The 112,563-nt window shown below is 58.1% G+C and carries 112 protein-coding genes and 1 tRNA gene (2 of these 113 cut by a window edge); 66 read left to right on the top strand and 47 right to left on the bottom strand.

Annotated elements, in window-relative coordinates:
- The 6 genes from ACHZCJ_RS14685 to ACHZCJ_RS14710 form a co-directional block, all read left to right on the top strand.
- Positions 1-29: the 3' end of a relaxase/mobilization nuclease domain-containing protein gene (locus tag ACHZCJ_RS14685; protein WP_100093807.1), read on the top strand. It extends 2,590 nt beyond the left edge of the window; the window shows 29 of its 2,619 coding nt (coding positions 2,591-2,619); the start codon falls outside the window, past its left edge; the stop codon is at positions 27-29.
- Positions 30-164: 135 nt separating this feature from the next.
- Positions 165-1,055 carry a 3'-5' exonuclease gene (locus tag ACHZCJ_RS14690; protein WP_100093808.1) on the top strand — a complete coding sequence of 297 codons (891 nt, stop codon included), beginning with the start codon at positions 165-167 and terminating at the stop codon, positions 1,053-1,055.
- A gap of 70 nt (positions 1,056-1,125) precedes the next feature.
- Positions 1,126-1,968 carry a hypothetical protein gene (locus ACHZCJ_RS14695; protein ID WP_100093809.1) on the top strand — a complete coding sequence of 281 codons (843 nt, stop codon included), beginning with the start codon at positions 1,126-1,128 and terminating at the stop codon, positions 1,966-1,968.
- Positions 1,969-2,133: 165 nt separating this feature from the next.
- A complete protein-coding gene (locus ACHZCJ_RS14700; RefSeq protein ID WP_100093810.1) occupies positions 2,134-2,712 on the top strand; it encodes a hypothetical protein in 579 nt (192 codons plus the stop codon).
- Positions 2,713-2,912: 200 nt separating this feature from the next.
- A complete protein-coding gene (locus ACHZCJ_RS14705) occupies positions 2,913-3,593 on the top strand; it encodes a hypothetical protein (RefSeq protein WP_100093811.1) in 681 nt (226 codons plus the stop codon).
- Position 3,594: 1 nt separating this feature from the next.
- The gene (locus tag ACHZCJ_RS14710) at positions 3,595-4,413 is read left to right on the top strand and encodes a hypothetical protein (RefSeq protein WP_100093812.1); all 819 of its coding nucleotides are present in this window, start codon (positions 3,595-3,597) and stop codon (positions 4,411-4,413) included.
- An 839-nt stretch (positions 4,414-5,252) separates the two neighbouring features.
- On the opposite strand, the gene ACHZCJ_RS14715 is transcribed toward ACHZCJ_RS14710, so the two are convergent.
- From ACHZCJ_RS14715 to ACHZCJ_RS14725, 3 genes are all read right to left on the bottom strand, one after another.
- The gene (locus tag ACHZCJ_RS14715; RefSeq protein WP_236553969.1) at positions 5,253-7,067 is read right to left on the bottom strand and encodes a site-specific integrase; all 1,815 of its coding nucleotides are present in this window, start codon (positions 7,065-7,067) and stop codon (positions 5,253-5,255) included.
- Positions 7,068-7,800: 733 nt separating this feature from the next.
- Positions 7,801-9,840, bottom strand: a complete 2,040-nt coding sequence (locus tag ACHZCJ_RS14720) for an NADPH-dependent 2,4-dienoyl-CoA reductase (protein WP_321327252.1) — start codon at positions 9,838-9,840, stop codon at positions 7,801-7,803.
- A 31-nt stretch (positions 9,841-9,871) separates the two neighbouring features.
- On the bottom strand, positions 9,872-10,150 hold the full coding sequence (locus ACHZCJ_RS14725; RefSeq protein ID WP_321327253.1) for a hypothetical protein: 279 nt from the start codon (positions 10,148-10,150) through the stop codon (positions 9,872-9,874).
- 569 nt (positions 10,151-10,719) lie between these two features.
- On the opposite strand from ACHZCJ_RS14725, the gene ACHZCJ_RS14730 reads away from it, so the two are divergent.
- The 3 genes from ACHZCJ_RS14730 to ACHZCJ_RS14740 are packed head-to-tail and all read left to right on the top strand — an operon-like array spanning position 10,720 to position 15,108.
- Positions 10,720-11,415, top strand: coding sequence for a response regulator transcription factor (locus ACHZCJ_RS14730; RefSeq protein ID WP_159645574.1), 696 nt, complete (start codon positions 10,720-10,722; stop codon positions 11,413-11,415).
- A 2-nt stretch (positions 11,416-11,417) separates the two neighbouring features.
- Complete coding sequence (locus ACHZCJ_RS14735; protein ID WP_321327254.1) at positions 11,418-12,785, top strand: FecR domain-containing protein; 1,368 nt, start codon at positions 11,418-11,420, stop codon at positions 12,783-12,785.
- 49 nt (positions 12,786-12,834) lie between these two features.
- Complete coding sequence (locus ACHZCJ_RS14740) at positions 12,835-15,108, top strand: CHASE2 domain-containing protein (protein ID WP_321327255.1); 2,274 nt, start codon at positions 12,835-12,837, stop codon at positions 15,106-15,108.
- Position 15,109: 1 nt separating this feature from the next.
- On the opposite strand, the gene ACHZCJ_RS14745 is transcribed toward ACHZCJ_RS14740, so the two are convergent.
- The 5 genes from ACHZCJ_RS14745 to ACHZCJ_RS14765 all read right to left on the bottom strand — a co-directional run bounded on the left by ACHZCJ_RS14745 (position 15,110) and on the right by ACHZCJ_RS14765 (position 20,358).
- Positions 15,110-15,661, bottom strand: a complete 552-nt coding sequence (locus ACHZCJ_RS14745) for a hypothetical protein (protein ID WP_321327257.1) — start codon at positions 15,659-15,661, stop codon at positions 15,110-15,112.
- A gap of 84 nt (positions 15,662-15,745) precedes the next feature.
- Positions 15,746-15,979 (bottom strand): hypothetical protein, encoded by a 234-nt coding sequence (locus ACHZCJ_RS14750; RefSeq protein WP_236554210.1) that lies wholly within the window; start codon positions 15,977-15,979, stop codon positions 15,746-15,748.
- Positions 15,980-15,981: 2 nt separating this feature from the next.
- Positions 15,982-17,355: a class II 3-deoxy-7-phosphoheptulonate synthase gene (locus ACHZCJ_RS14755; protein WP_159645562.1), complete on the bottom strand. Its 1,374-nt coding sequence runs from the start codon at positions 17,353-17,355 to the stop codon at positions 15,982-15,984.
- Between the two features lie 116 nt (positions 17,356-17,471).
- A complete protein-coding gene (locus tag ACHZCJ_RS14760) occupies positions 17,472-18,890 on the bottom strand; it encodes a cell wall hydrolase (RefSeq protein ID WP_321327261.1) in 1,419 nt (472 codons plus the stop codon).
- A 34-nt stretch (positions 18,891-18,924) separates the two neighbouring features.
- Positions 18,925-20,358, bottom strand: a complete 1,434-nt coding sequence (locus tag ACHZCJ_RS14765; protein ID WP_321327262.1) for an MATE family efflux transporter — start codon at positions 20,356-20,358, stop codon at positions 18,925-18,927.
- Positions 20,359-20,396: 38 nt separating this feature from the next.
- Here ACHZCJ_RS14765 and ACHZCJ_RS14770 point away from each other — a divergent pair, with 38 nt between their 5' ends.
- From ACHZCJ_RS14770 to ACHZCJ_RS14780, 3 genes are read left to right on the top strand one after another with little or no spacing between them, the layout of a single operon-like run.
- Entirely contained in the window at positions 20,397-21,602 is a 1,206-nt protein-coding gene (locus ACHZCJ_RS14770; RefSeq protein ID WP_321327264.1) for a DUF2891 domain-containing protein, read from the top strand.
- 14 nt (positions 21,603-21,616) lie between these two features.
- Positions 21,617-22,774: a histidine kinase gene (locus ACHZCJ_RS14775; protein ID WP_321327265.1), complete on the top strand. Its 1,158-nt coding sequence runs from the start codon at positions 21,617-21,619 to the stop codon at positions 22,772-22,774.
- Positions 22,775-22,776: 2 nt separating this feature from the next.
- Entirely contained in the window at positions 22,777-23,538 is a 762-nt protein-coding gene (locus ACHZCJ_RS14780; protein ID WP_321327266.1) for a LytTR family DNA-binding domain-containing protein, read from the top strand.
- On the opposite strand, the gene ACHZCJ_RS14785 is transcribed toward ACHZCJ_RS14780, so the two are convergent.
- From ACHZCJ_RS14785 to ACHZCJ_RS14805, 5 genes are all read right to left on the bottom strand, one after another.
- Positions 23,496-24,536 carry a CaiB/BaiF CoA-transferase family protein gene (locus ACHZCJ_RS14785; RefSeq protein ID WP_321327267.1) on the bottom strand — a complete coding sequence of 347 codons (1,041 nt, stop codon included), beginning with the start codon at positions 24,534-24,536 and terminating at the stop codon, positions 23,496-23,498. The genes ACHZCJ_RS14780 and ACHZCJ_RS14785 overlap by 43 nt on opposite strands.
- Positions 24,537-24,624: 88 nt before the next feature.
- Complete coding sequence (locus ACHZCJ_RS14790) at positions 24,625-25,035, bottom strand: PilZ domain-containing protein (RefSeq protein ID WP_236553965.1); 411 nt, start codon at positions 25,033-25,035, stop codon at positions 24,625-24,627.
- Positions 25,036-25,227: 192 nt separating this feature from the next.
- The gene (dksA, locus tag ACHZCJ_RS14795) at positions 25,228-25,695 is read right to left on the bottom strand and encodes an RNA polymerase-binding protein DksA (protein WP_159647998.1); all 468 of its coding nucleotides are present in this window, start codon (positions 25,693-25,695) and stop codon (positions 25,228-25,230) included.
- 343 nt (positions 25,696-26,038) lie between these two features.
- Complete coding sequence (locus ACHZCJ_RS14800; RefSeq protein WP_321327269.1) at positions 26,039-26,413, bottom strand: hypothetical protein; 375 nt, start codon at positions 26,411-26,413, stop codon at positions 26,039-26,041.
- Positions 26,414-26,425: 12 nt separating this feature from the next.
- A complete protein-coding gene (locus ACHZCJ_RS14805) occupies positions 26,426-27,202 on the bottom strand; it encodes a hypothetical protein (RefSeq protein WP_321327270.1) in 777 nt (258 codons plus the stop codon).
- Between the two features lie 11 nt (positions 27,203-27,213).
- Between ACHZCJ_RS14805 and serS the strand changes: the two genes are divergently transcribed.
- The 5 genes from serS to ACHZCJ_RS14830 all read left to right on the top strand — a co-directional run bounded on the left by serS (position 27,214) and on the right by ACHZCJ_RS14830 (position 32,289).
- Entirely contained in the window at positions 27,214-28,494 is a 1,281-nt protein-coding gene (serS, locus tag ACHZCJ_RS14810) for a serine--tRNA ligase (RefSeq protein ID WP_321327271.1), read from the top strand.
- A complete protein-coding gene (gene surE, locus ACHZCJ_RS14815; protein ID WP_321327272.1) occupies positions 28,494-29,258 on the top strand; it encodes a 5'/3'-nucleotidase SurE in 765 nt (254 codons plus the stop codon). The genes serS and surE overlap by 1 nt, the downstream gene beginning before the upstream one ends.
- A 116-nt stretch (positions 29,259-29,374) precedes the next feature.
- On the top strand, positions 29,375-30,424 hold the full coding sequence (locus ACHZCJ_RS14820; RefSeq protein WP_321327273.1) for a M23 family metallopeptidase: 1,050 nt from the start codon (positions 29,375-29,377) through the stop codon (positions 30,422-30,424).
- A 7-nt stretch (positions 30,425-30,431) separates the two neighbouring features.
- Positions 30,432-31,493 carry a TrkA family potassium uptake protein gene (locus ACHZCJ_RS14825; protein WP_159645529.1) on the top strand — a complete coding sequence of 354 codons (1,062 nt, stop codon included), beginning with the start codon at positions 30,432-30,434 and terminating at the stop codon, positions 31,491-31,493.
- Between the two features lie 76 nt (positions 31,494-31,569).
- Positions 31,570-32,289 (top strand): alpha/beta hydrolase, encoded by a 720-nt coding sequence (locus tag ACHZCJ_RS14830; RefSeq protein WP_321327275.1) that lies wholly within the window; start codon positions 31,570-31,572, stop codon positions 32,287-32,289.
- Positions 32,290-32,302: 13 nt separating this feature from the next.
- On the opposite strand, the gene ACHZCJ_RS14835 is transcribed toward ACHZCJ_RS14830, so the two are convergent.
- Together ACHZCJ_RS14835 and ACHZCJ_RS14840 are read right to left on the bottom strand one after the other, a co-directional pair.
- Positions 32,303-32,563 (bottom strand): hypothetical protein, encoded by a 261-nt coding sequence (locus ACHZCJ_RS14835; RefSeq protein ID WP_321327276.1) that lies wholly within the window; start codon positions 32,561-32,563, stop codon positions 32,303-32,305.
- Between the two features lie 203 nt (positions 32,564-32,766).
- Entirely contained in the window at positions 32,767-33,180 is a 414-nt protein-coding gene (locus ACHZCJ_RS14840) for a DUF1761 domain-containing protein (protein ID WP_321327277.1), read from the bottom strand.
- 175 nt (positions 33,181-33,355) lie between these two features.
- Here ACHZCJ_RS14840 and rimO point away from each other — a divergent pair, with 175 nt between their 5' ends.
- Complete coding sequence (gene rimO / locus ACHZCJ_RS14845) at positions 33,356-34,738, top strand: 30S ribosomal protein S12 methylthiotransferase RimO (RefSeq protein ID WP_321327279.1); 1,383 nt, start codon at positions 33,356-33,358, stop codon at positions 34,736-34,738.
- 155 nt (positions 34,739-34,893) lie between these two features.
- Here the strand turns inward: rimO and ACHZCJ_RS14850 are convergent, their stop codons facing one another.
- Positions 34,894-36,075, bottom strand: coding sequence for a hypothetical protein (locus ACHZCJ_RS14850; RefSeq protein WP_321327281.1), 1,182 nt, complete (start codon positions 36,073-36,075; stop codon positions 34,894-34,896).
- 195 nt (positions 36,076-36,270) lie between these two features.
- Between ACHZCJ_RS14850 and ACHZCJ_RS14855 the strand changes: the two genes are divergently transcribed.
- The 3 genes from ACHZCJ_RS14855 (at position 36,271) to ACHZCJ_RS14865 (ending at position 38,159) form a co-directional block, all read left to right on the top strand.
- A complete protein-coding gene (locus tag ACHZCJ_RS14855) occupies positions 36,271-36,705 on the top strand; it encodes an ester cyclase (RefSeq protein WP_321327282.1) in 435 nt (144 codons plus the stop codon).
- Between the two features lie 162 nt (positions 36,706-36,867).
- Complete coding sequence (locus tag ACHZCJ_RS14860; RefSeq protein WP_321327284.1) at positions 36,868-37,575, top strand: DUF5343 domain-containing protein; 708 nt, start codon at positions 36,868-36,870, stop codon at positions 37,573-37,575.
- A complete protein-coding gene (locus ACHZCJ_RS14865; RefSeq protein ID WP_321327286.1) occupies positions 37,572-38,159 on the top strand; it encodes a Swt1 family HEPN domain-containing protein in 588 nt (195 codons plus the stop codon). The genes ACHZCJ_RS14860 and ACHZCJ_RS14865 overlap by 4 nt, the downstream gene beginning before the upstream one ends.
- A gap of 89 nt (positions 38,160-38,248) precedes the next feature.
- On the opposite strand, the gene ACHZCJ_RS14870 is transcribed toward ACHZCJ_RS14865, so the two are convergent.
- Positions 38,249-38,617, bottom strand: a complete 369-nt coding sequence (locus tag ACHZCJ_RS14870) for a hypothetical protein (RefSeq protein ID WP_321327287.1) — start codon at positions 38,615-38,617, stop codon at positions 38,249-38,251.
- A gap of 161 nt (positions 38,618-38,778) precedes the next feature.
- Here ACHZCJ_RS14870 and ACHZCJ_RS14875 point away from each other — a divergent pair, with 161 nt between their 5' ends.
- From ACHZCJ_RS14875 to ACHZCJ_RS14890, 4 genes are all read left to right on the top strand, one after another.
- Positions 38,779-40,308 carry an NAD(P)/FAD-dependent oxidoreductase gene (locus ACHZCJ_RS14875; RefSeq protein WP_321327289.1) on the top strand — a complete coding sequence of 510 codons (1,530 nt, stop codon included), beginning with the start codon at positions 38,779-38,781 and terminating at the stop codon, positions 40,306-40,308.
- A gap of 103 nt (positions 40,309-40,411) precedes the next feature.
- The gene (locus tag ACHZCJ_RS14880) at positions 40,412-40,735 is read left to right on the top strand and encodes a PilZ domain-containing protein (RefSeq protein ID WP_394700137.1); all 324 of its coding nucleotides are present in this window, start codon (positions 40,412-40,414) and stop codon (positions 40,733-40,735) included.
- 66 nt (positions 40,736-40,801) lie between these two features.
- Entirely contained in the window at positions 40,802-42,316 is a 1,515-nt protein-coding gene (locus ACHZCJ_RS14885) for an NAD(P)/FAD-dependent oxidoreductase (RefSeq protein ID WP_159645496.1), read from the top strand.
- Between the two features lie 39 nt (positions 42,317-42,355).
- The gene (locus tag ACHZCJ_RS14890) at positions 42,356-43,774 is read left to right on the top strand and encodes a leucyl aminopeptidase family protein (RefSeq protein WP_321327292.1); all 1,419 of its coding nucleotides are present in this window, start codon (positions 42,356-42,358) and stop codon (positions 43,772-43,774) included.
- Between the two features lie 43 nt (positions 43,775-43,817).
- Here the strand turns inward: ACHZCJ_RS14890 and ACHZCJ_RS14895 are convergent, their stop codons facing one another.
- From ACHZCJ_RS14895 to ACHZCJ_RS14910, 4 genes are all read right to left on the bottom strand, one after another.
- Complete coding sequence (locus ACHZCJ_RS14895) at positions 43,818-45,098, bottom strand: serine hydrolase domain-containing protein (protein ID WP_321327294.1); 1,281 nt, start codon at positions 45,096-45,098, stop codon at positions 43,818-43,820.
- A gap of 172 nt (positions 45,099-45,270) precedes the next feature.
- Positions 45,271-46,269: an AraC family transcriptional regulator gene (locus tag ACHZCJ_RS14900; RefSeq protein WP_321327295.1), complete on the bottom strand. Its 999-nt coding sequence runs from the start codon at positions 46,267-46,269 to the stop codon at positions 45,271-45,273.
- A gap of 118 nt (positions 46,270-46,387) precedes the next feature.
- On the bottom strand, positions 46,388-47,836 hold the full coding sequence (locus tag ACHZCJ_RS14905) for an amidohydrolase family protein (RefSeq protein WP_321327297.1): 1,449 nt from the start codon (positions 47,834-47,836) through the stop codon (positions 46,388-46,390).
- A 204-nt stretch (positions 47,837-48,040) separates the two neighbouring features.
- The gene (locus ACHZCJ_RS14910; protein WP_394700138.1) at positions 48,041-48,475 is read right to left on the bottom strand and encodes a hypothetical protein; all 435 of its coding nucleotides are present in this window, start codon (positions 48,473-48,475) and stop codon (positions 48,041-48,043) included.
- Positions 48,476-48,532: 57 nt separating this feature from the next.
- Here ACHZCJ_RS14910 and ACHZCJ_RS14915 point away from each other — a divergent pair, with 57 nt between their 5' ends.
- Together ACHZCJ_RS14915 and argC are read left to right on the top strand one after the other, a co-directional pair.
- Positions 48,533-49,459, top strand: coding sequence for an NlpC/P60 family protein (locus tag ACHZCJ_RS14915; protein ID WP_394700139.1), 927 nt, complete (start codon positions 48,533-48,535; stop codon positions 49,457-49,459).
- A gap of 8 nt (positions 49,460-49,467) precedes the next feature.
- Entirely contained in the window at positions 49,468-50,397 is a 930-nt protein-coding gene (argC, locus tag ACHZCJ_RS14920) for an N-acetyl-gamma-glutamyl-phosphate reductase (protein WP_321327301.1), read from the top strand.
- Positions 50,398-50,405: 8 nt separating this feature from the next.
- On the opposite strand, the gene lepB is transcribed toward argC, so the two are convergent.
- From lepB to pyrE, 4 genes are all read right to left on the bottom strand, one after another.
- Positions 50,406-51,266 carry a signal peptidase I gene (gene lepB / locus ACHZCJ_RS14925; protein ID WP_159645478.1) on the bottom strand — a complete coding sequence of 287 codons (861 nt, stop codon included), beginning with the start codon at positions 51,264-51,266 and terminating at the stop codon, positions 50,406-50,408.
- 36 nt (positions 51,267-51,302) lie between these two features.
- The gene (gene acpS, locus ACHZCJ_RS14930) at positions 51,303-51,704 is read right to left on the bottom strand and encodes a holo-ACP synthase (RefSeq protein WP_159645475.1); all 402 of its coding nucleotides are present in this window, start codon (positions 51,702-51,704) and stop codon (positions 51,303-51,305) included.
- Positions 51,705-51,831: 127 nt separating this feature from the next.
- A complete protein-coding gene (locus tag ACHZCJ_RS14935) occupies positions 51,832-52,566 on the bottom strand; it encodes a pyridoxine 5'-phosphate synthase (RefSeq protein WP_321327304.1) in 735 nt (244 codons plus the stop codon).
- A complete protein-coding gene (pyrE, locus tag ACHZCJ_RS14940; protein WP_321327810.1) occupies positions 52,563-53,156 on the bottom strand; it encodes an orotate phosphoribosyltransferase in 594 nt (197 codons plus the stop codon). The genes ACHZCJ_RS14935 and pyrE overlap by 4 nt, the downstream gene beginning before the upstream one ends.
- A 240-nt stretch (positions 53,157-53,396) precedes the next feature.
- Here pyrE and coxB point away from each other — a divergent pair, with 240 nt between their 5' ends.
- From coxB to ACHZCJ_RS15020, 16 genes are all read left to right on the top strand, one after another.
- Positions 53,397-54,422 (top strand): cytochrome c oxidase subunit II, encoded by a 1,026-nt coding sequence (gene coxB / locus ACHZCJ_RS14945; protein WP_321327306.1) that lies wholly within the window; start codon positions 53,397-53,399, stop codon positions 54,420-54,422.
- 11 nt (positions 54,423-54,433) lie between these two features.
- Positions 54,434-56,095, top strand: a complete 1,662-nt coding sequence (gene ctaD / locus ACHZCJ_RS14950) for a cytochrome c oxidase subunit I (RefSeq protein WP_321327307.1) — start codon at positions 54,434-54,436, stop codon at positions 56,093-56,095.
- Positions 56,096-56,127: 32 nt separating this feature from the next.
- Positions 56,128-57,033, top strand: a complete 906-nt coding sequence (locus ACHZCJ_RS14955; RefSeq protein WP_321327309.1) for a heme o synthase — start codon at positions 56,128-56,130, stop codon at positions 57,031-57,033.
- Entirely contained in the window at positions 57,030-57,191 is a 162-nt protein-coding gene (locus ACHZCJ_RS14960) for a hypothetical protein (protein ID WP_159645460.1), read from the top strand. Before ACHZCJ_RS14955 ends, ACHZCJ_RS14960 begins: the two co-directional genes overlap by 4 nt.
- Positions 57,191-57,778 carry a cytochrome c oxidase assembly protein gene (locus tag ACHZCJ_RS14965; RefSeq protein WP_159645457.1) on the top strand — a complete coding sequence of 196 codons (588 nt, stop codon included), beginning with the start codon at positions 57,191-57,193 and terminating at the stop codon, positions 57,776-57,778. The genes ACHZCJ_RS14960 and ACHZCJ_RS14965 overlap by 1 nt, the downstream gene beginning before the upstream one ends.
- Positions 57,779-57,810: 32 nt before the next feature.
- Positions 57,811-58,677: a cytochrome c oxidase subunit 3 gene (locus ACHZCJ_RS14970; protein ID WP_321327311.1), complete on the top strand. Its 867-nt coding sequence runs from the start codon at positions 57,811-57,813 to the stop codon at positions 58,675-58,677.
- A 9-nt stretch (positions 58,678-58,686) separates the two neighbouring features.
- Positions 58,687-59,079 (top strand): DUF983 domain-containing protein, encoded by a 393-nt coding sequence (locus tag ACHZCJ_RS14975; protein ID WP_321327313.1) that lies wholly within the window; start codon positions 58,687-58,689, stop codon positions 59,077-59,079.
- The gene (locus ACHZCJ_RS14980; RefSeq protein ID WP_321327314.1) at positions 59,076-59,681 is read left to right on the top strand and encodes an SURF1 family cytochrome oxidase biogenesis protein; all 606 of its coding nucleotides are present in this window, start codon (positions 59,076-59,078) and stop codon (positions 59,679-59,681) included. Before ACHZCJ_RS14975 ends, ACHZCJ_RS14980 begins: the two co-directional genes overlap by 4 nt.
- Before the next feature lie 13 nt (positions 59,682-59,694).
- Positions 59,695-61,098 (top strand): threonine synthase, encoded by a 1,404-nt coding sequence (gene thrC / locus ACHZCJ_RS14985; RefSeq protein WP_321327315.1) that lies wholly within the window; start codon positions 59,695-59,697, stop codon positions 61,096-61,098.
- Positions 61,091-61,975 carry a class I SAM-dependent methyltransferase gene (locus ACHZCJ_RS14990; protein ID WP_321327317.1) on the top strand — a complete coding sequence of 295 codons (885 nt, stop codon included), beginning with the start codon at positions 61,091-61,093 and terminating at the stop codon, positions 61,973-61,975. Before thrC ends, ACHZCJ_RS14990 begins: the two co-directional genes overlap by 8 nt.
- Before the next feature lie 37 nt (positions 61,976-62,012).
- Complete coding sequence (locus tag ACHZCJ_RS14995) at positions 62,013-62,384, top strand: dihydroneopterin aldolase (RefSeq protein WP_321327319.1); 372 nt, start codon at positions 62,013-62,015, stop codon at positions 62,382-62,384.
- Positions 62,381-63,148: an SDR family oxidoreductase gene (locus tag ACHZCJ_RS15000; RefSeq protein WP_321327320.1), complete on the top strand. Its 768-nt coding sequence runs from the start codon at positions 62,381-62,383 to the stop codon at positions 63,146-63,148. The genes ACHZCJ_RS14995 and ACHZCJ_RS15000 overlap by 4 nt, the downstream gene beginning before the upstream one ends.
- A 124-nt stretch (positions 63,149-63,272) precedes the next feature.
- Positions 63,273-63,854 (top strand): fasciclin domain-containing protein, encoded by a 582-nt coding sequence (locus ACHZCJ_RS15005; RefSeq protein WP_321327322.1) that lies wholly within the window; start codon positions 63,273-63,275, stop codon positions 63,852-63,854.
- Between the two features lie 178 nt (positions 63,855-64,032).
- Complete coding sequence (locus ACHZCJ_RS15010) at positions 64,033-64,602, top strand: fasciclin domain-containing protein (RefSeq protein WP_321327324.1); 570 nt, start codon at positions 64,033-64,035, stop codon at positions 64,600-64,602.
- Positions 64,603-64,702: 100 nt separating this feature from the next.
- A complete protein-coding gene (locus ACHZCJ_RS15015) occupies positions 64,703-65,113 on the top strand; it encodes an EVE domain-containing protein (RefSeq protein ID WP_321327326.1) in 411 nt (136 codons plus the stop codon).
- Positions 65,106-66,059, top strand: a complete 954-nt coding sequence (locus ACHZCJ_RS15020; RefSeq protein WP_201295650.1) for a glutaminase — start codon at positions 65,106-65,108, stop codon at positions 66,057-66,059. Before ACHZCJ_RS15015 ends, ACHZCJ_RS15020 begins: the two co-directional genes overlap by 8 nt.
- Here the strand turns inward: ACHZCJ_RS15020 and ACHZCJ_RS15025 are convergent.
- The gene (locus tag ACHZCJ_RS15025) at positions 66,056-67,708 is read right to left on the bottom strand and encodes a thiamine pyrophosphate-binding protein (protein WP_321327327.1); all 1,653 of its coding nucleotides are present in this window, start codon (positions 67,706-67,708) and stop codon (positions 66,056-66,058) included. The two genes, ACHZCJ_RS15020 and ACHZCJ_RS15025, sit on opposite strands and share 4 nt — an antisense overlap.
- Positions 67,709-67,886: 178 nt before the next feature.
- Positions 67,887-69,323, bottom strand: coding sequence for an NAD-dependent succinate-semialdehyde dehydrogenase (locus tag ACHZCJ_RS15030; RefSeq protein WP_321327328.1), 1,437 nt, complete (start codon positions 69,321-69,323; stop codon positions 67,887-67,889).
- 86 nt (positions 69,324-69,409) lie between these two features.
- Between ACHZCJ_RS15030 and ACHZCJ_RS15035 the strand changes: the two genes are divergently transcribed.
- From ACHZCJ_RS15035 to ACHZCJ_RS15075, 9 genes are all read left to right on the top strand, one after another.
- Positions 69,410-70,330, top strand: a complete 921-nt coding sequence (locus ACHZCJ_RS15035) for an SMP-30/gluconolactonase/LRE family protein (protein ID WP_321327331.1) — start codon at positions 69,410-69,412, stop codon at positions 70,328-70,330.
- A complete protein-coding gene (locus ACHZCJ_RS15040; RefSeq protein WP_159645421.1) occupies positions 70,327-70,974 on the top strand; it encodes an HAD-IA family hydrolase in 648 nt (215 codons plus the stop codon). Before ACHZCJ_RS15035 ends, ACHZCJ_RS15040 begins: the two co-directional genes overlap by 4 nt.
- Positions 70,975-71,093: 119 nt before the next feature.
- Positions 71,094-71,891: a type II secretion system protein N gene (locus ACHZCJ_RS15045; protein ID WP_321327333.1), complete on the top strand. Its 798-nt coding sequence runs from the start codon at positions 71,094-71,096 to the stop codon at positions 71,889-71,891.
- Positions 71,891-74,038, top strand: a complete 2,148-nt coding sequence (gene gspD / locus ACHZCJ_RS15050; protein WP_321327335.1) for a type II secretion system secretin GspD — start codon at positions 71,891-71,893, stop codon at positions 74,036-74,038. Before ACHZCJ_RS15045 ends, gspD begins: the two co-directional genes overlap by 1 nt.
- Entirely contained in the window at positions 74,038-75,585 is a 1,548-nt protein-coding gene (gene gspE / locus ACHZCJ_RS15055) for a type II secretion system ATPase GspE (protein ID WP_321327336.1), read from the top strand. The genes gspD and gspE overlap by 1 nt, the downstream gene beginning before the upstream one ends.
- Positions 75,578-76,801 carry a type II secretion system inner membrane protein GspF gene (gene gspF / locus ACHZCJ_RS15060; RefSeq protein WP_321327337.1) on the top strand — a complete coding sequence of 408 codons (1,224 nt, stop codon included), beginning with the start codon at positions 75,578-75,580 and terminating at the stop codon, positions 76,799-76,801. Before gspE ends, gspF begins: the two co-directional genes overlap by 8 nt.
- A 22-nt stretch (positions 76,802-76,823) precedes the next feature.
- Positions 76,824-77,297 (top strand): type II secretion system major pseudopilin GspG, encoded by a 474-nt coding sequence (gene gspG, locus ACHZCJ_RS15065; RefSeq protein WP_321327338.1) that lies wholly within the window; start codon positions 76,824-76,826, stop codon positions 77,295-77,297.
- Positions 77,269-78,441 (top strand): hypothetical protein, encoded by a 1,173-nt coding sequence (locus ACHZCJ_RS15070; protein WP_321327340.1) that lies wholly within the window; start codon positions 77,269-77,271, stop codon positions 78,439-78,441. Before gspG ends, ACHZCJ_RS15070 begins: the two co-directional genes overlap by 29 nt.
- A complete protein-coding gene (locus ACHZCJ_RS15075) occupies positions 78,438-78,911 on the top strand; it encodes a type II secretion system protein M (RefSeq protein WP_321327342.1) in 474 nt (157 codons plus the stop codon). The genes ACHZCJ_RS15070 and ACHZCJ_RS15075 overlap by 4 nt, the downstream gene beginning before the upstream one ends.
- A gap of 10 nt (positions 78,912-78,921) precedes the next feature.
- Here ACHZCJ_RS15075 and ACHZCJ_RS15080 read toward each other — a convergent pair whose 3' ends face one another.
- Together ACHZCJ_RS15080 and ACHZCJ_RS15085 are read right to left on the bottom strand one after the other, a co-directional pair.
- The gene (locus tag ACHZCJ_RS15080) at positions 78,922-80,007 is read right to left on the bottom strand and encodes an acyl-CoA desaturase (RefSeq protein WP_159645398.1); all 1,086 of its coding nucleotides are present in this window, start codon (positions 80,005-80,007) and stop codon (positions 78,922-78,924) included.
- 113 nt (positions 80,008-80,120) lie between these two features.
- A complete protein-coding gene (locus ACHZCJ_RS15085; protein WP_321327345.1) occupies positions 80,121-80,795 on the bottom strand; it encodes a hypothetical protein in 675 nt (224 codons plus the stop codon).
- A gap of 172 nt (positions 80,796-80,967) precedes the next feature.
- Here ACHZCJ_RS15085 and ACHZCJ_RS15090 point away from each other — a divergent pair, with 172 nt between their 5' ends.
- Entirely contained in the window at positions 80,968-82,365 is a 1,398-nt protein-coding gene (locus ACHZCJ_RS15090; protein WP_321327346.1) for a cytochrome P450, read from the top strand.
- A 94-nt stretch (positions 82,366-82,459) separates the two neighbouring features.
- Complete coding sequence (locus tag ACHZCJ_RS15095; RefSeq protein WP_321327347.1) at positions 82,460-82,834, top strand: DUF4345 domain-containing protein; 375 nt, start codon at positions 82,460-82,462, stop codon at positions 82,832-82,834.
- Here ACHZCJ_RS15095 and ACHZCJ_RS15100 read toward each other — a convergent pair.
- The 3 genes from ACHZCJ_RS15100 to ACHZCJ_RS15110 form a co-directional block, all read right to left on the bottom strand.
- Entirely contained in the window at positions 82,831-83,166 is a 336-nt protein-coding gene (locus tag ACHZCJ_RS15100) for a phosphotyrosine protein phosphatase (protein WP_321327348.1), read from the bottom strand. The genes ACHZCJ_RS15095 and ACHZCJ_RS15100 overlap by 4 nt on opposite strands.
- On the bottom strand, positions 83,163-86,183 hold the full coding sequence (gene uvrA / locus ACHZCJ_RS15105; protein ID WP_321327350.1) for an excinuclease ABC subunit UvrA: 3,021 nt from the start codon (positions 86,181-86,183) through the stop codon (positions 83,163-83,165). The genes ACHZCJ_RS15100 and uvrA overlap by 4 nt, the downstream gene beginning before the upstream one ends.
- A gap of 174 nt (positions 86,184-86,357) precedes the next feature.
- Positions 86,358-88,406, bottom strand: coding sequence for a hypothetical protein (locus tag ACHZCJ_RS15110; RefSeq protein ID WP_321327352.1), 2,049 nt, complete (start codon positions 88,404-88,406; stop codon positions 86,358-86,360).
- Positions 88,407-88,708: 302 nt separating this feature from the next.
- On the opposite strand from ACHZCJ_RS15110, the gene ACHZCJ_RS15115 reads away from it, so the two are divergent.
- Positions 88,709-89,320, top strand: a complete 612-nt coding sequence (locus tag ACHZCJ_RS15115) for a hypothetical protein (protein ID WP_394700141.1) — start codon at positions 88,709-88,711, stop codon at positions 89,318-89,320.
- Here the strand turns inward: ACHZCJ_RS15115 and gmk are convergent, their stop codons facing one another.
- Entirely contained in the window at positions 89,321-89,989 is a 669-nt protein-coding gene (gene gmk / locus ACHZCJ_RS15120; protein WP_159647991.1) for a guanylate kinase, read from the bottom strand. It abuts the gene before it with no gap.
- A 117-nt stretch (positions 89,990-90,106) separates the two neighbouring features.
- Here gmk and ACHZCJ_RS15125 point away from each other — a divergent pair, with 117 nt between their 5' ends.
- Positions 90,107-91,225: an AI-2E family transporter gene (locus ACHZCJ_RS15125; RefSeq protein ID WP_159645381.1), complete on the top strand. Its 1,119-nt coding sequence runs from the start codon at positions 90,107-90,109 to the stop codon at positions 91,223-91,225.
- Here ACHZCJ_RS15125 and ACHZCJ_RS15130 read toward each other — a convergent pair.
- Complete coding sequence (locus ACHZCJ_RS15130; RefSeq protein ID WP_321327354.1) at positions 91,222-92,505, bottom strand: MFS transporter; 1,284 nt, start codon at positions 92,503-92,505, stop codon at positions 91,222-91,224. The genes ACHZCJ_RS15125 and ACHZCJ_RS15130 overlap by 4 nt on opposite strands.
- Positions 92,506-92,916: 411 nt before the next feature.
- On the opposite strand from ACHZCJ_RS15130, the gene ACHZCJ_RS15135 reads away from it, so the two are divergent.
- Positions 92,917-93,282 (top strand): hypothetical protein, encoded by a 366-nt coding sequence (locus tag ACHZCJ_RS15135; protein ID WP_321327356.1) that lies wholly within the window; start codon positions 92,917-92,919, stop codon positions 93,280-93,282.
- Between the two features lie 133 nt (positions 93,283-93,415).
- On the opposite strand, the gene ACHZCJ_RS15140 is transcribed toward ACHZCJ_RS15135, so the two are convergent.
- The 3 genes from ACHZCJ_RS15140 to ACHZCJ_RS15150 are packed head-to-tail and all read right to left on the bottom strand — an operon-like array spanning position 93,416 to position 95,601.
- Positions 93,416-93,706 carry a hypothetical protein gene (locus ACHZCJ_RS15140; protein WP_173205978.1) on the bottom strand — a complete coding sequence of 97 codons (291 nt, stop codon included), beginning with the start codon at positions 93,704-93,706 and terminating at the stop codon, positions 93,416-93,418.
- Between the two features lie 18 nt (positions 93,707-93,724).
- The gene (gene fumC / locus ACHZCJ_RS15145; RefSeq protein ID WP_321327358.1) at positions 93,725-95,119 is read right to left on the bottom strand and encodes a class II fumarate hydratase; all 1,395 of its coding nucleotides are present in this window, start codon (positions 95,117-95,119) and stop codon (positions 93,725-93,727) included.
- Positions 95,116-95,601 (bottom strand): SspB family protein, encoded by a 486-nt coding sequence (locus ACHZCJ_RS15150; protein WP_159645370.1) that lies wholly within the window; start codon positions 95,599-95,601, stop codon positions 95,116-95,118. The genes fumC and ACHZCJ_RS15150 overlap by 4 nt, the downstream gene beginning before the upstream one ends.
- A 114-nt stretch (positions 95,602-95,715) precedes the next feature.
- Between ACHZCJ_RS15150 and hisB the strand changes: the two genes are divergently transcribed.
- The 9 genes from hisB (at position 95,716) to ACHZCJ_RS15195 (ending at position 101,213) form a co-directional block, all read left to right on the top strand.
- Entirely contained in the window at positions 95,716-96,309 is a 594-nt protein-coding gene (gene hisB, locus ACHZCJ_RS15155) for an imidazoleglycerol-phosphate dehydratase HisB (RefSeq protein ID WP_159645368.1), read from the top strand.
- A gap of 8 nt (positions 96,310-96,317) precedes the next feature.
- A complete protein-coding gene (hisH, locus tag ACHZCJ_RS15160; protein ID WP_321327360.1) occupies positions 96,318-96,938 on the top strand; it encodes an imidazole glycerol phosphate synthase subunit HisH in 621 nt (206 codons plus the stop codon).
- Positions 96,935-97,663, top strand: coding sequence for a 1-(5-phosphoribosyl)-5-[(5-phosphoribosylamino)methylideneamino]imidazole-4-carboxamide isomerase (gene hisA, locus ACHZCJ_RS15165; protein WP_100093891.1), 729 nt, complete (start codon positions 96,935-96,937; stop codon positions 97,661-97,663). Before hisH ends, hisA begins: the two co-directional genes overlap by 4 nt.
- Positions 97,664-97,759: 96 nt before the next feature.
- On the top strand, positions 97,760-98,521 hold the full coding sequence (hisF, locus tag ACHZCJ_RS15170; RefSeq protein WP_321327362.1) for an imidazole glycerol phosphate synthase subunit HisF: 762 nt from the start codon (positions 97,760-97,762) through the stop codon (positions 98,519-98,521).
- Positions 98,522-98,608: 87 nt separating this feature from the next.
- The gene (locus ACHZCJ_RS15175; RefSeq protein ID WP_159645360.1) at positions 98,609-98,929 is read left to right on the top strand and encodes a phosphoribosyl-ATP diphosphatase; all 321 of its coding nucleotides are present in this window, start codon (positions 98,609-98,611) and stop codon (positions 98,927-98,929) included.
- Positions 98,929-99,309, top strand: a complete 381-nt coding sequence (locus tag ACHZCJ_RS15180; protein ID WP_159645357.1) for a histidine triad nucleotide-binding protein — start codon at positions 98,929-98,931, stop codon at positions 99,307-99,309. Before ACHZCJ_RS15175 ends, ACHZCJ_RS15180 begins: the two co-directional genes overlap by 1 nt.
- 50 nt (positions 99,310-99,359) lie before the next feature.
- Complete coding sequence (locus ACHZCJ_RS15185) at positions 99,360-100,829, top strand: sodium-dependent transporter (RefSeq protein ID WP_321327363.1); 1,470 nt, start codon at positions 99,360-99,362, stop codon at positions 100,827-100,829.
- Between the two features lie 3 nt (positions 100,830-100,832).
- A complete protein-coding gene (locus tag ACHZCJ_RS15190; RefSeq protein ID WP_321327365.1) occupies positions 100,833-101,036 on the top strand; it encodes a DNA gyrase inhibitor YacG in 204 nt (67 codons plus the stop codon).
- 101 nt (positions 101,037-101,137) lie between these two features.
- Positions 101,138-101,213 (top strand) — tRNA-Phe (locus ACHZCJ_RS15195).
- A gap of 558 nt (positions 101,214-101,771) precedes the next feature.
- On the opposite strand, the gene ACHZCJ_RS15200 is transcribed toward ACHZCJ_RS15195, so the two are convergent.
- From ACHZCJ_RS15200 to ACHZCJ_RS15245, 10 genes are all read right to left on the bottom strand, one after another.
- On the bottom strand, positions 101,772-103,490 hold the full coding sequence (locus ACHZCJ_RS15200; protein WP_321327367.1) for an FAD-dependent oxidoreductase: 1,719 nt from the start codon (positions 103,488-103,490) through the stop codon (positions 101,772-101,774).
- Complete coding sequence (locus ACHZCJ_RS15205) at positions 103,487-104,719, bottom strand: MFS transporter (protein WP_321327368.1); 1,233 nt, start codon at positions 104,717-104,719, stop codon at positions 103,487-103,489. Before ACHZCJ_RS15205 ends, ACHZCJ_RS15200 begins: the two co-directional genes overlap by 4 nt.
- A gap of 34 nt (positions 104,720-104,753) precedes the next feature.
- On the bottom strand, positions 104,754-105,506 hold the full coding sequence (locus ACHZCJ_RS15210; RefSeq protein WP_321327369.1) for an SDR family oxidoreductase: 753 nt from the start codon (positions 105,504-105,506) through the stop codon (positions 104,754-104,756).
- An 8-nt stretch (positions 105,507-105,514) separates the two neighbouring features.
- Positions 105,515-106,369: an SDR family oxidoreductase gene (locus tag ACHZCJ_RS15215; protein ID WP_321327371.1), complete on the bottom strand. Its 855-nt coding sequence runs from the start codon at positions 106,367-106,369 to the stop codon at positions 105,515-105,517.
- A 57-nt stretch (positions 106,370-106,426) separates the two neighbouring features.
- Entirely contained in the window at positions 106,427-107,539 is a 1,113-nt protein-coding gene (locus tag ACHZCJ_RS15220; RefSeq protein ID WP_321327372.1) for a hypothetical protein, read from the bottom strand.
- A gap of 116 nt (positions 107,540-107,655) precedes the next feature.
- The gene (locus ACHZCJ_RS15225) at positions 107,656-108,762 is read right to left on the bottom strand and encodes a homogentisate 1,2-dioxygenase (RefSeq protein WP_321327374.1); all 1,107 of its coding nucleotides are present in this window, start codon (positions 108,760-108,762) and stop codon (positions 107,656-107,658) included.
- 294 nt (positions 108,763-109,056) lie between these two features.
- Entirely contained in the window at positions 109,057-109,725 is a 669-nt protein-coding gene (locus ACHZCJ_RS15230; RefSeq protein WP_321327375.1) for a TetR family transcriptional regulator, read from the bottom strand.
- A gap of 293 nt (positions 109,726-110,018) precedes the next feature.
- Complete coding sequence (locus tag ACHZCJ_RS15235; RefSeq protein WP_236553959.1) at positions 110,019-110,345, bottom strand: DNA methyltransferase; 327 nt, start codon at positions 110,343-110,345, stop codon at positions 110,019-110,021.
- Between the two features lie 320 nt (positions 110,346-110,665).
- Positions 110,666-111,553: a glycosyltransferase gene (locus ACHZCJ_RS15240; RefSeq protein ID WP_321327377.1), complete on the bottom strand. Its 888-nt coding sequence runs from the start codon at positions 111,551-111,553 to the stop codon at positions 110,666-110,668.
- Positions 111,550-112,563: the 3' portion of an asparagine synthase-related protein gene (locus ACHZCJ_RS15245; RefSeq protein WP_321327378.1), read on the bottom strand. 780 nt of this gene lie beyond the right edge of the window; the window shows 1,014 of its 1,794 coding nt (coding positions 781-1,794); its start codon lies off the right edge, out of view; its stop codon occupies positions 111,550-111,552. The genes ACHZCJ_RS15240 and ACHZCJ_RS15245 overlap by 4 nt, the downstream gene beginning before the upstream one ends.

The following is a 112,563-nucleotide window of genomic DNA, read 5'->3' on the forward strand; positions in this document are numbered from 1 at the left end:
TCCGTAACAATAATTCTTGGGGCCGCTGACGCTTCAGCGGACATCTGTGTTGTAGAAGAAAAAATACATTGAAAGTGCTTTGCCGGTGAAGCCGGCAGGTGAGAGGAAAAAAGAGCAGTAGCGCTCGGCAAAGCCTCGCCGGTTTCCCAACAGGAGAAACCAAAATGAACATGTTACAAAACCAATCAGAGCTGGAGGAAATTTCCAGACGGCTTGACCGTGAAGAAGGCTACCGCGTGCTGCGCGCCGTCCCGAAACGCTTTTCTCATATGCCGGAAGACGGCGTGCCGCCCGATGGCAGATGCATTGCAATTTTAGACACTGAAACTTCGGGACTAAACGTTCATGAAGACAAGCTGATCGAACTCGCGATTATGCTGGTGTGGGTGGATGATGACGGAGAGGTCAGCGGGCACATGGGGCCGGTAAGTTGGCTGCAAGATCCCGGAATAGAACTGGAACCGGAGATCACGTTGATCACCGGCCTTGCCAATCATCATTTGGCCCACAAGCAGATTGATGATGCAGCAGCATTGGGCTTCCTCGATCGAGCGGATCTGCTGGTCGCCCAGAACGCAAAATTTGATTTGGCTTGGATCGAGCAGCGCTATCCAAAACTGAAAGGCAAGGCCTGGGCTTGTTCCTGCAGCGAGATCGACTGGTTGAAGCTTGGCTACGAAGGACGCTCGCAACAACATCTGCTGGCTCAGCATGGCTGGTTTACCAATGCCCATAGGGCTGAGGCAGACGTCTGGTCATTGTTCTGGTTGCTGCAGCAGCGTCAGCGGGGGCCAGGCGACAGTCCGGTCCAGAGCCATCTGCAGCGTCTGCTGCAAGCTGCCGAGACGCCGACCGTGCTCGTTGAAGCGTTGCGCGCGCCATATTCTGCAAAGGATAAGCTCAAGGCTCGAGGTTATCGGTGGGATGCTGGGCGCCGCATCTGGTGCAAAGAAATGGCAGAGGAAAAGCTGGCTGTTGAACGCAGCTGGTTCCGAACCGAGGGACTTCCACTGTTCGGAGCTAAAACGATGACCGCAACTGAGCGTCACCGGTAAAAATTAATCACAAGCCTCAACAACCACGGCCTGCCTTTCGGCGGGCTTTTTTTATGAAAGAAATATACTCATGACCAACCCAACAGAAATTGAACGACAGCTGTCACGCGAAGCCAATCTATTTGCAGCGCGCGGCAGTGCAGCCCATCACGACAGAACCCGCACCTATATCGTTGCTGACTTTGAATATGGCTATGACCGGGACCGCCATAACGGATATGGCGTAGCTGAAGGCAAAGACGCCGAGGAAAAGATACGTTGGCCGTTTCACCGCGTGGCGGCGGCATCTTGGTGCGTGATGCGCTTCAAGCGGGGTTCGGATATTCCCGAGATCCAAGGTCCGATTGTTCTCTCTGCCAATGACCACAGCGAAAAGGAAATGGTCTCTGTTTTCTTTGATGCCTTGGACCAGGAACCAGGCGCTGTGCTGGTGACATGGGGCGGGGAGCATAAGGATCTGGCCGTTCTGCGCCGAACCGCTGGTGAGCTTGATCTGATCATGCCCGGGCAGCTGCGCGAACTCTCGCCAGTCTCTGACCGTAGGATCGATCTATGCGGCGCCGTCTCGATCCGCGCGGAATCGGTTCATCTTCCGGAATATGCAGCAGCTTGCTCGATACCGGCAAAGCCGTCGCCATCCAAAACCATCGGCGAGCTGGTCGAGAAGGGGATGTGGGGGGATGTCGAGGAGCAGGTGCTGGCTGACGTCATGACGACAGCGATCATCATGTTGCGCCATCTCAAATCCCACGGGCTGATCCGCTGCGCCATTCCAGCATGCAGTTTGGCGCTGGCAAATGCAGCGACGAGCGCGAACCCGGAGAGCGAGTTTCTGAGGCGAACGTTCAAGCCCTGGGCTCAGCTCAAAGATAGCACAGCCAATTATACCTGTCCGATCTACCGGGCAGCGTAGCTTCTATTCTACGCTCCATCACGAGCGTGGACATTTTTAAAGTCGAGCCGGCGTGATCACGGGCAGCGCTCTATTGACGACTGGCTCTACCAATATCTTCTAACCAATCCTCAAGCGGGCGGCATCTCAGGATGACCGCCCGCTTGGCATTTCAGGATAATTTTTATGAAACTTCCCATATATTCGGAGCGGATCGTCACCTTCTCCGTCGTCTATCATCCCTATCGCCGCAACACCGAACGGTTCATACGCGCCTTTGGTGCCTTCGAAGTCAATTTCCAGCCTGGTGATGACATATTGTTCACGCGCCATCATCATACATATCCGGATAAGGATCGAACCGCTCCTTTACTGGAAATGACGAAGCTGCTCGATCAACAGACCGACTGCGTTTGCGCGGTTCTGGAAGCTCCGGGCGGGTCTCACCGGCCAAAAACCAAAGCCGACTTTGCGAAAAATGTCCTTGATGCACTGCCGATCTTCAATCTGGGTCTCCACCGCAAGATCCATGTTCACCGGACAGAAGACCAATATGTCAGGGTCAGCGCCGAACTGTTTGGCATAACTTTGGCGTCCAAGATGGCCGGGCCGTCAGAAAAATCCCGGCGAGCAGCAGACCACGCTCAAGCGCTGTGGCTGTCCTGGGTGTTCAATTGCCTTGCTGAGGATCCGGATCAGGCGAACCTGGTTGCGGCCTTTCAGGCTTGGCGCTGCGTCGACGACCTGCGTCCCGTGATATTTTAAAGAACAGGCATTCGCGTAGCGGCCACTGACCTTCGGGGCAGCGTCTGCCGCGCGGCATCATCAATCAATAACAGCAGGAGCAGAAATCATGTAGTAAACTCACCAAGACCCTGCAGCGGGCAAAACGCTGCACACATCATCAACCAAGTCGCTCGACATTTCGTCGTTGCGGCTTTTTTTATATCTAAAGGAAATATATCATGGCGAAGAAGCCAACCAATAATCGCGCGCCGACAAAGGCCGAGCCCAACAAGCCTTATAAAATCGCGGGCACTTCCATCGTCCCGGCCCAGCTATTCCATGTTCCCTCGCTTCAGCCAAGAAAGGAGGGGCCGTGGCGCGATGAACCCGATAAGCTTTCATGGACTGATAAAGCCACCGGTATGCCCTGCATAATGCTCCGCGCCCGGCTTGGCACTTTATCAGGCTATGTCGCGGTAAACACCGAGCATCCTCTGTTCGGCTTCGACTACCGCGCTGTTCCAGCAGACCTTGGCATTCAGCCTCACGGCGGCCTGAACTACAGCGCGCCCTGCGATGAAGAAGCGGACGAACGCGTTTCTGTCTGCCATATTTCACAGCAGCCCCGGGAACGGGTCCGCCATCCGCGCGGCAAGCAGGAGCATCCTCCATTCAGTGAAGAACTATGGTGGTTCGGGTTCGCCTGCGACAAATCCTACGATTTGGTTCCTGGCTGCTACCAAATCCATATGTCGGCTGAAAACGGGCAGACTTATCGCGGCGAGGATTACGTATTCACCCAGTGCACAAATCTCGCGCATCAGTTGGCTGCGGCTGGTGGCGAGATGGGTTCGGGCGTTCCCATCGATACGAGCAGCTTTACCGTGCCGCCTGTCGGTCTTGATGCAGGGGAGAAGTAAGATGGACGAGAACATTCCATACGAAAAACGCCGCAATCCCAATCTGCCTTGGGGATACTGGATGGCAGCTCCAGGTGAAACCACAGGCGATCAGGTTCTGATCGATGAAGATGGCAGCCGGTGGGCGTCTGTTCGTGAATGTCTGTGGGTCAAGCGCTTTAACATGGCGATGCCCGAGCATCTTCCGTATATTGACCTCGAACTGGAGTTCCTGCTCACCTTTCTGGTCATCACGGAACGCCGGATCATTCGGGTTGAGGAGAAGGCCATTGACATATTTGGTGACCATGACAGGGCCCGGTTCTACCAAAGCTGGCTGATCGACAAGAAGCTCATGACGTATGATCGGGGCGGTTGCCTATTTCCCGAACTCACCCCGGAAGCCTTTGCTATCTTGCTGATGCTGGCCAATACACGCAGCCTGAGGAACCAACCGCTGCCGGTCGGCCTGCCGACGCTGGAGCGATGGCATGGGCTCGACCCGGAAGCCATGACGCCCGAATGGGAAGCAGCGCTGCAGAAACTGGAGCGCTATGCCGACCGGCTGCCATATCGGTTTGAGCGGGTGATGATCGGCAAGCTTAATGCCATTAGGCTGGTCGGTGATGGACTGGGGCCGAACATCCCGCTCCGCCGGACCTTGTGGTCGCTCACCTTCCGGGATCAATATGCGCGGGACCGGTTCTACTACTGGCTTTGCCACCGCGTCGATCGGTGGAGCGATTGGGGGACGCGCGCTTGGGAAAATGGCCCCCGAGCGCTCAGCGAATATTTGCTGCAGCTGAAATTTGCAGATGAACCGGCCGTGATGCCAGACTGACCAAGCAGCATGATGCCAAGAACAACGGGCGGGCTCTTCGGAGGCCGTCCGTTGTCATTTACCTAGGCGTAAATTTACCAAAAACCCGCTTCCCTCTAGTTCATCCGGAGCACCTCGCCATCTAGTCTCCCATGCTTCGTTAGCCTACAAGGTCAGGTGACCAATCGATTTACTCGGTCGCTGCGTTGAAAGTTACCTCTGAATCCGGAGCAGACATGCCCTGAGTTCGACTCCGGCATTTCCGACGTCGGTCCAGACAAAGCCGCAGGCCATGGTCCTCTTTTCAGATTAGCTTATTGAAAGCCGGCAGTCGCGAATCCACCTAGTAATTGCAGTTCTGGCGCGAGCAAATTCTGAGCGCTGGACGGCAGCTTTCAGAATCGAGAATGGGTCGAGGAGACGGCAACAATTGCGCGTAATTTCGGACCGACTGTAGTTGGGCCGGAAGCGACCATAGAACATGATCGCCGTAGATGCACTTATGGAAAGCCGGGCGAAATCTGACAATCGACTTATACTTTCCGTCAATACTGGCTGCGTTGATTGCAGGCTATCTCCGCCAGAGGTCAAATGCGGGTGTCGCGCCGATTTTTGCGTAACGAACAGAGGAACCTGCTCGCCAGCATCTCGTCACGGTTCGCCGAGGCAGCATAATATAGTTGAACGGGGCGGTCTGGAAACATTTTTCCAGACCGCCCAGTCAAAACGAATGTTCAAACCTACTGCCGGTAAAAACGAACGATCCCGCGCAACGAGGTGCGCAGCGGCGCCTAAATTGTCTTCAAGCTCTCCATAAGCCTAGTCGCCAAAGGCATATTATGCAGTTCTGGCGGCAAATATTATTTTACTCGCGCTTTTCTTGGCTCACGAAGTTTTGCAGGAAGCAAAGAAACAGGGAAGGGGTCCAGATGCTTCGTTACTTCCGGTATCGTTGCTACGGCATTACGCAACAGTGCCATATGCGCCTTCGAGTAACGTCCTTCAGTTTCCCCTTTGAGAGCATGGCCAGCAAAATCTGCTCTGATTTCAGATGGGATTCCAGCACCCTTCATTGAATCTATCGCGGTGTGACGAAATGCGTGCATTGCTTGGCCGCCTTTAAGAAATGCTAGTTCCTTGGCTATCTTGGTCCAAATACGTTTATAATAGGCATCGCCCATCTGGCCCAAGCCGCTCTCAGCTACTAGCTCCGGAAATAGGGTCTTCTCTCCCGCTTCGCGTAGCGCCGTCACATAATCAATCAAGCCCAATCGCTGCAATTCCTTCGCCACCGGCACTTTGCGTGCCGAACTAATGGTCTTCACCCGGCGCACGTCATTGGCGCGAACGTTGAAGAACCAAAAACCATCTTCCGTTTCCACATCATTGACGTCCAGGCCGCAAATTTCATCGCGGCGCATCCCTGAATACCACGCGATCAGGGGCACGAAATACCACGCATCGTGAACGAGCAAATCGCCTGGCTGCATACGCCGCGCATGTGATTTTGAACCTGTCCATGGCGGGAGATTGAAAATCTCCCTGCCTTGCTCCACGGTATAGACCGATTGTAGTTCACGTTGGTTACGAGTGTCGTTCATAATGAATGCTCCATAGTCAAGTCGTCCCAATGGGTGGTGTTTGTTAAACCAGCCAGTGAGCTGGCGCAGGAAGCCCCAATGCCGGTTGGTCGTAACAACGCCCAACCCAAGTTCTTTTCGAGAAAGGTGCTCGGCCGGCTTAATTTTTGTATCTGTAACTCGCCCTTTCCGCTTCGCTTCTTTTTTCATCGCTTCTTCACCAGCAACGACTTTGGCTTCGGTTTCGTCGATGATTTGCCAGATCGTCATATCGCGATGCTTGGGGGATTTACGAAAGGAGGGGCCGTGCAGCTTTTCGAAACACTGGTCTAGTTTGACGAGATCGTCATGCGTGACGGTCGCCAGCGCTCGCCCGTCCATGACCTGCTCGAGAAGCATTGCAGGAAGTTCGAACTGGTTGCGCGTTTTCAAGGTCCAAGGTTCGCCTTTTTTTCGCGAATTGCCGTCCTTGCCGCCTGTGCGCGGATTATGCTCAAAAAATCTGAGCACTGCTTCGCTTGGTGTCATGGTGACCCACTCGTTAGCTACAGGCTGGTGAGAAGTTACGGTAGGTGAAGAATTTTGAGGGTTTATTGGTTCATAACCCGCCACTTGGACCGGAGCATAAGCCGTGCTTGGATCGGCGAGAACGCGGCGGAATTCCCGGACTGCCTCAATGCGCGCCTGATTGACCACTTTGCGCGCCATGGCTTCACGCAATACAGTTTCTTCCACGCCGATTTCGGCCAGTCTTGTGACGGCTGCCTCCTCAGCGCCATCCTGCTGAATTGATTCGGCAAGGTCCGACCAAGCCATGATGACAATGGGTTCATCGTCGTCGTCGGGATCTATCCGGGCGATCAGGAAATCATCGATTTTGCCTTTTACGACGCCGTCACTTGCTGCTGATTCGCTAGCGCCCAGACGCAGCGAGAGCGCTTTGTCTATATCGTCGTGATCTTCTGGAGGAATAATGTGGAGGTTTGCGTGCATGACTTCGAGTCGATCGCGCTCAATCAGCATTTGGCGGCGATAGATTTCCGCCCGCTGAGCGCTGGTCAGTCCGTCGCTCCTAATATTCGTCATCATGTTCATCGCGACCCTCTCGCAAATCAAAGTCAGCGCTGGAGCGAGTAACGCTGCATGCCTTCGATTCGTAGTCTTGAGGGACATCCTTAACCGAAAAGGCTTATCAAGCCCTAAACGTATGAGGCGGCGATAATAATAGGTGCCGTGCTTGCGAGTGACGTTTTGTATTCCGCACATGGGTGGTGGTATCCTTCCGTGGCACCCTGTCGTGGCGAACCACGACGGGGTAAGAGAAAGAAACCAAATATTTCAAGAGCTTATGTCATTGTTGGCTGGGGCTCCTGCCACCCCAACCAATTTCAGAGCCTTGCGCTTTTCTGCGGTTGTTTTTCAGATTGATTGTACATCGCTATCGAGCTGACGAACGCTCGTGTTGCAATGCTGGTGCGGTGGATCCCCCAACCCGTGGCCTGCCCAAATTTACCGCTGCTGGTGAAATATCCGATTGTTGTTCGGGGCTGTCGCAATTGCTCAGTGTCTCTGGACGCTTTGTTCCTTGGACCGAGACGGTTGCCTGGGATGACGTGACGCCGGGTTGGATCTTGTTGGAGAAGTAACTTCGAGTTCAATGAGCATGCTCTAAAAAATTTTCTGTCAACCGGTCGTTAGCAGAAGGACAGGGGCCCGCCCTTCTGCTGGAAAAACCTTCTGAACTGTCTTCCTCCGGATAGCAGAAGCAAAAGGCATAAGCGCGATAGTAGGCGCACAGGCGGAATATTATTCTGTCGAAGATATTCCGTCAGATCGCGGCTGCCATATAGCTGGCTTGATTGATCGCTGCTTTTGCATCCAGTTCCATCGCTTCAAAGGCGCCGCCGACGAGTTCGGAAGACATCCCTTCTTTCTGCAGGTCGTCATGCAGTTCGCGCAGCGGATCCTGGCCAGCGCAAATGATAATCGTATCGGCCTCGAGAAGCACCGGCTGACCGCCCTGGAGGATATGCAACCCATCATCATCGATTTTTACATATTCGACGCCGTTCATCATGCCGACGCCGCGCCTTGTCAGCGTCATGCGATGGGTCCAGCCGGTTGTTTTGCCGAGGCCTGCGCCAACCCGGCTGTCCTTGCGCTGCAACAGGGTGATTTCGCGATCGGACTTGACCACCTTCGGCTCTACGCCGGTTACGCCCCCACGCGGGTGGTTTTCGAAATCGACACCCCATTCTGCGGCAAACACATCGCGGTCGAGGGCGCCCGAAACTCCGGCATGGCTGATCAGTTCGGACACATCGAAACCGATGCCGCCGGCGCCAATGATGGCGACCTTTTTGCCAACCGGCCTGACGCCTTTGATGACGTCGATATAGCTGACGACCTTTTCGTGATCGATGCCCTCGATGTCCGGCGTTCGCGGCTTGATGCCGGTCGAGACGATGACATGATCAAAGCCTTCGGCTTTCAGTCCCGCTGCATCCGCACTTGTATCCAGACGGAGGTCGATTTCATGAACCTCGATCATCCGGTTGAAATAGCGCAGCGTCTCGTAGAATTCCTCCTTGCCCGGAATGGTTTTCGCCAGATTGAACTGGCCGCCTATTTCGGACGATGCTTCGAACAATGTCACCGCATGACCGCGCTGGGCCGCCACCGTAGCATAGGCAAGGCCGGCGGGTCCGGCCCCTACTACTGCGATCCGCTTCGCATCAGTGACCGGTTCGTAATTCAAAATGGTCTCGTGGCAGGCGCGCGGATTGACCAGGCAGGTCGTCAGTTTGCCCATGAACGTATGATCGAGACAGGCCTGGTTGCAGGCGATGCAGGTGTTGATTTCATCTTCGCGGCCCTCGACCGCCTTGCGCATGAATTCGCTGTCGGCGAGCAGAGGCCGGGCCATGGAGACCAAATCGGCATCGCCGCGTGCCAGAACCGCCTCGGCAACATCGGGCATGTTGATCCGGTTGGAGGTTATCACCGGAACCCCAACCTCCTTGCGCAACCGGCCCGTCACCGAAGTAAATGCCGCGCGCGGTACCATTGTCGCGATCGTCGGCACGGCGCTTTCATGCCAGGTAAAATGGGTGGAAATGATCGTGACACCGGCTTTCTCCAGAGCTTTGCCCAGAGTGACGATTTCTTCCCAGCTCATGCCTCCGTCCAGCATATCCATCGCGGCGATCCGGAAGATCAGGATGAAATCCTCACCCACCGCAGCGCGGGTCTGCTCGACAATCTCGATGGCAAAACGCATCATATTCTCGAAAGAGCCGCCATAGTCATCGTCGCGCAAATTGGTCTTCCGCACCAGGAAGGTGGATATCAGATAGCCGGCCGATCCGATGATCTCGACTCCGTCATAACCCGCCTTCTGTGCCATCAGCGCGCAGTTTACATGGTCGTCAATCTGTTTCCGGATACCGGCTTTGTCGAGTTCGTTGGGAGCATGTCTGGCGATCCGGGAGCGCACGGCTGATGGCGCGACCATGGCCCTGTTATTGGCTAAAGGACCGGGATGCAGGATCTGCATGCATATTTTTACGTCCGGTGCGGCCTCGTGCACGGCATCGGTGACCAGCCGATGCTTGGCAGCTTCTTCTTCGCTGGACATAATCGCCCCGCCCGCTGACGCTTCGGCATTCGGGGCGATCCCGCCAGTGATTATCATGCCGATATTATTGGCTGCCCGTTCGGCAAAATAAGCGGCCATCCGCTCGAAGCCGCCATCCATTTCTTCCAGGCCGGTATGCATGGAGCCCATGATCGAGCGGTTCTTGATGGTGGTGAAGCCGAGATCGAGTGGCTCGAGCAATTTTGGATATTTCATATTGTCGTTTTGCATAGATAGTATCCCTATCACATTATCCAATCTGTTAAAGCGACATCTCAACAGGCTTTACTGCACGAGTATTGCGCGCGACTTTGCCGTCGAGCAACGGCAACGCCGGGAAATACAGAATGCCTTTGGTTAATATCTTTCCCCGGCGATGGCCAACCGGATCGCAGCCGACCCCAGTTTGCAGAATCTTGGCGGGAAGAGCAGGGATATGACCACTTTGTTTTCCGATATCCGCAGATTTACACCGATCTTCGAAGCGATGCAGGGCGACCGAAACCGGGATGGTATCGACCCTTGCAGCCTGCTCGGTCATGCCTTCCTCCTATCACCCGCCCAATCTGTCATCCGACCTTCGGACAATCGGCGGTTGCCCCCTAGGCCCGCGAGCCGCCAGAAGCGCAAATTTTGGTGGCGGCCAATTGAGAATTCTGGCTCACGGGAGATCGATGCAGCAAAGCAGCACAAGGGATTCAGCTGAAAATTGTAAACTGGGGTTTCGGCTCCGCTAGCTGCCGTGCCGGTCGCATCGTGGGGGCGGCGCGTGCGTTGGCCGCTATCAGTCAGCAACATAATGTTCATGTCACCGGTGATACCCGTCATAAAGGAAAGAGCCGACTATGGCGGATTTCAGGGCGAAAAATGCCTTGCGCAGGGCCGGTAGAAAATGAACCGGCTCGCCGGATATTACTCCCGGAGCGGCGGCTTTCCGCGCTACGGCGCTATGTGATGGGGGCTGGTCCAAGAATGGGATATGTAAATCATTGTAAATACACATTCAATCTTCTGGTAAAGCTTCTGTAAATGATAGTAAAACGCAATTCATAAACCGATGAATAAAGGCAATGTTACCGTATCAAGGCTAGCACCTCTGGGGGAATTAAAATGCGTATAGCGATAGCGGACGATGATTCGGAAATCATCGAATTTTTGGGGAAAATCGTAGAAGCACAGGGCTATGTCTATGTCGGCTACCCGGACGGAACCGCCCTGTCCAACGCCTTGCTGCGCGATACGTTCGATCTGGTAATTCTCGACTGGAACATGCCCGGCAAAAACGGGTTGGAAATTCTGCAGTGGATGGAAGAGGCGATTGAAGATCGTCCTCCGGTGATCATGATGACCAGCCGTTCGGCCAAGCAAGATATCAGCGACGCACTGAACGCGGGTGCCGATGATTATATCACCAAACCGGAAGACAAGAATGTCATTGCCGCTCGGATCAATGCCCTTCTGCGCAGAAACAGCGGCGCCTCGGCAATGGAAACCACGGCTGAATATGGCGACTATCTGCTCAATCGTATCGAGCAGACGGTCAAGCATGGCGACCAAGAGATCGCCCTGACCGCAAAAGAGTTCGAACTCACCGATCTCATGTTTCGCAACCGGGACCGTACCTTGTCGCGGCGATATATAATGGAAACGGTCTGGCGGACCAACGCGCATCTCGCAACGCGGACGCTCGACATGCACGTCTCGCGAATCCGCTCCAAGCTCGCGCTGAAACCGGAAAACGGGTTTCGGATTTTCACGGTTTTCGGCTATGGCTACAGGTTGGAGACGTTCAGTAACGGAGGGTGATAGTGTTTGAAGAATTCCGGAATTGGATGCCTTCGTCGGGCCTTCGCCTGTTGCTGGTGCTATCTATCTGCGCTCTGGCCATTGCCCCTGGTGAAGCTGCAGCCCGGAAAAACTCCGATTCGGAGCAGATCACCTATGTCTTCAAGCGTGGAGACACGCTGTACCGTCTCGCCAATAATTATCTGCGCAAGTCGTCGGACTATCGCGCCGTGCAACGGCTCAACCGCGTTGCCAACCCGCGTGTTATCCCCGTAGGCACATCGCTGCGCATTCCCGTAGCCTTGCTGAAATATCGTCCGAGTGAAGCCCGGCTGAGCGCGTTCCGCGGGAATATTTCCATTGCTTCGGATGGCCAGAACCGGACACCGGTTACGGGTATGAACATCGGCGAGGGCAGCAATATCAGAACGGCTGCGCGGAGTTTCATGACGTTGCAACTGGAAGACGGGTCGCAGGTTTCCCTGCCATCCAATAGCCACGTCCGGATTACCCGCCTGCGCCATATTCTGCTGACCGACAGCATCGACTATGAATTGGCCGTCGACAAGGGGCGGGTGCGCTCGAAGGTAGCGCCGCTGGAAAAGAAGGCGGACCGCTATCGGGTCCGCACTCCGGTTGCCGTCTCCGCTGTTCGCGGGACCGACTATCGGACCAGGGTGGATGAGATTTCCGGCACCGCCTTTTCCGAAACGGTTGAAGGCGAAGTCGTGGTCGCGGCGGGCGAGAGGCTGAACGGGGCCAACCTGGTTACCATAGCCGCAGGTACCGGTGCAGCAGCGACGGCGTCAGGTGCGATTGCGAAAGCGCAATTGCTATCGCCGCCAGAACTGCTTGATCCTGCGAATGTACAGTCCGAGGCGGAATTGCACTTTGCCGTTGAACCGCGCGAGTCGGCTATCGGTCATCGTCTCAGCATCGCGTCCGATGCCGGCTTTGTCGATATCGTCGCCGAAGCAGAGGTGCGGGGCACGGTGCTGGAATTGCCGACGATCCCGAATGGGCGCTATTTCGCCAAGCTGACGGCGCTGGCGGCGGACGGTTTCGAGGGGATGCCCGCTACGTATAGCTTTAAGCGCCAGCTGAGTACGCTGGGCGGTAGCGCCGACGCCGGCGATTTCGGCTATCGCTTCAAATGGTTCGGCAAAGGCGAGGGGGAACGATTCTACCGGCTCCAGATCCTGAAAGACAGCAAGACATCCGTACCCATTATCGACGAAGCGGGCCTCTCCGCCGACACCGTCACTCTGTCGGATCTGGCCGATGGGGAATATTTCTGGCGCGTTGGCGTGATCCAGTTCTCCAGTGATCCCGACGATCCGGCAGCGATAGAAAAATGGACCGATTTCGAAAAAATGACCGTGGCCAACTAGCGGTCCGGATCCGGCTTTTGACCGACCGTCCGATCAGGCCGAGGCGCCGATGAGACTACGCCAGCGTCTGGTTGTCGAATGGCTTGCGGTAGCATTGCTGGCGTCCTGCATGGTGGTGGCACTGGGCTATTGGGATAGCCTGTCGCGCTTCGACAATCTGGTCTACGACCAACTGTCCGGCATTGATCGGCCGGAGGCATCGCCGGACATAATGATTGTCGAGATTGACGAGGAGAGCCTGCACGCCTTCGGCAAGTGGCCATGGCCCCGCGAACGGCATGCCCAGTTTTTCGAGCAGCTCGCGATCGGCACCCCGAGAGCGACTGGTTTCGACGTCCTGCTCAGCGAACCGGGAGAACCGGAGGGTGACCAACTGCTGGCGCAGGCGATGGCCGATCTGCCAAATCTGTTCCTGCCACTGCATTTTGTTTTTCCCGGCAGCAATGGTGCAGAATTTGATGTTAGACAGCCGATCGCGCCGTTCACCGCGGCAGCAACCGGTCTCGGTCACGTGAATCTGCTTTTCGATGCTGACGGAGTCGTACGTCGCGCGAACCTTTGCTTTGGAGACAAGGATGCGGGGGCGGAATGGCCCCATTTGATGGAGATAATTTACCAGGCGGTCGAAGGAGATATGTCTCCGGCTTTCGACCGGCTGGATGATTGCGATCAGAGTCTGTTGATGCCCTATGCGGATCGTGGAGCATATCAATCGATATCCTATGCGGCATTGGCCAAGGGACAAGTGCCGCCTGCATTCGTGCAGGACAAGATAATCCTGATCGGTGCTACGGCCAACGGTATGGGTGATCAATATCCGGTGCCGCTCGGCGATGGCGGTACGATGGCCGGGGTCGAGATCATGGCCAATCTTTACAGCACGATCGCGCGCGATGATTTTATCCGGCCGATCCCTTTGATCCAGCAACTGTTGTTGTCACTGCTGCCGGTCTGGATATTGCTGCTCGGTTTCTGGCGCTGGCGTCCACGCACAACGATCGTCGTCTCTTTCTTCCTGATAGTGACGATATTGCTGGCCAGCGCCGTGCTTGTGCAATTCTCCCTCTGGTTTGCGCCTGGAACCGCCCTGCTGGGTGTGCTGATTGTATATCCCGTATGGGGCTGGCGCCGCTTACAGGCTACTAGCGATTTCATGGATGGCGAATTGGAGCATTTCGGTCGCTCGAAAGTTGATATACCGATCATGCGGACGGAACTGGGACCCGTTGACGTTATTACCGGACAGGCCGAACAACTGACCCACGCGATATCCCATGTTCGCGATTTGCGGCGCTTCATCAGCGATGCGCTCAGGAACCTGCCCGATCCGATGTTCATCACCGATCTGCGGGGCAAGGTTACATTCGTCAACAGGCTGGCGCAGACCGGAATGGAAGACGGCGCTCAGAATCTGGCGCTGGATGACATGCTCGACCGCTTTGTTTCGGCTGATGATCTTCAGGAGGTGAAGGATTATCTCGACCAGAAGAGCCGGCCGACCAAACAGGATTATGTCGAGTTTACTTCCAGCGACGGACGCATTTTCGCTATGCGCCGCGCGCCGGTTGCATCGGATGAAGGATTGCTGAGAGGGTATATCCATTATCTGGCGGACATTACGGAAGTAGCCAATGCGGCGCAGCAACGGGAAGAGGTGTTGCAGCTGCTGTCTCATGATATGCGGGCGCCTCAGGCTGCCATTCTGGCTCTTCTTGACGGTCGCGAGACTGACGAGACAACCAGCCGGATTGAGGGGCATGCCCGCCGGACTTTGGCGCTGGCGGACAATTTTGTCGGATTGGCCCGGATCGATGCGAGCGAGTTTGCCGGCGAGGATATCCTGCTTGCGGAACTGGTTGAGGAGGCCAATGACAGCCTCTGGCCCCTTGCCCAAAAGCGGGGCATTCGCTGTGAAGTCGAAGACCAGTCCGAGGGTGCCTTCGTGCATGTCGAACCTTCGAGCCTCTATCGCTCCTTCGTGAACCTGATCGACAATGCAATTAAATATAGTCCGGATGGCGGTGTGGTGACGATCGGGATCCGGGTAACTGATCTGGATGGCCAACCCTTCGTGTCGGTTGCTATATCTGATCAGGGCAAAGGTATTTCCGAGGGCATCCTCGGCCAGTTGTTCGAGCGCTTTGCCAGCGATGACACTATGGCGCATTCATCCATCAAGGGAGCTGGTCTCGGGCTGAATTTCGTCGCCAAGGTGATCGCCAGACACGGTGGTCACATCCGGGGAGAGAACCAACGGGACGGCGGCGCCTGCTTTACCATATTGCTGCCTCTGGCTCCCGATCTTGAGTGCCAGGCGGACTGAATCACTCGATGCCCTGACGGGTGCGGATTGTGCTGCGTGGAGTGCTGCTCGGCTTGGTGTCCAGCCCCGAGAGTGCGGAATCGATCAAGAAGGGCAGGGACTGTATTACAGTACCCTTGCAATGATATTCTGCCGCGCTGCCGGAATAGAGCTTCTTTCCGCGGACCTGATCGAACAGACTGACAGTCAATCGATGTTCGCGATCCTTGCAGGACTGGAATCTTTTCTGTTTTTTTGCCGTAGAGATCGATTTTTCGGCATTGTCTGCACCAGCATTTACCGCGATATCGGCTGGTCGGTTGGAAAGCGCGACATGGACCAGAATCGATGCATCGGAAGACGATTCATAGCCTCTGTCGTTGAGCGATCTGGCGACCATATCCCGGGCGGCCGTCAAGTCACTATGCGCGACGGCATCGGTTGAAGACATGGTGAATTTCTTCTGCGCAGATGCCGCAATCACCTGATGCGTCTGGACCCGGGTTTGTATTGGCCCGGCACAGCCGGAAACCGCCAGTGCGCTCGCCAACATCCATGGGAGTGATCGCATCATCACATGCTCCGCTGAGTTCATTCAATGTAAATTGATAGTCCTCCGGTCCGGAAAAGTCACGCACATTGGCCTCGGTTTTCGGATCTACCGGGTCAACGCGTAGTAGATCACATAGAACCAGGAGAAAAAGCCGTGAATGATCGCCCACAGGATAGACTTGTGCGTGGTGAAGCTGATGGCAATCGCCAGCGCGCTGCCGAACCCCACACCCTTGCTGACGATTTCCTTGCGGACATATGTGGCTCCCCTGCTCATGGGCGATTCTCCAGGTGCATAATCTTCGGGACGCATCCGCTCGGGCTTCGTCTTTCCGACCATGATCAGGCCGCTTCCCGCGCCCGGTCGGACAGTTCCTGATTGAGCATTTCGGCGAGCAGGAAGGCCAGTTCCAGCGATTGCGCGGCATTCAGGCGCGGATCGCAATGCGTATGATAGCGGTCGCCGAGTGACGCATCGGTGATGGCCACGCCGCCGCCAGTACATTCGGTCACATTCTGGCCAGTCATTTCGCAATGGATGCCGCCGGCAAATGTGCCCTCAGCCCGGTGGACGGCGAAAAAGCCGCGCACTTCGCTCAGGATGCGGTCAAACGGCCGCGTCTTGTATCCGCTCTCCGCCTTGATGACATTGCCGTGCATCGGATCGCAGGACCAGATGACCGGATGGCCCGACTTTTTGACAGCGCGCACGAGAGGCGGCAGCCCGCTTTCGATCTTGTCGTGACCAAAACGCGTGATTAGCGTGATCCGGCCGGGTTCGCGCGCCGGATTGAGCGTATCGAGCATTTTCAACAGCGCGTCCGGTGTCAGCGACGGGCCGCATTTCAGCCCGATCGGATTGCCGATGCCGCGCAGGAACTCGACATGGGCAGAGCCCTCGAAACGTGTCCGGTCGCCGATCCACAGGAAATGCGCGCTGGTGTCAAACCAGTCGCCGGTCAGGCTGTCCTGACGGGTCAGGCACTGCTCGTAGGGCAGCAGCAGCGCCTCGTGACTGGTGTAGAAAGATGTGGCTTTCAATTGCGGTACAGTGTCCGGGTTGATGCCGCAGGCTTCCATGAAGGCCAAAGCTTCGCCGATCCGGTCGGCCATTTCCTCAAATTTCTTCGCCCACGGGCTGCGCGCCATGAAATCATGGGTCCAGCCATGCACTTGCTTCAGATTGGCATAGCCGCCGGTCGAGAACGCGCGCAGCAGGTTGAGTGTCGCCGCGGCTTGGTTATAGGCCCGGATCATCCGCTCGGGATCGGGGTCCCGGCGGCTGCTGTCAAACTCGATGCCATTGATGATATCGCCGCGATAGCTTGGAAGCTCCACGCCATCCTGCACTTCGACATTGGACGAGCGCGGCTTGGCAAACTGGCCGGCCATACGGCCCACTTTTACGATCGGCAGCTTGGACGCATAGGTCAGGACCACCGCCATCTGGAGGATCACGCGGAACGTGTCGCGGATATTGTTCGGATGAAATTCCGCAAAGCTTTCGGCACAGTCCCCGCCCTGCAGCAGAAATGCCTTGCCGGCGGCGACCTCCGCTAGATCCTGTTTAAGGCTACGGGCTTCACCGGCAAAAACCAGCGGCGGATAGCTGCCGAGCAACTCTTCCGTTTCCGCGAGTTTTGTGGCGTCTTTATACTCGGGCATATGCAGCCCTTCAAAATCCCGCCAGCTATTTGCCGTCCAATTTGTCGCCATTCGAGCGCTCCGCTTCATTTCCAATAAAATCGAGAGCCTTTAGGCGGGAGTCAAGGGTGATGGCAAGGGAAACCCATTGTTGGTTGCCGGCGCAACTATCGGGGAGCATCCGCTATCTAGGAGCCGCCGGGTTTTTTCTTCCAGCTGCCGCTATCGCGGAATTCCGGTTTAATCTGACTCGCATCGGGTAATCTCTGGCCGGCATAAGCTTGATCACCGCCCTTGGCTCTTGCCTGGGCGCTATAGTCGGGGGCCCTGTACGAACGGCCGGCCTGTATATCCGGCGTCCCATAGGGCCGGTTATTGCGACGGGCGTTGTCAGCGGCGAGGGCCGCGGCTTTTTCGGATTGAGCGGCTTCCGCTTCGGCTTTGCGCCGGGCTGCCTCATAGGCCTTCTCCAGCGCAATCGGATCGAGCGTGGAGGCAGAGCCGTTGTCGCGGATGTCAGCTTGCCGGCGTGGCTTTGGCGCAGGTAACGGCTCTCCGCCCCGGTATTTCTGGCCGAAGGCGCTGGCTTTTCCGGCATTGCCTTTCCAGCTGTAAAAGCGATGGGCTCCAACCGTTCCGAGAAACCGCAGGCTTGGTGCCCAATATGGATAGACATAGGTCGCGTGGTAATGGGTGGCTGTGCCGACTGTCGTATAGCTTTTTCCGGCCAATGCTTGCGCTGCGACCTTTTTCGCACGGTTCCAGTGGTAGCTTGCTGCCTTGCGTCGCAGCGAACCGTCGCAAGTATAGGTAAACTGGCAGCCGGTCGTCCGCTCGCTGCCCTGATAGATCACGCCGCATATTGTACCGGGATAGCTGGGATGGCGGACCCGGTTCAGAATTACTTGGGCGACGGCGCGCTGGCCGGCATCGGGTTCCATCCCGGCTTCATAGTAGATCGCCTGCGTCAGGCAATATAGTGCCCGGCTGTCATCCGTCGCCGAGCCACGGAAAGCGACCGGATGGATCAGATGCGCTGTTGATGCCTGATCTGCATCATTGCCGATCAAATCCGGTGTGCCCGCAATAGATCCGGCTCCGGCCTCAGCGAGCGGATCGGCGCCGAAACCGCCATAATTTTGCGGTATCGCATAATTTGGGTCGAGAAAGTAGAAAGCGGAACCGGCAAAATTTTCTTCCGCTCGCTCGACCGGCTGGAGCCCCGAATCGCTGGGTCTGAATTGCTGGGCGTCGACGCTTGATTGGGGCATGGTGGCCGGTATCAGCAGCAGGCTAGCCAGAAAAAGTGCCGTCAATATGCGTTCGCGGACCGACAGTTTGGCAAAGGATCCGAGCGGCTTTTGCGATTGTGAAGCTCCTGTATGTGCGGTGTTCTGGCCGGAATGTGCGTCAATTGCAGACTTGCCCGTGCTGACCAGCGGCTCCGGATGACCACCATCCAGCCCGAAATCGGGGATATTGCTGCTCAGGGGTGGAACATAGGGTGGAGGTACGCGCACGTGGTTCTTCAATACCTGATTGGGCCCAAGCGGGCTGGTCGTCGCGATATAGCCGGTCATGGCGGCATCTGCGCGATGCTTGATCATGCTGTTCCAACATGGGACGCGCCCGTCTGGAATATTAACCGGTTAACGCAGTCTTCTGCGCCTGTCTGCCGACCAGATATTGCGCGAGCGAATAGCCGGCCACGCCGAATATTATTCCGCCGACAGCCGGACCGACGATGATGCCGTCCAACCCGTAATATTCACGACCGAGCCAGAGAAAGGGAACAAGACCCAGCGTATTGCGAAGCCAGTTCATCAGCGTGGACCAGCCGGGATGCCCGAGATTGTTGCAGGCCGCGTTGCTGATGAACAGCATACCGTTAAAGAAGAACAGCGGGGTCAGCAGGAGGGCAAACAGCCAGAATACATGCCGCCCTTCGCCGACCAGATGAAACGCATCGCTGATCGGCCCGCTGAGCAGCAAGAGAATTGGCCAGATTGCCAATGTATAGGCGAGGGCGAACAGGGTTGCCTGCTGGATCGTGATCCGAACCCGGTCGAGTTTCAGCGCGCCAAAATTCTGCCCGATGATCGGTCCCACGGCGCCAGACAGTGAAAACATCAGGCAGAATGCTACCGGTACAACCCGGCCAACCACCGCGAAGCCGGCGATCACGTCATCGGAATAGTCGGCGATAAAGCGATAGGAGAGGAAGCCGCCGATCGGTGTCGCGACATTGGTCAGCACCGCGGGGACCAGAATTGCCATGATCGCCCGGATATCGGCCCGGAAGCTTACTAGGGAAAACCGGTCGAAACCGCCATAATTCCGAAAGACTGTGCGGATGGCATATATCGCTGAAACGACGACGGCACAGGCACTTGCAACCGCCGCGCCGTTGATGCCCCAGTCAAGGCCAAAGATGAACAGGGGGTCAAGGATCGCATTGGTTATGCCCATGCTGAGCGTGACGTACATCGAGCGCCGGGCTGCGCCGTGGGCGCGCAGGAAGCCGGAGCAGACCATGGCCGTGACACTGACCGGCATGAAAGGCGCGACGATCCGGATATACCCGGTTGCCGCCTGATTGGCGGCCCCGTCAGCGCCGGCCAAATCCAGAATCGCCGGGGCGAACAGGGACAGGATGAGCGCGAAAGGGACCATCATCACGGTGCTGAGAATCAGAATATTTGTCAGATAGCGCCGAGCCCGGTCCGGATCACCCTGACCGATATGGCGGGCTGCCAGCGCGCTGGTGGCAATCATCAGGCCGATATGGAAAGCCGTGCCGAAAAACAGGATGGTGGCGGCAAAACCCATTGCTGCGGTCAGCGCGCTGTCTGATAGCTGGGCAATGTAGAACAGATCGGCAAAATCGACCAGAAACATGGTCAGCATGCCGATGCTGGCGGTCAGCGACATGGTGGTGATATGCCGCAAGGGACTGCCGGTCAGGAATATGGCGGGTTGGGGCGAGATAAAATCTGTTCCACTACAAACCGCCTGACCGGAACTGGCAATGGCGGAAAAGATATTTTGCCCTATAGTCTTTTGCCAGAGGGTCAATTCCTCTCTATTGGAAAAACATCTTTGGAGAGTGTCTCATGGTCTATCGAAAAACACTGGTTGGTCTGGTGATCGCGACATTGGCAGGATGTTCCGCAGCCGAGGAAGACAAGACATCCTCTCCAGAGGATCGCGGCGTGTTCGAACGTCGCAATACCGCTCCCGATCCGGCGGATAATGCGCTGAAGCCGCGCCGGGCCGAACAGGCTTATGCCCGGATCGCCCTTAACTGCATCAACAAACAATATCCCAACAAGATCAGTCATGTCCTGAATAGCGCCGCCGATGTCGCCGAGCCGGCAAAGCTGACGCCGCTATTCTACGGCTGTTTCGATTGGCATAGCGCTGTCCACGGCCACTGGTTGCTGATCCGGCTCTGGGGTCAGGATCTGGTTCCCGATATGGATGACGAGATTGCTGCCGCGCTGGCAGCGAATTTTACGGCGGCGAAGGTTGCCGGTGAACTGGCCTATTTCCAGGGGGCGGACCGCACGGCTTTCGAGCGGCCCTATGGCATCGCATGGTTTCTGCAACTGACTGCGGAACTGCGCGATATTGCCAAGGGCGAGGGTAGCAAGGCCGAACAGGCGAAGCTGTGGCTGGACCGGCTGCAGCCGCTGGAAGCTCTGATCGTCGACAATATCAAGAACTGGCTGCCGAAACTCGCCTATCCTGTCCGGCTTGGGACCCACAACCAGTCCGCTTTTGCTTTTGGCCTGTTCCTCGACTGGGCTGCACGTAGCGGTGATCGCGAAATGACTGCCCTGGTGCGCGAAAAAGCCTTGGATTTCCATCGCCAGGACCGGGATTGTCCGATGGCATATGAACCTTCGGGTGAAGATTTTCTGTCATCCTGTCTCATGGTAGCCGATCTGATGCGGCGGTTAATGAATCAGCGGGAATATGCCGAATGGCTTTCGGGTTTTCTTCCCGCGCTACCAACCGATGGAAGGGGCGACTGGCTCGAAATGGGCGTTGTGAAAGATCCGACCGACGGGAAACTGGTCCATCTCGACGGTCTCAATCTGTCGCGGGCTTGGGCGCTGGAAGGCATGGCTTCCGCACTTCCGGAAGACGATCCGCGGCGCGCAGCGCTTCTCGCATCCGCCAGACTACACGGAAATTCCGGCGAGCAAGCCGTGCGGACACCGCATTATTCCGGCAGCCACTGGCTCGCCAGTTTCGCGACTTACTGGCGGACCCGGCGGGGGATCGACAAGAATAGCAGCAATCCGGCTTCGTGAACCCGCATCCGTCCATGCAACCGGCACAAAATGCCGAGCGCCGGACGCTGTCCCTGTTCAGCCGGCTGTTTCCCGTCAATCGCGATCTTGCGATCAAATCGATTTTCGGGATTTGGAGCGCCTATTTCTTGTTCGTGAGCAGTCGCATCTTATATGTTCCCGAGATGAATGCAGACGCCCTGTTCCTGCAGCGCATCCTGATGACCATCATCTGTATCACTTTTACCTGGATGCTGTATCGGCTGCTGATTGCAGTCCGGTGCAAGGGGATGGGGGCTGCCATATTCATGTTGAGCTTGCCGACCATGATCCTCGCCAATCTTATCGCGCTAATCGATCAGATCGTCTTTGATCATGACGCCCGGCTGTTCGACTTTTCCTATCTTCTCGAGCCGGTTGATTTCGCTTCCTTTGACTGGACCTATGTTCTGGACGAGGCTTTTACCCGCTATTTCATTCTGGTCAGTTGGGGGGCATTATATCTGGCCCTTTCGCACAGCAAAAACGTGCAGAGAATGATGGAGCACAGTCGTCAACTGGAGCGGGTCAATCGGGCGAGTGAGTTGCGGGCGCTCCGTTATCAGCTCAATCCGCATTTTGTCTTCAACGCGCTGAATTCGGTCAGCAGCCTTATCATCGATCGGCAGAACGAGCAGGCGGAGAAACTGGTCGATGACCTGGCCGACTATATGCGTGCTGTTTTGACCGGTGGCGCGCAGGATATGATTACGGTGGAGCAGGAGATTGCCCAGCAGGTACGCTATCTGGAAATAGAACGTATGCGTTTCCCCCAGTGGCTTCACTATTTTGTCGATATCGAACCTGCTGCAAATGGCTGGAGCATTCCGGCACTGATCATCCAGCCGCTGATCGAAAATGCCATCAAGTTCGGCGTTTCGGGAGCGGACCAGCCGCTTAATATCATCATATCCGCACGTATCGAGGGAGATCGTCTGCGGATCAGCGTCGCCAATGACGGCAGGGTGGAAATTCCGCCTGCGCAGCCACATGACCGGGCTGCCGGGACCGGGACTGGACTGACCAATATCCAGAGTCGGTTGCGAGCGCTATACGGGCAGAATGCGTCGCTGCTCTTGGCCAATAGCAAGGACGGGATGGCGATCGCCACTATCATCTTGCCCGATCCGTCCCTGATTTTCCAGGATATATGAGAATGGCCAGGAAGCCGCCCTCGGTGTTGATTGTCGATGATGAACCGCTGGCCCGCACCCGGCTTAAGGCATTGTGCAAGCGAATCCGGTTGTTCGGGGAAATCGCATTGGCCAATGGCGGTCGCCAGGCGATCGAGAAGATCAGACTGAACCCGCCAGACATCGTGCTGCTAGACGTCGATATGCCAGAATTTTCCGGGCTCAAGGTGGCGGAATTCTGTCAGGGTCTCGGGCATATGCCGGAGATTATCTTTACAACGGCCCACAGCACTTACGCGGTGCAGGCTTTCCGGCTGGAAGCCACAGACTATCTCCTGAAACCGGTGAAGGAGTCGCTGTTGCGCGAAGCGGTAGAGCGGGCCATCGCAAATCGGACACGAGCCGGGAATGACCGGGGAACGGAGACGGTTGACCGCCTGTGGGTGCAGGACGGGAACGGCGCCCTGCAAATCATGGTGTCGGATATCGAATGGGTCGAGGCGGAGCGCGACTATATGCGCCTAAATCTTCCTGATCGCAGCTTTCTCGTCCATCAGTCGATGCGCTCGCTGGACAAAATGTTGCCGCACGATCTGTTTGTCCGGGTTCACCGGTCAACCATTGTGCGACGGGACTGTATTGCCGAGGTGCGTCGCAGAGGCCGCAAACATTATGTCATATTGAAGGATGGCAAGCAATTGCCGATTGGCCCCCGCTATGCCGACAGAATCGCCGGTTCGGCTCAAGCCGGGCGCCTGGGCGGATCGGACACCGTAACCGAATAGCGCGGCGCTGGTGCCGGTTGTTTCAGTCCACCGACATCGACAAACGCCTCTCTTTCGATATTATGGGGATGCTCCTTGGCTTCTGCCAGCGACAGTACCGGCGCGAAGCATATATCCGTTCCCTCCATCAACTCGCACCACTGGTCGCGGGTTTTGGTTTTGAACAGATCTGTCAGTTTCTCCTTCAGCATCGGCCACTGTTTCGGATTCATCTGGGCGTCGAAATCGCTATCGTCTGCAATACCGGCCACTTGCCGCAGCTCTGCGTAAAATTGGGGTTCGATTGATCCAATCGAGATATATTTGGCATCAGCCGTTTCGTAGGTGTCATAGAAATGCGCCCCGGTATCGAGCAAATTGACACCTCGCTCGTCCTGCCACTGGCCGATATTGTGAAAGTCGAAGATCATCGCCATCAAAGCGGCGGAACCATCGGTCATCGCACAATCCACAACCTGGCCCGTGCCGCCGGTCTTGGCGTGGAGCAGGGCGGATACCATGCCGAAGGCCAGCATCATGCCGCCGCCGCCAAAATCGCCAACCATGTTGATCGGGGGGGTCGGTTTTTCACCCGCTCGTCCGAACGCATGCAAGGCACCGGATACGGAAATATAGTTAATATCATGGCCGGCTGCGGCGGCGAGTGGCCCATATTGGCCCCAGCCGGTCATCCGACCGTAAACAAGTTTGGGATTGTCGGCGAGCAATATATCCGGCCCGAGGCCGAGACGTTCCATGACGCCGGGGCGAAAGCCTTCGATCAGGCCGTCGGCAGTTTTGACCAGATCACGGGCAGTCTTGATGCCGTCTTCTGATTTCAGGTCGATCTCGACCAGATTACGGGAACGGGACAGGGCAAGGCGCGGATCGGGCGCCGCTCCCGGGCGGTGCAGAACGGTAACGGTCGCCCCCTGGTCGGCGAGCATCATGCCGCAAAAGGGGCCGGGACCAATGCCAGCGAATTCGATAATATTGATACCTGTAAGTGGTCCAGCCATGTCCTGCTCCCGTTTAATCGAATGATTAAACCGTCCTATGCAGGGAAGTAGTTCTAATCAAGTCTAATATTGAGCCTTGACCGGAAGATCAGCGGGAGCGTTGTCTCTTGTGCAAATGCGGGGATTTTTTCCCATGCTGGCGCAGATAGTGCGGTAATTCCAACTTTTTCTGACCGACAGGTTGCCGTGCGAGTTTCGGATCGATGGGATGGTCAAACGCCACGCCGAATCTGCCCTGGGCTACCCATGCGACATGTCCGGTCACCTGACCAATATTGCGCAGCTCCAGCTGGACCTTGTCGCCCCGCTTGGCAAGTACCGGTGCTTCGGCCATCAGGCCGCCGGCTGACAGGTTGCGAATCCGGACTTCGCCGCAATCATCACCATCGACGAAGCTCAGAGCAGCCTTCAGAAACAGGCTGTCGCGCTCCAGCTCCCGCTTCGAATGGCCGAGGGCCTGACTGTTCATTTTCAGACTATCGTCAAATGGTTCGTTCATGAGCTTCCCGTAGCCGGTAAATGTAAATACATGTGTCGCAAAGGAAGTAGTAGGGTAAAATTGGTGCAAATTTCGTTAATAGTAAGCATTGTTTCTCGCAAAAGCGCTGGATTAACGCGGTAACCCGAGCAGGCCAGTGCCGTTGCCAAGGCGCCAGAGAGAACCTTTGTTTTGCTCTAGAGAAAAATCAAACTACTGATCGCGCGAGATTTTCTCGTTCCGCTCGTGCGCTTCCTGGGCCTCCACGGTCATCGTTGCAATTGGCCGGGCTTTCAGCCGGTCGAGCGAAATCGGTTCGCCGGTCACCTGACAATAACCATATTCGCCTTCGTCAATCCTTCGCAAAGCCGCATCGATTTTGGATGTTAGCTTGCGTTGACGGTCACGGGTCCGCAGTTCCAGGCCCCAATCGGTTTCACTCGACGCCCGGTCATTGAGATCGGCGTCCTGGATCGGACCGTCCTGCAGATGGGCAAGGGTTTCCTTGGATTCGTCGATGATTTCCTGTTTCCATTTTTTCAGGGCTCTCCTGAAATAGGCGAGCTGCCGCTCGTTCATGAATTCTTCGTCTTCGCTCGGTTCATAGCCGTCCGAGAGGACCATATCTGCGCCATTTTCGCTATTTTTTGCGGATGCTTTTTCTACCGAGGATGCCAACATACTCTCCAAACATCATGCCTTACCCGAACTTCGGAAGGCGGGACCATATATAGGGCGGGCCTATACCCAGCGTAGTTATTGGAAACAAGGCGCAAAATCGCTGTTCATGCAATAATCCGGATTTTGTAGAATACCGGACCCGGTCAACCCAATATGCGGTTTGATTTTGCACCGGAAAATAAGCTTGGGACCGCAATGGTCCCGGCGCAAAATCCGATTTCTAAAAGCGATATGACAAGAAAGCGGTCCGTATGAGTTCCAATTCGGGACATTAACCCTGAATGGGTACGATCTGTTAACTTATTTTCGCGTTTCCCACTCTAAAACAGCGTTAATGCAATTGTTATTTACCATTTCTTCTGTCTTTCTGAAGCATGTCGAGACGGCAAACAGGGGCAAGGCTTCGAGAAGCCTGCTGTTTGATAATGTCTGAAGCGGAAGAGAGATAGATTATGTCGGTACGTATGGCTTTGGCAAAATTATGCGCTTGCACCTGCGGGGGAGCGCTGATCGGAGGCGGCGCAGTGCATGTCTCTGAGGCACCTGCGGCTCCATATGTTAAGAAGATGTCGAAGAAGAAACCGCTGCGGGCTCGTGCAATCAAAAAGGGTGAGCCCGCCCGCAAGATAAAGCGGATCAGGCGCACGGTCACCAAGACGACGACGGCCTGCCAGCCATCGGTAGTCACGATCGCCCAGACGCCGGCGCCACAGGCCATTCCTCTTCCTCCTTATATTCCGCCTGCTCCCCCTGTCAGCAGCACCGGTGGTTCGGTCCCGGTTGTAATTGGTGGCAGCAGCGGCGGCGGCAGTGGCGGATTTTTTGGCGGCTTCTTCGGTGGGGGCAGCACCGGTGGCGGTACCGTGGTAATTTCATCGACCAGCAGCGGTGGTTCGTCCAGCACCTCCTCGGGAGGTAGTTCATCCTCGTCCAGTTCTTCATCTTCGTCGTCCAGTTCCTCGTCGTCGAGCTCGTCCAGCAGTTCGTCCGGATCGAGTGGTGGCAAGCCAGGGCATGGTTCCAGCGGCGGGGGACACGGCTCAAGTGGAGGGGACGGAAGTTCAGGATCATCGGGTAGTTCCAGCTCGTCGTCCGGCAGTTCCAGCTCGTCTTCGTCGAGCTCGGGCGGTTCGTCCACCAGCAGCTCGTCCGGGGCGACAGGCGGTTCTACCAGCAGTTCGTCTGGCGCAACCGGCGGCTCCTCCAGCTTCGGCGGAACGTCGAGCGGCTCTTCGAGCAGTTCGTCCAGTTCCAGCTCATCGAGCAGCAGCTCCAGTTCGTCTTCTGGCGGAAGCACAGGCGGATCAACCGGTGGTACGGATGTCCCGGCGCCACCCATTGTATTGCTTTTTGGCGCAGCAGCAGCGGCATTGTTTGCCCGCCGTCGCAAAGCGAAAAAGGCGGTTGCTGCCTGAGCAATACAGAGCAGGGAAAACAGAAAAAGCGGCCGGTGCACTCCGGCCGCTTTTTTCTTTGCAGTCTTGCAAGTGAAACCGACGCTCGGCATAGGCAGTGCTTATGCATGATATAAAATTTATTCGCGAAAATCCGGAAGATTTCGACGCTGCGCTGGCAAAGCGCGGAGTCGAGGCAGTGGCGCAGAACATCCTCGCGCTGGACGAGCAGAGCCGCGCTCTGAAAACCCGGATCCAGGAAGGGCAGGCGCGCCGCAACGAGGCGTCCAAGGCAATCGGCAAGGCCAAGGGGCAGGGTGACGAGGATACGGCGCAGGCGCTTATGGCCGAAGTTGCCGATCTGAAAAGCAAATTGCCCGGGATAGAGGAAGAAGAACGGGAAGTTTCCGCGCGGTTGCAGGGCTTGCTAGCAGCGTTGCCGAACCTTCCGGCGGACGGTGTCCCGCCGGGCGAAGACGAAGACAGCAATGTCGAAGTCGATCGCTGGGGCGAACCACGCAATTTTGATTTTGACCCGAAGGACCATAGCGACATCGGTCCGGCGCTCGGGCTTGATTTTGAAACGGCTGCCGCAATGTCCGGTTCGCGGTTTGCTTTTCTGCGCGGGCAGATCGCGCGTTTGCAACGGGCAATCGGGCAGTTCATGCTCGACCAGCAGACAGTCGAGAACGGCTTCGAGGAATGCGCACCGCCGGTGCTGGTTCGCGATCAGGCCATGTTCGGAACGGGGCAACTTCCGAAATTTTCGGAGGATTCCTTTCAGACCACCAATGGCCATTGGCTGATTCCGACAGCAGAAGTCAGTTTGACCAACAGCGTGAGCGGCGAGATATTGGACGAGACGCAGCTGCCGATCCGGCTGACGGCGCTTACCCTGTGTTTCCGGAGCGAAGCCGGGTCGGCCGGCAAGGATACCAAGGGCCTGATCCGTCAGCACCAGTTTGAAAAGGTCGAGATGGTAGCTATTACCCATCCGGACAGCAGCGACGCCGAACATGAGCGGATGACGGAAGCGGCTGAATCAATTCTCAAAGCGCTCGAATTGCCCTATCGGAAAATGCTGCTCTGTGCCGGTGACATGGGCGCTACGGCACGCAAGACCTATGATCTGGAAGTCTGGTTGCCCGGCCAGAATATGTATCGCGAAATTTCAAGTGTCTCGACGTGCGGCGAATATCAGGCGCGGCGGATGAATGCCCGTTTCCGTCCGGAAGGAGAGGAAAAGGGTACGAGATTTGTCCACACGCTCAACGGTTCCGGTCTTGCCGTCGGCCGGACATTAGTCGCAGTTCTCGAAAATTACCAGCAGGCGGACGGATCGGTTACAATTCCATCGGCCTTGCTTCCTTATATGGGCGGAATCGACAAGTTGGGGCCGGTATAATGCGAATATTGCTGACGAACGATGATGGTTTCGATGCGCCCGGGATGAAAATCCTGCTGGATATCGCTTCGCATTTTTCCAATGATATCTGGATTGTCGCGCCGTCCGACGAAAATTCGGGTGCCGGTCATTCGCTAACGATCACCCGGCCATTGCGTATACGCAAGCGCGGGGACCAGCAATATTCTGTTGATGGGACACCAACCGACAGTGTGATGATGGCCGTCGCCAAAATCATGAAGGACGGGCCGCCCGATCTCATTCTATCGGGCGTCAATCGCGGTGCCAATCTCGGCGAGGATGTGACCTATTCCGGGACCGTGTCGGCAGCGATGGAAGGGGCGCTCGCGGGCATTCCCTCGATTGCGTTAAGCCAGGCTTATGCGCGAGGCGATCTTGGTGCTGATGTGCCGTTTGAAGCGGCCGTCCAGTGGGGAGAACATGTACTCCGGCCGCTGATCAAGCAACGCATGGATCACCGGACACTGGTCAATATCAACTTCCCGGCTGTCCCTGCCAGCGACGTCAAAGGCGTGCAGGTCGTGTCGCAGGGAATTCGCGATTATGGGCGGCTACAGATTGTCAGCAATCGTGACCCGCGCGGTTTTGAATATCATTGGTTCGGACTCGGGCCGATGGTGGAGACGCCGGCGCACAGCACCGACCTGGAAGCGATCGCCGACGGTTATATCTCGGTCACACCATTGCATCTGGATCTTACCCATTATGATTCCATGGATGGTTTGAAAAAACTCTATCCCTGACCGGTTTCCGCTCTCCCGAGAATTTACTAGGCTTTGACCAGCAACGCTGGCAAGCTGTGCTTTTGCTGCTAATAATCGTGTTTCCGTAGGGAAGAGGTTGGCCAATGGGAGCCTATATGCGTGATATTGCGATCCTGATAATGCTCTTGGTGGTAACAGCCTGCATTCCGCCGGGGCGCACCGACTATACTCCGTCTCCGTCCGCACCTGAATTGGTTACGGACCCTGTTGTGTTCGGGACTGCACCAGAGAAAGCGCCTCTATCGACCTGGCAGGCAAGTCCGGTCACCGCGAGCGCGCAACAGGTAAATTCGGGTACCTATATCGTGCAGCCGGGTGATACTTTGCGCGGGATCGCTAACAAGACTGGTACCGGCTCGCAGATCATCGCATCGGCCAATGGATTGGTTGAGCCTTATGTCATCCATCCCGGGCAGCGCTTGAAAATTACCGGCGGCCGGTATCATGCAGTCAAGCCAGGCGAGACCGGTATTGCCATTGCCCGTGCTTATGGTGCGCCGTGGCGCGACGTCGTGGCGCTTAACGGGCTGGAAGAGCCTTATATTCTGCGCGTGGGGCAAAAATTGCTGCTGCCGGCCACGGCTCCGAGCGATCCCGCGAATTTGAGTATCGAGCAACGAGCCGCTGCTTTTGATTTGGAAATCGACGATATTGTTACCGGCAGCCAGCCAGCGCTGGCCGATGGTGCAGTCGCAGGAGAGGCCTCCGACTGGCGGAAAGCCACAACGCCGAATGTCGCTATAGCCACGCCGGCAAATTTCTCCGGACAATTCCAGTGGCCGGTCGATGGACGGATAATCTCCGGTTTCGGAAGCAAGGGGGGTGGCAAGGTCAACGACGGTCTCAACATCGGCGTATCCAAGGGGACTCCCATCCGGGCGGCGGCAGACGGGGTGATAGCTTATAGTGGCGATGAAATCGGTGTATTCGGTGGCTTGATCCTGATCAATCACGGATCCGGCTGGGTCACGGCATATGGCCACGCCGACAAGCTTGACGTAACGCGGGGCCAGAAAGTCAAGGCCGGTGAGATAATCGGTCTCGCAGGGGAAAGCGGTTATGTTCAGGAGCCGCAACTGCATTTCGAAATTCGCAAGAACCGCAAGCCGGTAGATCCCAGCATCCACCTGCCGAAACGCAGCTGAATCGGCTATGGCAAGCAGCAACAACCGCAAGCTTTCAGACTATTTTACGCTCCGGCGGCGACCCAGCTTGCCGGTCTGGGCCGATATTGCTTGGCGAGTGACCTTTGTTCTGGCTCTGATCGGCATGGCCGTGGCGGTACACTATTTCGACCGTAATGGCCTGCAGGACAGTTATGACGGGGATGTCAGCTTTCTCGATGTCGTTTATTTTACGATGATCTCGATCACCACCACCGGCTATGGCGACATCGCTCCGGTGACGGAAAGGGCGCGCATGTTCGATGCGCTGGTAGTGACTCCTATCCGTATCTTTGTCGTGCTAATCTTTGTCGGCACGGCCTATAATTTTGTTTTCAAACGAACCTGGGACAATTGGCGCATGAAACTGATTCAAAGCAATTTGCACGACCATATCGTGATCGCCGGCTTTGGCACGAGTGGCAGTGAAGCAGTACACGAACTGCTTGCTCGCGGCACCAATCCAGAGGAAATAGTCGTGATCGACTCATCGGACGATGCCTTGTCGCAAGCCGAAAAACTGGGCTGTGCGGTGATCAACGGCGATGCCACACGCGACAATGCCTTGATGAATGTGAAAATATCGCGTGCGCGGTCGCTGATCGTTTCGGCCGGACGGGACGACACCAGCATCCTGATCGTACTGACCGCACGCCATCTGGCCTATCATTTGCCGATCAGCGTGTCGATCAAGGCGGCTGATAATGAACTGTTGGCGCGGCAGGCAGGCGCAACCACTGTCATCAATCCGGTCAGCTTTGCCGGGCTGCTGCTCGCCGGCAGTTGCGAAGGGGCCAAGATTTCCGATTATCTCAGCGATCTTGCTTCTGCCACTGGCCGGGTCAAACTGGTCCAGCGGTCGGTGTCCGAGGATGAAGTCGGCATGGGGATGAGCGAAGTCGTCGGCAATGGTCTGGGTGTGCGGATCTATCGCGGGGACGCGGTATTCGGTTTCTGGGAGCCGGAAGCGAAACAGCTGGAGGCCGGCGATATCATCGTCGAGATCATTCCCGGCAACGGTGCCGAGACGCCGGAGAAGGATGAAGCCTGAACCGGACTATAGTTTGGTTCATGTTGCGCCTGCGAAATAAACCACTATCTTGGCAGCTCACTGACGGAGCTTGCTGATGGTCGACACACTAGACATGCCTACCGGACTTCGTCCGCCGCACAGACTGGCACAACTGGGGGAACTGACCCTGCCGTTCGATCTGATGCGCTTTGGCCTGCAGTGGCCGCGGCTGGTCACCGCACCGCGCGGCGATGGCCGGCCGGTCTATCTGATCCCCGGTTATGGCGGCAGCGAATTGTCGATGCGCCCGCTGGAAGCCTTTCTCCGGCGGATCAATTATGACGTTGCCGACTGGTCGCTAGGCCGCAACAAGGGCTCGGTGGACCGCGATGTTGCGCGGTTTAGCGCAGTCGCGGAAGAGCGGTTCGCGGCCAATGGCGAGCAGGCGTTTACTCTGATCGGCTGGTCGCTTGGCGGGATCATCGCCCGTGAAACCGCGCGCCTGTCGCCGCATCTGGTGCGCGAGGTGATCACCATGGGCACCCCTATCATCGGCGGTCCCAAATATACCACGCCGGGACAGCGCTACGCCAAAGCCAATGATCTGCGCCTCGACCAGTTCGAGCGCGAAGTGCATCAGCGCAACAGCATCGGCTTCGATCAGCCGCTGACCGTGCTCTATTCGAACCGCGACGGTATCGTCGGACCCGATATCGCCAAGGATATCTACAATTCGCAGGCCCGCAACATCCGCGTCGATGGCGGTCATATGGGGCTGGGCTTCAACCCCCGGGTCTGGCGGATCATTGCCGATACGCTCGCCGGGAGGACCTGAGCAGCCTTTCGGTTCAATCCGCCGCCTTTTCCTTCGGTTTGCGCCAGAGATAGCGGTAAACGCCGAACAGATTGATCCCGAGCAGGACAATATTCTGGATCGCCAGCGGATTGTTGCCATCAAGCAGCGAGGCGCTGATCCAGACGATCGATGAGCCGCAGAACAGGACGAATCCGTATCCGCTGACCTTGGCGCCCGCGTTGAGGGAGACCATGGCAGCCGCGATCATGCCGCTGATGCTTGCGGTCCATCGCAATATGTCGACCAGTTCCATTTCTTTACTCCGGCTGTTGCATCGGCTGTCACTATGGAAAGCCTACGCGCGGACCGGACATATCGTTCAATTCTCTTCAAATTTTCCCGGCTTGGGGGGAACCCGCCGGCGCTTCGTTCGTAAGGTCAGCAAGCCGGGTGTTGCCACTCCCTCCCAATCTTTGGCAGCCCCGGCGTCCCCCCACTTGGTCCAGCGTCCTCTATTCATTGGCCAAGCCAGGCGTGCACGGCGCCCATGGCGATGTAGAAGAGCAGCCAGTAGCCTGCGTCGATGAAGAACAGGGTCTTGCTCTTCTGCGAGAAGAGATAGTTGGTGCCGATCGCCGGAACGATGAAGCCCAGCGCCACGCCAAAGGCGGTCAGCACTTTCACACCGAAATCGAGATCCACGGCATAGGTCGCGAATGTATGGGCGAGAGTCCACGAGGCGACCAGGCTGAAGGCAAAGGCGCCGCCATAGATCATGCCCATATTGCCCTGCTTGATCTGTTCTTCGGTCAGCCCGACAGCGCCCATCCACTTCTTGCCCATGACTGGCCCGTACCAGATGCCCCCGACCAGAAAGCCCGCCAGCGCGGCCACGACAACTGCGATCCAGTTCACATCGAATAGGTTCATATCATCCTCCCTGTTTACCCGCGAAGGTCAGGTCAGCAGGACCATGTCGTGCGGATTGCCGCCATTTATACGCCTCCTGCAGCGCTTCGACAAGCACCCCGCCGGGAACCGCCAATTGCGGGCATTGCACATCTGGCGTGACTCGGTGGCCATTTGCGCCTAAAGGCCGCGCCCTATGGCTACCCAAATCCCTTCTCCGCCCAAAGTGGGCATGGTATCGCTTGGCTGCCCCAAGGCATTGGTCGACAGCGAACGCATCCTGACGCAGCTCAGAAGCGACGGCTATGACATGTCGGCTGACTATGCCGGCGCCGATGTCGTGCTGGTCAACACCTGCGGCTTCCTCGACAGCGCCAAGGAAGAGAGCCTCGAGGCGATTGGCGAGGCGATGGCCGAGAATGGCCGGGTGATCGTCACCGGCTGCATGGGCAATGAAGCCGACGTGATCATGAAGCGCTTCCCCGATGTGCTCGCCGTCACCGGCGCGCATCAGTACGAGGATGTCGTCACTGCGGTCCACGCAGCGGCTCCGGCGGCCCGCGGCGCGTTTGTCGATCTGGTGCCCGAAGCGGGTCTCAAGCTCACGCCCCGCCATTACAGCTATCTCAAGATCAGCGAAGGCTGCAACCATCGCTGTTCTTTCTGCATCATCCCCAGCCTGCGTGGCGACCTCGTGTCCCGCCGCCCCGATGCGATCCTGCGCGAAGCGGAGAAGCTGGTCGAGGCCGGCACCAGGGAGCTTCTCGTCATAAGCCAGGACACTTCGGCTTACGGCGTCGATATCCGCCACCAGTCCCGCCAGTGGAACGGACCCACAGGACAGGGCCGCGAAGTGCGCGCCCATATGACCGATCTCGCCGCCGCGCTGGGCGCGCTGCGGACGCCGGAAGGGCAGGGCGTGTGGACCCGGCTCCACTATGTCTATCCCTACCCGCATGTCGACAAGGTCATCCCGCTGATGGCCGAGCGCAAGATCACGCCCTATCTCGACATCCCGTTCCAGCACGCCGCGCCCAACGTCCTCAAGCGGATGAAGCGCCCGGCCAACGAGGCCAAGGTGCTGCAGCGGGTCAAGAGCTGGCGCGACATCTGCCCCGATCTCACCATCCGCTCGACCTTCGTCGTCGGCTTTCCCGGCGAGACCGAGGACGACTTCCAGTATCTGCTCGACTGGCTCGAGGAAGCCCAGCTCGACCGGGTCGGCGCCTTCCGCTTCGAGCCCGTCGAGGGCGCAGCGGCCAATGCCCTTGACGGCGCGGTGCCCGACGAGGTCAAGGAAGAGCGCTACCAGCGGATCATGGACGTCACCGCCCGGATCAGCGCCGCCAAGCTGCAGGCCAAGGTCGGCCGCACGCTCCCCGTCATCATCGACGACATCGGCGAGCCCGACGAGGATGGCGACATCGGCGCGACCGCACGGTCCGAGGCCGATGCGCCCGAGATCGACGGCAATGTCTTCCTCCGCAACGTCCGCGCCGATCTGGCCGTGGGCGATATTGTCGACGCGGTGATCGAGGACGCCGACGACCATGATCTGTTCGGGGTGGCTGCGGGCTAGGCCTGCGGTTCCTTAGCTTAAGCCCCTCCTCTGAAGATGAGAGGCTTCGATCGGGTTGAGCCGATCTTCCGGCTCAGTCTCACGAGATCCGGAAATAGATTCAGGATGACGGGGAAGCGTTTTCATCGCACCCGAACTTTACAAACTTTACACGGTTATAGATAAATTCCCTGTTCTGCCGCGTCGCTCCCGTCTTCGAACGGCGCTTCCCTGTGCCAGGGCAGCGCGTTGACCGCCGCGTCGCTGCGGATGCCGGTGGGGGTGACAGTCACGCCGGGACAGTCGCGCTCCAATGCCGCGGCTTCTTCGGGGGTCATGCGATAATAAGAAGGCGCATCGTCAAGGTCGGGATCGCAGAGCGCGTAAAATTCCGGCAGGTCCGCCTCGTCCAGCCCCGAACCCGGCCCGGAAGCCGGCCCCGCGTCCGACAGCGTTTCGGCCGCGGCGGCCGCTATCGCCAGCTCCTCCTCGGTCGGCGTGGCGATCAGCGGGGCGGTGTCCTCGCCCTTGCCAATCGCGTCGAGCATATCGCCAAAGCGCGCCGCCCCGCGTTGCGCCGGGATTTGCGCGGCAATCTTGTCGAGCCGGGCGAGATGCGCGAGCAGCAGCCGGCTGTCATAGCGCCGCCGCGTCGCCACCACCTCGCCATGATAGAAAATCTCCTCCTCGACGCCTTCAATGGCCCGCTCCTGCAACTTGTCCTGCGCCTCCTCCCGCGCCAGCACCAGGGCCGCCAGCCACGCCCGCGCAAAATCCGGATCGCGCCGTTTCAGATCATAGGCCGACTGGCGGCTGCGCTGGACAAAATAGGCCGACGCCTGGACATTGCCGGTCTGCGCGAGCGCTTCGAGGAATTTGACGCGCAGCTCGCGGTGCCAGCCGTCGTGGCGGGTAGAATCCCCCTCCCGCTCGCGGGAGGGGCTAGGGGTGGGGATGTCGGGTGTATCGGGAGCAGCACTTTTGGTCTCGCACAGGCCCACCCCCGGCCCAGTATCAGGTGGAACTGCCCCCGGCAGTTCCAGATCAGTCCGGGGGACTGATCGACCTGATACTCGCAAGCGGGAGGGGGGTGTCAGCTCTCCGCCCTGTACCTGCACATTTTCGTCACCCCGACCTGAGCTGTCCTCGTCATCCTGAACTCGTTTCAGGACCCCGTCCCTCACACCCCGGTCTTCCGGTTCACCCGCGAAAGGTCCTGAAATAAATTCAGGATGACGACTCTCCCGCTCGTCCGTTCGTCCTGAGCCTGTCGAAGGACCGCTATCCTCCCCACCATCCCCCGTAGCCTCACCCCGCACCACCCGCAGGCGGTGAATAAATTCGTCCTGAAATGTCATAGGTTTTACTCCTTGTAAGGAACCATCTCGACCGCTGCACAGGGGGTGCGGCGTTTTGGTATGGTTGGTCAAATGGAGTAAATATAACCTATTTGGCACTGTGTAGGAAAGTGCGCCGTCATCCGCCCCGCGAAACATTTTTGACAATCGCCGCGCCTCCGTCCATCACCATCGTACCTGGGGGAGGGGCCGGATATGACAAATGACTTGCGCGCGCGGCGGCTGGCGCTGCTGAAGGAACATTTTGCGTCGGAAGTGGCGCAGGAATTTGACCGGACCATCGCGACCTTTGCCGATAGCCCGCGCTACGAGATCATGCCGACCGGCCAGGTCCATGACGGCGAAGATCAAGTCATCGCCTATCACCGCGCCCAGCGCACCGCCTTCCCCGACCAGCGCCACGAAAATGTCCGCTTCCACGTCGCCGACGACGACAGCATCATTGCCGAATTCGACCTGCTTGGCACCAACAAGGGAGAATTCGCCGGCGGCGCGCCAACCGGAAAAGCCTTTCGCGTGCCAACCATCGCGGTGTTTTTCTTCGACGGCGAACGCCTGGTCAACGAGCGCGTCTATCTCGATAGTGCCAGCATGTTGCGGCAGATCGGTCGGATGGATTTATTGGGGTAGGGTCTGAAACGACTGGAGGTCTGATCCGACCTTTAAGACCATCGGATGTGCCTTGCGAGACATTAGCTACAGATCAATAGCAATTCAGAATTCCTCGAAGCTTGACAAGATAAGTATGTAGTATGACAAAGATAGGCGATACTTGTTTATGGGGCAAATAAAATGGTCGATGACAGCAGTACAGATGGCGACGATCGCAGCGAAAAGTTAAAGCCAAAAAAAGGTAAGCAAAGCACTCCAAGAAGGCAGATTCCTGGAAACTTACCTTATTTAGCTTCCTATGGCACCCTAAAGGGGATCCTTGATAAGATCATCGAGTTGGCGAAGCCAGACAAATTCAATTATGACTTTTTAGAAAATGTTGTCAAAAGAACAGGGGGGGCAGCGAGAGCGTGTATCCCAATTCTCAAGAAAATGGAGTTTCTCAATAGCGATGGAACCACGACAGAGTTGTATGCTCGCTTTCGAACAGAGGGAGGTCGATCATTCGCTACTTATCAGGGGCTTAAAAATGCGTTTCCAGAGATTTTCAAACGTAGCGACTATGCTTATAACATTGAAGAACAAAAAATCAGAGATATCATCGTCGAAATAACTGGGCTGAAATCGACTGATAACGTTGTAAAAGCTATTAAGGGAACGTTTTTGACAATAAGATCATTTGTTGATCCAGACTTTAATCATGCACTCACTGGGCAAGTTGCATCATCTGACGATAAAGTCGAGGCGGTTGGAATTGAAGCTCAACCAATGCAGCAAGAACAAAAATTGGGAATCGCGTATAATATAAACATCGTAGTACCGGAGACGTCTGATTTGAACGTTCTTAATGCAATTTTCCGTTCGGTGCGCGAAAATCTTCTAAAATGAAAAATGACGAGCAGCTTGAATTGTTTTTTCTTAAAGTTGCGTCGATGCAGCTTGCAGTGGAAGAGTCAATGCCGTCCAAACCGATCGCTTCCGCTGCAGACCTAAATGACAAACAATTGCGTGCTTCCGTTTCCCAATTCTCTTCAAGTCTGCGAGATTCTGCAGAGAGCATGGCTGAGTTCTATAAGCTGTTTTATATGCTAGAAAATGACATGCGTAAGTTGATTAATGATACACTTTCGGATTCTTTTGAGGAAAATTGGTGGGATGATCACGCGCCGCCGAATGTTCAGGAAGAGGTTCGTTTAAACCAGAAGAGAGAGTTGGAATTTGGCGTTACAAGTCGCTCAGATGACAATTTAGACTATACTACCTTTGGACAACTTGGCGATATAATTCGACATAATTGGGATTTGTTTGGTGGTATTATTAGTAATCAGAAGGCGCTGGGACGGGTGATGTCATCTCTAAATAACCTTAGAGGTCCAATTGCACACTGCGGTGTGCTCGCCGATGATGAAATTGATCGTCTTAAACTTACGGTAAAAGATTGGTTCCGCTTGCTTGAGGGGCCAAAATCTTAATCGTTCGCATAAGGTGTGTTGTCTATATCGTTTCCGTCGTGCTGACGACAAGCAGGCTTTGTAAAAATCGATAGCTGCATACATCCACCTCACCCCAACCCCGTAACCCCCAACAAACAAACCACAAACCCATAGCCCAGCACACCATAAACCCCCGCCCGGAACCACGGATAGGGGATGCGCGCTCTCGCCGGGTAGCCGGTCGGGTGGACGACGGTCAGGCGCTCGCCGATCACCGGGGTCGGGAAGGGCGTGGTCAGGGGGTCACGGACCTCGATAAAGCCGCCGCGCTCGTCGGGCACCAGCAGCACCGCGCTATACAGCGTCGCGCCGCCGCGCCGCTGCATCTGGTGGCGGACGATCTGGGCGGGCACGCGGCGGGTGCCGCCGCGGATATACAGCAGGTCGCTGCGGATCATCAGCGTCAGGCCGGTGGCCGCCAGGGCGAGGCCGATCAAGAGGAAAAACGTTTCGATGGCGCGGCGCTATCATGCTTTTGCGGGGCTGTTAAGAGCCTCTCTGGCGGCGCCGGCAGCAGCGCTTAATCGGCCAATTAAATCTCCAATTGCAACTCGTCGCCGGCAATGGCATAAGATGCAAAAAGCTGGGAGAGACGGCAATGGCTACTAAATTTGCGGAACAGAGCGAAACGGCTACAGAATCGGTCGACGTGCTGATCGTCGGCGCGGGCATATCCGGGATCGGCATGGCGGTGCATCTGCGCGACAAATGTCCGGGCAAGAGCTTTGCGATTGTCGAGCGGCGCGACGATATCGGCGGGACCTGGAACCTGTTCCAATATCCCGGCATCCGCAGCGACAGCGACATGCACACATTGGGTTTCAGTTTCGAACCGTGGACCGAGCAGAAGGCGATCGCCGACGGTCCCTCGATCATCAAATATCTCCACCGGATCAAGGCCAAGCATGATCTGGAGAAACATATCCGATTTGGCCACAAGGTGCTGTCGGCGAGCTGGTCGAGCGAGGACGCGCGCTGGAGGGTGACGGCGGAGAAAGCCGACGGCAGCCGGGTCGTGATGCACGCCAATTTCGTCTATATGGGCGCCGGCTATTATGATTATGACAATCCCTATGACGCGCAGATAGAGGGCTTGCAGAATTTCAAGGGCGAGGTCGTCCACCCGCAATTCTGGCCCAAGGATCTCGATTATGCGGGCAAGAAGGTGGTGATCATCGGCAGCGGCGCGACGGCGGTGACGATCGTGCCGGTGGTGGCGGAAAAGGCGAGCCATGTGACCATGCTGCAGCGCACGCCGACCTGGTATGCCTCGCGCCCGGCAAAGGACGGGTTGGCCAATTTCCTGCGCAAGATCATGCCGGAGAAATGGGCCTATGCGATCATCCGCAAGAAGAATGTGTGGATGCAGGACATCACCTTCCGCACCTCGCGCGACAATCCGGACAAGGTCATCCGCAAGCTGGAAAAGCCGCTCAAGAAAGAGCTGGGCGACAAATATGTGAAGGAAGATTACACGCCGCCTTATGGCCCGTGGGAGCAGCGCCTGTGCCTGGTGCCCGACGGCGACATGTTCAAGGCGATCGCCGCGGGCAAGGCCGATCTGAAGACCGGCCATATCGATACGGTGACCGAGAATGGCATCCGGCTGAAATCCGGCGAGACGCTGGACGCGGATATCATCGTCACCGCGACCGGGCTGAAGCTGGCGGTGGCCGGCAAGGTCGCCTTCGAGGTCGATGGCAAGCCGGTGCACTGGCCTGATCATTATTATTACAAGGGCTGCATGTTCTCCGACATTCCCAATCTGGCGATCGTCTTCGGCTATCTCAACGCCAGCTGGACGCTGAAGGCCGATATTGTCTCGGAATATACCTGCCGCCTGCTCAACCATATGGACGCGACCTCGACGCGGATCGCCAATCCGGTGCTGGACAAGGAGCTGGAGCGGGAGCAATTGTTCGATTTCTCCTCCGGCTATATCCAGCGGTCGATCGACGAATTGCCGCGCAACAGCACCGCCATGCCGTGGAAGCTCAACCAGGATTATCGGTTCGACCGGAAGATATTGCGCCACGATCCCGTCGACGACGGGGTGCTCAAATTTTACGGCCCCAATTCACAGCAGGGTGCGGGGCAGGGCGAGCCGGCGCTGGAGGCTGCCGAATAGGCGCGGCGCTCCGGCCGCGGGAGCAGGGCCCGCCTCCTTATGCTTAACCATTTGTTGAGCAAGATCCTCTAGTCCTGCGGGGAGGGGGATGGGAATGGGCTACATGAACTCGCAATTTCGCACGGTGGAACCGGCGCTGATCGAACAGCGCAAGACGTTCCGCCATCCGGTGCAGATCCAGCGAACGGCCATCCGGCAGCATGGCAAAAGTGCCAAAAAGGGCGAGCTGGTCGATGTCTCGATCTATGGTTGCCGGGTCGCTTGCGACAGCATCATTGCCGAGGGCAGCCGGGTCTGGCTCCGCTTCGAGGGCAGCAGCCCGGTCAGCGCGACCGCAATCTGGTGCAGGGATGGCCATGTCGGCTGCCGTTTCGACGAGACTCTGGAACAGGGGCTCTTCCGCCGCCTGACCCTGATCAGCGAATAGCCGCCGGCCGGCCCCTGTCAAAAGCGACTGCTTGCCAACTGACAATCATGTCAGTAAGGTGGCGGTATGGAAAACAAGATATATGACGTTCTGATTGTCGGTGCCGGTCTGTCCGGTATCGGCGCAGCGGTTCACCTGTCCAAGAGATGCCCGGGCAAGAGCTTCGCCATCGTCGAGGCGCGCGAGCGGCTGGGCGGAACCTGGGACCTGTTCAAATATCCCGGCATCCGCTCGGACAGCGACATGTATACATTGGGTTATAATTTCAAACCCTGGACCGCGCGCCGGGCGATCGCCGACGCGCCGTCGATCCTCGAATATCTCAGCGAAACCGTTGCGGAATATGATCTGCAGGACAAGATCCACTTCAACAACAAGGTCGTCGATGCCAACTGGTCGAGCGCCGAAGCCCTGTGGACGGTCAGCCTGCAGCGTGGCGATGGTTCGATCGATACCGTCAAATGCAATTTCCTGCACATGTGCTCGGGCTATTACAGCTATGAAGAGGGGCATGATCCCGACTTCCCGGGCAAAGCGGATTTTGCCGGGGAAATTGTCCATCCGCAGTTCTGGCCCGAAAATCTGGATTATTCGGGCAGGAAAGTCGTGGTGATCGGCAGCGGCGCGACCGCCGTGACGCTGGTGCCCTCGATGGCGGAAACCGCCGCGCATGTGACCATGTTGCAGCGATCCCCGACCTATATCGTTTCGCGGCCGGGCGAGGACAAATGGGCCTTGCGGTTGCGCAAATTCCTGCCTTCCAGGCTCGCCTATCTGCTGACGCGCTGGAAAAACGTGCTGATGGGCCTGTTCATGTTCAATCTCGCGCGCAAGAAGCCCGCGGCGTTCAAGGGCCGGTTGCTGGAAATGGTGAAAGAGGAAATGGGCCCCGGTGTAGACATGGCCGATTTCACACCCAGCTATAATCCCTGGGACCAGCGCCTGTGTCTGGTGCCCGACAGCGACCTGTTCAAAGCGCTGAAATCCGGCAAGGCGTCGATCGTCACCGATCATGTCGAAACTTTTACCAAGGACGGCATCCGGCTGAAATCCGGCAAGACGCTCGAGGCGGACGTCATCGTCACCGCCACCGGCCTGAAAATGCTGACCGGCGGCACCGCGACCATTTCGGTCGACGGCAAGCTGGTCAAATTTGGCGAGAAGATCAATTACAAGGGCGTCATGTTCTCCGGCATTCCCAATTTCGGGATGACCATGGGCTATACCAACGCCAGCTGGACCCTGAAAGCCGATCTGACCAGCGAATATGTTTGTCGCCTGATCAACTATATGGACAAGAATGGCACGCCGATCGCCACACCGACCTTGCCGGCGGACGGCTTGATCGGGACCGAACCGATGCTGGACTTCAACTCCGGCTATGTCCAGCGCGCGATCAAGAATCTGCCGAAACAGGGCGACCGCAAACCGTGGCGGCTCAACCAGAATTTTCCCAAGGATATCATCAATCTGCGGCACAAGGCGATTGACGACGGAGTGATGGTCTTTTCCAAGCCCGGCGCGGTCATTTATCAAATGCCGGCGAAACAGGTCGATACCGACACGATTGCCGCCGAATAGAGTCTCGCGCTCAGCCTGATCTGTGGCTATAGCGGGCAAATGACTGATTTTATGGCATTGATCGAGGCTGACACCGGCCAGACCGCGCGCTCCATCCAGTTGCTGGATGCGGGCAGTTTTGAAGACTGGTTGAAGGGGCAACCGGAGAATATCCGCTCGCTGGCTGCTGCCTATCAATTTTCCGGCAAGCCCGACACTTTTTTGCTGCTGCCGCCGGTCGGCGGTAAAAGCGAGGACAAATCGGTAGCAACCGATTTCTCGGTGGTGGCGGGTGTGCCGGACCAGGCGAAGCTCGATGCCTGGTCGCTGGCCAGACTGGGCGGCAGCCTGCCCGAGGGCAATTACCGGCTGCAGGATATCAGCGCCAAGGGCGCGCTGTTCGGCTGGCTGATCTCGCAGCATGAATTTGACCGTTACAAGGAACTGCCCGACCGGCAGGGGCCGAGCGTGCTGCTGGTCAACGACGCCATCGGTCAGCGCGATGAAGCCGTGCGGCAGGCCGAGGCAACCGCGATGGTCCGCGATCTGGTCAATACCCCGGCGGCCGACATGGGCCCGGACAGGCTTGAGGACATCGTCGACAAGCTGGCGAGCGAGCATGGCGCGGAGCTGAAGGTGACGCGCGGCGATACGCTGGAAGAGCATTTCCCAATGATCCACGGCGTCGGCAAGGCGGCAATGCGCGCCCATGCGCCGCGGCTGCTCGAGCTGAAATGGGGCAAGACCGATGATCCGAAAATCGCGATTGTCGGGAAGGGTGTGACCTTTGACAGCGGCGGGCTTTCGATGAAATCGCCGGCCGGCATGATGCTGATGAAAAAGGATATGGGCGGCGCTGCCCATGCCATCGCGCTGGCGCGGATGGTGATGGAAGCGAGGCTGCCGGTGCAGTTGCACCTGCTGGTGCCGGCGGTGGAAAATGCGATCGACGGCAACGCCCTGCGTCCGGGCGACATATTGCACAGCCGCAAGGGGCTGACCGTCGAGATTACCAATACCGATGCCGAGGGTCGGCTGGTGCTGGGCGATGCGCTGACTCTGGCCGGCGAGCAGGAGCCGGACCTGATCATCGATTTCGCCACGCTGACCGGCGCGGCGCGGGTTGCGCTGGGGCCGGATCTGCCGGCGATGTTCTGTGACGACCGGGAGATGGCGGACGGGCTGCTGCAGGCCGGAGAGGAAGAAAGCGATCCGCTCTGGCAGATGCCGCTCTGGTCCGGCTATGACGCGATGCTGAGCAGCAATATCGCCGATTGCGTGAACAGCGCGTCGGGTGGCTTTGCCGGCTGCATCACCGCGGCATTGTTCCTGAAGAAATTTGCGCCGGAATCGGTGCCTTGGGCACATTTCGACACATTCGCCTGGCGACCGGCGGTCAAGCCGGGCCGGCCGCAAGGTGGTGAAGCGCTCGGCCTGCGCGCGAGCTGGCGCTATCTGCAGGGACGCTTCGGGCAGTAAGGTTAGCAAGCAGCCTGTCTGATAACTGCGGACGACAGGACTGTCAGGCCGATTGTCTTCGCTTTCGGGACAGGCGGCGCATTTGCCGCCACCCGACGAGCAGCCCGACAATCAGGATCGCGATGCAGCCGAACAGGATCCAGGTGAACATCCCGTCCATCCTGGCGGCGAAGGCGAGATTGTCGACATTGCCGGTTTTCCAGAAGACCCACTCGCTGGCGATCGTGGTGGCGAGTATGGGACTGCCGGTCTCGAGGATGACAATGCCATCACCGCTCGCGGGGTCGACCCGCACCGCACTGTTGATGGCAGGCTCGTTCTTTCCGTCATGGCCGATGATGAAACCGCCCTTGTTGTCCGGTGCGAGCAACATCGGCCCCAATCCCCAGATGTCGGCGCCCAGTGATGACGCGTGCGGCGTGGCCATGGTGGCGAGAATATTTTGAGGCAGAACCTTCTGCTGGCTTCCGGGCAACTGGGCGAGAGCGAATGTGGTCATGTCGGCAGGCGTGGTAAACAGGGATGTCGCCGCCAGCGCCGTATACCAGCGGAACGGCTCGGTATCGCCATCCAGCGTGAAATTCTCGGCGAGGCCCATTGCCTGCGCCTTTCGGTGATCGAAGGTCGTCCGCGTCATGCCCAGCGGTGTGAATATCCGTTGCTCCATATATTCGGGGAAGGAGAGACCCGAAACTTCCTCGACCATCAATTGCAGCAGGGTATAGCCGCCGCCTGAATAGTTCCACGCCGCTCCCGGCGTTTCTCCGACCCTGACCACGCCGGACTTCCCGGGCGAGGCATCGGCGGCGCGGGTCAGCGAATCTTCCAGCGTCTGGACGGCATCCGGCGTGGCAAAGCCATTATAGCCGAGCCCGTCATCCAGTCCCGCCGTGTGGCTGAGCAAGCGGCGGACGGTCACCTGTTCGTGATCGAATTTGCTTTCCGGCAATGTCCAGCGTTCCAGATAATTTTCCACCGGAGCGTCGAGGTCGACCAGACCATCCTCGACCAGCGCCATCACGCCCCAGGCGGTAATCCATTTGCCGAGCGAAGCTACCTGATAGACGGAATTCTCATCAACCGGGGATCCCGATGACCAAGAAAAATTCTCGACGGGCTTGCCATTTTCAATCAGCGCGAATCCGAGATTTCCGCGATGCCCGGTTTCAATTTTTGCGCGGGCGGCCTGAACGAAATCTGCCGGCGCTGCGGAACTCGTCATGGGACGGTGCCACCATCCTTCGCTGGTACCGATGAAAAGCCCGGCGGCCCAGAGCGCCATCGCTGCCAATGTGGCGATGCCGGTGATGACAAGTCTGATCATATTCCATTCCTTCTTTGCTTGGCGTCGCAAGACAATCAACCATTCTGACCGGTGGGCCAATCAGGCTGCTGGTGCTGGCTCACCGCAACCTAGGGGAATTGACGGTCCCATTGCTTGACACCTCATGCCAAGCTTTTGACCCAGCGCGCCACCCCCGACTTGTGTTGCCTGGCTATTCGTTCTGCCGGTAGGCCTGTGGCGTTAGGCCATTCCAGCGCTTGAAGGCCCGGGTGAACGCGCTTTGCTCGGAAAAGCCTGTGAGAAAGGCGATTTCGGCCAGACTATAGTGGGACTGTTCCAGCAGGCCGCTGGCCAGCGCAGACCGGGATTTCTCCAGCAATCGCTGGAAGGACAGCCCTTCATCCGCCAGTCGCCGGTTAAGGGTGCGGTCGCTGAGCCCCAGTTTGCGCGCGATTTCCGCCTTTTTCGGCACCCCGGTCGGCAGGGCTGCGGAAATCTGCGACTGAACGCGCTGCTCGAAGCTGATGTCCCGCTGCAGCGTCGCAAGCTTGTGGTCGAGCTGCGCTTCGAAAAAGCGGGACATGGCCGTGTCGCCCAGCCGATTGGGTTCAAGGGCGACGGCTTTGGGGACGGCCAGAGCGTTGAATTGCGACGAAAAATGGACGGGACAGCCGAAATGTTGCTGATAATGGCTTGCGGATCCGGGCGGCGGGCCATGGCGATAATGAACCGCCAGAGGAGCGAAGGCGCGGCCCACCGAATCTTGCGACAAGGCGAGGAACGAGGCCATCGCAGCTTCGTTGGACAGGCGCACGCCGGGCGAACGGGCTTCGCGATCCATCGCGATCAGAACGGTATCCTCCTGTTCATGGACGGAATATAATCTGGTGCCGTTGATCAATTCGGCATAGCGGACGGCGCGCCGAAAGGATTCGAGCAGTGTCGGCGCGGATTTCCACGCCAGTCCCAGCACGCCATATTCGTCGCAACGCATCGACGCGCCCGCCCTCAGGTGAAATTCTACCGGCCCGGCTTCGGTCTCGGCAAGCCGTTGCAACAGATCATAATAGCGCTCCTCGGACACCAGCATGTCAAAATCCAGCGGCGCATCCGGATCGACACCCATTTCGCGCAACAGCGACGGCTTGTTCAGGGAATCGCTGGCCGCCGCAATGACCTTGCGGACGAACAAGGATGAAATTTGAGCCAATGCCTGCGGGCCCTCCGTTTGAACCTATTGTCAATTTTTAGGCAAGCCGAGGCGCTCTGTGAAGCCGCTTTTTCAGGGCGGCGAGTGGTGGAAGAACAACGGGCCGGTCAACCGCTGATCAGGAGGCGGGTTGTCCGCCCAATATGGACGGGTCCACGCCTTGCGCCTGCAGACCTTCGATCAAATTCTTCCGGGTTCGCGCGAGATCGGGCTGGCTGGCGGCCTTATGCAGCTGATCCAGCGCAGTCCGGTCATAGAGATGCCCGCCGGCGATCACCATGGCCGGACGCCCCGCAGCATCCAGATCGTCCAGCGGATTGCCGTCGAGCAGAATGAGGTCGGCGCGATGGCCGGGCGCGATGCGGCCCGCTTGATCCGCTTCGCCGAGCGCCCTTGCGGCATTTAGCGTTGCTGCGCGCAGGACTTCACCAGGTGACAGACCGGCTTCGGACAACAGATGCAGTTCCTGGATCAGGGACTGGCCGGGAATATTGGTGAAAATACCCGCGTCGCTTCCGGTAACGATCAGCACGCCGGCATCGGCGAAAATCTTTGTCGCCCGTTTGTAAAAATCAAAGGCGGCGCGCGCCGGGGCGATTGCTTCGCCGGACCAGCGGTCGTAATTTTCCTGTTCCTGGGCCACGACCAGCGGGTTCAATATGTTCACGTCGGGTCGATCGAGATATTCTCCGCGCGTCTCGGCAACCCGCATCAGATTGTAAAAGGCGAGAAGGGTCGGATCGACCGGCACGCCGGCGGCTGCTACCCGGGCGGCGAGATTTTTTGCGGCGGCCTCGTCATGGGCATCGCGCAAGCCATGCCAGACGATCGATTCGATATGTTCGAAGGTCATGAACCCGTCGTCCAGCAATTCCTCAAAGGCGATATTGAACGGGCGAGTCCGCGGCATGCCCGGTTCCCGGACGCCCTCGGGCGTGTGGCCCATGACCGTCATGCCGAGCGCTCTGGCTTCGTCGCGCGCTGCTTCATAGGCCTCGCGGGACAGGTTCGAGTAGACTTTGATACGACGGTATCCGGCATCATGCTGGGCGCGAACCGCGGCACGCGCCTCCGTGCCGTTTGCAACGATCTGGTGGTTTACCTGGGCATTGGGGCCGTCGCCGTTGAGAATGGGACCGGTCGTGATCAGGCGCGGGCCGGCGATTTGTCCGGCCGTGATTTCTTGCGCGAGGCGCAGGTGAAAGGGCATGCCGGAAGCATTGCGGATTGTTGTCACGCCTCGCGCCAGATAGGCACCGAGCGCGGCTTCGTCCCAGACGTGCACGTGCATATCGACAAGGCCGGGCATCGCGATCCGGCCGCCGCCGTCGACCACGCGGGCAGCAGAGGGTACGGTTACAGCGGCCGTTGGTCCGACAGCCGTGATCGTTCCTCGGTCAATGAGAACGGACTGATCGGGATTCAGCACCGGGTCTGATCCGCTGAGATCGAGAATGCGAACATTGCGGAGAAGCAGCGGAGGATCGGCTTGCGCAGCCAGCGGGGTGGGCATTAGCGCGAGAAAAAGCGCGACGGCAGGGAAGAATCTGAAGATAAATGCCTCCATATGCAGTTTTGTGCAAATTAGCATGTCGACAAATGGCGGTCAAAATCTTGTTGGCGGTCGCTGCCTGTTTTTGCGGTCTTCGGCAGACAGGGGGGCGCTATCACGCTGGCCAGGGCAGTTCTGTCGCTACGGATTATTGACATAGATTGGGGTGAGGCTAGAGTTTTGGCGATCCGATACGCGAATCGCGCGAGGCTTGACGGATCACATCAGGCCGATCGATGTTGACAGGGGTATGAAATGCAAACGGTTGAACAGAGCAAAACGGAAACCGAGAAAAAAGCATATGAGAAGCCGGAGCTGATCCAGCTCTCCGAAATTCACGAAAAGACCGACGCGCTGTTGACCAGTCTCTTCCGGGCCTCCTGATCCGGTGACATCCTCTTCTCGGGGGCTGCGTTCTGGTTGATCATCGGTTTGCGCCGCACTGCTCTGCTGACCTGCAGGAAATGGGGACGGCAGGGCTGGAGACCGCAGGGATCGGGAGCGTCGAAGCCCCGCGCTCTCGCCGCCGCCAGACCGGTTCGAGGTCCAGCCGGCCGCAGCAATGCCAGTCCGGAACTTCACCAAAAGCGACATTGCTTGATTAAACGCCCCCAGGTCGTTTAAAGGCGGCCGATTGTCATCGCTTTGTAACATGGCGCACAAGCCGCAGAGCCACCGACAACATTTATCGCTATTGGGATTTCTAAACGCATGGACATGGAAACTGCAGACACAGGCGCGCACGCAAAGTTCGTTCTGACCGGTCCCGAAGAAACATTTGATCCAAGGGTCACGGCACATCGTGGCGATCTCGCGGATGTTGGGCTGGCCGGCAAATTGTTCGCGCCGCATTATGCCGAAGCGATGCCGATGCGCTGTTCCGCGCCAAAGGCGATGCTGCGCAAGCTGCCCGGCAAGGATCACGAGGCGATTTCCGAACTGCTGCACGGCGAACAATTTCACGTGCTGGATATCGCCGGAGACTGGGCCTGGGGCTATTGCGTCCATGACAAATATGTCGGCTATGTGCCGGTCCATGCGCTGCAGCAGTTGAAAAAGACGCCCGAGCCGACCCATTTGATCTTTGCCCGTGCGGCGCTGGTCTTTGTCGAGCCGGACCATAAATCGAGCGTGATGAAGCGTTTGCCGATGGGCGCGCGGATCGCCTGCGGCGAGGCCAGCGAATGCGGCAATTTTCTGAAAACCGGCAAGGGCTATGTCCATGTCCGCCACGTCCAGCCGATCGGCACGAAGGTCGTGTTCGACGGCAGCAATGGCACGGCGGCGCTGGCCGAACAGCTCATCGGTGCGCCCTATCTCTGGGGCGGGCGCAGCGGTGACGGTCTCGACTGTTCGGGGCTGGTACAGACAATCCTGATGCTGACCGGTGTCGATGCACCGCGCGATACCGACCAGCAGCTTGCGGCGCTGGGCGAGAATATTGACGAGGGTGATGACCTGAGGCGCGGCGATCTGGTCTTCTTTCCCGATCATGTCGGCCTGATGGTCGACAAGGAGCGCATCATCCACTCCACATCCCACGCGATGCAGGTGGTGATCGAACCGCTGGCCGATATTGTGGCCCGCTTCGCCAAAACCACCGAGCAGCCGATACTGGCGCGCAAAAGACTGTCCTGAGGCCCGTTATGACGCAGACTGTTTTCATAGATGGCGCGGTGGGGACCACCGGCCTCGAAATCGCCGACCGGCTGGCCGGGCGGGAAGAATTTGCCATGGTCCGGCTGCCCGATGAGCAGCGCAAGGATCCGGCCGCGCGGCGCGAGGCGATCAACGACAGCGACTTTGTCATTCTCTGCCTGCCCGACGATGCCGCGCGCGAGGCGGTGGCGCTGGTCGACAATGATCGCACGCGCTTTATCGATGCCTCGACCGCACACCGGGTTGCCGATGGCTGGGTTTACGGGTTTGCCGAATTTCGTGAAGGCCAGCGCGCCGCGATTGCGGATGCGCGTTTCGTGTCGAATCCCGGCTGCTATCCGACCGGCTTTCTGGCGCTGGTGGCGCCATTGATCGCCAGAGGCCTGCTGCCGGCCGACTGGCCCTTTGTGATGAACGCGGTGTCCGGCTATTCCGGAGGCGGCAAGGCGCTGATCGAGCGTTTTGCGCAGGAGCCCGATCTCGGTTTCCGCAGCTATGGCCTGAATCTGGATCACAAGCATATGCCGGAAATGAAAATCCATGGTGGCCTGACCCATGATGTGATTTTCGCACCTTCTGTGATCCGGGCCTTTCGCGGCATGCTGGTCGATGTGCCGCTGCATCTCGGGGCGATGGGATCGGTGCGCGCGGAGCAACTGCTCGCAGAGCTGACCGCCTTCTATGCCGGTTCCACGATTGTTTCGGTCGAGGGCAGGGGCGATCTGTCAGAGCTGCTGATTAGCGAGAATGATCCGCCGACCGACCGGCTCGAGCTGTTTGTTTGCGGCAATGCCGAAGGCTATCACGCCCGCCTGATTGCGCGGCTGGATAATCTGGGCAAGGGCGCGTCGGGCGCGGCCGTGCAAAATCTCAATATCATGGCCGGTCTGGACGAAAACGCGGGATTGCGGCTCTAGGCGTCAGATCATTCGGCGGCAGTGACTGCTTTGTCCGGCCGCAGGCTGGTGCCGGCACGCCCGCTGCGGAAAGCGCCCCACCAGCTCAACGGGTTCAGCGTCGTGGTGCCATCAAGCGAGAAAGTGATGAACTCGGCCCGTCCGCCGATATTCTCCCAAGGAATCGGACCACCCAGACCCAGCGGGCTGGAGACCCGGCTGTCGGCGCTGAGGTCGCGATTGTCGCCGAGCAGATAGACCTGGCCTTCGGGTATCTCGATCGGTGCCACATCATCGGTATATTGCGGGCCCAGATCGATAATGTCGTAGCTGGCGCCATTTGGCAGGGTCTCGCGGAGAATTGGCAAGTTGCAAACCGGATTGCCGGCTGCGTCGGTGCCGCGCGCGCCGGGAAATTCATGCTCGCCGCACGGGGAATTGGCATCGATCGGCAGTTGCAGATCGGGCTGTACTTCCTGTTTTACGGCGATGCCGTTTAGAAAGATCTGGCCGCCTCGCAGCTCGACAATGTCCCCGGGCAGGCCGATTACCCGCTTGATATAATCGCTGCTCTGGTCCCGCGGTGTCAGGATCACCACGTCGCCACGTTCCGGCAAGCTGCCGAACAGGCGGCCTTCCATGCGCGGCAGGATATGGAACGTCGGCGAGACCCAGGACCAGCCATAGGCATATTTGCTAACAATCAGCCGGTCTCCGACGAGCAGACCCGGCATCATTGAAACGGAGGGAATGTAGAAAGGCTTGGCTACCAGACTGTGGAAGGCGAGAACCGCCAGCAACAGCAGGGCGATGCTCTTGAATTCGCCGATCCAGTCGGTCTTCTCCGGTTTTTCGCTGGAGCCGCTGTCTGCGGTTTTATCTATCGACATATTTGGTCTCTGGTTTCCGGTCCACGCGCACTGTTGCTAGAGCGGATGGGCTTCAATGATCACGAAGGCCTGTGCCCATGGATGATCGTCTGTGAGTGTGAGGTGAACGAATGTTTCATATCCTGCCGGTGTCAGGGCGTCGAGCCGTTTCTTCGCGCCGCCGGTTAGGGCAAGCGTCGGTGCGCCGCTCTTGGCATTGATCACACCGATATCCTTCATGAAGACGCCGGCGCGGAAGCCGGTTCCGACTGCTTTCGAATAGGCTTCCTTTGCGGCGAAGCGCTTGGCGTAGGTGCCGGCCTTTGTATAAGGACGCCGCGCGGCCTTGGCGCGTTCGAGTTCGGTGAAGACGCGATTTTCAAACCGCTCGCCAAAACGGTCGAGCGAATTCTGGATGCGCTCGATATTGCAGAGGTCGGAGCCGAGCCCGATGATCATGGATTTTCCTCCCCGTCGCAGACGGGGAAGGGGACCGCCCGAAGGGTGGTGGAGGGGTGCCCCTCCGTCGCCTTCGGCGCCACCTCCCCACAGCTTCGCTGCAGGGAGGAAATATCTGCGACCATCCTCACCGTGCTTCGTCCATCAGCGCGCGCATCTGTCTGATACTGCCGTCAAGACCGCTGAAAATCGCTTCGCCGATCAGGAAATGGCCGATGTTCAGCTCGGCCAGTTGGGGAATGGCGGCAATGGGCACCACATTGTCGAAGGTCAGTCCGTGACCGGCATGGGGCTCGATGCCATTTTTTGCCGCCAGCGCCGCCGCGTCGGATATCCGGCGCAGCTCGGCCTCGCGTTCCGCGCCCGTGACTTCGGCATAATGGCCGGTGTGAAATTCGACGACTGGCGCGCCGAGATGGATGGCGGCTTCGATCTGGCGCGGGTCGGGTTCGATGAACAGGCTGACGCGGATATTCGCCTCGCGCAGCTGCCCGACAAAATCGCTCAGCTTGTTGTGCATGCCCGCGGCGTCCAGTCCGCCTTCGGTCGTGCGCTCTTCGCGGTTTTCCGGGACGATGCAGGCGGCGTGCGGCTTGTGGCGCAAAGCGATGGCCAGCATCTCGTCGGTCGCCGCCATTTCCAGGTTGAGCGGAATGGTCAGCGTGTCCATCAGCACGGTCAGATCGTCATCGCGGATATGGCGCCGGTCTTCGCGGAGATGGGCAGTGATACCGTCCGCCCCGGCGCCTGCAGCCATCAGCGCTGCGCGTACCGGTTCGGGATGATCGCCACCGCGTGCGTTGCGGATGGTGGCAACATGATCGATATTGACGCCGAGCCTGAGATGATTGGCGCTGCTCACGCCGAAGCGGGCTCCGCGCGGCTGCCCGGTTTGGTCGCCGGTATCGCAGCCAGATCTGCGGGGATTTCATCGGTGGTATAAGAAGGCACGTCCAGCGTCACCAGCGGAAAGAAGGGGACGTCAAATTGCGCGGTGCCGTTGGAACGGTCGACCAACGCCCCGGCGGCAATCACTTCGCCACCCGCTTCCCGGATCGCCTGAATCGCTTCGCGCGAAGACAGGCCGGTGGTGACAACATCCTCCATCATCAGCACTTTCTGGCCCGGCTCCAGCCGGAAGCCGCGTCGCAGTTCGAATGTTCCCTCCGGCCGTTCCAGGAACAGCGCATCCAGGCCAAGCGCACGGCCCATTTCGTGGCCGATAATAACGCCGCCCATTGCCGGAGAAACTACAATATCGATTGCGCGTCTTATATTCTGCGGAATTTGCGCCGCCAGGGCTTCGGCCATACGGGCGGCGCGCGCCGGGTTCATCAACAAGCGCGCGCACTGCAGATATTTGCTGCTATGGCGTCCGGACGAGAGGATGAAATGGCCCTGCAACAAGGCGTCGCAGTTCCGGAATTCGGCTAAAATCTCGTCTTCAGTCAATGTTTCATCCCGCTCTGATTTGCGTCCTTCTGCCCAAATGGGCATATTGCTGCCGCATTGCCAGAAAAATTAAAGGCAAAAAACTGAAAAAATATCTATTCGGTAGCTTGAGGCTGGCGGCAACCATGCCTATAAGCCGCCGCAATCGGACTATTCCAGACGCGGGCTTTGCGATTCCAATCGTGCAGCCATCGCCGGAAAACTACCGAAACTTGGGGTAAGATAGGGTTGAGCGATTATATGACTCATTTTGTGAAAGCATGGATTCTGGCCATTGGCCTGATTCTCACGCCAGCAGCATTGTCGGCGCAGGAAGCGTTGCCGGCAGCGCCGTCTGTTGAACCGGCGGCGACCAGTGAACTGGAAGCGGCAGAGGCGCCGGCGGCAGCCGAAGCAACTGCATCCGCCTCGGACCCGGCTCTCTATACCCCGATGAAACCAACACCCGGTGTCGGAATGCCCGTCAATGGCGGCATCGATTTTCAGGAGCAGTTCAGCGAAACCGGCCAGACCGCTCACTGGATCAACAGCGCGATCCTGGTTCCGATGATGGTCGGCGTCAGTCTGGTCGTTCTCGGCTTGCTGTTCTGGGTCGTCGTGCGCTTCCGTCGCGGTGCCAACCCCGAGCCGTCGAAAACAACGCACAATACATTCATTGAAATTATCTGGACGGTTATTCCCGTGCTGATTCTTGTGGTCATTGCCGTTCCGTCGATCAGCCTTCTGGCCCGCCAGTTTGAACCCGCTCCGGAAGAGGCGCTGACCGTCAAAGTGACCGGTTATCAGTGGTACTGGGGCTATAGCTATCCCGACAACGGTGATTTCGAGGTCATTTCCAACATGCTGTCGGCCGAAGACGCGGAAGCGCGCGGCGAACCGTATCAGCTGGCCGCCGACAACCGGATGGTCATTCCGGTCGGCAAGCCGGTCAAGCTGCTGATTACTGCGGCCGACGTCATCCACAGCTTCGCCATTCCGTCGGCCTGGTTCAAGCTGGACGCGGTTCCCGGCCGGATCAACGAGAAAGTTCTGCAGATCGATCGCGAGGGCGTCTATTATGGCCAGTGTTCCGAGCTTTGCGGCGCGCGGCACGGTTTCATGCCGATCACGGTGGAAGTGCTCTCGGAAGAGAAATTCAACAACTGGGTCCTCGCCAATGGCGGTACGGTGAAGGGGGCGGCGGCTGAGCCGGCTGCGACCGACACTGCGGCCGAAGACGCGACCACCGAAATTGCGGCTGCTGACGCAGCTGCTGCGACCAACTGAGGGTTAGAGCAATGACAACTATCACAGCAGATGGCCATATCGACGATCACGCGCATGACGCGGATCACAAGCCGGCCTTTTTCCAGCGCTGGTTCATGTCGACCAACCATAAGGATATCGGTACTCTCTATCTGATCTTCGCGATTGTCGCGGGTATCATCGGTGGTGCTATTTCCGGTCTGATGCGTCTGGAACTGGCCGAGCCCGGCATCCAGTATCTGCAGGCCTGGGCCAGCATTTCCAACGGCAGCGAAGCGTCGATGGATCAGGCCTATCACCTCTGGAACGTGCTGATTACCGCACACGGCCTCATCATGGTCTTCTTCATGGTCATGCCGGCGATGATCGGCGGCTTCGGTAACTGGTTCGTGCCGCTGATGATCGGCGCGCCGGACATGGCCTTCCCGCGGATGAACAATGTCAGCTTCTGGCTGCTTGTCCCGGCCTTCCTTCTGCTTCTGGGGTCATCCTTCGTCCCCGGCGGACTCGGCAACGGTGCCGGTACCGGCTGGACGGTCTATGCGCCGCTGTCGACCAGCGGATCGGTCGGGCCAGCTGTGGATCTGGCGATTCTCTCGCTCCATCTGGCGGGTGCATCCTCCATTCTGGGGGCAATCAACTTCATCACCACCATTTTCAATATGCGCGCACCAGGGATGACCCTGCACAAAATGCCGCTGTTTGTCTGGTCGGTTCTGGTTACCGCATTCCTGCTGCTGCTCTCGCTGCCTGTGCTTGCGGCTGCTATTACGATGCTGTTGACCGATCGTAACTTCGGCACGACCTTCTATGATGCTGCTGGCGGCGGTGATCCGGTGCTGTACCAGCATCTGTTCTGGTTCTTCGGCCATCCTGAAGTCTATATCATGATCCTGCCCGGTTTCGGCATGATCAGCCATATTGTCGCGACCTTCAGCCGCAAGCCGGTCTTCGGTTATCTCGGCATGGCTTATGCCATGGTTGCCATTGGCGTGGTCGGCTTCGTCGTATGGGCGCACCATATGTTCACCACCGGCATGTCGGTTAATGTGAAAATGTATTTCACCGCTGCCACCATGGTGATCGCGGTGCCGACCGGCATCAAGATCTTCTCCTGGATCGCGACCATGTGGGGCGGCTCGATGACCTTCAAGACCCCGATGATGTGGGCGCTTGGCTTCATCTTCATGTTCACCGTTGGTGGCGTGACCGGTGTTGTGCTGGCCAATGGCGGTATCGATGACAATCTCCACGATACTTATTATGTGGTTGCCCACTTCCACTATGTGCTGTCGCTTGGCGCGGTCTTCTCGATCTTCGCCGGCTTCTACTACTGGTTCCCGAAAATGTCGGGACGGATGTACAGCGAACTGCTGGGGCAGCTCCACTTCTGGATCTTCTTCATCGGCGTGAACATCCTGTTCTTCCCGCAGCATTTCCTCGGACAGCAGGGCATGCCACGTCGTTATGCCGACTATCCGGAGCAGTTTGCCTACTGGAACCAGATCAGCTCGCTCGGCTATGCCGTGATGCTGGTCGGCGTGCTGGTGTTCTTCGTGAATATCATCTGGTCGCTGATGGCCGGTCGCAAGGCGGAAGGCAATTACTGGGGCGAAGGCGCAACCACGCTGGAATGGACCCTGACCAGCCCGCCGCCGTTCCACCAGTTCGAAACGCTGCCCCAGATCAAGTGATCTGAGAAGCAACCGCTAGCTTGGAAAGCAACATGACCACTGCGTCGCAAACGATACAAGGACTGGCCAGCGCGAAAGATCTCTTCGCGCTGACCAAGCCGCGCGTGATGTCGCTGGTCATCTTTACCGCCTTGTGCGGCATGCTGGCGGCACCGGGTACGATTCATCCGGTGATCGGTTTTACCGCGATCCTCGCGATCAGTCTGGGGGCAGGGGCTTCGGCCGCGCTCAACCAGTGGTATGAGGCGGATATCGACGCGGTGATGAAGCGGACGCAAGGCCGCCCGTTGCCGGCGGGCCGGATGGACCGCGAAACCGCGCTGCATTTCGGTATCGGCCTGTCGGTCTTCTCGGTCCTGCTGATGGGCGTTGCCGTCAACTGGTTCAGCGCGGCCTTTCTCGCTTTCTCGATCTTCTTCTATGCCGTGGTCTACACCATCTGGCTGAAGCGCAGCACGCCGCAGAATATCGTGATCGGTGGCGCTGCCGGGGCGTTTCCGCCGGCGATCGGCTGGGCCGCCGTGACCGGAGACGTCACTTTGATGCCGATCCTGCTGTTCGCCATCATCTTCTTCTGGACGCCACCGCATTTCTGGGCGCTGGCGCTATTCGTGAACAGCGACTATTCCAAAGCCGGCATCCCGATGATGCCGGTGGTTGCCGGCCGCCAGTCAACCCGCAAGCAGATTTTCGGCTACAGCCTGATCCTGGCCGTTGTCGCTATCGCGCCTTTCGCACTCGGTCTCGCCGGACTGGTCTATGGCGTCGCATCGATCGTGCTGAGCACAATATTCTCTGTTTTCTCCTGGCAGGTCGGGCGCAGCACGACCACGCGCCCGGACGACATGGCGGCTGAAAAGCGGCTGTTCAAATTCTCGATTCTGTATCTCTTCGCGCTGTTCGCAGCGGTAGTCGCCGACCGGATGATAGCCGCATGAGCGATCGCGATCAGCCTAGCACGCCGATGAGCGCGGAAGAGCAGAAAGCCTATCAGGCGCGGCAGAAACACCGGGCGATCATCCTGGCGGCGCTGCTTGGCTTCATGGTTGTGCTGTTCTACCTCATCACAATCGTCAAAATCGGGTCGGGTTCCTGATGTCCACTGCGCAGGCCTCCCTTTCGAACAAGAATCGCCGCAGCGGCGTGATGGCGGCCCTGATGGGGCTCGGCATGCTCGCTCTCGGTTTCGCGGCCGTGCCCTTGTATGACGTGTTCTGCCGGGTCACCGGATATGGCGGGACAACGCAGCGGGCCGACGCGGCGCAGGCGGCAACCGTGCAGAGCACCAGCCAGGTGATGTCGGTTCGTTTCGATTCCAATGTCAATGCGGCGCTGCCCTGGTCCTTCAAACCGGAGCAGGCGGTCGATCATGTCACCGTCGGCGCCCGCGACATGGCGATTTTCATTGCCACCAATAATAGCGACCAGCCGGTGGTCGGTACCGCCACGTTCAATGTGACGCCGCTTCTGGCCGGCCAGTATTTCAACAAGGTCCAGTGCTTCTGCTTTAGCGAACAGGTCCTGCAGCCCGGGCAGACGGTGCGGATGCCGGTGCTATATTATGTTGATCCGGCGATCATGGATGATCCGGAAACCAAGGACATCAAGGAAATTACGCTTAGCTATACCTTTTACCGTTCAATCGACCAGCAGGCGCTGGACGAGGGTACGGGCGACAGCTAAGAGACATTCGAGAGTAAGGTTAGGGAAATATTATGGCCGGTGCCAAAAATCATGATTATCACATTCTGCCGCCAGACATCTGGCCAATGGTTGGTTCGTTTTCTGCCTTTGTCATGGCCATTGGCGCGGTTCGCTGGATGCACAGCGATATCTATGCTTTCGGCCCGTTGCTCTTTGCGATTGGCACCTCGGCTGTAGCGCTGACGTTCTTTGCCTGGTGGTCCAATGTAATCAAGGAAGCCCATGCCGGCGACCATACGCCGGTGGTTCAGCTGCATCTGCGCTACGGGATGATCCTGTTCATCGCTTCGGAAGTCATGTTCTTTGTCGGCTGGTTCTGGGCCTGGTTTGACTTCTCTCTGTTCCCCCAGCCGATCGAACTGGTCGATGGCATCACCACAAATTATATCGGCCAGGAGGGCGCTGCGGCGCTGCTGCAATGGCCGCCAAAGGGTATCGATGTTCTCAACGCCTTCGAACTGCCTCTGCTCAACACGATGATCCTGCTGTGTTCCGGTACGACCATCACATGGGCGCATCATTCGCTGCTCCACGGTGACCGCAAAAGCATGATCACCGGCCTGTGGCTGACGATCATTCTGGGTGTATTGTTCTCTTTCATCCAGGCCTATGAATATAGCGTCGCGCCATTCCCGTTTGCCGGAATCAATTACAGCTCGGCATTCTACATGGCGACCGGTTTCCACGGCTTCCACGTTCTCGTCGGCACGATCTTCCTGATTGTCTGCCTGGCGCGAGCCTACAAGGGCCACTTTACCCCGAAACAGCATTTCGGTTTTGAAGCAGCCGCCTGGTACTGGCATTTTGTCGATGTTGTCTGGTTGTTCCTGTTCGTCGTCATCTACGTCTGGGGCGGCTGGGGCGCACCGGTCCACTAGGCCAGCGCGTTGACCGACACCGAAAATAAAAAAGGGCAGCCGGATGTTCTTCCTGCTGCCCTTTTTGGCCTCTGCCCGCATTGCGGGCAGAAGACACTCTTTGCCAATCTTACCAAATTCTCCGATAAATGCCGGGCCTGCGGGCTCGACTATAGCCATTATAATGTCGGCGACGGGCCAGCGGCCTTTCTCACCCTGATCGTTGGCGCCATCATATTGGGGCTGGCTTTGGCGGTCGAAGCCAATTTTCATCCGCCTATCTGGGTTCATGTCCTGCTCTGGGTACCGCTGACCGTTGCCGCAGTGGTCGGGTCGCTGCGTGTGTCCAAAGCCTTGTTGCTGATCCTCGAGCATCGCAACCAGGCCCGGGAAGGCAGTATCGACAGCAGCAACAGTCCATGATCCGGCGCCTGCCGATATTCGGAACAATTCTTGTCCTGATCGCCGTGGCGATCATGACCGGCCTTGGCATCTGGCAGTTGCAGCGGGCCGAATGGAAAAACGGATTGCTGGAAAGCTACGCGGCCGCATCCGCGTTGCCCGCCATTGCCTATCCGGCTGTTCCCGATGAAGATGATGCGCCCTATTTCCGCAAATCAAGCGTGAACTGCCTGGAAGTAATCGGCTGGCGCTCCACCAGCGGACGAAGCGCCAGCGGGCAGTCGGGCTGGGCGCATATCGCCCAGTGCCGGACCGCCGGCGCAGAAGGCCCGGGCGCGCAGATCGTTGCCGGCTGGTCCACCCGGCCCGACGATCCGGACTGGGCAGGCGGGGTGGTCGACGGCATCATCGCGCCGGACAGCCAATATGTCATCCGTCTGGTGGCCAGCGAACCGGTTGCGGGGCTGCAAAAAAGCCAGCCACCGGCGCTGGAAGATATCCCCAACAACCATATGTCCTATGCCGTCCAGTGGTTCATCTTCGCCGCGATCGCGCTGGTGATTTTTCTGCTCGCATTGCGTGGCCGCAACAAGGGCGTTGCCCAATCCGGCAACTTGTCCTAACCCGCTCGCCATCATGGACTATATCTCTACCAGAGGCGCTGCGTCGCCATTGAATTTCGAACAAGTCACCCTGGCCGGACTGGCTGGCGATGGCGGCCTTTATGTGCCCGAATCATGGCCGTCATTCAGCCCGGAGGAAATTGCCGCCATGGCGGGTCTTTCCTATGTCGAGGTTGCTGTCCGGGTGATGCAGCCCTTTGTCGGCGATGCGCTCGACGAGCGGGAATTGCGTGATCTGTGCAAGCAGGCATATGGCCGCTTTTCCCATGATGCCGTGACCCCGCTGGTGCAACTCGACGGACAGCAATGGTTGCTGGAGCTGTTCCACGGACCGACTCTGGCCTTCAAGGACGTGGCCTTGCAGATACTCGGCCTGTTCTTCGAAAAATTTCTCGCCCGGCAGGACAAACATCTGACCGTGGTCGGCGCGACCTCCGGTGACACCGGATCCGCGGCGATCGACGCCCTGGCCGGGCGCGACAAGGTCGATATTTTCATGATCCACCCCGACGGCCGGATATCCGACGTCCAGCGGCGCCAGATGACGACGGTGCTAGCGCCCAATGTCCACAATATCGCGATCGATGGTAGCTTCGACGATGCCCAAGCGATGGTCAAACGGATGTTCGCCGATCAGCAAGTGACCAATCGCTTCTCGATTTCAGCAGTCAACTCGATCAACTGGGCCCGGCTGATGGCGCAGGTCGTCTATTATTTCTATTCAGCGAGCCAGCTGGGCGCGCCGCATCGCAAAGTCGCTTTCTCGGTGCCGACAGGCAATTTTGGCGATGTTTTCGCCGGCTATGTCGCTTCGAAAATGGGGCTACCGGTCGAGCGGCTGATCGTGGCGACCAATGTGAATGATATTCTCCACCGGGCGCTCAGTGCCGGCGACTATTCCACCGGCACCGTGACACCGACCGCTGCCCCGTCAATGGATATTCAGGTCAGCAGCAATTTCGAAAGGTTGCTCTTCGATCTGGAAGGGCGCGACGGCGCCAAAACCGCAGCGCGCATGGCGGAGTTCGAGAAAAATCATAATATGCAGCTGGATTCCGAGATGCGGGAAACGGCGGCGTCGCTATTCACCAGCCATCGCGTTGATCCGGATGACATGGCGCTGGCCATGCGCTGGGCGCAGGACAAAGCAGGCCAGATCATCGACCCGCATAGCGCTATCGGCTTATCGGCGGCGCAGCATGTCGATCTCGATCCGTCCGTTCCGGTGGTTACGCTGGCTACGGCCCATCCGGCGAAATTCCCCGATGCAGTGGAACGGGCGACCGGCATCCGTCCATCACTGCCGCGCCGGGTTGGCGATCTGTTTGACCGAGAGGAAAAATATACGAAACTGCCGGGTGACTATGACGCGGTAAAAGACTTTATCATGTCCAACGCCACGCCGACCGATGGCTGAAAGCAGCGCCAACCCGATATTGATGATCAGCGACCCGCGTAGTGATTATACGCTGGTGGATTCCGGTCATGGCCGCAAGCTGGAACGCTACGGTCAATATCATTTCATCCGCCCCGAGCCGCAGGCGATGTGGGCGCCAGCCCGTGACGACTGGCAGGCGGATGGCGAATTCATTCCCGCCTCTGACGATGATGGCGGCGGACGCTGGCATCTGAACAATAATGTGCCGGCGGACGGTTGGCAGATGGACTGGGAAGAAGTCACCTTCACGGCCCAGTGTACGCCGTTCCGGCATCTTGCCTATTTCCCCGACATGGACCCGGTCTGGCGCTGGTTCCGTGGCAATCTGCAGGATGTCGAAATGCCGCAGATGATGAATCTGTTCGGCTATACCGGCGTTGGTACGCTGGCGCTGTCGGCAGCGGGCGCCAATCTGGTCCATGTCGATGCGTCGAAGAAATCGGTGACGGCAGCGCGCGACAATGCGGCTCTGTCGGGCATGACCGACCGCCCGATCCGCTGGATCATCGACGATGCGGCCAAATTTGCCGCCCGCGAAGTAAGGCGCGAGCGGCGCTATGACGCGATCCTGATGGATCCGCCGAAATACGGCCGCGGGCCGGATGGTGAAATCTGGCGGCTGGAAGAACATCTGGCAGGGTTGGTTGAGAATTGCGGCAAGCTGCTCGACACCGAAAGCCGCTGTATGTTTCTCACGGTCTATGCCGTGCGTATGTCGGCGCTGGCGCTTGGTTCGCTGCTGAACGAGAAACTGGCCCATCTTGGCGGCACGATCGAGGTCGGGGAGCTGGCGGTGCGCGAGGAAGCGCGCGGGCTGCTGCTGCCGACCGCGATATTCGCGCGCTGGTCCGCCTGACTTGCCATTTCCCCGCTAACATGGTCAGATATTATCTATGACAGACACATTGCTCCTGGAAGTGAACGACCTTGATGTCGACGTGCTCACCGGCATCTATTCCGAAGAGACGCATTTGCCGCAGCCCTTGCGCATTTCGATCACCGCCGAGCTGAAGGTACAGGAGCGCTACGAAGCGGACACGCCGCTCGACCAATCGAAAAATTACATGGACCTGAAACATGCCGCGACGGATGCGCTGCCCGAGGGCGTGCATTTCAAGCTGATCGAGGCGGTCGCGGACCATATCATCGAGACGCTGTTTCTGCAGGACAAGGATATCCTTCGTGTCACGGTGAAGATCGTCAAACTGCTGATTTCCGAAAAAGGGGAGCAGATCGGCATCACGCTTAGCCGGGGCCGGAAATGACCAGACCGCTGGCGCTCGTCACAGGCGGGGTGAAGCGGGTCGGGGCGGCCATTGCCATGCGGCTGGCGGAGTGCGGCTATGCGCTGGCGTTGCATGGCAATAGCGATGCTGTTCCCGAGCAAGAGCTGTCGGAAAAACTCGAGGATACGGACTGCGAGTGGGCCGGTTTCCAGCAGGATTTTCTCGACGAGGGGGCCGCCGAGTCGCTGATGGACGCGGTCGTTAAACATTTCGGCCGGACGCCGGACCTGATCGTGAACAGCGCCTCGATATTCGGGCAAGATAATGTCAGCTCTCTGGTTGAACAGGATTTGCAGAGCCATTTTCGGGTCAACAGCATGGTGCCTGTGCTGCTGACCACGGCTCTCCACGAGCGCCGGTCCGGAGATAGCGAGCGGGCCTGCGTTATCCACATATTGGACCAGCGCATTCGCAACCCCAATCGTGACCAGTTGAGCTACACGCTGTCCAAACAGGCACTGGCCGGTTCGGTCCGTTCGCTGGCGGTTGCCTGCGCGGACATGCTCCGCGTCAACGGCGTCGCGCCGGGACTAACGCTGACGGCGGGCGAATATGGTGAGGAGCAGCTTGCCAATATCACTGCAATGATGCCGCTCGGCCGCCTTCCCGATCCGGACGATATCGCCGACGCGGTCCTCTATCTGGCCCGCGCCAAGGCGGTTACCGGACAGATAGTCCACGTCGATGGCGGTGCCAGCCTGAAGAGCTTCGAACGCGACTTCGTCCATCTCGGCAATGGCTGAATCAGCCGATACGCCTCAAAGGACAGGTTTTCACCGGTCCCGATATGCCCCATTGCGTGAACATCCGAACGCAGGTCGCGCTGGCGACCGGCAGGGATGCATTTGCAATTTTGAAAGGCCTATCATGCGTATTTCCCCCAAGATGATACTTACAACCACCGCCGCCATCGCTCTTGCGGCTTGCTCGACCGAAGCGCCCCAGGCCGCTGTGGACGAAGCGTCTGTCGACGCTATGGCCGATGACACTGCACCGGTCGACAGCGGAACGATTGTCGACGTTGCGGTCGGCAATGCCGATTTTTCGACGCTGGTCACCGCAGTCACCGCGGCGGACCTGGCAGCCACTCTGGGCAGCGAGGGTCCGTTTACCGTCTTTGCACCGACCAATGACGCCTTTGCCAAGGTCGATCCCGACACGCTGAACGCCTTGCTGACCCGGGAAAAGAAAGCGGATCTGACCGGCTTGCTGACCTATCATGTGGTCGCGGGCGAGCTGAAAGCGGCTGATGTCGTCAGCGCGATCACCAATGGCGGTGGCACCGCAGTGCTGACCACGGTGCAGGGCGGATTCCTGAAAGCTACACTGGACGGCGACTCGGTCATTCTCGAAGACGAAACCGGCGGCAAATCGACGGTCATTCTAACCGATGTCGAGGCCTCCAACGGTGTGATCCACGCCATCGATACGGTCGTCATGCCGGGATAATAGATCCCCCCCGAACCATGATGCACCGGAAAGGGCTTCACCGCTAGGTGGAGCCCTTTTCTATTGGGGTTTTTGTGGGTTTCCTTCTGGTGCAGGCAACGCTAACCCGCGCCTTCGAATTTTATCACCGCCTGGTCGTATGGTGCGTCAGGCGGATTGATCACAAGAAAGGAAATTCATGTTCAACGCCCCCAAAATCATTCTGGCATCATCACTTCTGGCACTGGTACCGGCCTGTTCTTCGGAATTGAGCGAAGAGAACCAGGAACTGCTCGACGCGCGCATCGCCGACGAGGCGAAGCCGACCAACCTGATCGCCGTGCTGCAGGCCAATCCCGACCTCAGCACCGCGAGCACCTTGCTCGGGCTTTCCGGCGTTGGTGCCGAGCTCGATGGCGATGGTTCCTATACGGCATTTGCCGCTAGCAACGAAGTCTACAACAAGATGGACTCGGAAAAGCTGAGCGAGCTGATGCATGCGGATAACAAGGACGCGCTGGCCGACATCACGAAATATAGCCTCGTCGAGGGCAGCATGACTTCTGCCGACATCGCCAAGGCGATCACCGACGGCGGCGGCACCGCCAGCATCACCACCCTGCAGGGCGGCGTGATCAAGGCCAGCATGGAAGGCGACAAGATCGTTCTAGAGGACGGCGCCGGCAACAAGATCAATATTACCCAGGCCGATGTGGAATCGACCAACGGCACGCTGCACGTCATCGACGCGATCCTGATGCCGAAATAGGTTCGGATATCCCAGGACAAACAAGGCCTCGCTTCGCTGCGGGGCCTTTTTTGTTTGCACAGTGTCGGCTAGCATCGGCTGCGCAGCGAAGGAGAGTGATATGCCGCAATATTGGCTGATGAAATCGGAGCCGGACGAATATGGCTGGGATGATCTGGTCGCCGAGGGCGAAGGCACCTGGGACGGCGTCAAGAATGCGCAGGCGTCGAACAATATGAAGGCGATGCAGAAAGGCGATCAGGTCTTTTTCTATCATTCGCGCCAGGGGCTGGACGTGGTTGGCATCATGGAAGTGAGCGAAGAGGCTTCGCCCGATGTGACGACGGACCCCGACCGCTGGGTGGTGGTCAAGGTGAAGCCGGTGCGGAAACTGGCCCGGCCGGTGCCGCTGAAAGCGATGAAGCAGAATCCCGAGCTGAAAGATCTGGCGATCATCCGGCAGACGCGCTTGTCGGTGGCGCCGGTGACGGAGCGGGAATGGCAGGCGATACTGGAGATGGCGGGTGAGTGAAGACAATTCGGACTGGCCGGAGATTTTGCAGGCAGTGGAACGGGCTGTCGCACCTGAAATCGGGACGGGAAAGGTCGCCGACTATATTCCGGCGCTGGCCAGCGTTGATCCGCGCAAATTCGGGCTGGCGGTGGCGCTGTCCGATGGACGAATGGAAACGCTGGGCGATTCAGACGAGCCTTTTTCGATGCAGAGCATCTCCAAGATTTTCACTCTTTCACTGGCGCTCAAGGCGGTCGGCGACCGGCTTTGGGACCGGGTCGGGCGGGAGCCGTCAGGTTCGCCGTTCAACTCGATCGTCCAGCTGGAAAATGAGCAGGGCATACCGCGCAACCCGCTGATCAACGCAGGCGCGATCGTGACCACCGATCATCTGGTCGAACATTATTGCGCGGACAGCGACGGTGCCGAGCCGGCGGTGGTCGAGCTGCTGACGATGTTGCGGCGGCTGGCGCAGGATGACACGATCCAGATCGACAGCGCTGTTGCCCTGTCGGAAGCGGAGTCGGGCTCGCGCAACCGGGCGCTGGCACATTTCATGGCGGATTTTGGCAATATGGCCAATCCGGTGGAAAAGGCTCTTGCTGCCTATTTTCGCCATTGCGCGGTGGCCGTGACCTGCCGCCAGCTGGCGCGGGCCGCATTATTCCTGGCCCATGGTGGCCGCGATCCTGTCACCGGCGAGCAAGTCGTCACCCGCCAGCGCTGCCGCCGGATTCTGGCGGTGATGATGTCCAGCGGTCATTATGACAATAGCGGCGACTTTGCCTATCGCATCGGTCTGCCGGGCAAAAGCGGCGTCGGTGGCGGCATATTGGCCGTTGCGCCGGGGCAGGGCACGATTGCCGTCTGGTCGCCCGGTTTAAACAGGGCAGGGACATCCCGGGTCGGCGGTTTCGCACTGGAGGAACTGGTCCGACAGACAGGATGGTCGGTGTTCGGCTAGTCGGCGCTTCGCAATCCGCTCACGGTCGCGCCGGCAGCGGTCAGAAATTCGACGTCGGTTTTCAAGTGAAGCAATCTTAATCCCTTGCGTTTCATGGCCTCGGATAAAGCCGGCGCAAAGTCGTCGGTGCTTTCCACCGTCGCGCTCCATCCGCCATAAGCTTCGGCCAGTTTCGCGAAATCGGGGTTCTTCAGCGATGTTGCCGACAGCCGCGCCGGATATTCGCGTTCCTGATGCAGGCGGATGGTGCCGAAGCTGCCATTGTCGATCACCAGCACTAGCAGGTTCGCCTCATACTGTATCGCGGTTGCCAGTTCCTGACCGTTCATCATGAAGTCGCCGTCGCCTGCGATAACCACGGACACGCGGTCGGGGAAACGCAGGGATGCGGCCACCGAGGCCGGGACGCCATAGCCCATGGCGCCGCTGGTCGGAGCGAGCTGGCTGGGAAAGGCGCCATATTTCCAGTAGCGGTGCCACCAGCCGGAAAAATTGCCGGCGCCGTTGCAGATAATCGCGTCGGCGGGAAGCTGCTGCTGCATCTCCGCTACGCACTGGCCCAGGTCGAGCTTGGCGGCAGTGGGTTTCGGGCTCGACCAGTCCAGATAGTCCTGATGCGCGGCCTTGCCTGCGTCGAAGGTGAGGAGATCATCGTCCCATAGTGCGGCCTGTTCGGCGAACTCGTCCATTTCGGCGCAGATCGGCAGGTCGGTGCGATAGACATGGTTGAGCTCGTCGGGATCGGGATGGACGTGGACGAGGATTTGATCGGGATGGTCGGGGGTGATCAATGTATAGCCATCGGTGGTCGCCTCGCCGAGCCGCGCGCCGACCGCAATGATCAGGTCGGCCTCTTTTATTCGCTGGGTCAATTTGGGATTGGGGCCGTAGCCGAGATTGCCGGCATAGACCGGGCTTTCGTTGGGGAAATTATCCTGTCGCCGGAACGCGACCGCCACCGGCAGGCCGATACGCTCGGCATATTGGGCGAAATAATGTCTGGCCTTTGCGCTCCAGCCCGCGCCGCCGATGATCGCGATAGGGTCGGTGGCATCGCGCAACATGTCGGTGAGCGTCATCATCGCGTCGGGGCAAAGTGGCTGGGCTGGGGGTATCACCTTCGGCCGGTCAAGCGCCTCGACTTCGTCGCGTAACATGTCCTCGGGCAGGGATAGCACCACTGGTCCGGGGCGTCCGGAACTGGCGGTATCAAAGGCGCGCGCAACATATTCCGGGATCCGGGCGGCATTATCGATCCGGGCCGCCCATTTGGCGAGCGGCGTGAACATCGCGGCGAAATCGACTTCCTGAAAGCCTTCACGGTCGCGGTCATCGCGGGCGACATCGCCGATGAACAGGATCATCGGCGTGCTGTCCTGCATCGCGGTGTGGACGCCGATGCTGGCATTGGTCGCGCCGGGGCCGCGGGTGACAAAGGCAATGCCGGGCGCGCCGGTCATCTTGCCATCGGCTTCGGCCATGAAAGCGGCGCTGCCGTCCTGCCGGGTGGATACGGTCTGGATCGTGCCGCAGTCGTGGAGCGCGTCGAGCACGGAGAGGAAGCTTTCGCCGGGAACAGTGAAGATCCGCTCGGTGCCCTGGATGACCAGTTGATCGACGAGAATTTGTGCTCCGGTGCGTTTTGTCATGTTTCTCTCTCCATGCTCACCCGCAGCTTGAGCTGCAATTTATCTATTTATATGTCGCACAAAGACACGAAGCCACGAAGGGAATTTAACTATCTGATCTTCTTTGTGCCTTTGTGTCTTCGTGCGACAAAATTGAGAAAGCTGTCGCGTACTGCGATCTCGGGATTTGCTCCCAAAATCAAGCCTGATGGATCGCTTTGGTCACCATATAGGCTTTCAGTCCGTCCGGTCCGTCTTCCGACCCGTGGCCGCTTTCCTTGACCCCGCCGAAGGGTGCGTCGCCAGGGCTGACGGTCAGATTGTTGATTGCCACCATGCCCGCCTCGATCTTGTCGCCGATCATATTGGCGGTGTGCAGACTGGAGGTGAAGGCATAGGCGGCCAGGCCCAGCGGCAGGCGGTTGGCCTGATCGATGGCTTCGTCCAGTGTGTCGAAGGGCCGCATCACGGCGACCGGGCCGAACGGCTCCTCGTTCATGATATTGGCATCAAGAGGGACGTGCGACAGCACGGTGGGATCAAAGAAATAGCCTTTGTCGCCGCGCCGTTCGCCGCCTAGCCGCACGTCTGCGCCCTTCGTTCGTGCATCCTCGATCATCGCGCCGACAGCGTTCGGACGGCGGGGATTGGCGAGGGGGCCCATTTCAATCCCGTCGCCGAAGCCGCCGCCGACCGCGACCTTGGCGGCGCGCTCGGTAAAGCCTTTGACGAACCGGTCATAAATTCCGGACTGCACATAGAAACGGGTCGGCGAGACGCAGACCTGTCCTGCGTTGCGATACTTTTGCATCGCCGTCAGATCGAGCGCTTTTTCGATATCGCAATCATCGAAGACAAGCACCGGCGCGTGGCCGCCCAGTTCCATGGTCGTGCGCTTCATTCCCTCGGCGGCGAGTTTCATCAGATGCTTGCCGACCGGAACCGAGCCGGTGAAGCTGATCTTGCGGATCACCGGGGAGGCAATGAGATGGCTGGAGACCTCGGCCGGATCACCAAAGACGACCTGCGCGACACCGGAGGGCAGACCTGCATCGACGAGGCAGCGCACCATCTCGATCGGGCTGGCAGGGGTCTCCTCGGCTGGCTTGAGAATGATCGAACAGCCCGCGGCAATGGCCGGAGCCAGCTTGCGCACCGGCGTGAACACCGGGAAGTTCCAGGGACTGAACGCCGCAACGGGTCCGACCGGCTGATATTTGACAAAGCTGTTCTGACCCGCCGGGCGGACCAGTACGCGTCCGTAACAACGCTTGGCCTCCTCGGCCATGATATCGAAATGATTGGCGGAAGCGGAGACTTCGCCAACCGCCTGGGCCAGCGGCTTGCCCTGTTCGAAGGTCATAAGGCGGCCGATTTCCGGCGCCCGCTCGCGCATCAGGTCGGCCGCCCTGTGCAATATCGCGGCGCGCTCGGCCACCGGTGTGTCACGCCAGACGGGAAAAGCACGATCGGCGGCGTCCAGAGCGCGGTCGAGGTCGGCTGTCGTCGCCTTGGGCAGATCGGCAATCGCCTCACCAGTCGCCGGATTGACCACCTGATGGATGTCGCGATCTCCGCCGTCGATCCATTCGCCATTGATATGGAGTTGCAGTTTCCGGGAATAAGCGTTGGACATAGTTGCTCCTGTAACCTTCTGCCTAAGCACTAGACTTGTAGCCGGATTCCCGCAATGACTGTGACAAAATTTGAGAGGATAGATTCATGGAGATAGTCACCGAAGGGCTGCGCTTCCCGGAGGGACCAATCGCGATGCCGGATGGCAGCGTGATATTGGTCGAAATCGAGGCGCAGCAGCTCACCCGCGTTCTGCCCGACGGCACCAAGCAGCTGGTCGCGAAAACCGGCGGCGGTCCCAACGGCGCGGCCATCGGACCGGATGGGAAAATCTATGTCTGCAACAATGGCGGCTTTGAATATAAGGACGAGAACGGCTTTCTGACCCCGGCGGGTATCGCCAAAGACTATGCCGGCGGCAGCATCCAGCGGGTCGATCCCGACACCGGCGAAGTCGAAACGCTCTACAAGGACGGCGATTTCGGCTGCATCCTGCGCGGGCCCAATGATATCCAGTTCGACGCCCATGGCGGCTTCTGGTTCACCGATCATGGCAAAACCGATTACGAGAAACGCTGCCACGATATTGTCGGGATTTTCTATGCCAAGGCCGACGGCAGCCACCTGGAAGAAGTGATCTTCCCCTCCAACAATCCCAACGGTATCGGAATTTCGCCGGACGGCAACACGCTCTATGCCGCCGAGACGTTCACTTGCCGGTTGATGAAATTCAACATCACCGCACCCGGCAAGGTGGCTGCCGACGCAGGGCCGGGCGGTCCCGGCATTCCGCTCTATCGTCCTTCCGGCTATAAATTTTTCGACAGTCTGGCGATGGAGGAATGCGGCAATATCTGTGTTGCCACCATCGGTGAATGCGGCATTAGCGTGATTTCGCCGGAGGGTGAGCTGGTCGAATTTGTCGAGACGCCGGATATCTTCACCACCAATATCTGCTTTGGCGGAGAGGATATGATGGACGCCTGGATATGTCTGTCGGCAACTGGAAAACTGGTCAAAACCCGCTGGAAACGGCCTGGGATGAAATTGGAATATTTGAACAAATGAAATTCACCACCGTAATTTTCGACTTTGGCGGGGTTATCACTTCGTCGCCATTTGAAGCGTTTAACCGGCTGGAGGCCGAGAAGGGCGTCCCCCGGGACAGCGTGCGCCGGATCAACAGCGCCAATCCCGACGATAACGCCTGGGCCAGGTTTGAGCGCGCGGAACTGGATGGTGCCGGTTTTGACGAAGCCTTTGCCGAAGAGGCCAAGGCGCTGGGTCTGGAATTGCGCGGCGCCGACGTGCTGGCCGTGCTGGCGGGTGACGTGCGACCCAATATGGTGTCCACGCTGGACCGGTTGAAGGCCGAGGGCTTTGCGATTTCCTGCATCACCAACAATGTTCCGGCCGGCAAGGGTGCGGGCATGGCGATGGATGATGAAAAGGCGGCGGCGGTAGCCGCGATCATGCAGCGCTTCGATCATATCATCGAGAGCAGCAAGGCCGGGGTGCGCAAGCCCGATCCGCGCATCTATCAGATGATGTGCGAGGCGCTGAATGTCGACCCGACGCAATGCGTCTATCTCGACGATCTCGGGATCAATTGCAAACCGGCGGCGGCGCTTGGCATGGCGGCAATCAAGGTGTCGGCGGAGCAACAGGCGCTCGACGAACTGGGGGCCCTGCTGAATATGCAATTGCCCTGATGCTTTGCACGACCAGGATGAAGCTGTAATATTTCCGTCACCAATGAGTCGTCGAACGGTCGTGAAACCGCTATAGCGCGACGAGGGTTCAAAGGTTGCGGGGATTCGTGGGTAATAGCTTGTCGGACAGATTTGGCACGGTGGCCCGCTGGTATAGCCGGACGGGTCTATATCCGATTATCTGGGTGATACTGGCGGTTTTGCTGCTGGTCCAGGCGGTACGGCTGATCTGGCTGGTGGTGACTCCGCTGGGGCCGGTTGGCGATTATCGCGCTGATCAGGTGCGTATATTGTCCCCGCAATCGCGGCTCACCCTGTTCAGCAGCTTCGATCCGTTTTTCCGCGACGGCGCAACGCAAAGCGCCAATGTCGTGACTTCGCTGCAATTGACCCTGTTCGGCATTCGCATGAACGAGGCGTCTGGACGCGGTTCGGCAATCCTCGCCGGTCCGGACGGGGTGCAGACCAATTATGTAATCGGCGAGGAAATCATGTCCGGTGTCACGCTCGACAGCGTGGAATTTGACCATGTCATTATCAACCGGGGCGGCGTGCGCGAAAGCCTCTATCTCGACCAGTCGATTCCCGCGCAGACCGTCGGCACCGAGGAGCCGGTCGCCTCCGCTTCGCTGTCGCTAGGCGCCAACGAAATCCCCGGCGTCGCATCGCTGGCGCCGCGCAATGATCAGGGGCGCGTCACCGGAATATTGCTGTCGCCGCTGGGCGATGGCAGCCTGTTCAAGAGCGCCGGTTTTCGCAATGGCGATATCATCGTGTCGATCAACGGCAATCCCGTGGGCTCGGCGAGCGACATCGATGCGCTGACAAGTCAAATCCGGCCCGGCGCGCGCCTGTCGGTGGAAGTGGAGCGCGGGGCCGACACGGTTCCGGTCGCTGTCAATCTGGGAGCCCCATAATGTCTAGTTACTTCGCCCGGATCATAGCGGTCCTCGCTCTTTGCGCCGGCCTTTCGACCGCGCCCGTGTCGGCCCAGCACACGCTCAATGTCCGCGATGCCGATATCCGCGCGTTCGTGCAGGATGCGGCAAAGGTCACGGGCCGCACCTTCATCCTCGACAGCCGGGTGCAGGGCAAGGTTTCGGTGGTCACCGACCGTCCGCTCAGCCGCTCGGAATATTTCGAGATTTTCCTCTCGACCCTGCGCGCCAATAATCTGGTCGCGATTCCGACGACTCGCGGTGCCTATCGCATCCAGCCGGCCGATGGCGCGGCGTCGCAGCCGAGCCGGATCGGGTCGCGTGGCGCCGAGGCCAATCAGCTGGTCACCGAAGTGGTACGGCTGAAATCGATTGTCGCGACCGAAGCGCTGGAGACACTGCGTCCGCTGGTCAGCAAACAGGGCTCGATCACCGCCAATCGCAACGCGAACAGTCTGGTGATCGTCGACTATGCAGACAATATCCGGCGGATACGGTCGCTGGTTGGCGATATCGACCGCGACAGCGCCGCCAGCACCATCATCACGCTGAAAAACGCCGGTGCTAGGGAAATCGCGACCTCGCTGCAGGCCCTAGCCGCGCAAGGCGGTGGTGACGGATTGCGCGCACCGGTAACCGTGGTGCCGATCGACAGCAGCAACAGCATTGCCCTGCGCGGCGACCCCGGCGCAGTGGCGCGTTTCGAGCAAATGGCGCGTGAACTCGACAAGGGCGCGGAATCGGGGACAGAGATACGCGTCCACCGGCTCGGCTATGCCAATGCCGAACATCTCATGCCGGTGATCGAAAATCTTCTCGGCACAGGCGGTACCAGCGGAAGCGCGGCCAAAGTTGCCGCTGCCGACGGAGGTGAAGCGGCCGTTTCGTCTGTCTCTGCCGGCGGCAATGGTATCGCCAGCCGGGGCCCGGCCATCGTTACCCGGCTTGAAGGCACCAATGCGATCATCGTAGCGGCAAATCCCGACGTGCAGCGCATGATTGGCGAACTGATCCGCCAGCTTGACACCCGGCAGGAGCAGGTGGTGGTCGAAGCGATCATCGTCGAGATTTCGGAGACGCTGGCGCGCGAGCTGGGCGTGCAATGGCTGGTTGGCGGGGAAGATGTTCCTTTTGCCGTCACCAATTTCTCCAACGCCTCGCCGAACATTGTCGACGTCGCCGGCGGTTTGCTGGCCGACCAGTTCGATACGACAACCACCACCACGACCGATACCGCAACAACCGTAACCACGAACAGTTCGGTCGGCGACGCGCTAAGGGAAAATGCGGCGGATTCTGTGCTTAGTGCCCGCGGTGGATTCGGCGGCTTTGCGACCAGCCTGGGGGGCAGCGCGGTGCTGGGTGCGATCATTAACGCGGTGCAGTCCGATACCGACAGCAACGTCCTGTCGACGCCTTCGCTGACGGTGAACAACAATCTCAAGGGCAGCATCCTGTTCGGCCAGGAAATTCCGGTTTCAACCGGAGAAGCCCTGTCCGGCAATTTCGACAATGCCTTCCGCACGATCCAACGACAGAATGTCGGCATCGAGCTGGAAGTAACACCGCAAATCAATGCCGGTGAGGAAGTGCGGATGGAATTGCGCCAGCAGGTCAGTTCGATCGCCGGACCGGTTTCCGACGATTTCAACGAGCTGATCATCAACAAGCGCGAGATCAATACCACGGTGACGGTGGGCGATGGCGAAATTATCGCACTGGGCGGTTTGCTCGACGACAACGAGCGTCGCACGATCCAGAAAGTGCCGTTTCTCGGCGATATCCCGGTTCTGGGAGAATTGTTCCGTTCGCGGGGTCGGTCGCGGGTCAAGACCAATCTGATGGTTTTCATCCGCCCGACGATCCTGAAAGATCCCAACGACGCCCGGCGTTTCTCCAGTGCGCGCTATGACTATATCCGGGACCGGCAGATCAGCCGCGATCCGGAAAGCGAACCGTCCATTGATGCTCTGGTCCGCGACTATCTGGGAACCGTTCCTCCGGTGGTCAAACCACGTCCGGACGACCGGATCATCTATGCGCCGGGCGACCGGCCTGCGGTCAGTGACAGTGGCATGATCGAGCGGGCACCGCTCCCGCCAAGCGAGGCCGGCGGGAAGCCGTAATGAAAATCGCCCGGGGAACAGAGGCGACGATTGCCGAGGCGGAGCACAGCCCTCAGAGCGCGCCGCTCGCGAGAGACCTGCCTTATTCCTATGCTAGGGACCACGGCCTGTTGCTGCAGGACTGCAGCGGTGAGCGCCGGGTGCTGGCCATGCGTAGCGGTTCCGACCCATCCGCCCTGCTGGAGGTGCGGCGCTATCTGGCTCTGCCCTTCGATGTGGAACTGGTCGACGGTCCGGCGTTCGAGAAGCTTCTGAGCGCCCATTATGCGATGGACGGTTCGGCGGCCGCCATGGCGGGCGATATGGCGCTGGCCGGCGAGGGGCTGGACGATATTGCCGGGGATATCCCGAGCGCCGAGGATCTGCTCGACAGCGCCGATGACGCGCCGACCATCCGGCTGATCAACGGGATCATCGCCGAGGCGGCACGGCAAGGTGCTTCGGATATCCATATCGAACCCTATGAGACGGGGCTGGTGGTCAGGATGCGGGTCGACGGCGTGCTGACCGAGAAATTGCGCATGCCGCCGCATGTCGCGGGCGTGATCGTCAACCGGATCAAGGTTATGGCGCGGCTCGATATTGCCGAGCGGCGGATACCGCAGGACGGCCGGATCAGCCTGACGCTGGGCGGAAAGCTGCTCGATGTGCGTGTTTCCACCTTGCCCAACCGGGCGAGCGAGCGGGTGGTGATGCGGATTCTCGACAAGGAAAGCGCCGGTATTTCGCTCGACCTGCTGGGCATGTCCCCCAATACCCACGCGATCCTCAGCGAGGCGCTCAGCGAACCCAATGGCATCATCCTGGTCACCGGCCCCACCGGCTCGGGCAAGACCACCACGCTTTATGCCGGCCTCAAGCAGCTCAACGACGGCAGCCGCAATATCCTGACCATCGAGGATCCGGTGGAATATGCGATCGAGGGGATCGGCCAGACGCAGGTCAATGCCAAGGTCGGCCTGACCTTCGCGGCCGGTCTGCGCGCGATCCTGCGGCAGGATCCCGATGTCGTGATGATCGGCGAGATCCGCGACCGCGAGACGGCCGAGATTGCGGTGCAGGCGAGTCTTACCGGTCATCTCGTGCTCTCCACCGTGCACACCAATGACGCGGTCGGTGCGATCACCCGGATGCGGGACATGAAGGTGGAGCCGTTTCTGCTCGCCTCGACCCTGCGCGCGGTGGTTGCCCAGCGTCTGGTGAGAAAGCTCTGCGACCATTGCCGCACCCCGATCCAGGCCGACGGGAGCCTCGCCTCGCTGCTCGGCTTTGACAATGGCACCGTGGTCTACCGCGAGACCGGCTGCGACCATTGCAACCATACCGGCTTTCAGGGCCGGATCGGCGTGTTCGAGGCGATCCGCATCGACGACACGCTGCGCAAGCTGATCAACGACGGCGGCGACGAGGCGGCGATCACGGCCCATGCCTTCCGCAACCAGCCCCATCTGGGCGTGGCCGCGAGATCGCTGGTCCGTGAAGGTTTGACGACGCCCGAAGAAGCGATCCGCATCTCCCGGCGTGAAAGCGAAGCGGTCGATGCCTGAGTTTGCCTATAGCGCGATTGATCCCAAGGGTCGGGAAAAGGCCGGGCGACTGACCGCAGCCAGCGATGAGGCGGCGCGCGCGAAGCTGGTCGAACGCAATTTCTACGTCGTGAAAGTGGAAGCGGCCCAGGGGAAGTCCAGCGAACGGGGCAAAACGTCCGCCGGATTATTCGGCCCGAAAAAGCTGTCGTCGAAAGAACTTACCCTGTTCACGCGCCAATTGTCGTCGCTGGCGCAGGTCAGTCCGCTGGAAGAAGCACTACGGCTGATCGGCAACCAGAATGAAAAGCCGCATGTCCAGCAACGGATCGCAGCAGTCCATGGCGGGGTGCTGGAGGGGCAGCGTCTGTCCGAGGCGATGCGCCGAGAGCCGAAAAGCTTTCCGCCGCTCTACCGGGCAATGATCGCGGCGGGAGAAAGTTCCGGCACGCTGCCCGATATCACCGAACGGCTGGCCGATCTGCTCGAGCGCCAGGCCGAATTGCGCGGCAAGCTGATCGGCACGTTGGCCTATCCGGCGGTGCTGGCTTTGGTCTCGATCATCGTCGTCGCGCTGCTGATGATTGCGGTCGTGCCAAAGGTGGTCGAGCAGTTCGACGACGTGAACCAGCAACTGCCGATAATCACGCGGATTGTCATCGGGATATCGGACTTTCTGGCCGGCTGGTGGTGGGGAATTCTCATATTCATTGGACTGGCGCTGCTGATCGGCTGGCGGGCGCTGAAAGAGCCACAACTGAAATATCGATTCGATGCTTTCCTGCTGCGCCTGCCGTTCTTCGGGCGCCTATTGAGGGACTTGCACGCAGCGCGTCTGGCGCGAACGCTATCGACCATGGTCGCCAGCCGCCTGCCGATTATCGAGGGGCTGCGGCTGACCACCGAAACGATCAAAAACAGCGTGTTGCGCAAGGCGTCGGAAGATATGGTCGAGGCGATAAGAGGGGGCGGCAGCCTGTCCAGCGCGCTGAAAAATGCAGGCGTATTTCCGCCAATGCTGATCTATATGGCTTCCAGTGGCGAGGCATCGGGGCAGCTGGATGATATGCTGGCACGGGCGGCGGGCTATCTGGAAAGGGAATTTGACAATTTCAGCTCTACAGCCTTGTCCTTGCTGGAGCCGATCATCATTGTGGCCCTGGGAGGCCTGGTTGCGCTGGTGATATTGGCGATTCTATTGCCGATCCTGCAGCTTCAGAATCTGGCAGGACTATGAGGGCCGGGAAAAAGGAATGACTATGACAACAGACATTGAAAATTCTAGCAAAGCTGCGGTTTCCGAAACCGCAAAGCGCAAGAAGCGCAATGGCTTTACTCTGGTCGAGTTGATGGTGGTGATTTTCATCATCGGCCTGATGACCACCATCGTGGTGATCAACGTGATGCCCAGCCAGGACCGCGCAATGGTCGAAAAGGCGCGAGCGGATATTGCGACGCTGGGGCAGGCATTGGAAATGTACCGGCTGGACAATCTCAGCTATCCCGGCTCGTCCGACGGTCTCCAGGCGCTGGTTTCGGCGCCCGCGTCTTTGACGACAAGCGCGCGCTACCGCCAGGGAGGTTATATCAAGAAGCTGCCGGATGATCCCTGGGGACGGCCCTATCAATATGACAATCCCGGTCGTCAGGGTCCCGGCTATGATCTTTACTCGCTGGGCGCCGACGGTGCGCCGGGCGGTGAGGATGATAACGCCGACATTTACGCTGAATAAGACCGAGCGCGTGAACCCCGACCTTCTCCTGATTGCCTTTCCCGTCGCGGATGACGAAGTGCTGCACTGGTGGCACGTCGCAGACGGGGCCGTGCAGGCTACGGGCTGCGATTCGGATCCGCTCATGGCATCGCAGGCCGGTGGGGCCGGCCAGGGGGATGCAAATATACGCATGATCGCGCTGATGCCGTCACATCATGTCAGCATCATGGCGCATCCAGCGATCAGCGATGCGAATGAAAGCCAGATGCGGGCGGCAGCAATTATCGCCGCCAGAGCCCAAAGTCTGGAAGCCGACCGGGTGCATATTGTCGCCGCTATCGATGAATCGGGCGAGCCGGTTACGGCTGCGGTCGGGCAGGATATACTGGCAAGCGGTCTGGTCCGTTTGCAGGCGCGGAATATTGACCCGGATGCGATCATTCCGGCTGGCTGGCTGCTGCCGACGGGCGGAGAAATGGAAGCGAATGCCGTAACTGCGGATTTCGGATTTGACCGGGTCGTGCGCGCCGGAAATATCATCGCGGTGGATGATCCTGCTTTGCGCAAAATTCTTTTTGCCGAACGAGCCGTCGAACCGATAGCCGGCGATGCTTTCGGCGTCATGCTGGCCGGTGCTGCGGAGAAAAGCGATCTGAATTTCCGGAGCGGGCCCTTCGTGAAGAAAACGCAACGGGCGATCGATGCGAAGGAAAAACGCCGCCTCGGCTGGATGGCTGCGGGACTGGTCATCCTGTCTCTTGCCATTCCGCTGGCGCAACTGGCCAAATATCATTGGGCAGCCGCGTCCGCGGACGAGGCGGCGCTGATGCGGGCTGCAGAGATTGTCGGCGAGCAGGAAAATCCCGAAGCCGCCGAACGCGCGCTGGACCAGCGGCTGATTGCCGAAAACCGCGGCAATATAATGTTCCCGGTTCCGGCTTCGGCACTATATGCAGCGCTGCAGCAGGTGCCGAATGTGTCGATCACCCGCATGGCTTATGGTGACAATGGCATTGTGTCGGCGACATTGTCGGCGGTGCGCAATGAGGATATCAACCCGGCCCTGCTGGCTCTCCAGGACGCGGGTTTCATCATTACCGCGACCCCGCGTACCGACGCGACCGGATCGGCACAGGCTGACATTACGGTGAGAGCACCATGATAGACAATGCGAGAAGCTGGCTTGCCGGGCTCAGCCGGCGGGAACAGATGCTGGTCGGGATAGCCGGCCTGTTGCTGGCGGGAGTGGTCGGCTATTACGGCATTGCCGGCCCGATGGTCGATGCCATGGACACCGCCGAAGATCGCTATGGTGATGCGGTCGAACGGCAGGCCCGGATCGAGAGCAAGGTTGCGGCGCTGCTGCAACCGGCGGATGGGCAGCCGAAACGCTTCACGGGTGCAATCGACACTTATGTCAGCCAGAGCGCTGGCGAGACGGGTATAGCGGTGGCCTCTGTGACCCCGCAGTCGGACGAACGAGTGAATATGGTGGTGGAATCCGCGAAGCCGACGGCGCTGCTGGGCTGGCTTTCGCGGATCGAACGCGAGGGGATCGCGGTGGAAAGCCTTCGCGTCGATCCCGCTGACAATGGAACGGTTTCGGCCAATCTGACCCTGCGGTCACATTAGCCGCGATCCGTCATTCGGCGGGTTCAATATGATGCTGCTTGTCGGCCGGGAACATGATGCCGCCGTCATCGGCTGACATGACCTCCGGTTCGTCGAATCTGGCAGATGCGGCCTTCGGCTTTTGCTGGATCCATTCGCCCTTTTCGTTCCGGATATAGGCAGGGGCCCGCTGGACGTTCCAGACGAGGCCCATTTTCTCCCAGAGATAAATGATCTGTCCGTTCAGGTCGAACTCCCACCACGCAACCTGGGAGGAGGCGGCGCGCGGATGCTGGTGATGGTTGTTGTGCCATCCGTCACCGAAGGTCATCCAGGCCATGAACCAGTTGTTGCGCGAACCGTCCTTGGTATCAAAGCGCTGCGAGCCGAAAACATGGCCGATGCTGTTCACGCCCATCACGAAGTTCAGGAAGAAGAAATTGCGGAAAAAACCGCCGATCAGGATGGTGCCGATGATATGTTCCGGTCCGCCAAAAGCCAGCGCCCAAAGGGCTGGCAGGACGATGCTGGAAAAAACCGCGATCGACCAGCGATGCTTGTGGCACCACAATACTTGCGGATCGTCGATCAGGCCCTTGCCATAGACCTTCATGTCGGAAGTGGTATTGTCGAACAGCCAGCCGAAATGGGCAATGCCCAGTCCCTTGAGTTTCCCCATTTTCTTGCCATGACCGTCGATATAGGGGCTGTGTATGTCGCCCACCTTGTCGGCAAAGGCATGGTGGCGGCGATGATCCGCGGCCCATTTCAGGACCGATGCCTGACAGGCCATTTGCGCCATGATACCGATGGCAAGGCGCATTTTCGGCCCCGCTTCAAAAGCGCGATGGGTGAAATAGCGGTGATAGCCAATGCCGACGCCCATATTGATCAGGGCAAATCCGAACAGAAAAGCGGACCATTCGACCCAGCCGGTGGCGTGGGTCAGGGTCCAGTAAAGCGCTCCGAGCGATCCCAGTACCATCGTCGAAAGCAATATGCCATATTCGATGCGTTTGGCGCGTGCAGCCGGCCCGCCGATGATGACGCCATGCTGTGGATGCTGTTCCGACGGTGTATATTGGTCGGGTTGAATGTCGCTAAATGCGCTTGCCATTAACCAAAATCCTCGAAGATGATATCGGGATCACAGGATATAGGCTAATCAGTATGATTACAATTCTATTAACTATTACGCTGCGGGAGGCGGCGCGGGCGGGCCCGGTTGCGCTAGTCGTCGCGGAGCGGCTTTCGTCCGCTACGGCTGGATTCGCGCGCACGGCGACTCGGTTCGCTGCGGCTTTCGCGGGTTGCTCTGTCGGTACGGACCGACGACTGGGGCCGGGTTCGCGGCTGCTCGGCTGTTGCGTTCGATCTCCTGTTTGGACGGGTTGTCCCTGATTCCGAACGATTGCCGCGTTCCTCGCGCGCACTTCTGTCGTCGCCGCGCCGCTGGCCGCGACCATTGTCACCATCCCGATCGCGAGAATCATTCCGGCGATCAATTCTGCGGTCACGGCGGTCGCCGCGGCGGCTGGAATCTACATCCCGATATCTGCGATCTCTGGCGCGATGTCCGCCATAAGCGGCACGCTGACGGGCCCAATAGCGCCGGTGATTGGCGTGCATCGCGTGGCGTCTGCCGCCACGATCAAAAATATAGATGCCATAGCCGGGATAATAATATTGGTCATACCAGCCGCCGCCGAAGCCGATATTGGCAAAACCATAGCCATAGTCGCAGGCATAATAATCATCGAACGGCGCATAGGGATCGCAATCATAGCCATGATTGTTGACATAGCCGTCGCCATATGTGCCGCCATACATGCACCCGCCGAGGCTCAACAGTGCGCCTGCGGCGAAGGCAGACTTCAGGAACCGGGGCGTTGCAAAATTGGTCATGATCTTTCCTCTGAATCCGGTTCCTTGGCACCAGCCCTACAGCATTGCGACTGTTTCGTGATTGGTTCCACCATTAATTTGCAGTGATTGAATAGCTTATGAATGGAGTGGCTTGCTGACATTAATGAAAGTAGCTACCCTGTTGTCAAAATACCAGTCCAGGAGAACTCGCGTGGCGACAGTTGCAACAAAACCGCATGGATATCCGTTTCAGGAGTCTGCCAATCCGCATTGGGTGCGGCGCCCCAGCGAGGAAGAACTGTCGCATATTCCGGGTGAAAAAGGCCTGCCGGTTCTGGGTTGTACACTGGATCTGCTCAAGAACCCGTACGCATTCGGGCGCCGGATGTTCGAAAAATATGGCTCGGTCTATCGCGCATTCAGTTTCGGGGGATGGTCGGTCAATCTGCTTGGGGCCGATGCCACCGAATTGATCCTGTTCAACAAGGACAAGATATTCTCCAGCGAGCAGGGCTGGGGACCGATTCTCAACAATTTGTTTCCCCGCGGCCTGATGCTGATGGATTTCGAACGTCACCGGGCGGATCGCAAGGCGCTGTCGGTGGCTTTCAAGCCAGGCCCGATGAGGCATCACTGCCAGGTGCTCGGCGATGGGATATTACAGCGGGTTGGCGAATGGAGCGGGACTGAATTCGAATTTTATCCGGCGATCAAATCGCTGTCGCTGGATACCGCTGCCAGCGCGATCCTGGGTATCCCCTGGGGGCCGGAAGCCGACAAGATTAATAAGGCCTTCGTGCACGAGGTGCAGGCTTCGGTGGGTGTGGCGCGCAAACCGATACCCTTTACCAAGATGTGGAAAGGCGTGAAGGCGCGCGAATATCTGCTCGAATATTTCACCCCGCAAGTGAAAGAACGCCGGGCGAAAGGCGGAGAGGATATATTCACCCAGATCTGCCTCGCAACCCATGAAAATGGCGAGCTGCTGACCGAGGACGAGGTCGTCGATCACATGAATTTCCTGATGATGGCGGCGCATGACACAATTACCTCTTCAGCGACCAGCCTGATTTATTTGCTCGCCAAACATCCCGAGTGGCAGGACAAGATCCGCGAAGAATGTCTGTCGGTCGCGCCTGCCGGAACGGCGCTGTCGATGGAACAGCTGGGCAAGCTCGAACTGACCGAAATGGCCTTCAAGGAAGCGCTGCGGCTGATCCCGCCGGTGCCGTCGATGCCGCGTCGGGCGGTCAAGGATTTTACCTTCCGCAATTACACGATTCCAGCCGGTACAACCGTCGGGGTGAGCCCCAGCTTTGTGCACAAGATGGAAAAACACTGGCCCGATCCGGAAAAATTCGATCCGTTGCGCTTCACGCCGGAAAATTCGGCCGGTCGTCACAAATATGCCTGGGTGCCCTTTGGCGGCGGCGCGCATATGTGTCTCGGACTCCATTTCGCCTATATGCAGATCAAGATCTTGATGCATGCGATGCTGACCCAGAACCGAGTGGTCCTGCAGGGTGGAGCGGGTTACGAGCCGGACTGGCAGGTCTTCCCGATCCCGCAGCCCAAGGACGGGTTGCCTGTGCGTCTCGAGCGGCTGTAGATACCAGGCTGGACTATCCGCTGCGCTTGGGGCATCGCCTGTTCGGGATTTAAGCCTTTTTCGCGTGAGCGAGCGGGGCAACGGGGAAATCGAAATGAATATCTTACGTATTGTCACGATTCTGGTGGGGCTGGTTCCGCTATTTCTGGGCGTTACCGGCATACTATTTGGCGCAGCGGAACATAGTGGAGGGGACGCGGTCAGCACGGCGCTCGACAGCCAGTATCGTTATCTTGCCGGCGTCTATGTCGCTATCGGGTTGATGATCCTCTGGTCGGCCGGTGATATTCGCGGCCGGGCGGATTTATTACGCTTTGCCATGCTGGGCTGGTTTGTCGGTGGCATCGCCAGGGCGGTGTCCTGGACGACAGTGGGCGAGCCCGCTAGCTGGCAAGTCAGTGGCATGATTGTTGAACTGGTCGTACCGGTCGCGTTGCTATTGTGGCAGCGCCGGGTCTTGAAGCGCTAGGGAAAATAGGCCGGAAATCTGGCTTTGATGATCGCAACCAGATCCGGATCCATGAACTTGTAATTGTCCGGAATGGCCAGGTTGCGAACCGGCTTTTCTTTCAGCAACGGGCCGAATTTCTGCGTGATCTTTTTCCTGTGGCCGGTCTCCATCACATAGATGCTGTCCGCCCAGAGGATCAGATCGCCGGATAGCGGTGTCTCGGCATCGTTATTCGTACCCGCCGAGATGGCCGTCACCCTGTCCACGCTGTTCAGCACCACCTCCGCTGTCGGGCTGCGCAGGCGGTTGCGGGTGCAGACGAAAAGAAGCCTCGCAATTGTGCCGCTCACTTCGCCAGCATATCTTTCAGATAGCCGCCGGTATAGCTGCCCTTGACCTTGGCAACTTCTTCAGGTGTGCCTTGCGCGACGATCTCGCCGCCGCGGACACCGCCTTCGGGGCCGAGGTCGATGATATGGTCGGCGGTCTTGATGACGTCGAGATTATGCTCGATCACCACGACGCTATTGCCCTGTTCGACCAGCTGGTGAAGCACCTGCAAAAGCTTGCGGACATCCTCAAAATGCAGACCGGTGGTCGGCTCGTCGAGAATATAGAGCGTCTGTCCGGTTGACCGTTTCGACAATTCCTTGGCCAGCTTGACCCGCTGCGCCTCGCCGCCGGACAGGGTCGTCGCCTGCTGGCCGACCTTCACATAGCCAAGGCCCACTTCATAGAGCATCGCCATCTTGTCGCGGATCGGCGGGACGGCCTTGAAGAAGCTGACCGCATCCTCGACCGTCATGTCGAGAATATCGGCGATTGACTTGCCCTTGAACTTCACCTCCAGCGTTTCGCGATTATAGCGTTTGCCGCCGCATTCCTCGCAGGTGACATAGACGTCGGGCAGGAAGTGCATCTCGATCTTGATCAATCCGTCGCCGCGGCAGACTTCGCAGCGGCCGCCCTTGACGTTGAAACTGAACCGGCCCGGCTTGTAACCGCGCGCCTGAGCCTCTGGCAGACCGGCGAACCAGTCGCGGATGTTGGTGAAGGCCCCGGTATAGGTCGCCGGGTTGGACCGCGGGGTGCGGCCGATGGGCGACTGGTCGATATCGATGACCTTGTCGCAATATTCGAGACCGGTGATCTTGTCATGCGCGCCGGCAATCATCCGCGCGCCATTGAGCGTCCGTGCCGCCGCAGCATAGAGCGTGTCGATGGTGAACGAGCTCTTGCCCGAACCCGACAGGCCGGTGATGCAGGTGAAGGTTCCGAGCGGGATCGACGCGGTGACATTCTGCAGATTGTTGGCGGTTGCGCCGTGCACGGTCAGCTTCTTGCCATTGCCCTTGCGGCGCTTGGCCGGCACTTCGATTTCCCGCGTGCCGTTGAGATAGGCGGCGGTCAGCGATTTCTTCGATTTCAAGATCTGCTTGAGCGTGCCCTCGGCGACGACCTCGCCGCCATGGACGCCGGCGCCCGGTCCCATGTCGACAACCCAATCCGCGGTGCGGATCGCATCCTCGTCATGTTCGACCACGATCACCGTATTGCCGAGATCGCGGAGACGTTTCAGTGTGGTCAGCAGCCGGTCATTGTCGCGCTGGTGCAGGCCGATGCTCGGTTCGTCGAGCACATAGAGCACGCCGCTGAGGCCGGATCCGATCTGACTGGCCAGCCGGATGCGCTGGCTTTCACCGCCGGAGAGCGTGCCGCTGGTCCGGTCTAGATTGAGATAGTCGAGTCCGACATTGTTCAGAAAACCGAGCCGCTCGATAATCTCCTTGAGGATCGGTTCGGCAATCTGGCTCTGCGTCTTGTCGAGCTTGGCACCCAGACCTTCGAAAAATTCCAGCGCGTCACCGACGCTGCGGCGAGAGGAGATGGAGATATCCTCGCCGGCAATCTTGACCGCCAGCGCTTCCGGCTTGAGCCGCGCGCCGTGACAGGTCTCGCACGGTGCGGCGGCCTGGAATTTGGCCAGCTCTTCCTGCATCCAGGCGCTCTCGGTCTGCAGCATGCGCCGGTTGAGATTGCCGACGACGCCTTCGAATGGCTTCTTCACTTCATAGGATTTGCGGCCGTCCTGAAAACGGAGCGTGACGGGCAGGCCCTGGGTGCCGTTGAGAATGACATCCTGATGATGTGCGCTCAGTTCGTTCCAAGGCGTCTCGAGATCAAATTCGAAATGGCGCGCGAGGCTGCCGAGAACCTGCATATAATAAGGCGAGGGCGGGTTGGACTTGGCCCAAGGCACAACCGCGCCCTGTTTGATACTCAGCGCCGGATTGGGCACGATCAACTGGGTATCGAAATGCAGCTTTTCGCCGAGACCGTCGCAGGACGGGCAGGCGCCTTGCGGGGCGTTGAAGGAGAAGAGCCGCGGGGCGATTTCCTCGATGGTGAAACCGCTGACCGGGCAGGCGAAGCGTTCGGAAAAGACGATCCGGTTCGGGGGGAGGCCGGTGCCCTTCATCTTGCCTTGTGGGGAATCCGCGCTTTGTCCGTTGCCCTCAAGCGCAGTCGAGAGGCGTGTCTCGGCTTCGCTCGACACGAAGGGTGTCTGGGCTTCGGCCACACTCTCCGCTCGTGCTGAGCCTGTCGAAGCACGATTGGCAAGCGCCAAAGCCTCCTCAACCGTCCCATCCGCCAGATCGACAAAGGCCAGGCCATCCGCCAGCCGCAGTGCCGTCTCGAAACTGTCTGCCAGCCTTTGTTCCATGCCCTCGCGCACCACGAGCCGGTCCACGACAACCTCGATGTCATGCTTGTATTTCTTGTCGAGCTTTGGCGTTTCCTCGATATCGTAAAATTCGCCGTCGACGCGGACCCGGGTGAAGCCGGCCTTCTGCCACTCCAGCAATTCCTTGCGATATTCGCCCTTGCGGCCGCGCACCACGGGTGCGAGCAGGAAGAAGCGGGTTTTCTCGGGCAGGGTCATCACCCGGTCGACCATCTGGGAAACGGTCTGCGCGGTAATCGGCAGGCCGGTCGCCGGTGAATAAGGCACGCCGGCGCGCGCCCAAAGCAGGCGCATATAGTCGTAAATCTCGGTCACCGTCGCGACGGTCGAACGCGGATTGCGGCTGGTGGTCTTCTGCTCGATCGAGATCGCGGGCGAAAGCCCCTCGATATGCTCGACATCGGGCTTCTGCATCATCTCGAGAAACTGCCGTGCATAGGCCGACAGACTTTCGACGTAGCGCCGCTGCCCCTCGGCATAGATGGTATCGAACGCGAGGCTCGACTTGCCGCTGCCGGACAGGCCGGTGATCACGATCAGCTTTTCGCGCGGCAGCTCGATATCCACGCCCTTGAGATTATGCTCGCGGGCGCCTTTTACTTTGATGTGGGTCAGACTCATGGACGTGCTTTGCAGAAGATGCCGGAGAGAGTCCAGCGGGCCAAAAGAACAGGGTGGTCCGCATTATATGTTCAATGTTTGTTCTGTTTTCAAGGGTTGTGTGCGAGCAAATATACCGGTCGCGAGGCACTTGCTCTCGACTAGTCCTCATCGTCTCAACCCTAAAAATGGCGTTCAGGGTGTTTCATTCAGCGCCCGAGTCCCCTTGACCCGCCCAAAGGCCGCCCGATATTTCTCGAAAAACCTGACCATCTCCGGTGACCTTTTGCTCTTCATATCGCAGAAGAATTTGCGGTTCCATCCCTTGGCCGTGCCGAGATGAATCATCGCATAGACATAAGCGAGCAGGCCTGCTGAGAAAGCAAATGCGGCGTCCGTTCCTGCGGCTGCCCACGTGGCGGCCGCAACCAGCGGATAGGCGAGCACCGGAAAGCTGATCGCCTTGCGATAATTGAATATCGCCTTGCTCTCCCGTGTCGGCAGGCCGAATTTTCCGACCAGCGTCGAGGTGAAGGGCAGGCGGTTGTGGATGATCGCTGCCGGAATCTTGACCCACCAGGGCACGGGCGCCAGCAGGATAGTGGCGAGCGCGAGCAGCTCGAAAAACGGGTAGCGGATGACCAGCAGCGCCAATACCTTGTAGTCGTGATATTGTTTCGAGGTATGCTCGATCAGTTTGTCGACGCTATCGACTGCGTATCGGCCCTTTTCGCGGAAGCGGAATACATTATTGGGGAACATATAATAGCGCATCAGGCCCTTCTTCCCGGGCATGTCGGCGCGGGCCGGGCGAATGTCGAGCAGCTTGGCGACCTCGTCGGTGAAGGTCCCGTACCAGACCAGATGGTCGGTCTTTTTCTCCGGCCGCTTGGTATAATAAGTCGCGTTATAGTCGGCGATGCGCTGGTCGATATTGGTCCTGATACTGTTGCGAAAGTCCGGATCGGCGATCATCCGGTGAACCAGCAGGCACTGCATTTCGGTGATATTGTTAAGGCCGCCGGTAAAGGGGCGTGTGAAACCGATGGTGTAGATATTCTGCAGCTCGGGTGACGTGACGCCCATGAACTGTTCGCGCGGCTTGTAAGCAAAGACTTCCACTCCGCTTTCGCCATGCGCCCGGATCTCGGGTACTGCGGGTATTTCCTGATCGCCGTCGATGAGCATATCGAAGCTTGCGCTTTCGCCGTCTTCGCTGAGCGTCATCGCCTCATGATCGATGGTTGTGGCCGCCTTGTCCCACAGCTTCACATGGCCATGCTCCAGAAAGAAGGGCAGATCGTTGATCAGATAGCCATCGGCAATCTTCTGTTCCAGCGTCTCCTCGCAATAGAGCTTGTAGACATCGATCGGCCAATATTTGATCGCGATATGGCCGTTTTCGACCGGCGCCTTCGCCTTGAAGAAATGGCGGATGTCCTTGTGCGGCCGGATGCTCTTGGGGTGGCGCACGCCCAGGCTGTTGCGGTCGAACAACTGGGCAAAGCGGTGATGGATCAGGCCGTGGATATAGCCGCCGTCGATGAAGGCGCGATAGCTCCATTTGCTGACTTCCGAAAAATTGTGGCATTCGAGCTGGTCGAGCGGGACGAAACGCGGCCCATCGTCGAAGGGCGAAAAGGTGGCGAACATCTTGTCGAGAATGATGAAACCGTTGCTGACCAGATGCACTTTGGCGCCATGAGCAACCAGCTTGGCGATCAGCAGGTTCGAGCTGTCGCCGGTCGAAGTGATGGCGACGTTTTTGCCGGCAAAGCTTTCATCCACTGTGATCTGCTTGAGATTGGCGTTCATCCTTCGCCGGAAAGCGGTTGCGACGACGACATGTTTGGCGCGGAACTGCTCGCCGCTTTCGAGGTGGACGATGCTGTGATCGGCATGATTGTCGATGCTGTCGACGACGCCATTGTAGATGTGATCGGCGTGACGTGCGGCGTATTTTTTGTGGATCCCGTAAAATTCCTTGGCAGTGGGAAATCCATCGGAGAAATTTTCCCCCTGCTCCCTGAGCATTTCCACCAGTTCGAAGGAGTAGACGCTGCTCTGGAGCGAACTCACAAGGTCGAAATCGAGTGCACCGGCAGTTTCCAGCTGCTGCCAGATTGGCTGCATCGGAGACACCATAAGCCAGCCGATGCCGCTTGCCTCCAGTTCGCGGATCAGCGGCATGGTCGAAAAGCCGCCGCCGATGATCAGAACATCAATTTCCCGTGGTTCAGCCACATTACCCCCTTAGCGATCCGCCATTGCCACTTTGGTACCCTTTCGGGGACCGAAAACCAACGGTCTTTTCCGATCGATGCAATGCAAAATGTCCTCGTTTTGCGCAGCTTGCCAAAGCATCTTTCTTTTGTCGATCGGCAAATGCCGTTGGTCGAACGGCAGTCTGGGTGCGGCGCGTCTATGCTATGTTGACGGCAGCTGAGTGAGAATCCGGAAAAGCATAATGCTGACGGGTCGCATCGAAGCTTGAAATGGGGGATGGTATCGGAACGCGGACAAGCAAAACGCTGAACCGGAATATATTGCCTACCGCATGGGCAAGCTCCTATTTCCGGATTCGCGGATCATGCGCCCGCCCCCTATTGGGCGCAACCGTTGCAACGCTTCTGCTGCCATCCCCTTTTTTTGAACCTGTGCACGCGCAGACGCCTGCGCCAGCGTCTGTCCAGTCGGTACAAGCCTGCCTAAGCGACGCTCACCGTGCTTTTGATTTCTGGATCGGAGTCTGGGACGTTACCGCAGCCGGACAGGACCGGGCGACGGCGTCGAGCCGGATTTCACGCGATCACGGCGGCTGCGTTATCCGTGAAGATTATACCAACAAAAGCGGTTACACCGGCATGAGCATGAGCTTTTACGATGCCGCGCAGAAAAAATGGCACCAGACCTGGATGGGGACGGATGGTTCGGCGCTGTTTATCGAAGGCGGGCTGAATGCTGAGGGTGAGATGGTACTCAGCAACCGCAACACCCCTTATTATGCAAGGGGTATGGTCATCAACCGCATCACCTGGACAGCCCGGGATGACGGAAGCGTCCGACAGCACTGGCAGACGTCGACTGATGATGGTGCCAGCTGGTCGACATTGTTTGACGGGCTTTACGTCAGGCAGGTGCCGCAGCCAGCGCCCTGACTATTCCGCCATCAAGTTCCGGACGAACCCGATCAGGCCGGTTTGTCGCGACCGTCGCATCCGTTCGGTGGCAAGAATTTGCTTCACCTTGGTGAAGCAGGCGTCGAGATCGTCGTTGATCAGGACATAGTCATAGCCGTCCCAATGGCTGATCTCGCTGGTCGCGCGCTGCATCCGGCTTTCAATGATCTCCGGCGCATCGGTGTTGCGGCTTTCCAGACGGTTGCGCAATTCCCCGAGAGAGGGTGGCAGAATGAACACCCGCACCACATCCTGGCCGGCGCGCTGATAAAGCTGCTGTGTGCCCTGCCAGTCGATATCGAACAGCACATCCTGTCCGGCTTCCAGACTCTGGTTCACCGGGACCGACGGAGTGCCGTAGCGGTTGCCGAATACCGTAGCATATTCAAGGAAGCTATGATCGGCGACCATTTCCTCGAACTGGTCGCCACTGACGAAATAATAGTCCTTGCCATCCTCTTCACCAGGCCGTTTCGGCCGGGTTGTTACCGACACCGACATGGCGATCTCGTCGTCGGCTTCCAGCAACATCTTTGCCAATGTCGATTTGCCGGCGCCCGAGGGAGAGGACAGCACGAAAAGCAGTCCTCTGCGGTTCAGTTCGCGGTGATCATTATCGATATTCTGGGAAGCAATATTGTCGGCCATAGCGGCTATTGGCCGATAGGTGTGCATCGCGTCAAGATGCTTGTCCCGATGTTTTATATCTGCAGGATGCACAATCATCCTGATGACAGTCACGGAGATTAAGGCTATCGAAAAATCATGATCCAGGGACGTATCAGCACCATTTTCTACGCGATCGGTATCACGATCATGATCGGCTGGCTGTTTTACGTGGGTCAGGACATCATCCTGCCGATTGTGACCGCGATCATCCTGCTGCAGATTCTCTATGCCGCCAGCGCCACTGTCGCCCGAATTCCCGGGCTTGGCCAGACGCCCTTGTGGCTCCGCGCCACGCTCGCCCTGATTGGCGTGTTGGCCATGCTTTTTGCCATGACCCGGATGCTGGTGGCCAGTCTGCAGAATCTGGTGCCTTCGCTGCCGGTCTATCAGCGCAATCTGGAAAATCTGTTCGCTCTATGGTTCCCGCTGCCGGCAGACGAGACGATTGGCCGTCCGGAAGTTTCCGAACTTATGGCTTCGCCCTCGGCGATATTTGACCGGGGCACCGAGGCGATCGCCAAAGCGGTACGTGAATTTGCCACGAGATTTTTTACCGAGATCGATATCGCCGCGCTGGCCCAGTCGGTGCTGTCCTCGCTGACCAGCTTCGGCGGATTTGTCTTCATCACGATATTATATGCATCCTTCCTGCTCAGCGAGATCACCGGCTTTCCCGAAAAGGTGCGCCGGGCCTTCGGTTCGGACAGCGATTCGACCGATACACTGAACATGATCACCCGGATCAACCATGATATCGGCAGCTATCTGGCGACCAAGACGCTGATCAACATCATCCTCGGTGTCATCTGCTGGGTGATATTGCTGATATTGGGCGTGGAATATGCCGCCTTGTGGGCGATCATCATCGGGCTGCTCAATTATATTCCCTATATCGGTTCGTTCGTCGGCGTGGCTTTTCCGGCGCTGTTCGCCGTGGCCCAGTTCGGGACGCTGACCATTCCTCTGATTGCCACCGGCCTGATGACCACGGCGCAGGTGATCGTCGGCAATATCGTGGAACCGAAAATGCTCAGCAAATCGGTCAATCTCAGCCCGATGGTGGTGCTGGTCTCGCTGGCCATCTGGAGCAGCCTGTGGGGCATTCCCGGCGCTATTCTGGCGGTTCCGTTCACGACGATCTTGATGATCGTGCTGGCGCGCCGGCCGGGAACCAGACCGATTGCCGCGCTGCTCTCGAGCGACGGTAATATCTAGACGGGCGTCGCCGGTGGCTTGAGGCAGAAAGCGGCGAGCATTCCGGCGGCGAGCAGGATGATGGCCCCGGCAAAGGCGAAGTCGTAGCTGCCGGTCGCCTCGAAGACAAAGCCGGCACCGGCGGGCGCCGCAGCGGCGAAGGGCAGAACCACAGGAGCGAACAGGGAATTGATCACGGGAAAGGCGCGTTCGCCGAAATAATTGCCAATCGCCGCGGGGAGCAACACCAGCAGACTGCCATAGCCGGCACCGAATAACATACCCATGGCCGACAAGAGCCATATGCTCTGGCCTTGCCAGAATCCCGCGAGCGCTACCGCCATCAGGGCGATGGACCCGAATATGGTCCAGCGCAGTTCGAACTGGTCGCCAAGCCAGCCGGCCGGAATCCGCGCCAGCCCGCTGCCCAGGATCAGAAGGCCGAATATGGCGGCCGCCTCGATCCCGTTCAGACCATTGTCTGTCAGATGCAGAACGCCATGATTGAGCAAGGCAAAGAAGGTGCCCAGATAACCAACCGATATCACCATCATCAGAAAAAGGGTCGGTTTGCGAATGATCTCCCGCAACGTCCATTCATGGTCGGTGCGATAGGTTTTCGGGTGCGCGTGATGAGCTTGCTCGTCACTGACTGCGCTTATGGGATCGATATTGTCCGGGAATTGTCCGATATCGGCCGGCCGGTTGATGATGAACCGCGTGGCGGCCAGCGCGATGAGGACCATCGCCGCGGCGATGGCCCAGGCCGCCCGCCAGCTGTCAAACCGGTCCATCATCTCGGCCAGAACCGGCTGTGCCATCGCGCCCCCAAGCGCGCCGCCGGTCATGACGATGCCGATTGTCGTCGATCGCTTGACGCTGAACCAGCTGATCATGGCGGTCTGCGCGCAGATCGGGCCGGTCAGGCCAAAAGACAGGCCCATGACCACGCCCCATACCAGAACCCACTGCCATAAATCGGACACTGCAAATACCAGCAGCAGCAAACCGGCCAGCATGACCAGCAACCCGACTGTCATGGTCCGGCGGACCCCCGACCGGTTCAGAAGATAGCCGGTCAATGGATAGGACAGGCCAAGCGTTATCAGCGCCACCGACTGGGCAATGGAGGCGGAGCCGCGGTTCCAGTCCATCGTCTCGACCATCACCGGGAAGACCACCGAATAGGCGAAATAGACAAAGCCGGATGCGGCAAACTGGATGAAGAAGAACAGACCGACATTGGTCCAGCCAAAGAATTTGCGGGGCGCTTGCCCCGTTTGCGCGGTGGTTGCCAACATGCTCTCCTGTGCCGCTTCGTTTTGGCGGTTCTCATGGAGCTTACAGCAATGTCAGTTGTGATCAATATTACAATTGGCGGGGATAGGTTCTTCTCACCAAAATTTGGGCTGTGAGGAATTAGCGATGGATTGCAGAGAAGCTCGAAACCATGCCTTCAATGGGAAATCTGGTCCAAAGTTCGTCAAAGTTCGGACCAAGGAGGCGTTATTTTGCGTGATGTTGGATAGATTGTTGCCGATGTAGGAAATTTTGTTTCGGGCGGTCTGATGGTTGAAGATATGCAGGAGAAAATCGGACAGAGATTGATAGTCTAAAAACATAGCCCTAAATCCAAAGTTCGGGGATTGTTGCAACTGTCACGGTAATTGGACGTCAAAACGAGGCCGACAGGAAAAAGGCAGTAAATAGCTATGTCAAAAAATTTCCGTACTAGATGGTGGGCGCTGGTGATACCGCTTTGCTCTTCATGTGCTGTGGAGTCAGATATCTCAAATACTTGGGGAAAAGGAAAAATCATAGCTCATCCGCATAAACAGGTGATGATTGAGATATTTGGCGAGAACAAGTCTTTTAATTTGGTTAGAAATAATGAGGAGATGGAAGAATGTAGAGAAAATTCAAATGATCCATATGCTAAGAACGTAATTCTCGGAGGTGACATAATCGTTGATCAGGGCGAAGGAATTACCGGTGAATTTCAAGGGAAAATTGACTATACAAAAAATACTTTCGTACTCACGTGCGCTAGGAATTTGGATGGTTGGCAAATTCCCTGATAGGACTGTGATCACAGTTTGCTAGGGTTAGGACCTATTAAAGGGATTCCCAGCGCGGTATTCTTGTTGTGGTTCAATGTCGGCATCGAAGGAGGTGCAGTCATGCAATTACGGTGACAGTTTACTGAATACACTAATTTGCCAACGATGAAGCGCTATTCTTAAGCTTCCGTTCCTCCGGAACCGGCTTGCCCTCAATATCAATCACCGCCTCGGATGCGGGCAGGGCTTCCGCCTCTTTCTTGTCATCATAGAGCTTTTTCGCGATCAGCGCCCCGCCGACCAGCAGCGCGCCGGGGACGGACCGGGTGGCCAGACGGGCCGCGAGCATGCCGAGGCCGAAGTTGCGCAAACCGTGGCCTTTGGTGTGCTTGCGGGCTTCGTATCCCACTGCGGTGGTGAATATATTTCTGATGAGCGACATGTTGTTCTTGTTCCCGGATCAGGAATGATTTCCGACCATATTCTCAGGCCTTACATGGGTATCGTAGGTTTCTGCGTCAACCAGATCGAGTTCCAGTGCGGATGCGCGCAATGTCTGGCCGGTCTTGTGGGCATATTTGGCAATCGCCGCCGCCTTGTCATAGCCAATTACCGGGGCGAGGGCGGTGACCAGCATGAGCGAGTTATCGACCAGCTCCCTGATCCGCGCTTCATTAGCCTCCAGACCTTCCACGCAGCGTTCGGAAAAGCTCGACATGCCGATCGAGATGATCTCGATCGAGCGCAGCACGTTGGCGCCGATCAGCGGCTTGAACACATTCAGCTCCAGATGCCCCTGCAGTCCGCCGACGGTCACCGCCTGGTGATTGCCGATCACCTGCGCTGCAACCATGGTCAGCATCTCGCACTGGGTCGGATTGACCTTGCCCGGCATGATCGAGCTGCCCGGTTCATTGGCCGGCAGGTCGAGCTCGCCAAGGCCGGAACGCGGTCCCGACCCGAGCAGGCGGATATCATTGGCGATCTTGGTCAGCGACACCGCCAGCGTGTTGAGTGCGCCTGACAGTTCGACCATCGTGTCATGTGCGGCCAGTTCCGCGAACTTGTTCGGCGCCGAGGTGAATTTCAGGCCGGTGATCTTGGAGATTTCCTTGGCGATATGCTCGCCGAAACTGTCTGGCGCATTGAGCCCGGTGCCGACGGCGGTGCCGCCTTGCGCCAGCTGCAACAATCGTGGCAGCACGCTCTCGACCCGATCGCGGGCGGCGACCAGCTGCGCGGCATAGCCGGAAAATTCCTGGCCGAGCGTCAGCGGTGTGGCATCTTGCAAATGGGTGCGGCCGATCTTGACGATGGATTTCCACTGCTGCGCCTTTTCGGCAAGGGCGTCGTGCAATTGCTCGAGCGCCGGGAACAGCTCGACTTCCAGTGCCCGCGCCGCCGCCACATGCATGGCGGTTGGGAAGCTGTCGTTGGACGATTGGCCGCGATTGACATGGTCGTTCGGATGGACCGGATATTTGCCGCCGCGCGTGCCGTAGATCGCCTCGTTGGCGACACCGGCGATCACTTCGTTGACGTTCATGTTCGACTGGGTGCCGGATCCGGTTTGCCATATGGTTAATGGAAATTGATTGTCATATTCGCCGGTGCGCACGGCATTGGCGGCTTTTTCGATGGCGGCGGCGATTTCCGGTTCGAGGCCATGGATGCCGTTGACCCGCGCTGCTGCCTGTTTGACCGCAGCCAGCGCATGGATCAGCCGAATCGGCATGCGTTCCTGACGGGGGAAGGGAAAATTTTCGATGCTTCGCTGGGTCTGGGCGCCCCAATAGGCATCGGCTGGCACTTCAATTTCGCCGAGAGAATCGGTTTCGGTACGGGTGCCGCTCACTTTTTCTTGCCGAAGTCCACCGTCACTACGTTGGAGCCGTCATCGACGGTCTCGACCGCTTCCGTCTCGCCGTCATTTTCCGCAGGATCATGGTCATCGATATCGCCCTCGACCTCGTCAACGTGGAACTGCAGGGCAAAATCCACGGCCGGGTCGACAAAAGACGTGATCGCCGCGAACGGAATATGCAGCATCGAACTGATCTGGTTGAAACTCAGGCCAACTTCGAAACGGTCCTTGTCAACTTTCAGATCCCAATAGCGGTTCTGGATGACAATGGTCATCTCGTCCGGGAACCGCGCGATCAGGTGATCGGGGATATCGACGCCGGGGGCGCGGGTCTTGAAGGTGATGTAGAAATGATGCTCACCGGGCAAACCGTCTTTCTCGACTTCCCTCAGCACACGGCCAACCACCGCACGCAGGGCTTCCTGAACGATTTCGTCGTAAGGAATCAGGCTATCGGGTGCGTCATCACTCATTTGCACTAGGTGGCGTGAAGCGGGCATCGGGTCAAGAGCGTAAAATGAATTTTGCGTTGACCAAAGGCCGCGAAATTCTTGCCTGATTTGTCCAAGTCACTATAGGCCTCTTGCATGAGAACAGCGACAATCGAACGAAATACCAAGGAAACCGAGATTTACGTCGAGTTGAACCTCGATGGAACCGGTCAATATGATGTGTCGACCGGCATCGGTTTTCTCGATCATATGATCGAACAATTTTCGCGCCATTCGCTGATCGACCTGAAATTGCGGATCAAGGGCGATCTCCACGTCGATCAGCACCACACCACCGAGGACAGCGCTATTGCGGTCGGTCAGGCGATCCATCAGGCGCTCGGCGACAAGGCGGGGATCGTGCGTTACGGCAGCGCCTATTCGCCAATGGACGAGACGTTGAGCCGGGTGGCGCTCGATATTTCCGGTCGGCCCTATTTTGTCTGGAACGCAGGTTTCACGCAGGAGCGGCTTGGCGAGATGGACACGGAGCTTTTCAAGCACTGGTTTCACAGCGTTGCCGATGCCGCTGGAATAACGCTGCATGTCGAACTGCTTTATGGCGAGAATAATCACCATATTGCGGAAAGCATGTTCAAGGGCTTTGCCCGGGCGATGCGTCAGGCGGTCGAACGCGACCCGCGCAAGGGCGATGCGATTCCCTCGACCAAGGGGCAATTGGGCGGTTGAGTTGCACCATGTCTGAAACCATCGCTCTCATAGATTTTGGTGCCGGCAATTTGCACAGCGTGCACAATGCGCTGGTCGCCGCAGGGGCTGGCAAGGTCACTGTAACCGCTGACCCGGAGCTGGTGGCGCGAGCCGACAGGATCATATTGCCCGGTGTCGGGGCATTTGGCGCCTGTCGCGATGCCCTGGGAGCCATTGACGGCATGGTTGCAGCAATGGAAAAGCGGGTGCGCGCCGAAGGCGTGGCTTTCCTCGGTATCTGTGTCGGGATGCAGATGCTGGCCGACAAGGGTATCGAATTTGGCGAACATGAAGGCCTTGGCTGGATCGGCGGCACGGTAAGGGCGATCGAGCCTGCCAGCGATGATATAAAAATTCCGCATATGGGCTGGAATGACGTGACGCCGACCGAGGGACATGATCTGCTCGAGCCCGGCGAAGCTTATTATTTGCACGGCTATCATTTTGACGCCGCGAACCAGGCGGAGATTCTGGCCAAGACCAGCCACGGCGTACCTTTGGTGTCGGCGGTCGGTCGCGACAATATCGTCGGTGTGCAATTTCACCCCGAGAAAAGCCAGGCCTATGGGCTGGCCTTTCTCAACCGTTTTCTGGAGTGGAAACCATGATCGTATTTCCTGCCATTGATCTCAAGTCGGGCGAAGTCGTTCGCCTGGCAGAAGGCGATATGGATCGTGCCACGGTTTATGGCGACAATCCGGCGGAACAGGCCGGTCTGTTTGCCGCTGCCGGCGCCGAACATATCCACGTCGTCGATCTGGATGGGGCCTTTGCCGGCTCGCCGAAAAATGCCGAAGCGGTAGAGGCCATTGTCGCCAGTTTTCCGGGCTATGTGCAACTGGGCGGCGGCATTCGCAATCGCGAGACAGTTGAACGCTGGTTCGGACTGGGCGTCGCCCGGCTGGTGATCGGTACCGCCGCGCTGAAAGATCCGGACTTCGTCAAGGATATGGCGAAGGAATATGAGGGCGGTATCGTTGTCGCCGTTGACGCGCGCGACGGCATGGTCGCAACCGAAGGCTGGGCCGATGTATCGGATGTCTCCGTTCGCGATCTGGCGCGGCGTTTTGAAGATGCGGGCGTTGCATCGATCCTGTTCACCGATGTCGGGCGCGACGGCATGCTCACCGGCTGCAATATCGAAGCCACCGTCGATCTGGCGCGCGGGGTCGATATTCCGGTGATTGCCAGCGGCGGGGTCAAGGGACTGGATGATATCCATATGCTCAGCCAGTTTGCCAAGGACGGGATCGAAGGCGTGATCACCGGCCGGGCGCTTTATGACGGGCGGCTCGATCTGGCGACCGCGATCGCGATGGCCAATCGTGGTTGAACGGCCCAGTTCCGTTCGTGTCGAGCGCAGTCGAGACACATTGGTTTCGCGCGCAAACGTCTCTCGACTTCGCTCGACACCAACGGCGGTGCGCGCATGACCGTCCGCATCCGCGTCATTCCCTGCCTCGATGTCGCCAATGGCCGGGTGGTCAAGGGCGTCAATTTTGTTGACCTGCAGGACGCCGGCGATCCGGTCGAGCAGGCGCAGGCCTATGATGCTGCGGGGGCCGACGAACTTTGCTTCCTCGACATTACCGCCAGCCATGAGAATCGCGATACGATCATCGATGTCGTGCGGCGCACGGCCGAGGTCTGCTTCATGCCGGTCACCGTGGGCGGCGGTGTCCGCACGGCGGATGACGCGCGCGCTTTGCTGATGGCGGGGGCGGACAAGGTGGCGGTCAACAGCGCCGCCGTTTCGCGGCCGGAAGTGGTCAGCGATATTGCGACCCGTTTCGGCAGCCAGTGCATGGTGGCGTCGATCGATGCCCGCCAGATCGAGCCGGGACGCTGGGAAATCTTCACCCATGGGGGCCGAACCCCGACCGGCATTGACGCGCTGGAGCACGCTGTCCGCATGGCCGAACTGGGAGCAGGGGAACTGCTGGTCACCTCGATGGACCGCGACGGCACCCGCGATGGCTATGATCTGGACCTGACGCGCACGATCGCTGATGCGGTGTCGATACCGGTGGTTGCCAGTGGCGGTGTCGGCAATCTCGATCATCTGGTCGACGGCGTGACCCGGGGCCATGCCAATGCAGTGCTTGCGGCCTCGATATTCCACTTCGGCCAGCATACGATTGCCGATGCCCATGCCGCCCTGCGCGCCGCCAATCTTCCCGCCCGGCGTTGATGCCAAGGCGGCCCATTTTGGTGAAGCGCGCAAACTTGTGCCGCCGGGGCTTGACGAACGGGCGATTTCTCGCCCAAACCGCCGTTGATGACTGATATCCTCAAATCTCTCGAGCAGACGATCCTGCAGCGACGCGACGCGGAGCCGGATCAAAGCTATGTCGCGAACTTGCGTGCCAAGGGGCGCGCGAAAATGGCAGAAAAGCTGGGCGAAGAAGCGGTCGAATCGGTGATCGCCGCGGTGCAGGATGACAAGACCGCAATGATCGGCGAGGCGGCCGACCTGCTGTTCCACCTGATGGTCCTGCTCGCCGACATGGGTTTGTCGCTGGACGACGTGACCGCCGAACTGGCCCGCCGGGAGGGCCTGTCGGGGCTGGAGGAGAAAGCCGCAAGAGGAGCAAGCTGATGGCGATTGACCCAACCCAACCCTATGACGACGATAATATTTTCGCGAAAATCCTGCGCGGCGAAATTCCCAACAAGACGGTCTATGAAGATGAATGGGTGCTTGCCTTCCATGATATCAATCCACAGGCGCCCGAACATGTTCTGGTGATTCCGAAAGGTCGCTACGTCAGCTGGGATGATTTTTCGGCCAAAGCGAGCGACGCGGAGATTGCCGGATTTGTCCGCGCTGTCGGCCATGTGGCGCGCGCAGCCGGGATGGTCGAGCCGGGCTATCGCCTGCTCGCCAATGTCGGCCAGCATGGCCATCAGGAAGTGCCGCATCTGCACGTCCACATTTTTGCAGGAAAACCGCTTGGTCCGATGTTGATGCGGAGCTAGTAACAAAAGCAACAAGGCCGGAACTGGTCAGTAATCGGGGGATTTGAGATATGGCAGGCGCAGTATCAGCAGGTGGTGATGGTTGGTCTTCGCGGACGGCTTTTGTTTTGGCAGCGATCGGCTCGGCTGTGGGTCTGGGTAATCTGGTTCGTTTTCCTGCGGAAGCTGGTGCGAACGGTGGCGGTGCCTTCGTCATATTCTATATTTTCTGTGTTTTGCTTATCGGCCTGCCGATCCTGCTTTCGGAAACGCTCATAGGCCGCCACGGTCAGGGGTCGGCTATCGAGAGCATGAAGAGGGTCGCGATTGAATCCCGCGCATCGCGCTGGTGGTCGATTGGCGCAGGTGTCGGTATGGTCGGCGCCTTTCTTATCCTGACCTATTATAGCGTGCTGGCGGGGTGGATTGTGCATTTCATCGGCGTATTCATCGGTGATTTTGCCCATGCCGTCGGTTCGGGCAATCTGGCGCAAGGCGCCTTGTCGGGATCATCGGTCGACGAGGTGCAGGGGATATTGCCAGCCCTGCAGGCGAACAGCAGCGAGATGCTGGCGATGCACGCGATATTCATGGCTCTTACCATATTTGCCGTCGGTCGCGGCGTCAGCAGCGGGATCGAGAAAGTCGCTGTCTGGCTGATGCCAATCTTCTTCCTCCTGCTGGTCGCGATTACCATCTACGGAGCCTTTACCGGATCGTTCGGCGCAGCGCTGGCTTTCCTGTTCGATTTCGAACCGGCCCGCCTGCTCGACCCGTCGGTCCAGCTTTCGGCGCTGGGACAGGCCCTGTTTTCGCTATCTCTGGGCTCCGCACTGATGATCACTTATGGTGCTTATGCGGCGCGTGACATCAATCTGGCCAAGACATCGGCGCAAATTGCGACCGCCGATACCTCGGTCGCGATTGTCGCGGGCCTTGCGATTTTCCCCATCACCTTTGCGGCTCTGGCGCCAGCAACTCTGGCCGCAATCCTCGATGGTCAGGAACAGGTGCAGGGCGGTCTCGGTCTGCTGTTCGTCAATTTGCCGGTTGCTTTTCAGGCGATGCCGGCTGGGTCTCTGATTGGACTTCTGTTCTTCATCATGGTCTTTTTTGCGGCGCTCACCAGTTCGGTCGCGCTGCTGGAGGCTTCGGTCAGCTGGGCCATCGGCCGTTTCAACAAGCCGCGCTGGCTGGTCACCATCGTCCTGGGCGGTCTCGCCTTCCTGATCGGGGCCTGGGCGAGCTTTTCGTTCAACAGCCAGGCGGATTTCCAGCCGTTCGACTTCATGATCTTTTCCGGACAGCCGGTTTTCGGGATTATCGACGAGTTGACCGCGAAAATATTGCTGCCTGCCTCCGCTTTGCTGGTCTCGATTTTTGTCGGCTGGATAGCGGATCGAAAATTGATTGATCAGGAAAACGGGCTGGACGGAAACCTGCAACGCGTCTGGCTATTCCTGGTGCGCTGGCTCTGCCCGTTGGTCATAATCGCGATCCTGATCTCCGGTCTGTTTCCGGGAATTCTGGGCCAAGGATAGCAGATGGCCGGTACGAAATCACCGAAATGCCCGGTTTGCGGCAATGCTGCGGTGGAAAAATGGATGCCGTTCTGCAGCGCCGGCTGCAAGGATCGCGATCTGCTGCAATGGCTGGGCAACGGCTATAAAATCCCCGGACAGGCGGTTTCTCCGGACGAACTCGCCGAACATTTGACCGGGGATTCCGGCCGAAATGGCGAGGAGTGAAGGGGCTTGATAAATCCGCCATTTTTAGGCTGGACAAGCGGCAATAGCCCCGCCTATAGCGTCGCTTCCTAACGAGGCCCGCGCAGCGCGCAGGTCCAGATGCCCGAGTAGCTCAGTTGGTAGAGCAAGCGACTGAAAATCGCTGTGTCGGTGGTTCGAATCCGCCCTCGGGCACCACCTTTTTCCTTGATTTCCAATGTCTCTCGGCGTCCCGAGCGTGTGCCAATTTAGTGCCCAGTTCTTAGAGGGTTAGCTGATGTCGTATGGGGGTGCCGGTGACCAGAGACCATTTGGCAGCGGCCATAGGAGGGCATAATACCCATTTATCTCCATGGCCCCAAACGCTGGCACCAGATGCACTATTGGATTTAAGTGGTTTTGGGCTTCAGTTAAAGCCGAATAGTTTACGTTGGGCTCTCCAGCAGAGTGGAACATTCCCGATCCGCAGGATCTTGCGGCCAGTCAGATCAACCGGCTGCGTGCCATCAATAATCGCGGCGATAATATCAGGTGCTAAATAACTCAGCCGGGCGAGCTGTTGGACATGTCGCGAACTATATTCTGCGTGTAGATATTCGCGAGACATCTTCTGTAAATTCCTGACGTAGGAAGGAGATGATCAAATGACCAAGGAAGACGAACGCGAAGTACAGCGCAAATTACGGATATTGCAGCACGCGGAGAAGATATAGCTGCTGCTCTAATGACGGTTGGAACGCCGTGAAGCTTCGTTGCTCAGGGCATCGTGGCTGACATATGTTTTGCCGCCAGATACCCAAAGGTCAGGCCCGGACCGATGGTAATTCCTCCGCCGGGATAGAAGCCCGACCAGATCGAATTCATATCGTTGCCGCAGGCATACAGGCCTTCAATCGGCTGACTCTCCGAATCCAATACCCGCGCGTTGCCATCACAGACCAAACCGGCGGCTGACCCGATATCGCCGGGCCACAACTTGATGGCAAAAAACGGGGCTTCTTCAATCGGCCCTAGACACGGGTTGGGAGATTGCGATGCGTCGCCCATATACCGGTTATAGGCCGTGCTGCCTTTTCCGAATTCCGTATCGACGCCGCTCGCTGCAAATGCGTTAACTGCGGAAACCGTTTCGGCAAGATTTTCCTGCGGAACACCGATTTTCATTGCCAGATCATCAATGCTCTCAGCCTGAATCAAATAACCAGCCTGTATCAATTTATCATATGCCTTTGTGTCCACGCGAGCCATTCCCAGCCCATATTTGCGTAGGAAGACGCTGTCACAGATGAGGTGAACAGGCACGTGCGAACCTTCTTTATTGGCCTCGACCATCGCGGAGGCAAATTGATGATAGGATTCAGCTTCATTGACGAACCTCCGGCCATCGCTGCCTACGGCAATGGAGCCAGGCATTAGCCGGTCCCCCAAAAGATGCGGGAATTGCAGGACCCGGCCTTTGCCCAATGGTAATTTCGAAACCGGGGCGAAAAAGGCGTTTTTCGCGTTGCCATTGGCTACTTTGCCCAAGGCCTCTTTGCCCATTTGCAAGCCGTCACCGGTGTTGGTTCGCGGAGCCATGCTGAAATGGGCATCGGGCGTTGGAAGATTCTCGCGTCGCCATTGCTCGTTATGTGAAGCGCCGCCAGTCGCCAGCACAACGCCGCGTTTAGCCAAGATCTGATATTCCCCGGCAGCGGATGCGACATGCACACCGGTTATTCTATCACCGTCCCTGATCAGCCCTTTGGCCTCTGCGCCGCGAAACATTGCGATGTCAGCATCCAGTGCGGACCGGTACATGGCTGCGATCATCGCATTTCCATATACCAGTCGGGTCCCGCGAGGATAGCTCAGCTTGTCAAACGCAAACCGTGCGCCGAGCGCCGCAAGCTTGAAAAAGGCTTTCAATGATGTTTTGATCTTCTTCAGATTGGCCACGTCGTCCATCGTGACCATCAAACCGCCAAAGGCCATCATTTGCGGCAACGGCGAACGGATGTCGGCGAAACGCTTGCCTAGCCTTCGGCCATTATAATGTCCGCTATCCATCGTGCGCCCGCCCAAGACCGAACCTTCCAGATCGGAGTGATAGTCGGGGGAATATTTGCGCGGGATAAAGCGCAGGTGAGTATGGGCTTCCAGATAGTCAATTGCTTCGGGTGCGGCATCAAGATAGGCCTCTATCAGATTGCCCGAATAATGATTGCCCAACAGGTTCTTGAGATAGGTTGTCACTTTCTCACGACTGTCATCAGCCCCCATCCGCTTGGCATGGCTACTCCCCGGAATCCAGATCGCACCGCCTGAAATAGCGGTCGTGCCGCCAAAGACATCGGTCTTCTCGATAATGACGACGTCCAGCCCCTCTTGGGCGGCGGTCAATGCGGCAGAAAATCCGGCGGCTCCGGAACCGATGACGGCAACATCGACTTGCAAGTCCGATGAAAGCAAATTTTTGGTATCATCATTCTTCATTTGACCATTGGCTCCGGCTGTTTTTTGAGGCTGCCCGACAGCGAACCTATCAATATTGAGGACACAAAAATTCCGATTGCCGCAGGCACGAGAACCGGGTCAAAATTTCCATATTTATCGTAGGAAGACCCGAACAACATCGGTCCGAATGCAGAACCGATGTAAAGTATAACCATGATGGCACCGAATATTTTGGCATAATGTTCCCAGCCGAAAATCCGGTTTATGACATAGGAAAGAACATCAAACTCGACGCCGGTGCCAAAACCGGCAAGCGCGATAGCCAGTAAAACCATCGGCATGCTCAAATTCTCACCCGACAATATCAAAAGTCCAAGGGACAATGACATTATCAGCACGAACCCCACGATCCCCGGATTGAACTTGTCCAGCAGATACCCGCCGATGATACGGCCAACGATCACGGACAGGCCAAAGGTCGCCCCGACAGTTACAATATCGCTCGGCGTTGCACCGCCGCTTGCCAATATCACTTCCATATTGGTGATAAGGCCCGCAACAGCAAAACCGATGGGCATATAGGCGACAGCAATTGCCCAGAAGCGCCAGTCTTTCAGCGCTGTGACAAAGGGGATGCTGGTTGCGGTCGAGGCTTTGCCTTCGACTTGGGTGTTGGACGTCCTGCTGATTTTCTCTGGTTCCTTGAACCACATCAGTACCAACGGGAGCACAAGGACAAGTGGAATAGCGGCAAGCCCCACATAGGCACCGCGCCAGCCAAACTCAGAAATTAGGCCCGCAACAGATGGCTTTAAAAGGGCTCCGCCCAAACCAGTGCCCAGCAGGGTCAAACCCAAGGCAAGGCCGAGGTGCTTGTCAAACCACGATGTCACCATCTTTGTCCATGTTAGCGGCAAAACACCGACAAAGGAAAGGGCGGTGAGACACGCCAGCATGTAGAAGATAATGATATTGTCCGGAAGGAAAGCGTGCAGCATGATGCAGGCTGATGATGTTATAATCGCAACAATCGTGATGAGCCGGACGCCAAATTTGTCGGACAGGTATCCCACAATCGGCAGGCTGATCACAATCGTACCGATGGAAAACAGGGAGGACAGCTGTATTGCCCCATGCGACCAGCCAAATTCCTGGGAGAGCTCCGGCGCGATGGCTCCAATTGTATAGAGCAATATATTTGATGCGCTGAACGCGATGCCCAGCATAGCGGTGAGCACAATCTTCCAGCCCATGGCAAACTCATTCATGGCAGGTCTGCCTGCGGTTGGCTGGATAATGCATTCATATTTCCCTCGGAGCCACATATTCCATGTCGTTGTTGAACGTTCCAATGGCAAAGGCATCCCGTCCCTCGATCTTGGCTCTTACCTCGCCATTTGCACCGTTTTTGAGCAGCTCAATCACCTCTTCCGCGATTGCAGATGGCGGCATCAGCGGCACTCCCGCCTTTCGTACCAGGTCGGAAAGCATTGCTGTCTCTACCGTGCCAGGGCAGATCGCGTTAATCCGCAGGGGCGTGCTCGCATTGGCGGTGGCAACGCTGCGTACCATTTGCAGAACCGCTGCCTTGCTGGCCGCATAGATGGGATCAAACGGGGTGGGGACCATGCCGGCGCGAGAGGCGGTGACAGTAATGGCTCCGCCATCCTCGCGCATCAACGGTATTAGATACCGCAGGCCGTGAAAGACGCCATCGACATTGACCGACATAACCCGCCGATAGGCATCAACAGGTGCTTCCTCGAATGGCGTAAAAGGTGCATCGGATGGGACGGTCATGACACCCGAGTTGAGGTGCGCGTAGGTTGGTGTTCCCAATTCTGTTGCGCATCTGGATACTGCATCTTTCACGCCTTCGGCATTGGCGGCATTGCAATAAAAGAAGCTGCCACCAACCTCATGTGCGAGAGCGGTGCCTGCTTCTTCCTTGATATCGCAAATCGCCAGTTTCGCGCCAGCAACAGCGGCTTGCCGAGCGACCTGCTCGCCAATGCCAGCTGCGCCGCCCAAGAGGAAAAAGACCGAGCCTTTCATTCCGGGGCCTAGCTTACGATCGCGGCATATTTCTTCAGCTGCTCTTGATTGAAGCCGCTGATCCCGGCTGTGCCATCATGCGTGAGGCCGCCATCGGGATAGAAATTGGTCCCTGTGACCCACGATGAATCGTCCGAAGCAAAAAACGCAACGACCGGCGCGATGTCTTCAGGGTTGCCCATCCGGCCAAGCGGGAAAATCTCATCACGAATTTTCTTGGTTGCTCCAACTACGGCTTCGGCCTGTTCGTAGGAAATGCCCGCCCGCATGGCATTGGAGGCGATAATATGACGGCCTTCGACCGAACCGATGGCGAGACTGTTGAACCGAATGTTATCGCGTCCATGCTCAACCGCCAGAGTCTTCATCAGCGCCTGGAGCGCGCCTTTTGCGGCGCTATAGGCGGCAATATGCTTGATGCCGACATTTGCCGTCATGGAAGAGCTAACCAGAACGCTGCCCGATTGTTGCTCGATCATGGTCGGCAAAGCTGCACGAATGGGAAGCCATTGACCGGTAAGTTCCAGCTCGAGGCAGTCGGTCCAGAAGGCTTTGTCCTGTTGCAAAGCTTCTTTGACCCATACTTCCCCGGCATTGGAAAACATCATATCGATACGCCCGAATTTTTCCACCGTCTTGGCGGCCAGCTCGGCGCAATCATCTTCGTTGCGTGTGTCGGAAACCAGAGCCAGAACCTCAGCACCTGCTTTGCGAGCTGCTTCAGCGGCGGCATTTAGTTCTTCTTCGCGAATGTCAGAGAGAACCAGATTTGCCCCCTCCTGCGCACAGCGCAATGCCGCTGCGGATCCGATGGAGCCGCCGCCGCCCGTCATAACCAGTGTTTTTCCGCTCAGTCTCTTCATGGTTAATTCCTTCATATGTAAATTTGGATTGGGATTAGCATTCGATGGTCATGGTCACTATTCCAGCGCGAAACCAGCGATCAACTTTGCTGCATCGACAACCATTTCGCGTTGTTTCTTGGGGTCCATGTAGTGGGTTGCATCAAAATAATGATGCCCGGTGAACCGGTCGCCCATGGCATCTTCCCATTGGCGCAAATAATCGGGGTGAGCGCGGTGATCACCTTTCTGAACGATGCTCAGAACCGGGACGGTCGTTTTCCGCATGTCCGATGGGCCGTCGGCGTGACTTATATCGGTTGCCCATTGGCTGAGCCATGAACGCAGGCTGGTAAAGCGGCCCAGGCCATTGCCTGCCAAATTCATTTCCTGGATCGCGTTTTTATCGCCTTTGAAATCAGAGGTCTCGGCGAACATGAACGGGTCGGCGTTGGTTCGATGCACCACGAACGCTTCATCGGCTCCCGGACCATATTCTTGTTCCAGCTGCGCAAGACGCGCCTTTACCCAATCGGTAATACGCAGCATCCGTGCAGCTTGACCGGCTCTAATTTGGGCAATGAAGTCATCGGAAAAAGGCGGTCCGTTATCCGGATTGAATACATCAAGAGCCGGATCGGTTTTGCTGAGATCATTCTCGTCGAGCACCGACGCATCGAGCACGTTGCGCAATGTCTGTGAGCGCCCCAGATGGTGGCCGAACAGAACGAGCTTGTCGGCGGGTGGCAGATGTTCCGGCAACAGGCCGCTGGGCCGCCCGTCGGGCAGTTGCGTCGCGGTCAGATTCTCTGCCTGTGCCTGATAAAAACAGAGCAGCGAGGCGCCGCCAGAAAAACCCAGCAAGATGATCTTTTCATAGCCACGCTCCTTCAAAAAACGCACGGCTGTGCCGACATCTTGAGCGCAACGCTCCATGTTTAGCGTCGCATCATTGCCCGCAAAGCGCGTGGCAATCGCCGCACAGGGCAATCCCATCATCTTGAGCGGTTCGAACATGTAAAATCCGGCTACGGGCACAGTCGGATGGGAGAAGATAGCCACGGTTTTATGATCCGGTATGCCGCTGTCAGGTTCATATAAATCGACCCTGACGGAAGGATTGCTGTTCACCGCAGGCGGATATAGCTCGAATGGTAGCCCCTTTTCAGCGCTGAGCAGAAAAGAATGCATGGGAAGCGCTTTCACCGGGTTCACTGCCCAATTCCCGCAGATGGACTTATCACTGTTTTTCTCACTTCATTGAACATGTGCAATTGCTTTCGGTTGGGCATTGTCGTCCCCCTGCATCATCCGTTGGCGGCGACCATTGCTTCATAGGCGGGCGTTGGGATGACACGCCGGAATGGATCGATGCTGACCGCATCAAAGGTGCGCTGCAACTTGCCGCCCTCGGCTTCGATCTGCTTGCGATGCATCTCGAACATCTTGCGATGTTCGTCCAACGGGCCGTGCGTCACGGCCTGGGGCATATGCCAGAGCTCGGGCGCCACGACTCCTGCGAACAGCGAGCGAATGAACAGAACTTCTTCGGTGTCCAGATTCCGATGCCGGCTAGGCAGCTCTTCCGCCTCTGGATCACTGACGCCGGACATCGGCCGGAAGGCTACACACAGGAAGCTCGAAGATTCAAAGATGCACCAGGATGAAGGGGCTATGTGCATTCGCTCCGACGTTACATGCCGAATGTCTTTCTCACTGAGGCGGAAGGGAAACAGGTCTCCTTTCCAGCCGATCAGATCAAAAGGCAGCTCCTCGTAAAACCAGGAGGTCAATTCATCCCCCTGTTTCAGCTTTAGCTCCCATTCATCCTGTTCCGGCCAATCATAGGATTCCACTTCGGGTACACCCAAAACGCCGGTGTCAAATGGCGTATGCCGCCCGAGCATCGCATGCTCTGCGATATTGATGGGCGCGATGGACTCAACAACCAAGGCGACTGTTTGGGTTGCGGGCATCTGGCGGTAACTCACGCCTTTCGGGATGTAGATATAATCTCCGTCCGAATAGGACAGCGGGCCAAATTCAGTCGCGAAAGTACCGCTGCCTTGCTGAACATAAATCAGCGTATCGGCGTCTACGTTGCGGATCAGAAAAGGCATATCCGCCGCACGGCGGCTGAGCGAAATTCTCACCTCGTCGTTGTGCAACATCAGTGTTGGCAGGCCAGTCTCACTGTCCTCATCACTGACCTTGAAGTCTGCGATCTTCGCCATGCGCAGATTGAGCGAACCTTCAACACGCTTTGGCGCGCGTGCTGGCTTGCCATGGTAAATCATGGACGCAGGGCCAAAAAAAGCTTCCCGGCTTATATGCTCCTCGCTCATCTCCCGCACACCCACGCGTGCCTGAGGCACGTGCACACCGCTGCTTTTCTGAATCCAAGAGTTTTTCATCCTCGCCATCCCTTTCGAATCGGTGCCCAGGGGCAAACTAGATGGACAGGTATGTCTAAATGACACTAATGTCAAATTAGCATTGATGCTGCCGATAATTTGGGGCTGCTGTCGACTGGTCTAGTTTCCATTGGGTACGTTGAGGGGCCTGGACCTGCGCCTGAAGTCTTTCGACTGACTTAGAATCACGGTGTTAGGACACACCCCCTACCAGTCTCCACAGATTGTGCCCTTTGGCAGATCGGGAGCGGGTATGGGCTGGTGCGGGATGTGTCAGCATAACTGAAACAGATTCTAGATATGCTTTAACAGCGCAGTCAGTCCTGACTGACCGGATCCGTTTATCACGCCCAGCGCTTGCGCAAGATCATCGGCGGCGTTCCTGACACGGTCACGCAGATCCGACCGCGGATCGGCCCGCCATTGTTCGACTGCGCAATCGAAAATCGCGGACGTCAGCCAGGCGATGGCTTTCGCTCTCCGGCCGGGACCGGGTTCTGCGGAGATGTGTGGGGCGAGTAATTCCTCCAGCATCTCGCGCTGCATCGATCGCCAGGATGCAGAGCGATCGGCAAAATTTGGGGATGTCAGTCCCCGTTTGAGCCGTTTCCGATTGAGTGTGTCGCCAGAAAAAGCCAGCACCTGCTGGATCGTACCAACCAGGGCAGCCGTTTCTGGCGGCAGGCCCTCTTCGAGCCTTTGCTCGATGAAGCGGCGCTGGTCTTCCACGGCGCGGCGGACATCCAGGTAAATCACGTCATCCTTGGTCTCGAAATACCGGAAAAAGGTCCGGACGGAAATGTCGGACCTATCCGCGATTTGCTCAACCGTTGTAGATGAATAGCCGCCGCCGTCCTCACCGCCATTCTGTTCGAACAACTCGGTCGCGGCTTCGATAATCCGGCGACGCTGCCGCTCCCGACGGCGCTCCGCTGGCGTCATATCACGTTCATCGTCAGCCATATGGAACACCCTCTTTCTCTGGGAAACCGCATTTCCCCAAATGGGCGAAACCATGATTGATTTCCAAGTAGCGACAATTTGGCACAAATGCCAATAATGCACAACCAAGGAGATTATTATACCCGGCGATGACGGTCCGGAGCGAAAACATCTGGCTTCCGCTTTCGGGACTGGGCAAAATCACTGGGATATATGAAATCGGGTGCATTTCAGACCGGCGGTAATTGGGCCGATAGGAGAATGCCCACAATAATCTGCAAGATTGTGACAAAGCAGACCTTGTCGTGCGCGTTTCAGGACCTTCCTCTCGCCCCAGCCGCGAACAAAAAAGCCAGATCAACAAGCTGGGTGCTTCCAGAGCCACCAAAACAATCCAATATGATGTGCCCGGGCTTTGAACAGCCATGTATAATATCGGATACCAGAGTGACCGGTCTGACCGTCGGGTGCATGGCAAGTTCATCGCCTCGATCTGCGCTGATGCTGCTTCTACCCGTATAGTCCCATACATTGGTCCGGTAACGTCCCGTATCGCCCAGCCCAAAACTGTCAATATGCTCCCCGGTTCCGTGCTTGACTACGAAGATGAGCTTATGCTTCGACCGGTAAAAAGTACCCATGCCGCCATTGGTCTTGGTCCATACGACCAGATTTTGTGTTCGGCAAACGCGGTGGTACCTATGGTTAAAAGTTCGCCCATGTGCCGCCAGTCCATGCAGACGAAAACGATGGCGCCAGCATCCATATTGACTAACATGTTGCCAAGCGTTTCAATTTCGGCTCCCGTCTTCGCTATGGCTGGTGGAACTTTTCAGTTCGGCCGGTTGCACACTTGCTGTCTAGATGCTTGGCGACCAATCCTATTTCTCTGAAAGCGGCACGCTATGACCGCAGTTTGCCGGTGACGATGCCGTCAGGTGTCTTCGCTCGCCAGCCCGCCTTAACTTGGATCAGGCACGCCCGTTCTGACGGCGTCTGTGCCAACCCTTTCAGCAGCAGATCGCCATTGCATCGTTGCCCATCTGAAAAAGGGGTCACGGAACAGTGCAATTTGCTCCGCAGAAAGGTTCCAGGGTTTGGTCCGCTGGTTGAAATGCAGCACGCGGATATCTCGCGGCACGACCGGTTCCCGCCTCTCGATCAACATCCGATGTTTCAAGAGATAGTTGTGGCTCCAATCCACGTGCCTGACGCGATCGGCAAAGACCAGATTATAGATCGCCTGATCATGCAGACCACATTCCAGCTTGTTGAACCGCAACTCCGAAAGTTCGGTCAGGGCGCGACTGAAATCATCTCCGGTCAAAGAAGGCTGGCCGAACAGCATGACACCGGCATTAAACGTATGATTGAGCCGTCCGGGGCCGCGCTCCACCTCGGCCAGTGTAACCGCGTCTCTCGCCTGTCCTCGCAAGAAACAACCATCCCCGGTTGCAATAACATCGCTTTTGCTGTCGAACATCGAGTGGATCGGACCGAGGAAGAGCGTGTCGCTGTCGCAAAACAGCACCCGTTCCGCTCCAGAAGGTCGAAGCACTTCGAGGGACAGGAATCGTCCGCTGGTCTCGGACAGGCCGGGGATGGCGTCAGCCAGTCGGGCAATCCGCTCAATCAGGTCCTGCCCGGCAGGCACGATTCTGATCCGCGGAGAAACCCTGCGCAGTGCGGCCTCTGACGTATTACTCAGACCGTCGGTGATGGTTATCAGTTGGCCCTGAAAATCGGGATGGAAACGCAGAAACGAAGCAAACATGACACAGGCCCCGGGAACAAAGCTTTCGGTTGCCACCGTCACCAGCTGCGTGGTCTGCGATGCGTCCATGCTCATACGCGCGGATCGATATCGAGCATTTCGAGCGCGGCCCGCCGGCGGCCAAATCGCGGGCTGCGATTCCCCCGTGGCCTGATCGGAAGTTCGGAGAGATCCTTTCGAAGGCTGGCAACGTCAATCATGTCGCTGCGTTCCAACTCGCCATGTAGGGCTTTGACCAGCAACGGCCGGGCTTCCTCGAGCGCATCCACCATGGCGAGCGACCGTGTAGGTTCGGTTTTGTTGCGGTTTTCGGCGACTGGTTCGGGTGCGTGGCGGCGCAGCATCTGCCGCATCAGCCAACGGCTCTGGGTTCCCCGATCGAACATCTCCGGCGGGAGGCCGAGCGCGAATTCAAGCAAATATCTGTCCAGAAGTGGGTACACATATCTTAAGCCACGACGAGAGCCATGTTCCGCCCAGGCTTCAATACGCATATCCAGATAACCGTCGAGCAGCATATTGCGCCGCGCTCCTTCCGGCGATGCAGCCAGTCTGCGGACGAACCTGTTTCGCGGATTGAAGCGACAGAAGCTCGGACGCTTGAAGCTTCCTGACGACCTGCCGAGAGCAAAGGGTATCTGATTTTTCAGGTCTTGTTTCACGAGGCGGACCAGCCCGCGCAAGGCGCGAGCAAACGCGCGTATTGGCCCGCTCCCCGAACTGCGCCCGATTTCCGCCAGGCGCTGCCAGTCTCCCGACAACAGCAACGACGGCATATAACCGCTACCGCGATAAGAGATGCCCTGGTCACCGCCATGACCGGAAAAAATCGTGGAGCAGCCCGCGCGATGAGCGACTTTCTGAACGGGAATTTCCATGATCAGCATGCTTGAGGTCGGATGCAGCACCGGATCACGCGCGAAAAATTCGAGGACGCCCTCAACATCGGGCGGATGGCGATGTATCGACAGATCGAGTGCACCACAGAATGTCGCAAGTATCGCCGCTTCGGGATGGCTACGATCCGCCTTCGTTGTGGGCTCCGGATTCCAGGTAATTGCCATGGGTGGCGCTGCGTCGGCAGC

The organism is uncultured Parasphingorhabdus sp., assembly GCF_963677535.2.
Classification (GTDB): Bacteria; Pseudomonadota; Alphaproteobacteria; order Sphingomonadales; family Sphingomonadaceae; genus Parasphingorhabdus.

What these genes read in the sequence shown, in the direction of transcription:
- ACHZCJ_RS14875 (WP_321327289.1), top strand. Translation starts at nt 38,779, where the DNA reads ATGGCTACTAAATTTGCGGAACAGAGCGAAACGGCTACAGAATCGGTC.
- ACHZCJ_RS14695 (WP_100093809.1), top strand. Translation starts at nt 1,126, where the DNA reads ATGACCAACCCAACAGAAATTGAACGACAGCTGTCACGCGAAGCCAAT.
- lepB (WP_159645478.1), bottom strand. Translation starts at nt 51,266, where the DNA reads ATGTCGATAGATAAAACCGCAGACAGCGGCTCCAGCGAAAAACCGGAG.
- ACHZCJ_RS14800 (WP_321327269.1), bottom strand. Translation starts at nt 26,413, where the DNA reads ATGGCCTGTGGCGCCGGCGTCTGGGCGATCGTGACTACCGATGGCTGG.
- ACHZCJ_RS15080 (WP_159645398.1), bottom strand. Translation starts at nt 80,007, where the DNA reads ATGGCAAGCGCATTTAGCGACATTCAACCCGACCAATATACACCGTCG.
- ACHZCJ_RS14720 (WP_321327252.1), bottom strand. Translation starts at nt 9,840, where the DNA reads ATGCAAAACGACAATATGAAATATCCAAAATTGCTCGAGCCACTCGAT.
- hisF (WP_321327362.1), top strand. Translation starts at nt 97,760, where the DNA reads ATGACCGTCCGCATCCGCGTCATTCCCTGCCTCGATGTCGCCAATGGC.
- ACHZCJ_RS15025 (WP_321327327.1), bottom strand. Translation starts at nt 67,708, where the DNA reads ATGACAAAACGCACCGGAGCACAAATTCTCGTCGATCAACTGGTCATC.
- ACHZCJ_RS14890 (WP_321327292.1), top strand. Translation starts at nt 42,356, where the DNA reads ATGACTGATTTTATGGCATTGATCGAGGCTGACACCGGCCAGACCGCG.
- ACHZCJ_RS14740 (WP_321327255.1), top strand. Translation starts at nt 12,835, where the DNA reads ATGAGACTACGCCAGCGTCTGGTTGTCGAATGGCTTGCGGTAGCATTG.
- ACHZCJ_RS14855 (WP_321327282.1), top strand. Translation starts at nt 36,271, where the DNA reads ATGACAAATGACTTGCGCGCGCGGCGGCTGGCGCTGCTGAAGGAACAT.
- serS (WP_321327271.1), top strand. Translation starts at nt 27,214, where the DNA reads ATGCATGATATAAAATTTATTCGCGAAAATCCGGAAGATTTCGACGCT.
- ACHZCJ_RS14805 (WP_321327270.1), bottom strand. Translation starts at nt 27,202, where the DNA reads ATGCCGAGCGTCGGTTTCACTTGCAAGACTGCAAAGAAAAAAGCGGCC.
- ACHZCJ_RS14970 (WP_321327311.1), top strand. Translation starts at nt 57,811, where the DNA reads ATGGCCGGTGCCAAAAATCATGATTATCACATTCTGCCGCCAGACATC.
- ACHZCJ_RS14905 (WP_321327297.1), bottom strand. Translation starts at nt 47,836, where the DNA reads ATGGAGGCATTTATCTTCAGATTCTTCCCTGCCGTCGCGCTTTTTCTC.
- ACHZCJ_RS14770 (WP_321327264.1), top strand. Translation starts at nt 20,397, where the DNA reads ATGGTCTATCGAAAAACACTGGTTGGTCTGGTGATCGCGACATTGGCA.
- ACHZCJ_RS15175 (WP_159645360.1), top strand. Translation starts at nt 98,609, where the DNA reads ATGACTGATATCCTCAAATCTCTCGAGCAGACGATCCTGCAGCGACGC.
- ACHZCJ_RS15085 (WP_321327345.1), bottom strand. Translation starts at nt 80,795, where the DNA reads ATGACCAATTTTGCAACGCCCCGGTTCCTGAAGTCTGCCTTCGCCGCA.
- gspE (WP_321327336.1), top strand. Translation starts at nt 74,038, where the DNA reads ATGAAAATCGCCCGGGGAACAGAGGCGACGATTGCCGAGGCGGAGCAC.
- ACHZCJ_RS14850 (WP_321327281.1), bottom strand. Translation starts at nt 36,075, where the DNA reads ATGACATTTCAGGACGAATTTATTCACCGCCTGCGGGTGGTGCGGGGT.
- surE (WP_321327272.1), top strand. Translation starts at nt 28,494, where the DNA reads ATGCGAATATTGCTGACGAACGATGATGGTTTCGATGCGCCCGGGATG.
- ACHZCJ_RS14690 (WP_100093808.1), top strand. Translation starts at nt 165, where the DNA reads ATGAACATGTTACAAAACCAATCAGAGCTGGAGGAAATTTCCAGACGG.
- ACHZCJ_RS15140 (WP_173205978.1), bottom strand. Translation starts at nt 93,706, where the DNA reads ATGTCGCTCATCAGAAATATATTCACCACCGCAGTGGGATACGAAGCC.
- ACHZCJ_RS14990 (WP_321327317.1), top strand. Translation starts at nt 61,091, where the DNA reads ATGGCTGAAAGCAGCGCCAACCCGATATTGATGATCAGCGACCCGCGT.
- acpS (WP_159645475.1), bottom strand. Translation starts at nt 51,704, where the DNA reads ATGATCATCGGGCTCGGCTCCGACCTCTGCAATATCGAGCGCATCCAG.
- ACHZCJ_RS15035 (WP_321327331.1), top strand. Translation starts at nt 69,410, where the DNA reads ATGGAGATAGTCACCGAAGGGCTGCGCTTCCCGGAGGGACCAATCGCG.
- ACHZCJ_RS14895 (WP_321327294.1), bottom strand. Translation starts at nt 45,098, where the DNA reads ATGATCAGACTTGTCATCACCGGCATCGCCACATTGGCAGCGATGGCG.
- ACHZCJ_RS15095 (WP_321327347.1), top strand. Translation starts at nt 82,460, where the DNA reads ATGAATATCTTACGTATTGTCACGATTCTGGTGGGGCTGGTTCCGCTA.
- ACHZCJ_RS15235 (WP_236553959.1), bottom strand. Translation starts at nt 110,345, where the DNA reads ATGGGTACTTTTTACCGGTCGAAGCATAAGCTCATCTTCGTAGTCAAG.
- ACHZCJ_RS14725 (WP_321327253.1), bottom strand. Translation starts at nt 10,150, where the DNA reads ATGACCGAGCAGGCTGCAAGGGTCGATACCATCCCGGTTTCGGTCGCC.
- ACHZCJ_RS14955 (WP_321327309.1), top strand. Translation starts at nt 56,128, where the DNA reads ATGACCACTGCGTCGCAAACGATACAAGGACTGGCCAGCGCGAAAGAT.
- ACHZCJ_RS15215 (WP_321327371.1), bottom strand. Translation starts at nt 106,369, where the DNA reads ATGAAGAGACTGAGCGGAAAAACACTGGTTATGACGGGCGGCGGCGGC.
- ACHZCJ_RS15125 (WP_159645381.1), top strand. Translation starts at nt 90,107, where the DNA reads ATGATCCAGGGACGTATCAGCACCATTTTCTACGCGATCGGTATCACG.
- gmk (WP_159647991.1), bottom strand. Translation starts at nt 89,989, where the DNA reads ATGGCCGACAATATTGCTTCCCAGAATATCGATAATGATCACCGCGAA.
- ACHZCJ_RS14820 (WP_321327273.1), top strand. Translation starts at nt 29,375, where the DNA reads ATGCGTGATATTGCGATCCTGATAATGCTCTTGGTGGTAACAGCCTGC.
- gspG (WP_321327338.1), top strand. Translation starts at nt 76,824, where the DNA reads ATGACAACAGACATTGAAAATTCTAGCAAAGCTGCGGTTTCCGAAACC.
- ACHZCJ_RS15210 (WP_321327369.1), bottom strand. Translation starts at nt 105,506, where the DNA reads ATGAAAGGCTCGGTCTTTTTCCTCTTGGGCGGCGCAGCTGGCATTGGC.
- thrC (WP_321327315.1), top strand. Translation starts at nt 59,695, where the DNA reads ATGGACTATATCTCTACCAGAGGCGCTGCGTCGCCATTGAATTTCGAA.
- dksA (WP_159647998.1), bottom strand. Translation starts at nt 25,695, where the DNA reads ATGTTGGCATCCTCGGTAGAAAAAGCATCCGCAAAAAATAGCGAAAAT.
- ACHZCJ_RS14910 (WP_394700138.1), bottom strand. Translation starts at nt 48,475, where the DNA reads ATGTTACAAAGCGATGACAATCGGCCGCCTTTAAACGACCTGGGGGCG.
- ACHZCJ_RS14730 (WP_159645574.1), top strand. Translation starts at nt 10,720, where the DNA reads ATGCGTATAGCGATAGCGGACGATGATTCGGAAATCATCGAATTTTTG.
- ACHZCJ_RS15230 (WP_321327375.1), bottom strand. Translation starts at nt 109,725, where the DNA reads ATGGCTGACGATGAACGTGATATGACGCCAGCGGAGCGCCGTCGGGAG.
- ACHZCJ_RS14750 (WP_236554210.1), bottom strand. Translation starts at nt 15,979, where the DNA reads ATGGTCGGAAAGACGAAGCCCGAGCGGATGCGTCCCGAAGATTATGCA.
- ACHZCJ_RS14755 (WP_159645562.1), bottom strand. Translation starts at nt 17,355, where the DNA reads ATGGCGACAAATTGGACGGCAAATAGCTGGCGGGATTTTGAAGGGCTG.
- ACHZCJ_RS14840 (WP_321327277.1), bottom strand. Translation starts at nt 33,180, where the DNA reads ATGAACCTATTCGATGTGAACTGGATCGCAGTTGTCGTGGCCGCGCTG.
- ACHZCJ_RS15225 (WP_321327374.1), bottom strand. Translation starts at nt 108,762, where the DNA reads ATGAAAAACTCTTGGATTCAGAAAAGCAGCGGTGTGCACGTGCCTCAG.
- ACHZCJ_RS14710 (WP_100093812.1), top strand. Translation starts at nt 3,595, where the DNA reads ATGGACGAGAACATTCCATACGAAAAACGCCGCAATCCCAATCTGCCT.
- ACHZCJ_RS14965 (WP_159645457.1), top strand. Translation starts at nt 57,191, where the DNA reads ATGTCCACTGCGCAGGCCTCCCTTTCGAACAAGAATCGCCGCAGCGGC.
- rimO (WP_321327279.1), top strand. Translation starts at nt 33,356, where the DNA reads ATGGCTACCCAAATCCCTTCTCCGCCCAAAGTGGGCATGGTATCGCTT.
- ACHZCJ_RS14760 (WP_321327261.1), bottom strand. Translation starts at nt 18,890, where the DNA reads ATGATCAAGCATCGCGCAGATGCCGCCATGACCGGCTATATCGCGACG.
- ACHZCJ_RS15070 (WP_321327340.1), top strand. Translation starts at nt 77,269, where the DNA reads ATGATAACGCCGACATTTACGCTGAATAAGACCGAGCGCGTGAACCCC.
- ACHZCJ_RS14960 (WP_159645460.1), top strand. Translation starts at nt 57,030, where the DNA reads ATGAGCGATCGCGATCAGCCTAGCACGCCGATGAGCGCGGAAGAGCAG.
- ACHZCJ_RS14825 (WP_159645529.1), top strand. Translation starts at nt 30,432, where the DNA reads ATGGCAAGCAGCAACAACCGCAAGCTTTCAGACTATTTTACGCTCCGG.
- ACHZCJ_RS14995 (WP_321327319.1), top strand. Translation starts at nt 62,013, where the DNA reads ATGACAGACACATTGCTCCTGGAAGTGAACGACCTTGATGTCGACGTG.
- coxB (WP_321327306.1), top strand. Translation starts at nt 53,397, where the DNA reads ATGACTCATTTTGTGAAAGCATGGATTCTGGCCATTGGCCTGATTCTC.
- ACHZCJ_RS15180 (WP_159645357.1), top strand. Translation starts at nt 98,929, where the DNA reads ATGGCGATTGACCCAACCCAACCCTATGACGACGATAATATTTTCGCG.
- ACHZCJ_RS15000 (WP_321327320.1), top strand. Translation starts at nt 62,381, where the DNA reads ATGACCAGACCGCTGGCGCTCGTCACAGGCGGGGTGAAGCGGGTCGGG.
- ACHZCJ_RS14745 (WP_321327257.1), bottom strand. Translation starts at nt 15,661, where the DNA reads ATGATGCGATCACTCCCATGGATGTTGGCGAGCGCACTGGCGGTTTCC.
- ACHZCJ_RS14715 (WP_236553969.1), bottom strand. Translation starts at nt 7,067, where the DNA reads ATGAACATGATGACGAATATTAGGAGCGACGGACTGACCAGCGCTCAG.
- ACHZCJ_RS14790 (WP_236553965.1), bottom strand. Translation starts at nt 25,035, where the DNA reads ATGAACGAACCATTTGACGATAGTCTGAAAATGAACAGTCAGGCCCTC.
- gspF (WP_321327337.1), top strand. Translation starts at nt 75,578, where the DNA reads ATGCCTGAGTTTGCCTATAGCGCGATTGATCCCAAGGGTCGGGAAAAG.
- ACHZCJ_RS15015 (WP_321327326.1), top strand. Translation starts at nt 64,703, where the DNA reads ATGCCGCAATATTGGCTGATGAAATCGGAGCCGGACGAATATGGCTGG.
- ACHZCJ_RS15200 (WP_321327367.1), bottom strand. Translation starts at nt 103,490, where the DNA reads ATGAAGAATGATGATACCAAAAATTTGCTTTCATCGGACTTGCAAGTC.
- ACHZCJ_RS15135 (WP_321327356.1), top strand. Translation starts at nt 92,917, where the DNA reads ATGTCAAAAAATTTCCGTACTAGATGGTGGGCGCTGGTGATACCGCTT.
- hisB (WP_159645368.1), top strand. Translation starts at nt 95,716, where the DNA reads ATGAGAACAGCGACAATCGAACGAAATACCAAGGAAACCGAGATTTAC.
- ACHZCJ_RS15040 (WP_159645421.1), top strand. Translation starts at nt 70,327, where the DNA reads ATGAAATTCACCACCGTAATTTTCGACTTTGGCGGGGTTATCACTTCG.
- ACHZCJ_RS14775 (WP_321327265.1), top strand. Translation starts at nt 21,617, where the DNA reads ATGCAACCGGCACAAAATGCCGAGCGCCGGACGCTGTCCCTGTTCAGC.
- ACHZCJ_RS14700 (WP_100093810.1), top strand. Translation starts at nt 2,134, where the DNA reads ATGAAACTTCCCATATATTCGGAGCGGATCGTCACCTTCTCCGTCGTC.
- ACHZCJ_RS14880 (WP_394700137.1), top strand. Translation starts at nt 40,412, where the DNA reads ATGAACTCGCAATTTCGCACGGTGGAACCGGCGCTGATCGAACAGCGC.
- ACHZCJ_RS14980 (WP_321327314.1), top strand. Translation starts at nt 59,076, where the DNA reads ATGATCCGGCGCCTGCCGATATTCGGAACAATTCTTGTCCTGATCGCC.
- ACHZCJ_RS14835 (WP_321327276.1), bottom strand. Translation starts at nt 32,563, where the DNA reads ATGGAACTGGTCGACATATTGCGATGGACCGCAAGCATCAGCGGCATG.
- ACHZCJ_RS14865 (WP_321327286.1), top strand. Translation starts at nt 37,572, where the DNA reads ATGAAAAATGACGAGCAGCTTGAATTGTTTTTTCTTAAAGTTGCGTCG.
- ACHZCJ_RS15185 (WP_321327363.1), top strand. Translation starts at nt 99,360, where the DNA reads ATGGCAGGCGCAGTATCAGCAGGTGGTGATGGTTGGTCTTCGCGGACG.
- ACHZCJ_RS15190 (WP_321327365.1), top strand. Translation starts at nt 100,833, where the DNA reads ATGGCCGGTACGAAATCACCGAAATGCCCGGTTTGCGGCAATGCTGCG.
- ACHZCJ_RS15005 (WP_321327322.1), top strand. Translation starts at nt 63,273, where the DNA reads ATGCGTATTTCCCCCAAGATGATACTTACAACCACCGCCGCCATCGCT.
- ACHZCJ_RS14915 (WP_394700139.1), top strand. Translation starts at nt 48,533, where the DNA reads ATGGACATGGAAACTGCAGACACAGGCGCGCACGCAAAGTTCGTTCTG.
- ACHZCJ_RS15205 (WP_321327368.1), bottom strand. Translation starts at nt 104,719, where the DNA reads ATGAATGAGTTTGCCATGGGCTGGAAGATTGTGCTCACCGCTATGCTG.
- ACHZCJ_RS15010 (WP_321327324.1), top strand. Translation starts at nt 64,033, where the DNA reads ATGTTCAACGCCCCCAAAATCATTCTGGCATCATCACTTCTGGCACTG.
- ACHZCJ_RS15030 (WP_321327328.1), bottom strand. Translation starts at nt 69,323, where the DNA reads ATGTCCAACGCTTATTCCCGGAAACTGCAACTCCATATCAATGGCGAA.
- ACHZCJ_RS15130 (WP_321327354.1), bottom strand. Translation starts at nt 92,505, where the DNA reads ATGTTGGCAACCACCGCGCAAACGGGGCAAGCGCCCCGCAAATTCTTT.
- argC (WP_321327301.1), top strand. Translation starts at nt 49,468, where the DNA reads ATGACGCAGACTGTTTTCATAGATGGCGCGGTGGGGACCACCGGCCTC.
- ACHZCJ_RS14785 (WP_321327267.1), bottom strand. Translation starts at nt 24,536, where the DNA reads ATGGCTGGACCACTTACAGGTATCAATATTATCGAATTCGCTGGCATT.
- hisA (WP_100093891.1), top strand. Translation starts at nt 96,935, where the DNA reads ATGATCGTATTTCCTGCCATTGATCTCAAGTCGGGCGAAGTCGTTCGC.
- ACHZCJ_RS15240 (WP_321327377.1), bottom strand. Translation starts at nt 111,553, where the DNA reads ATGAGCATGGACGCATCGCAGACCACGCAGCTGGTGACGGTGGCAACC.
- ACHZCJ_RS14705 (WP_100093811.1), top strand. Translation starts at nt 2,913, where the DNA reads ATGGCGAAGAAGCCAACCAATAATCGCGCGCCGACAAAGGCCGAGCCC.
- hisH (WP_321327360.1), top strand. Translation starts at nt 96,318, where the DNA reads ATGTCTGAAACCATCGCTCTCATAGATTTTGGTGCCGGCAATTTGCAC.
- uvrA (WP_321327350.1), bottom strand. Translation starts at nt 86,183, where the DNA reads ATGAGTCTGACCCACATCAAAGTAAAAGGCGCCCGCGAGCATAATCTC.
- gspD (WP_321327335.1), top strand. Translation starts at nt 71,891, where the DNA reads ATGTCTAGTTACTTCGCCCGGATCATAGCGGTCCTCGCTCTTTGCGCC.
- ACHZCJ_RS14860 (WP_321327284.1), top strand. Translation starts at nt 36,868, where the DNA reads ATGGTCGATGACAGCAGTACAGATGGCGACGATCGCAGCGAAAAGTTA.
- ACHZCJ_RS14885 (WP_159645496.1), top strand. Translation starts at nt 40,802, where the DNA reads ATGGAAAACAAGATATATGACGTTCTGATTGTCGGTGCCGGTCTGTCC.
- ACHZCJ_RS14780 (WP_321327266.1), top strand. Translation starts at nt 22,777, where the DNA reads ATGGCCAGGAAGCCGCCCTCGGTGTTGATTGTCGATGATGAACCGCTG.
- ACHZCJ_RS15220 (WP_321327372.1), bottom strand. Translation starts at nt 107,539, where the DNA reads ATGCATTCTTTTCTGCTCAGCGCTGAAAAGGGGCTACCATTCGAGCTA.
- ACHZCJ_RS15075 (WP_321327342.1), top strand. Translation starts at nt 78,438, where the DNA reads ATGATAGACAATGCGAGAAGCTGGCTTGCCGGGCTCAGCCGGCGGGAA.
- ACHZCJ_RS14830 (WP_321327275.1), top strand. Translation starts at nt 31,570, where the DNA reads ATGGTCGACACACTAGACATGCCTACCGGACTTCGTCCGCCGCACAGA.
- ctaD (WP_321327307.1), top strand. Translation starts at nt 54,434, where the DNA reads ATGACAACTATCACAGCAGATGGCCATATCGACGATCACGCGCATGAC.
- ACHZCJ_RS15150 (WP_159645370.1), bottom strand. Translation starts at nt 95,601, where the DNA reads ATGAGTGATGACGCACCCGATAGCCTGATTCCTTACGACGAAATCGTT.